Source organism: Streptomyces sp. NPDC104381 (assembly GCF_055583745.1).
This window is the reverse complement of record NZ_JBVJNK010000001.1, coordinates 607,684-720,954: the sequence shown is the minus strand read 5'-3', so window position 1 is coordinate 720,954 and position 113,271 is coordinate 607,684. Positions and strand designations below refer to the sequence as shown.

Genomic DNA, 113,271 nt, shown 5'->3' with positions numbered 1-113,271 from the left:
CGCACCGGACGGACCGGGCGGGGCAGGGTGGGAGTGCGGAGCGCGCAGCTCCGGTCAGCCGGGGATCAGCCCGTCGTCGCGGAGCATGGAGCGCACCTCTTCGAGAGTGGCGTCGGGTGCCGGAAGGATCAGTTCGGACGGCTCCAGGGAGTCGTCGGGGAGCGGCGAGCCGAGCTCGCGCACCTTGTCCAGAAGAGCGTGGAGCGTGGTGCGGAAGCCGGGTCCGTCACCGCTCTCCATCTCCGCGAGGAGTATGTCGTCGAGCTTGTTCAGCTCGGCGACATGACTGTCGGCCAGTACGACCTGGCCCTCCCCCATGATCCGTACGATCATGACGCCGCCCTCACTGCTTGTCGAACTTGTGCGGGGACTGCTGCGACTGCGGTGCCGCGTCCTCGGCGCCGCCCTCGATGGCCTGCTGCTGCCCGGCGGAACCGCCGGCCAGCTCGGCCTTCATGCGCTGCAGTTCCAGTTCTACATCCGTACCACCGGAGATCCGGTCCAGCTCGGCGGCGATGTCGTCCTTCGCCGTGCCGGACGGGTCGTCGAGGGCGCCGGAGGCCAGCAGCTCGTCGATGGCGCCCGCACGAGCCTGGAGCTGCTGCGTCTTGTCCTCGGCCCGCTGGATCGCCAGGCCGACGTCGCCCATCTCCTCGGAGATGCCGGAGAAGGCCTCACCGATCCGGGTCTGGGCCTGGGCGGCGGTGTAGGTGGCCTTGATGGTCTCCTTCTTCGTCCGGAAGGCGTCGACCTTGGCCTGGAGGCGCTGGGCCGCGAGAGTGAGCTTCTCCTCCTCGCCCTGCAGCGTCTGGTGCTGCGTCTCCAGATCCGTGACCTGCTGCTGGAGGGCGGCGCGCCTGGACAGCGCCTCGCGGGCCAGGTCCTCCCGGCCGAGCGCGAGCGCCTTGCGGCCCTGGTCCTCCAGCTTGGACGACTGGCCCTGCAGCTGGTTCAGCTGCAACTCCAGCCGCTTGCGCGAGGTCGCCACATCGGCGACGCCGCGGCGCACCTTCTGAAGCAGTTCGAGCTGCTTCTGGTACGAGTAATCGAGGGTCTCGCGCGGATCCTCGGCCCGGTCAAGGGCCTTGTTTGCCTTCGCGCGGAAGATCATTCCCATACGCTTCATGACACCGCTCATGGGCTTCGCGCGCCCCCTTCTGACGGACTGAGCTCCAGCACTCCAACAGAACCCACAGTACGGGCCCTGTCTCCATTACCGCACTGTTCGAGCACGGATGTGCTCCTCCGCAAGGACGACTGCCGCCGATGACCACTCCCGCCCAGGGAGTAGACGACCATCAGGGATGACGTCGGCAACGTCCGTTCTGCCCCTGTCGGGACACTTTTCAGGACGCAGGCCGTTGCCGGATCGTTCCCGCCCGGTCCCCGGGAGTCGCGGCCGACCCCGTACCCTTGGGTTTTGTGTTCCGTAGCCGTTCCAAGGAAGAGAAGGCCCCCACCGGCAAGGTGACGGCGGACCTCTCCAAGCAGCCCCGCGACCCCCAGGCTCCGAAGGGTCGCCCCACCCCCAAGCGCAGCGATGCCCAGACGCAGCGCCGACGCGCCTCCAGCGGTGCGCCGACCGACCGCAAGGAGGCCGCACGCCGCCAGCGCGAAGCGCGCCGGGCCGACATGGCCCGGCAGCGTGAGGCGCTCGCGTCCGGTGACGAGCGCTATCTGCCGGTGCGCGACAAGGGGCCCGTGCGCCGCTTCGTCCGCGACTTCGTGGACTCGCGCTTCTGCATCGCGGAGTACTTCCTCCCGCTCGCGGTGATCATCCTGATCCTCAGCGTGATCCAGGTGCAGAACATCCAGAACATCTCGCTGCTGCTCTGGCTCGGCGTGATCGTGCTGATCGTCGTCGACTCCATCGGCCTCGGGTTCCGACTGAAGAAGCAGCTGGCCCAGCGCTTCCCGGACACCCCGAAGCGCGGCGCGGTGGCCTACGGCCTGATGCGTACGCTCCAGATGCGCCGGCTGCGTCTCCCCAAGCCCCAGGTCAAGCGGGGAGAGCGGCCCTGAGCACGGAGACCTCCGGTTTCACGGGGGTGTCCGCCCAGTGGCTGGGCGGGCTCGGCGGACTGCGCAACACGGTCCGTCAGGAGCTCGTCGCCCGGCAGCTCGACGAGCAGATAGCCGCGCGCTACCCCGTGGGGCAGCGGCTGCGGGTGCTCGATGTCGGCATGGGCCAGGGCACCCAGGCGCTGCGCCTGGCACGGGCCGGGCACTCCGTGACGGGCCTGGAGTCCGACAGCGAGATGCTGCGGTCGGCCCGGGAGTCCCTGGCGGGCGAGCCCGAGGGCATCCGGGAGCGGGTGCGGCTCATCGAGGGCGACGGCCGTGACACCGGGGTGCACTTCCTGCCGGGCAGCTTCGACGTGGTGCTCTGCCACGGCGTGCTGATGTACGTCCCCGAGCCCGATCCGCTGCTGGCCGGTCTGGCCCGGATGCTGGCGCCGGGCGGCCTGCTCTCCCTGCTCGTGCGGAACGCGGACGCGCTGGCGATGCGCCCGGGGACGGCCGGTGACTTCGGCGCGGCTCTCGCGGCGTTCGACACGGACACGTACACCAACAGGCTCGGCCTCGACGTCCGGGCCGACCGGCTCGACGTACTGCGGGCCACCCTCGCGGGCATCGCGGCCCCGCTGCACACCTGGTACGGCGTGCGGGTCTTCACGGACAACGTGAGCAACGAGGTGGAGCTGCCCGGTCCCGAGGAGCTGGCCCGGATATTCGCCGCCGAGGACCGCGCGGGGCGGACCGACCCGTACCGCGGGGTGGCGGCGCTGCTGCACCTGTGCGGCGTCCGCGGCTGACCGCGCCGCCGGCGCCGGACGCCGTCGTACGCCCGGCCGGCCCGCCGTCGTACACCTGGGGCGGCCGTACGCCTGATCGGCCCAGCAGCGCAGGCCGTGGGCGCGGTGGCCTGGCGATACTCCGGGCATGGACGCAACCCCTTCCCGCAGCCGGGTACGCCGCCCGTTCACGCTCCCGGCCGCCGGCGCCGCCGCGATCGCCCTGGTGTGCGGCTGCGCGGGGCCGGGCCCCGCGCCGTCCGCCGCCCCGGCCCAGCAGGCGGCGGTGACCCGGTCCGCGGGCGACCTGGAGGACCAGTACCAGACCGTCATCAGGGACGTGCTGCCCTCCGTCGTGCAGATCGGTGCCGGGGACGCGCTCGGCTCGGGCATCGTCTACGACGACAAGGGCCACATCGTCACGAACGCCCACGTCGTGGGCAGCGAGAAGACCTTCGACGTCAGCGTCGCCACCGGCGAGAAGGTGCTCAAGGCGTCCCTGGTCTCCTCCTATCCGGAGCAGGACCTGGCCGTCGTGAAGCTCGACGACGTCCCCGACGGGCTGCGGGCCGCGAAGTTCGGGGACACCGAGAAGGTCGAGGTCGGGCAGATCGTCCTGGCGATGGGCTCGCCGCTCGGCCTGTCCAGCAGCGTCACCCAGGGCATCGTCTCGGCCGTGGGGCGGACCGTCAGCGAGAGCAGTTCGGGCGGCGGCACCGGGGCGACGCTCGCCGACATGGTGCAGACGTCGGCGGCCATCAACCCGGGCAACAGCGGCGGCGCCCTGGTGAACCTCGACAGCGAGGTCATCGGCATCCCGACCCTCGCGGCGACCGACTCGGAGCAGGGCGGCGGCGCCGCTCCCGGGATCGGGTTCGCGATCCCCGTGTCGATGGTGCGGACGGTGGCCGACCAGATCATCGAGTCGGGCAAGGTCACCGACTCGGGCCGGGCGGCCCTGGACATCACGGGCCGCACCGTCGTCGACGACGAGTACCGGCCCGCCGGGGTCGCGATCGTCAGCGTCCAGGACGACGGGGCGGCGAAGAAGGCCGGTCTGCGCGTCGGGGACGTCATCACCCGGCTCGGTGACGCCCGCGTCACGACGATCACCTCGCTCTCCGAGGCCCTGGCCGGTGAGAAGCCCGGCCGGAAGGTCGAGGTGAGGTACACGCGGGGGAACTCGACGAGAACGGCCGAGGTCACCCTGGGCGAGATCTGAGGCCCGGTCAGGTGAGGGGGCGTACCGCGCGGGCCCGCCCGGACACCGGGGTCCGGACGGGTCCGCGGGCCTCAGTCGGCCTGGAGACTCATCGGGCCGTAGATCTTCGTCGTGTCCTCGAAGAGCGTCACCTGGTCCGCGCCGCCCTCGAGGAGCTCCTTCCAGAACTCACCGATCCAGGACTCCGCGTCGCCCTGTGTCGTGAACTCCTCCGGCTGCAGCGCCGGCTCCGTCTCCGTACCGTCGGACTTCTCGAACCGCCACGTCCACGCCATGTCCGCCTCCTGGGTCACGTTGCTCCCCGAAGACTAGTGGGTGTCCCGGGCGCGCAGGTGGTTCACGGACACGGGAGGATCGGCACGTGGAACTGACACTGCTCGGCACCGGAGCCCCCGACGGGCTGCCGCGGCCCGACTGCCCCTGCGCCGTCTGCGCGTCCTCCCGCGGTACCGGGGCCCGTGCCGCGACCGCGCTGCTCGTGGACGACGCGCTGCTGCTCGACCTCACCCCGGGCGCCGTGTTCGCCGCCGCCCGCGCGGGTCACTCGCTCTCCGGCGTACGGCAGGTGCTGCTGACCCACCCTCATGACGGGCCCGCCGTGGAGCTGCCCGCCTCGCTCCCGCCCGCGGGGCGTGTCCCGGACGGCCAGGAGCTGACGCTGATCAGCGGGCACCGGATCCGGGCCCTGGCGATGGACGCGCCCGGCACCGGGTACGAGGTGACGGCGCCGGAGGGCGAGCGGCTGCTCTATCTCCCGCCCGGGGCCTCCCCCGCCGGTCTGGCCGACCCGGTGGCGGAGCCGTACGACATGGTCGTGTGCGACGTGACCGGGCGGCCGGACGCCGTGGCGAGGCTGCGGGCGGTCGGGGCCGCCGGGCCCACCACCGAGGTGATCGCCGTCCATCTGGACCACGACGCGCCGCCCGGTGCGGAGTTGGACCGCCGGCTCGCGGCCGGCGGGGCGCGGGCCGTGCCGGACGGGACGACGCTCCCGGTGGGCGCCTACCACGCCACCCCCGAGGTGCCCCGGCGCACGCTGGTCACGGGCGGGGCCAGGTCGGGGAAGTCGGTGGAGGCCGAACAGCGCCTGGAGACCTTTCCCGAGGTGGTGTACGTCGCCACGGGCGGCCGGCGTCAGGGCGACGCGGAGTGGGAGGCCCGGATCGGGCTGCACCGGGAGCGCCGGCCCGCCGCGTGGCGCACCGAGGAGACCTGTGAGCTGGTGGGGCTGCTGGAGCAGGACGGGCCGCCGCTGCTGATCGACTGTCTGTCGCTGTGGCTGACGGACGCGATGGACCGGGTCGGCGCCTGGGACGACGACCGGTGGTCCGACGGCGGTGAGGAGAAGCTGCGCGAACGGGTCGCCGAGCTGGTCCGCGCGGTGCGCGGGACCCGTCGTACGGTCGTCGCCGTGACCAACGAGGCCGGTTCGGGCGTGGTCCCGGCGACGGCCTCCGGGCGGCGTTTCCGGGACGAACTGGGCCGGCTGAACGCCGCGTTCGCGGCCGAGTGCGAGCAGGTGCTGCTGGTGGTGGCGGGTCGTGCGCTGGTGCTGCGGGGCTGAGGGCCGGGGGTGCCGGAGAGGTGCCGGGTACTGTTCCGGTCAGGAGCCCCCGGCGGGGTTCCGGCCCACCTAGCGACGACCCGCGAGGCAGACCCCCGTGAATCTGGACGACTTCTCCGACCTGATCGAGCGCCCCGACGGGGGCGTACGGCGTGACGCCGAGGAACGCCGGGAGCGGCTCGCCGTTCCCGTGGGCGCCCTCGGCCGGCTCGACGAGCTGGGTGAATGGCTGTCGGCCGCCCAGCAGTCGGTGCCCGTCAAGGCGGTCGAGCGGCCGCGCGTCGTGCTGTTCGCCGGCGATCACGGGGTGGCGGAGCTGGACGTCTCCGGCCGCGAGGCGGGGACCGCGCACGAGCTGGTCCGGGCGGTGCTGGACGGTGCGAGCCCCGTCGCCGTGCTGGCCCGGCGCTTCTCCGTGCCCGTACGGATCGTGGACGCCGGCCTGGACTGCGATCCGGAGCTGCTGCCGGAGGCCGTCGTGCGCGACCGGGTGCGGCGCGGCAGCGGCCGGATCGACGTCGAGGACGCGCTGACGGCCGAGGAGGCCGAGCAGGCCGTACGGCTCGGGATGCGTGTCGCCGACGAGGAGGCCGACTCCGGCACGGACCTGGTGGTGCTGGGTGATCTGAGTGTCGGCGGTACGACGGCGGCCTCGACGCTGATCGCCGCCCTCTGCGGTACGGACGCCTCGGTGGTGACCGGGCGCGGCGGTGCGGGCATCGACGACCTGGCCTGGATGCGCAAGTGCGCCGCGATCCGGGACGCGCTGCGGCGGGCCCGCCCGGTCCTCGGTGACCAGCTGGAGCTGCTGGCCACCGTCGGCGGCGCGGACCTGGCGGCCATGACGGGGTTCCTGCTGCAGAGCGCGGTGCGCCGGATGCCCGTGGTGCTGGACGGGGTGGTCTCGGCCGCCTGTGCGCTGGTGGCCCAGCGGGCGGCGTTCCGGGCCCCGGACTGGTGGCTGGCGGGACAGCTCAGCGGGGAGCCGGCCCAGCTGAAGGCGCTGGACCGGATGGCGCTGACCCCGCTGCTGGACCACGGGGTGACGGTGGGCGAGGGAAGCGGGGCGCTGCTGGCGCTGCCGCTCGTCCAAGCCGCGGCGGCGCTGGCGGCGGAGCTGCCCGAGCGCACCCCGGAGGAGGCGGAACCGGAAGCCGGAGCGGAAGCCGGGGAAGCCGGGGAAGAGGCGAAGCCGTCCGAGGACGCGGAGGCGGCGGGCACCGGAGTCTGAGCGCCGCCCCTCGTGGGCGGCCGGTGGTGGGGCCCTGGGCCTCAGGTCCCGCCGCCGGGGCGGGTGCCCGGCAGCGGGGTCCTGTCCGGGGCCCCGCCGATCAGGTCCTGGAACCGGCGGCGCGGGCCCGCCCAGCGCACGTCGTGGTGATACGCCCTCAGCACCGCGCGGGCGCGGGCGCGGTGGCGCCGGCGGTAGAAGCGCTTGGCCCACGCGGAGGCGGGCCGGGCCAGCCGGATCGCGCCGATCAGCGCGATGAACGGGATGAGGGTGCCGATCACCGCCATCCGGGCCTTGCCCTTGAACAGGGCGATCAGCACGAAGCCGAAGTTGACGACGTAGGTCAGCACCACGCCCAGCCTGTTCTGCTGCTGATCACCGCTCAGTTCGTCCACACCGAGCGGCGAGAACCCGGCGAGCACGAGCAGGACGAGCGAGGCGGTGAGGACGACCACCTCCACGCTCTGGCGGCCCTCCTCGGTCCAGTACACGTCGTCGAGGTGCAGGATGAGGGCGAACTCGTCCAGGACCAGCCCGGCGCCGACCGCGAAGACGACCGCGAAGATCCCGGCGGCGGCGCCGCGTTGACCGCTCGCGACCGCGCCGAAGCCTCCGACCACCGAGAGCACGACACCGGGCACCACGTGGTGGACGTGCACACCGCCGGGCGTGAAGTTACGGAACGGCCCCTTCCCGGCCCGGATCATCCGCGTGATCACCCGGGTGATCGCGAAGGTCAGCACGAACGCGCTCAGGGCGAGCAGCAGCGGGAGTTTGCCCGGCTCGACGATGTTCTGCTGGAACCAGTGACCCATGCCACCTCCATCCTGAGACCCACCTCTGCGGCATTTTGGGCCACTCTGCCCGATCTGCCGTGCCGCCGCACCGGCTAGCCTGCGCGCGGTGACCTCCCTGAACAGCCATGGGCCGCGATTCGCCTTCGGCACCCTGACCGCGCTCCCCGTCCGCGTCTCACGCTGGGACCGCGACACCGCCCGTGCCGGCATGCTGTGCGCCCCGCTCGCCGGGCTCGCCGTGGGGCTGCTCGCGGCCGCCCCCGGGGTGGTGCTCCTGTGGGGCGGGTCGGGCCCCCTGGTGGCGGCGGTCGCCTCGGCCGCGCTTCCCGCCGCGCTGACCCGGGGGCTGCACCTGGACGGGCTCGCGGACACCGCCGACGGGCTCGGCAGCGCCAAGCCGGCCGAGGACGCGCTGCGGATCATGAAGCGGTCGGACATCGGGCCGTTCGGTGTGGTCACCCTGCTGTTCGTGCTGCTGGCCCAGGTCGCGGCGCTCTTCGAGCTGTACGGCCGCGGCTGGGCGGACGGGGCGCTGGGCACGGTCGCCGCCGCCGTCGTCGCCCGCCTCGCGCTCACGCTGGCCTCGCGCCGCGGCGTGCCGCCGGCCCGGCCGGAGGGGCTCGGCGCGGCGGTGGCGGGCACGGTCCCGCCGCTGGGTGCCGCGGTCGTGGCCGGTGCGGTGGTCCTGTGCTGCGCGGCGGCCGGCGCGCTGGCGGGCGGGTACGGCGGCGCCTCGCACTACGCCCTCGCCGCCCTGGCCGCTCTCGGTGCGGCGCAGATGATGCTGCGTCACTGTGTGCGGCGCTTCGGCGGGGTGACCGGCGACGTGTTCGGCGCGCTGGAGGAGACGGCCGCCACGGTGGCGCTGCTGGTGCTGTCCCTCGGCCGGGGCGTGTTCTGAAAGCAGCGCCGTCCGCCCCCTTCGCCGAGGGCTCCCCCGCACCGGACGGCCCCGCCCCCGTGAGCGGGGAGCGGGGGCGCGCGTAGGCTCGTTCCCGGCACATTGTGGGGGCGTCATACGATGCGCCGGGCACGGTCGGCCTACCCCTCGACCAGCACAGACCGGCACATAACTCAACGGAAGCGAGATTTCACCACCGTGACTGCTCTCACTCTCAGCACCTCAGGTGCGGCGACGCTGCGCGCCGACGCACTCGTCGTCGGTGTCGCCAAGGCCACCGGGTCCAAGTCCGGCCTGGTCGTCGCGCCGGGCGCCGAGGCCGTGGACAAGGCGTTCGACGGGAAGCTCGCCACCGTCCTGGAGACCCTGGGCGCCTCCGGTGCCGAGGGCGAAGTGACCAAGCTCCCCGCCCCGGCCGGTCTCAAGGCCCCGGTCGTCATCGCGGTCGGGCTCGGTCCGGTCCCGGCGAAGGACGAGGCGTACGACGCCGAGGCGCTGCGCCGGGCCGCGGGCAACGCCGCGCGTGCCCTGAAGGGATCGAAGAAGGCCGGCTTCGCGCTGCCGGCGGAGTCCGCCGAGGACGCCGGGGCCGTCGCGGAGGGCGCCCTGCTGGGTGCGTACGCCTTCACCGCCTACCAGGGCGGCGAGAACAAGCTGGCCCCCAAGGGCGCCAAGAGCCCGGCGAAGCTGCCGCTCGGCGAGGTCGCCCTGCTCGGCACCAAGCCGCGGGACAAGGCCTTCAAGGCCGCCGCCGAGCGCGCCCTCGCGGTCACCGAGGAGATCAACCGGGCCCGCGACCTGATCAACACCCCGCCGAACGACCTGTACCCCGAGTCCTTCGCCGCCGTGGCCACCGCCGCCGGCAAGGAGCACGGCATCAAGGTGCAGGTCCTGGACGAGAAGGCGCTCGTCAAGGGCGGCTACGGCGGTCTGCTCGGCGTCGGCCAGGGCTCCACGCACGGCCCGCGCCTGGTGAAGCTCGCCTACACGCACCCCAAGGCGGAGAAGACGCTCGCCCTGGTCGGCAAGGGCATCACGTACGACTCGGGCGGCATCTCGCTCAAGCCGGCCGGCCACAACGAGACGATGAAGTGCGACATGAGCGGCGCCGCCGCCGTGTTCGCCGCCGTCGTCGCGGCCTCCCGCCTCGGCCTCCAGGTCAACGTCACCGGCTGGCTGGCGCTCGCCGAGAACATGCCGTCCGGCAACGCCACCCGCCCGGGTGACGTCCTGCACATGTACAGCGGCAAGACCGTCGAGGTCCTCAACACCGACGCCGAGGGCCGGCTCGTCCTCGCCGACGCGCTGACCCGCGCGTCGGAGGAGAAGCCGGACGCGATCGTCGACGTGGCGACCCTGACCGGCGCGATGGTGCTGGCGCTCGGCAACCGCACCTTCGGTGTGATGGCCAACGACGACGCGTTCCGTACGTCGATCCACGAGATCGCCGAGGAGGTCGGCGAGGCCTCCTGGCCGATGCCGCTCCCCGCCGACCTGCGCAAGGGCATGGACTCCCCGACCGCCGACATCGCCAACATGGGCGAGCGGATGGGCGGCGGCCTGGTGGCCGGCCTGTTCCTGAAGGAGTTCGTCGGCGAGGGCATCGCCTGGGCGCACCTGGACATCGCGGGCCCCGCCTTCCACGAGGGCGCGCCGTACGGCTACACGCCCAAGGGCGGCACCGGATCCGCGGTCCGCACCCTGGTGCGGCTGGCGGAGCGCACCGCGGCCGGCGACCTCGGCTGAGTCCGGAGCCGGCGTCCGCGCGTGGACCCCGCGCGAGGTTCGCTCGCGGCGCAGACGGCCCCGGGCATACGTCCGGGGCCGTCGGTGTTCCCCACGGTGGATCCGACCGGCATATTTCCGGAAATCTGTACGTATCGGTAACCATCCGGCCGGGATCTTCGTCCGGCTCGGAGCAGGGGCCCGCGTCCCGTCCGGACTCAACAAGTGCGAAGATGGGTTCTCGGCAGGACAGGGCCCCCACCACAGGGCCGAATAACGCAAGCGGCCGAACACCAGCCGACCGGCCGGTCACACCCCAGCGACGGGGCCCGGCGTACGGCGCACATGCATGGAGGACGTGACGTGGCGAACGACGCCAGCACCGTTTTCGACCTAGTGATCCTCGGCGGTGGCAGTGGCGGTTACGCCGCGGCCCTGCGCGGAGCTCAGCTGGGCCTGGACGTCGCACTGATCGAGAAGGGCAAGGTCGGCGGCACCTGCCTGCACAACGGCTGCATCCCCACGAAGGCGCTGCTGCACGCCGGCGAGATCGCCGACCAGGCCCGCGAGGCCGAGCAGTTCGGCGTGAAGGCCACCTTCGAGGGCATCGACATGGAGGCCGTCCACAAGTACAAGGACGACGTGATCTCGGGCCTGTACAAGGGTCTGCAGGGTCTCATCGCCTCGCGCAAGGTGCACTACATCGAGGGTGAGGGCCGGCTCTCGTCGCCCACCTCGGTGGATGTCAACGGCCAGCGCGTCCAGGGCCGCCATGTGCTGCTCGCGACCGGTTCCGTACCGAAGTCGCTGCCGGGCCTGGAGATCGACGGCAACCGCATCATCTCCTCGGACCACGCGCTGAAGCTGGACCGGGTGCCGAAGTCGGCGATCGTCCTGGGCGGCGGCGTCATCGGCGTCGAGTTCGCCTCGGCGTGGAAGTCCTTCGGCAGTGACATCACCATCGTCGAGGGCCTGAAGCACCTGGTCCCGGTCGAGGACGAGAACAGCTCCAAGCTTCTTGAGCGCGCGTTCCGCAAGCGCGGCATCAAGTTCAACCTCGGCACCTTCTTCGACAAGGCCGAGTACACGCAGGACGGCGTGAAGGTCACCCTCGCCGACGGCAAGACCTTCGAGGCGGAGGTGCTGCTGGTCGCGATCGGCCGCGGCCCCGTCTCGCAGGGTCTGGGCTACGAGGAGGCGGGTGTCGCGCTCGACCGCGGCTACGTCCTCGTCGACGAGTACATGCAGACCAACGTGGAGACCATCTCGGCCGTCGGTGACCTGGTCCCGACCCTCCAGCTCGCCCACGTCGGCTTCGCCGAGGGCATCCTGGTGGCGGAGCGGCTCGCCGGACTCAAGACCGTGCCGGTCGACTACGACGGCGTGCCGAAGGTGACGTACTGCCACCCCGAGGTCGCCTCCGTCGGCATCACCGAGGCCAAGGCCAAGGAGATCTACGGTGCGGACAAGGTCGTCGCCCTCAAGTACAACCTGGCGGGCAACGGCAAGAGCAAGATCCTGAAGACCGCGGGCGAGATCAAGCTCGTCCAGGTCAAGGACGGTGCCGTGGTCGGCGTCCACATGGTCGGTGACCGTATGGGCGAGCAGGTCGGCGAAGCCCAGCTGATCTACAACTGGGAGGCGCTGCCGGCCGAGGTCGCGCAGCTCATCCACGCCCACCCGACGCAGAACGAGGCGATGGGCGAGGCCCACCTGGCCCTGGCCGGCAAGCCTCTCCACTCCCACGACTGATCCAGTCCCGGGGACGACCGACCACTTCACACTTTCGTAAGGAGCAACCGAAACCATGTCGGTTTCCGTAACCCTTCCGGCGCTCGGTGAGAGCGTCACCGAGGGCACCGTCACCCGCTGGCTGAAGGCCGAGGGCGAGCACGTCGAGGCCGACGAGCCGCTGCTCGAGGTCTCGACCGACAAGGTCGACACCGAGATCCCCGCGCCCGCCTCGGGCACCCTCTCGTCCATCAAGGTCGCCGAGGACGAGACCGTCGAGGTCGGCGCCGAGCTGGCCGTCATCGACGACGGTTCGGGCGCGCCGGCCGCCGAGTCGGCTCCGGCCGCCGAGCCGGAGGCCGCTCCGGCCCCGGCCCAGGAGGCTCCGGCGCCCGCCGCCGAGGCCCCCGCCGCCGAAGCCCCTGCCGCCGAGGCCCCCGCCGCCCCGGCCGGTGGTGCCTCCGGCACCGACGTCACCCTTCCGGCGCTCGGCGAGAGCGTCACCGAGGGCACCGTCACCCGCTGGCTGAAGGAGGTCGGCGAGGAGGTCGCGGAGGACGAGCCCCTGCTCGAGGTCTCCACGGACAAGGTCGACACCGAGATCCCCGCCCCGGTCGCCGGTGTGCTGCTGGAGATCGTCGTCGGTGAGGACGAGACCGCCGAGGTCGGCGCCAAGCTCGCCGTCATCGGCGCTCCGGGTGCCGCTCCGGCCCAGGCCGCCCCGGCCCCCGCCGCGGCTCCGGCCGAGGCCGCCCCGGCTCCGGCCGAGGCCGCCCCGGCCGCTCAGGCGCCGGCCCCCGCCGCGCCCGCTCCGGCCGCCCCGGCCCCGGCCCCGGCTGCTCCGGCACCGGCCCAGGCCGCTCCCGCCGCCCCGGCCCAGGCTCCCGCCGCTCCGGCGGCACAGCCCGCCGCCCCGGCTCCGGCCGCCCAGGCCGCGCCTTCCGGTGACAACGGCGCGTACGTCACGCCGCTGGTCCGCAAGCTCGCCGCCGAGAACGGCGTCGACCTGGGCTCGGTCAAGGGCACCGGTGTCGGTGGCCGGATCCGCAAGCAGGACGTCGTCGCCGCCGCGGAGGCCGCCAAGGCCGCCGCAGCCGCTCCGGCTCCGGCCGCCGCCGCTCCCGCGGCCAAGGCCGCGCCGAAGCTGGAGGCTTCGCCGCTGCGCGGTCAGACGGTCAAGATGACCCGCATGCGCAAGGTCATCGGCGACAACATGATGAAGGCGCTGCACTCGCAGGCCCAGCTGACCTCGGTCCTCGAGGTCGACATCACGAAGCTGATGAAGCTGCGCAACCAGGCGAAGGAGTCCTTCGCCGCCCGTGAGGGCGTCAAGCTGTCCCCGATGCCGTTCTTCGTGAAGGCGGCGGCCCAGGCGCTGAAGGCCCACCCGGTCGTCAACGCCCGGATCAACGAGGACGAGGGCACCATCACGTACTTCGACTCGGAGAACATCGGCATCGCCGTGGACGCCGAGAAGGGTCTGATGACCCCGGTCATCAAGGGTGCGGGCGACCTGAACATCGCCGGTATCGCGAAGAAGACCGCCGAGCTGGCCGGCAAGGCCCGCGGTGGCGGCCTCACCCCGGACGACATGTCCGGCGCGACCTTCACGGTCAGCAACACCGGTTCGCGCGGTGCGCTGTTCGACACGGTCATCGTCCCGCCGAACCAGGCGGCCATCCTGGGCATCGGCGCCACCGTCAAGCGTCCGGCGGTCATCGAGACCGCCGAGGGCACCGTCATCGGCGTCCGCGACATGACCTACCTCTCGCTCTCCTACGACCACCGTCTGGTGGACGGCGCGGACGCCGCCCGTTACCTGACCACGGTCAAGGCGATCCTCGAGGCGGGCGAGTTCGAGGTCGAGCTCGGCCTCTGAGCCGGCCGGCTGTAACCAGCCTCACCAGCGGCGCCCCCGTCCGGAACCCTTCCGGACGGGGGCGCCGCCGTATTGTCTAGACACCGGCCGGTCACCCCCGGCCACCGTGTCGGCGCAGGCAGCACCGGTTCGCCCCCGAAGGAGCCCCCCATGACCCCGCCCGTCGTCCACTCGCTGCGCGAACAGATCCGCGAGCACATCGTGGAAGGGATAGTCAGCGGGCGCTGGAAGCCGGGTGAGCGCATCGTGGAGCGCCGCATCGCCACCGAGCTGGAGGTCAGCCAGACGCCCGTGCGCGAGGCGCTGCGGGAGCTGGAGACGCTGCGGCTGATCGAGTCGGCGCCCAACAAGGGGGTCAGGGTCCGCAATCTGACCGCGGCCGATCTGGAGGAGAGCTATCCCGTGCGGGCCGGGCTGGAGCAGATCGCGGCGGAGCTGGCGGCCCCCGCGCTCGGCGAGGACTGCTCGGCGCTCACCCCGCACGTGACGGCGCTGTACGAGGCGGACCGGCTGGCCGACGGCGAGGCGCAGGTGCGGCACACGGTGGCCTTCCACCGGGAGCTGGTGCGCGCCGCGGGCAACGCGGTGCTGCTGCACACCTGGGAGGGGCTGGGCATCGAGGTGTTCACGGCCCTGTCGATCCGCTGGCTGGGGACGGTGCAGAAGTCGTACGCCGAGGAGCACGAGGCCCTCATCGAGGCGTTCCTGCGGCGTGACCCGGCGATCGCCGTCCTGGTGAAGGAGCATGTCCTCGGGTGCGCGCCGCGCGCCTGAGCGGTGCCGCGGCCTGCCGCCCATCTGCGGGGGGAGGCGCTCGGCCGTGCGTGCCGGTGCCCGTTTCACCCCCTTGGTCCCGTCACTCCGTGCCCCGTTTCGCGGCACCGCATGCCACTTTTCTTCATATCGAGAAGTTTTGCCCTTCACCCTTTGATCGATCATCGATCGGCGACTTACAGTTCAGTCGCGGGCCCACCGGCCCGATCGCCCTGTCCTGCCAGTCAGGGCCTTCTCCACCCCCCTCCACTCCGGAAGGCGGCGATCATGACCGACCCCGTAGCACAGCTTCCGAGCGAGCTCGACCAGCTCCCGGACCGCGACCCCGAGGAGACCGCCGAGTGGGCGGCCTCCCTGGACGCCGTCACCAAGGCCGCGGGCCCGCACCGCGCCGCATACCTGATGCGGCGTTCGCTCCAGCACGCCGAGGGCGCCGGCATCGCGCTGCCCAAGCTGCTGGAGAGCGATTACGTCAACACCATCCCCACCTCCGCCGAGCCCGCGTTCGACGGCGACCTGGAGATGGAATCGAAGATCACCGCGTGGAACCGCTGGAACGCGGCCGCGATGGTCACCCGTGGCGCCCGGTACGGCGTCGGAGGCCACATCGCCACGTTCGCCTCGGCGGCCTGGCTGTACGAGACCGGCTTCAACCACTTCTTCCGCGGCAAGGAAGGTGACGGCTCCGGCGACCAGCTCTACATCCAGGGCCACGCCTCGCCCGGCATCTACGCCCGCGCCTTCCTCGACGGCCGCCTCGACGAGCAGCAGCTCGACAACTTCCGCCAGGAGTCCGGGGGCAACGGCCTGCCGTCCTACCCGCACCCGCGGCGGCTGCCCTGGCTGTGGGAGTTCCCCACCGTCTCGATGGGCCTCGGCCCGCTCTCGGCGATCTACCAGGCGCGCTTCAACCGCTATCTGACCAACCGCAAGATCAAGGACACGTCGAACTCGCACGTCTGGGCCTTCCTGGGCGACGGCGAGATGGACGAGCCCGAGTCGACCGCCGCCCTCGCCCTCGCGGCGCGTGAGCAGCTCGACAACCTGACCTTCGTCATCAACTGCAACCTGCAGCGCCTCGACGGCCCGGTCCGCGCCAACTTCCGGGTGGTCCAGGAGCTGGAGGGCGCCTTCCGCGGAGCCGGCTGGAACGTCATCAAGACGCTCTGGGGCAACGCCTGGGACGAGCTGTTCCAGCTGGACACCACGGGTGCGCTGATCCGCCGCCTCCGCGAGGTCCCGGACGCGCAGTTCCAGACGTACGCCACCCGCGACGTGGCCTACATCCGCGAGCACTTCTTCGGCGCCGAGCCCGCCCTCGCCGAGCTGGCGAAACTCCTGAGCGACGCGAAGATCGCCGAGTGTTTCTACAGCTCCCGCGGCGGCCACGAGGCCCGCAAGGTGTACGCGGCCTACCGCGCGGCCCTGGAGCACAAGGGCGCGCCGACCGTGATCCTGGCCCAGACGGTCAAGGGCTACACCCTCGGCAAGGGCTTCGAGTCCAAGAACGCCAACCACCAGATGAAGAAGCTGTCGATCGACGAGTTCAAGGGCATGCGCGAGCTGCTCGGCCTCCCGATCCCGGACAGCGCCTTCGAGGACGGGCTGGTCCCCTACGGCCACCCGGGCGCCGACTCCCCCGAGGTCCGCTACCTCCAGGAGCGCCGTGCCGCCCTCGGCGGTCCTGCCCCCGCCCGCCGGGTGCACGCCGTGGCGCTGCCCCAGCCGGAGGAGCGCGCGTTCAAGGCCCTGTACAAGGGGTCCGGCAAGCAGGAGATGGCCACCACCATGGCGTTCGTCCGCCTGGTGAAGGACCTGATGCGGGACAAGGAGACCGGCAAACGCTGGGTGCCGATCGTCCCGGACGAGGCCCGTACCTTCGGTATGGAGTCGCTGTTCCCCTCGGCCGGCATCTACTCGCCGCTCGGCCAGACGTACGAGCCGGTCGACCGCGACCAGCTGATGTACTACAAGGAGGCCAAGGACGGCCAGATCCTCAACGAGGGGATCACCGAGGCCGGGGCCATGGCCGACTTCATCGCCGCCGCGTCGTCGTACGCGACGCACGGCGAGACGATGATCCCGTTCTACATCTTCTACTCGATGTTCGGCTGGCAGCGGACCGGCGACCAGATGTGGCAGCTCGCCGACCAGCTCGGCAAGGGCTTCATCGTCGGCGCCACGGCGGGACGTACGACGCTGACGGGCGAGGGCCTCCAGCACGCGGACGGCCACTCCCACCTGATCGCGTCCACGAACCCGGCGTCGCTCAACTACGACCCGGCGTTCGCGTACGAGATCGCGGTGATCGTCAAGGACGGTCTGCGCCGGATGTACGGCCCCGAGGCCGAGAACGTCTTCTACTACCTGACGGTCTACAACGAGCCGAAGCAGCAGCCCGCGATGCCGGAAGGCGTCGAGGACGGCATCGTCAAGGGCCTGTACCGCTTCAAGGAGGGCGTGCCCGCCGAGGCGGACGCCCCGCGTCTCCAGGTGCTCGCGTCCGGTACGGCGATCCACTGGGCCCTGGAGGCCCAGGAGCTGCTGGCCGCCGACTGGGGTGTCACGGCCGACGTCTGGTCCGCCACCTCGTGGGGCGAGCTGCGCCGTGACGCGCTGGAGGCGGACGAGGCCCTGCTCCGCGGCGAGGAGCGGGTGCCGTACGTGACCCAGGCGCTCTCCGGCGCTCCGGGCCCGGTCCTCGCGGTCAGCGACTGGATGCGCGCGGTCCCGGACTCCATCAGCCAGTGGGTGGAGCAGGACTGGTCCTCGCTCGGCACGGACGGCTTCGGCCTCTCCGACACCCGCCAGGGCGCCCGCCGCCACTTCGGTGTCGACGCCGAGTCCGTCGCGGTCGCCGCGCTGGCCCAGCTGGCCCGCCGTGGCGAGATCCCGGCCTCCAAGGTCAAGGAGGCCCGGGAGAAGTACGGCATGTGAGTCCGCGCGGGGGCGGGTACCGGGTCGCCCGGTACCCGCCCCCGCCGTGTTCTCCGGGCGCCCCACAATGGGTTCCATGCGCGCTGCCCGGCTCATCAAGATGGTGCTGCTCCTGCAGTCCCGGCCCTCCATGACCGCCGCACAGCTGGCCCGGGAGCTGGAGGTGTCGGAGCGCACCGTGACCCGGGACGCCCAGGCGCTCTCCGAGGCGGGTGTGCCCGTGTACGCCGACCGCGGCCGGGCCGGCGGCTACCGGCTCGTCGGTGGCTACCGGACCCGGCTCACCGGGCTGGCCCGCCACGAGGCCGAGGCGCTCTTCCTGTCCGGGCTGCCGTCCGCCCTGCGCGAGATGGGGCTCGACGACGCGGCGTCGGCGGCCCGGCTGAAGGTGACGGCCGCGCTGCTCCCCTCGCTCCGGGACGCCCCGGCCACCGCCGCGCAGCGCTTCCATCTGGACGCCCCGGGGTGGTACCAGGATCCGGCCACCCCCGAGCTGCTGCCCGCCGTCGCGGAGGCCGTCTGGGACGACCGGCTGGTCCGGGCGCGCTACCGCCGCCGGTCCTCGGACGAGGTGGAGCGGGAGCTCGCTCCGTACGGCCTCGTCCTGAAGGCCGGGGTCTGGTACCTCTGTGCCCGGGCCGGGGACGACTTCCGGGTGTACCGCATCGACCGGTTCGCCTCCGTCGATGTGTCGGAGACCCGTTTCGCCCGGGACGAGGACTTCGACCTGCCGCGTTTCTGGGCGGAGCGGGCCGCGCAGTTCGCCCGGTCGATCCTGCGGACCGAGGTGACCGTGCGGCTGTCGGAGGACGGCGTACGGCGGCTGCCGCACGCCGTGGACCGGGCCGCGGCCGAGGGGGCGCTGGCGGAGGCCGGGGCGCCGGACGCGGACGGCCGGCGCACGGTCGTCCTGCCGGTCGAGTCCGCCGAGGTGGCGTACGAGCAACTGCTGGCCCTCGGTCCCGAGGTGGAGGTCCTGGCCCCCGCCGCCCTGCGCGAACGTTTTGCCGGTACGGCCGAACGACTGCGCGACCTCTACCGCTGAAGGGGCCCGGAAGTGCGGCCGAAGGCGTCAATTCGGTGTCTGGGCGTGCGTCGCCCGCCACCGGGGCAGATGCTGGACCCGTGATGGACGAGACGGAGTTCTGGGAGATCATCGACAGCACCCGCGAGGCCGCCGAGGGCGACCCCGAGGACCACGCCGACCTGCTCGTCGAACGGCTGGTGCGGCTCGATCCCGACTCCGTGCTGGACTTCGCCAGACACTTCGAGGCCCGCTACAACCGCGCGTACCGCTGGGATCTGTGGGGCGCGGCGGCCGTGCTGCTCGGCGGTGCGAGCGACGACGCCTTCGACTACTTCCGCTGCTGGCTGATCGCGCAGGGCCGGGAGGTCTTCGAGGGCGCGATGCACGACCCGGACAGCCTGGCCGAGCTGCTGGACGACTTCGACGAGGATCTCGACGGGGACGGCGAGGAGCTCGGCTTCGCCGCCGACGAGGCCTACGAGCAGCTCACCGGGGCCGTCGCCCCCGACCTGGGGCTGCCGCCGCAGCCCGCGGAGCCGGAGGGCACGCCCTTCTCCTTCGACGACGACGCGGCGTTGGCGGAGCGCTACCCCGCGCTCCGGGAGCGCTTCGGCCCGGCCTGAGCCCCGTCCGGCGGCCGGCCGGCCCGGATTCAGGCCGTCAGCGTACGGCCCATCAGGACATCGTCGACGTACCGCCCGCCCAGGAAGAACTCCCCCGGCAGGACGCCCTCGACCGCGAAGCCCTCGGCCTCGTAGAGCGCCCGCGCGGCGCTGTTGTGGCCGAGCACCCGCAGGGTGAGCCGTCCGGCGCCCTGCCGCCGCGCCTCGGCGTACGCGGCGTGCAGCAGCGCCCGGGCGACGCCGTGGCGCCGCGCCAGCCGGCGACCGCGAGCCCCTGTATCTGGCGCACGTGCGCGTTGCAGGCGAGAGGCGTCGGGCGGACGAGCCGCAGGTATCCGGCGACGCACGCCTCGCCCCTGTCGGCAACGGCCTCGGCCACCAGGATGTCCTCGGGCCGGTGCCGGTCGTCGAAGAAGGGCTCGTACGGCGGCTGCGGCCTCGGCTGTACGGCGTGGAGAGTCGACCAGGTGGCCCGGTCGAGCTCGCCGAGCGCGGGACCGTCCGCGGGCACGGCGGGACGGACGGGGCGGAGGGACCTGAAGCGCGGCAAGGACATGCGCGCCACTGTGCCACGCGGGTTCCGTGTCACCGGAGGCCCATGGGGCAGGATGGTCGTCATGCCGCGCTCACGCATCGCCGTCACCGGATCGACCGGACTCATCGGGGCGGCGCTCGTGCGCTCGCTCCGCGCCGACGGGCACGAGGTGGTGCGCCTGGTGCGCCGCCCGGCCGCCACCGGTGACGAGGTGGAGTGGGACCCGAAGCGCCAGTACGTCGATGTGGCGGGCCTGGTCGGCTGCGACGCGGTCGTCCACCTCGCCGGGGCCGGGGTCGGGGACCACCGGTGGACCGACGCGTACAAGCGGGAGATCCGTGACAGCCGGGTGCTGGGCACGGCGGCCGTCGCCGAGGCGGTGGCCTCCCTGGACACCCCGCCGAAGGTGCTGCTCTCCGGGTCGGCCATCGGTTTCTACGGCGACACCGGTGACCGTGCCGTCGACGAGGGCGCGCCGCCCGGCGAGGGCTTCCTGCCGTCGGTCTGCGTGGAGTGGGAGGAGGCCACGGCCCCCGCCGAGGAGGCGGGCGTCCGCACGGTCCACGCGCGGACCGGTCTGGTCGTCTCCCGGCGGGGCGGCGCCTGGGGGCGGCTCTTCCCGCTGTTCAAGGCGGGGCTCGGCGGCCGGATGGGGGACGGCCGGCAGTACTGGAGCTTCATCGCGCTGCACGACCACATCGCGGCCCTGCGGCACATCCTGGACACCGGGACGCTGTCCGGGCCGGTGAATCTGACGGGCCCCTCCCCCGTCACCAACGGCGAGGTGACGGCCGCCATGGGGCGGGTGCTGCGGCGTCCGACCCTGTTCACCGCGCCGGCGCCCGCGCTGAAGGCGGCACTGGGCGAGTTCGCCGGGGACGTCCTGGCCAGCCAGCGGGTGCTGCCCGGCCAACTTCTCGACTCCGGCTTCGCGTTCGCCTTCCCCGGCATCGACGACGCCATCCGCGCAGCACTGCGCTGACCACGGTCCGGCGCTCCCCGGGTCCCGCGCCGGGCCGCCGTGCGACCCCGTGCTCCGGTGCCCGGGGTGCGCGCGACTGCGCCTCTCTCGGCCATACACCTAGCCTCATCCCGAACTCGGGCATTCCGGGGGCCTGTTGGGGGCAATAGCCCCCCAGCAGTCGCACCGACTCGGGGAGGGGCACGTGATCGGGGCACACACAGCGGACCACGCGGATGTGGTCATCATCGGGGCCGGGATCGCCGGCCTGTCGGCGGCCCACCGGCTGATCGACGCAGGGGTGGGCGTCAGCGTCCTGGAGGCCGCCCCGCACGTGGGCGGCCGGATGGCCACCCAGGACCTGGACGGGTTCCGGCTCGACCATCTGGGTCCGCTGCTCAGCTCCGCGCATCCGGAGCTGAGCGGCACACCGGGGCTCGAAGGGCTGGTGCTGCGGGACTTCGCTCCCGGGGTGCTCGTCCACAGCGGGGGGCGGCGGTACGGCGCCGGGGAGGTGCGGAGCGCGAGGGGCGCACTCCGCGCCGTACGCTCCCGGCCGAGCGCCCCTCGCGCTCCCTTCGGCGGGGCGATCGAACAGGCCAGGCTCGGCGCCTGGCTGGCCCGTCTCGCCACCACCGCGGACTCCCGGATCCTGACCCGGCCCGAACGGACGGCCCTGGACGCCCTGTCGGCGCGCGGCCTGCCGCCCCGCACGGTCGGCGGCTTCCTGCGGCCCCTGCTCTCGGCGCTGCTCGCCGACCCCGGGCTGACCACGTCCAGCCGCATGGCCGACCTCGCCCTCCGGGACTACGCGCGGGGCGGGCTCTGTGTGCCGTCGGGCGGCTCGGCGACGCTGCCCGAGCTGCTGGCGGCCTCCCTGCCGCCGGGGACCGTGCGCACCGGGATGCATGTCACGGGGGCCGACATCACCTCCGTACGCACCAAGGAACACGGTGAGCTGAGCTGCCGGTCGCTCCTGCTGGCCACCGGCGCGGGGGCCGCCACCGAACTGCTGCCCGGGCTGCGGACGCCCGCCTTCCACCCGGTGACCGTGCTGCACCACACCGCCCGGGAGGCACCGCCGACCGGTGGCCGTCTGCTGCTGGACGCGGACCGCTCGGGTCCGGTCGCGCACACCGTCGTGATGAGCGAGGTCGACCCCTCGCGCGCCCCGCGCGGCCGGGCGCTCATCACCTCCACGGTGCTCGGCACCCCGCCCGGGGACCTCGACGGCGAGGTACGCGCCCATCTGGCCAGGCTCTACGGCACACCCACCGGCGACTGGGAGCTGCTGGCCGCCCGTCACGACCCGGAGGCGGTCCCGGCCATGCCGCCGCCGCACGATCCGCACCGGCCGGTCCGGCTGCTCGCCGGGCTGTACGTGTGCGGCGACCACCGCGACACCAGCACCGTCCAGGGCGCGCTGCGCTCCGGCAGGCGCGCCGCCTCGGCGATCCTCACGGACCTGGGGGTGCGCCTGCGGCAGGGCGACGGGACGGAGCTGCCGGCCGCCGCCTGAGTTCCTCGGTCAGCCGAGCGCGGCGACCCGGTCGCGGTAGCCGCGCACGGCGACGGCGTCGCGGTAGGGCTCCAGGCGGCGCTCGAAGTCGCGTACGTACTCCGTGGCGCGCACCGACCGCATCTCCGCCGCCTGCTGGGCCGCCTCGGCGCCCAGCAGGCAGGCCTGGTCCAGCTCGCCGAGGCCGAGCCGCGCGGAGGCGAGCACCACCCGGCAGAACAGCCTGCTCCGGGCGTACGCCGGCGCGCGCAGCTGGAGCGACCGCTCGGCGTGCTGCGCGGCGACGCGGTACTGCTGGAGGTCGCGGTGGCAGTGGCCGAACTCGTCGGCGAGCTGGGCCTCGTCGAAGTACCGGGCCCAGTACGGCACGTCGTCCCCGGGCCGGGAGATCCCCAGCGCGCGTTCCGCCCGCGCCAGGGCGGCGACGCACTGCCTGGTCTCCCCGAGGACGCCGTGCCCCCGGGCCTCGACCGAGTGCAGCAGGGCCAGCACGACGGGCGGCGCCGACGAGCCGATGCCCTGCTGGGCGACGCGGGCGAGCTGGACGGCCTCCCTGCCGTGCCCGAGGTAGACCGCCTGCCGGCTCATCGTGATCAGGACGAAGGCGCCGTACGCCCGGTCCCCGGCGGCCTGGGCGAGCCGCAGGGCCTGGACGAAGTAGCGCTGGGCGAGGCCGTGCGCCGCGATGTCGTACGAGGTCCAGCCGGCGAGCCGGGTCAGATCGGCGGCGGCCGAGAACAGCCGGCGGCCGATCGCCTCGCCGTAGCTCCCGCGGAGCATGGGTTCGGCCTCGTGCTCCAGGTAGCGGACGAGGGCCTGCCTGGCGTGGCCGCCGCCGTAGGCGTTGTCCAGAGTGCGGAAGAGCTCGCCCACCGAGCGCAGGGCGGCGACGTCACCGCTGCCGACCCGCTGGCCCGCGCCGCGGTCGGTCTGCCGCTGGCGCGGGACCCCGAGGAGCGGCGGCACCGGCCCGGCCGGGCGGGAGGGCGCGGGGCCACGGGTGGAGCCGGGCCGCGCGCCGTTGGCGACCGCCCCGGGCACCGCGCCGGGGACGGCGGCCCCGGGGTGCTGCTGAAGCCCGAGCGGGGAGCGGTTCCCGTGGCCCTCGGCGGGCGTACGGGGGGCGGGCAGGCCGGCGGAGCCGTGCGCGCGGTCCTGCGGCTCGCCGCTGCCGACCCAGTCGTCGGCCCGCCCGATCAGCCAGTCCCTGCTGGGGACGACCAGCCCGGCGGGGGTGAACGCGATCTTGCGCAGCTCCGCGTGGCTGCCGGAGTCCTTGCGCCACAGCCCGCTGACGATGTCGACGGCCTCGGCGGGCGTGGCCGCGAACTCCAGGCCGGCGTAGACGGGCGCGCAGGCGTCCAGGCCCAGGTCCTGCGCGGAGAGCCGGCGTCCGAGCCGTCGGGTGAAGACCTCGGCGATCAGCGCGGGGGTGGTGCCCCGGGGCTGCTGGCCGCGCAGCCAGCGGGTCACCGAGGTCTTGTCGTATCGCAGGTCGAGCCCGTGTTCGAGGCCGAGCTGGTCCACCCGGCGGGCCAGGCCCGCATGGGAGAACCCGGCCTCCGCGATGAGGGCAGCGAGCCGCCGGTTCGGGGTGCGCTGCGGAGGTCGTTCCGACATCAGCTGTAAGGTCTCCTGCCTTCGGCGCCGGGCGGGCAGCCCTTACGGGCTCCCCCACGTGTGGGAGCGGGCGAGCCCGTTATGGAACGGCGCGAACTTAACCGGCCCGGCGGTAGCGGCGATGGCCTTCGCTCCACGTTCATCCGATCGTGTGAGGAACCTCGGATCGCTGACGGGGGGCGCCCGGTCCGCGACCTGCCGGACTCCGTCCTCCGGAGCGGTCGTACAGTGGCTCAGGGCGCACATCAGTGCATGGTGCCGTGGTTCCGGGGACACCCCCGGCCCTCCGGCACCGCGAGTAGGGAGGCACCCGAGTGAGTGAGCTGCGGTTCGTCCGTCTGGGATTCGGTGAGGAACGCGTCGACTACCAGGAGGCCTGGCAGAAGCAGCGCGAGGTGCACGCCGCCCGGTTCGAGGACACCGTCCCCGACACCTGCCTGCTCCTGGAGCACCCGTCGGTCTACACGGCGGGGAGGCGCACGACGGAGAGCGAGCGCCCGCTGGACGGCACCCCCGTCATCGACGTCGACCGCGGCGGGAAGATCACCTGGCACGGTCCGGGACAGCTCATCGGCTATCCGATCCTGAAGCTGCCCCGCCCGGTGGACGTGGTCGCCCACGTCCGCCGCCTGGAGGACGCCTTGATCCGCACGGCCGCGGAGTTCGGCGTGGAGACCAGCAGGGTCGAGGGCCGCAGCGGTGTCTGGGTCCTCGGTGACCCGGTCGAGGACCGTCCCGCGCTCGGCGGGCTCTCGCTCGACTTCGACCCCCGGCTCCACGACGAGGAGTTCGATCCCCGGCTGAACGGCCCCGAGTACGCGCCGTCCAACGCCGGGCAGCGCCGCGAGGACCGCAAGCTGGCCGCGATCGGCATCCGGGTCGCGAAGGGCGTGACCATGCACGGTTTCTCCCTGAACGTGAATCCGGACAACACCTCGTTCGACCGGATCGTGCCGTGCGGCATCCGGGACGCGGGCGTCACCTCGCTCTCGTACGAACTGGGCCGCGAGGTCACGATCGACGACGTGCTCCCGGTCGCCGAGAGACATCTGCGGGAGGTCCTGGAGAACGCGGACCTCGCGCCCCGCGTCGTCGCGCCGAAGGAGCCGGTCGCCTCGGCGTAGGCAAGGCTCCTGGTGAGGGGCGCGGGGAGGGCCGGCGGGAATAGGCCCCCTCGGCCACAGGTTGGCCAGACGCAAGGCCGTTCTAACCACGGGCGTACCCTGGTGTTCGCCGAAGAATCCAATGCAGCGAAAGCAAAGGGGTGCCGGAGTGTCCGGTGTCGCACCCGACGGGCGCAAGATGCTGCGCCTGGAGGTCCGAAACAGCCAGACCCCCATCGAGCGCAAGCCCGAGTGGATCAAAACCCGGGCGAAGATGGGCCCCGAGTACACGAAGATGCAGGCGCTCGTGAAGGGCGAGGGGCTGCACACCGTGTGCCAGGAGGCCGGCTGTCCGAACATCTACGAGTGCTGGGAGGACCGCGAGGCGACGTTCCTCATCGGCGGCGACCAGTGCACCCGGCGCTGCGACTTCTGCCAGATCGACACGGGGAAGCCGCAGGCGCTGGACCGTGACGAGCCGCGCCGCGTGGGCGAGTCCGTCGTGACGATGGACCTGAACTACGCCACGATCACCGGCGTCGCACGCGACGACCTGGACGACGGCGGCGCGTGGCTGTACGCGGAGACCGTGCGCCAGATCCACGCCCAGACCGCGGAGCGGGAGGGCGGCGCCACCAAGGTGGAGCTGCTGATCCCCGACTTCAACGCGGAGCCCGCGCAGCTCGCCGAGGTCTTCTCCTCGCGTCCGCAGGTGCTCGCGCACAACGTCGAGACGGTGCCGCGGATCTTCAAGCGGATCCGCCCCGGCTTCCGTTACGAGCGCTCCCTGGAGGTCATCACGCGGGCCCGCGAGGCCGGCCTGGTGACGAAGTCCAACCTGATCCTCGGCATGGGCGAGACCCGCGAGGAGGTCAGCGAGGCGCTCCAGGACCTGTACGACGCGGGTTGCGAGCTGATCACGATCACGCAGTACCTGCGGCCCTCCGCGCGGCACCATCCGGTCGAGCGCTGGGTGAAGCCGCAGGAGTTCGTCGAGCTGAAGGACGAGGCCGACGCGATCGGTTACTCGGGCGTCATGTCCGGCCCGCTGGTGCGTTCCTCGTACCGCGCGGGACGCCTCTTCCAGCAGGCGATGGAGCGGCGCGGCGCCACCGCCGCGACCGCTTCCGCCGTGTGAATCGGCGCACAAGCGGCTACTGAGCGTCAACGCCCGCAACGACGCGGCCCGTACGTCCCCCGCAGGTAGGGGGCCCGTATGGGCCGCGTCGGCGTGCGCGCCGCCGAAATCAGAGGTTCATTGGTGTTTGACCGACCGGTCATGCACTGGTAACACCGAGCAGTGACCCTAGGTACATACGCGGTGGCTCCGCAGCCGCCGTCGTCATTGCTTCCCGCTACTCAGTGCGCGCCGTGCGCGCATCCGCTCCGAGGGGAACACCCACGATGCACGCCGCACCGGTACGAGCCAATGCCATCCCGACCGTCACCACCGCGCTCCGCGCGGTCGAGTCGCTGCTCATGAGCAGCGGCCAGCGCACCGCCCGCCGCAACGCCTGGACGGCCGTCCTGGAGGACCGCCGCAGGGCGCAGGACCGGGTCGAGGCGGAGCATGTGCTGAAGGCTGTGGCCGACCACCGTTCCTAGGTCGCTCCCCCGCCACGTAAACTTCGGTACATGGCGAGGAAGGCAAACACTGACGGCGCGGACAGCGCCGAGAACGCGGGGCGGCTCAAGCAGATCGCCCTGACCTACAAGATGACCAGGCGGTCGGACCCCAAGGTGGGTCTTGTCGTCGCGGGTGTGGGAATCGTCACCTTCGGTGTCTTCCTCGCGATCGGTTTTCTGATCGGTCACCCCGTTTACGCGGGCATCCTGGGCTTCGTCCTGGCCTTCCTCGCGATGGCGATCATCTTCGGCCGGCGTGCCGAGCGTGCGGCCTTCGGACAGATGGAGGGCCAGCCGGGCGCGGCGGCGGCGGTGCTGGACCGGGTGGGCCGTGGCTGGACCACCACCCCGGCCGTCGCGATGAACCGCAGCCAGGACGTCGTCCACCGGGCGGTCGGCAAGGCCGGCATCGTCCTGGTGGCCGAGGGCAACCCGAACCGGGTGAAGAGCCTGCTGGCGGCCGAGAAGAAGCGGATGGCCCGGATCGTCGTCGACGTACCGGTGCACGACATCATCGTCGGTGACGGCGAGGGCCAGGTGCCGCTGAAGAAGGTGCGCACCACGATGCTGAAGCTTCCGCGGGTCCTGACCGGCCCGCAGGTGACCGCGGCCAACGACCGGCTCCGGGCCATGGGCGACCTGATGAGCAACATGCCGCTGCCGAAGGGCCCGATGCCGAAGGGCATGCGGATGCCGCGCGGCGGAAAGATGCGCTGACCGAGCACGTACGCGAAGGAGCGGCCCCGGACGGCGTACACGTCCGGGGCCGCTCCTCTTCTACTTTTCCACTCCGCTTGGCGCGTCTCAGATGCGGACCTGGACGGCGCGGGCCAGCCGGTCGTGGAGGCCGCGGCTGTCGCGGTCCCAGACGATGGCCGGGATCACCAGGAGCAGCAGCACCGTCCGCAGGACGACCCGCACGGTGCCGAGCCGCCCGCCGTCCTCGGCGACGACCCGCAGGCCCATGATCCGCTTGCCCGGGGTGGAGCCGACGGTCCCGACCGTGAGCAGGCTCAGCACGAGGAAGACGCCGAGCGCCCAGTTCCCCGCCGACTGCTGGTCACCACGAGCGATCAGCCCGTATGCGATCAGCATGCAGGCGGCCCAGTCGATGAAGAGGGCCCCGAAGCGCCGGCCGAGCGGGGCCACGGACCCCGGGCCTTCCTGGGGCAGACCGAGGCGCTCGCCCCGGTAACCGAAGTCGGCGCCCATCTCCTCGGCGGCCGCGCGGGGCCCCGAGAGCCACGATCCGATTGCTTGCCTGTTGTCCACCCGACCACGGTACTGCGCCCAGGTTTGTACCGGGCCGGGCGGGGCACCGAACACGTCGCTGAGGTGCTGACCACCACCGCCCTGGTTAACTTGTGCGAAACAAATGGGTCATGCTGGAGAAATCCTGTCTGCCTATGGTCGGGACCAGCGTGTGCCACCGCACTGGCCGCACAGACGAGCTGCAACCCCGCCCTTTCCCGGGTCGGGAGTAGGAGGAGTTGGATGTTCCAGAACGCCGACGAAGTCCAGAAGTACATCGCCGACAACGACGTCAAGTTCATCGACGTCCGGTTCTGCGACCTGCCGGGTGTGATGCAGCACTTCACGATCCCTGCGGCGACCTTCGACCCGGCCGAGGAACTGGCTTTCGACGGCTCGTCGATCCGCGGCTTCCAGGCCATCCACGAGTCGGACATGGCGCTCCGCGCGGACCTGTCCACGGCCCGTGTGGACCCGTTCCGCCGCGACAAGACGGTGAACGTCAACTTCTTCATCCACGACCCGATCACGGGCGAGCAGTACAGCCGTGACCCGCGGAACGTGGCCAAGAAGGCCGAGGCGTACCTCGCCTCGACCGGTATCGCCGACACCGCGTACTTCGGCCCGGAGGCGGAGTTCTACGTCTTCGACAACGTCCGTTTCCAGACGTCGGCGAACGAGAGCTTCTACCACATCGACTCCGAGGCAGGCGCCTGGAACACCGGTGCGGTCGAGAACAACCGCGGTTACAAGGTCCGCTACAAGGGCGGCTACTTCCCGACGCCGCCGGTCGACCACTTCGCCGACCTGCGCGCCGAGATCTCCATGGAGCTGGACAAGAACGGCCTCCAGGTCGAGCGCCAGCACCACGAGGTCGGCACCGCCGGCCAGGCCGAGATCAACTACAAGTTCAACACGCTGCTCGCCGCGGCCGACGACCTGATGCTCTTCAAGTACATCGTGAAGAACGTCGCCTGGCGCAACGGCAAGACCGCGACCTTCATGCCGAAGCCGATCTTCGGTGACAACGGCTCGGGCATGCACGTCCACCAGTCCCTGTGGTCCGGCGGCTCCCCGCTGTTCTACGACGAGCAGGGTTACGCGGGCCTCTCGGACATGGCGCGCTACTACATCGGCGGCATCCTGAAGCACGCCCCGTCGCTGCTGGCCTTCACCAACCCGACGGTGAACTCGTACCACCGCCTGGTCCCGGGCTTCGAGGCGCCGGTCAACATGGTGTACTCGCAGCGCAACCGCTCCGCCGCGATGCGCATCCCGATCACGGGCTCCAACCCGAAGGCGAAGCGCGTCGAGTTCCGCGCCCCGGACCCGTCGTCCAACCCGTACCTGGCGTTCTCGGCCCTGCTGATGGCCGGCCTGGACGGCGTGAAGAACAAGATCGAGCCGCCGGAGCCGATCGACAAGGACCTCTACGAGCTGGCGCCCGAGGAGCACGCGAGCGTCCAGCAGGTCCCGACCTCGCTCCCGGCGGTCCTCGACGCGCTCGAGGCCGACCACGAGTACCTCCAGGCCGGCGGCGTCTTCACGCCCGACCTGATCGAGACGTGGATCGACTACAAGCGCACCAACGAGATCGCCCCGATCCAGCTGCGCCCGCACCCGCACGAGTTCGAGCTGTACTTCGACCTCTAGGAGCAGGGTGGGCCGCACGGCAGGTCCACTCGGTTGAGCTCGGGAACATGAGCGAGGGCCGCCATCCCCTGGTCGGGGTGGCGGCCCTCGTTCGCGTTCGCGTACGACGGAAGGTGTGGTTCAGGATCCGTGAGAACACGCGTTTGGAAACGCCGGGACGGTAAACACGGTTCCTTGACAGCAGCTTCATACGACGTAACGGGGTAGGAGACGCACCATGGGCATCATCGCCTGGATCTTCATCGGTCTGCTCGCCGGCCTCATCGCCAAGGCACTGATGCCGGGCAAGGACCCCGGCGGCATCATCATCACGATGCTCATCGGTATCGCGGGTGGCCTTCTCGGCGGCTGGCTCGGCAAGGTCATCTTCGGGGTCGACTCCATCGACGGGTTCTTCGACCTCTCCACCTGGATCGCGGCCATCGTCGGCTCGCTCATCCTCCTCGCCCTGTACCGCGTCCTGACGGGCAACCGGCGCTCCCACCGCTGACCCGCGCCCCGCAGCCCTGCCCGACGGCTCCGCCTCCCCCTGGGGGTGCGGGGCCGTCCGCTGTCCGGAGCGCGGGGATCCGGTCGGACGGCGACACCTAGACTGAAGCCTCTTCGGGCCCGGCAGCGCGGCCCAGGCCGGACAGGAGCACGAAGGTGACAGCAGCGAACTCCGACGATCCGCCCGCCGAGGTGCTGGCGGACGCGGCTGCGGCGTTCGGGCTGCTGGCGTCGCCGCCGCGCCTGCACATCGTGTGGGCCCTGGCCGAGGGTGAGAGCGATGTGAGCGGGCTCGCCCAGCGCGTGGGCGGTGCCCTGCCCGCGGTCAGCCAGCATCTGACGAAGCTGAAGCTCGCCGGTCTCGTACGCTCCCGGCGGGAGGGGCGGCGGCAGGTCTACTTCGTCGACGACGCCGATGTGGTGACGGTGGTCCGGCTGATGATCGGCCAGCTGACCACCCGTGCCGAGGGGGCCTCCCGCCCCCGTCTCCGTGACCTCGGTGCCTGAGACCGCGACGGCGGGAATTACCGGTCCTGCGGTCCCCCTGGAGCAGTGGGCGCGGCAGCCGGTGGCCGGACCGCCCTCCTGGTCGGGGCTCACCTCCCTCCAGGTGCTGCGTCAGCTGGACAGCGGGCCCCGGGGGCTCGTCGAGGCGGAGGCCGGGGAGCGGCTCGCCCGGTTCGGTGAGAACACGGTGCCGCCGTGGCGGACGGTCTCCTGGCCCCGCCGCCTCGGCGGAAGCCTGCGGGACCCGTTCACCACGGTGCTGCTCTGTCTGGGAGTGGTGTCGGCCGCCGTGGGCGCCTGGGGGACCGCGGGCGTGATCCTCTCGCTGGTGGTGGTCAGCTGCGTGCTGCGTGCGGGCGGGGAGCGCCGGGCCGACCGGTCCGTGGCCGAGCTGCGGAAGCTGGTGGCGACCACGGCGACCGTGCTGCGGCGTACGGAGGAGGACGGGGCGCCCCGGTCGCGGGAGCTCCCGGTCGCCGAGCTGGTGCCCGGCGATGTGATCCGCCTCGCGCCCGGTGATCTGGTCCCCGCCGATGTGCGGCTCCTGCGCGCGAGCGGCCTCACCGTGCATCAGGCCCCGCTGACGGGCGAGTCGGCGCCGGTGGCGAAGCGCCCCGTCGACGTACCGGAGCCGGAGGGCGGTCCTTTCGACCAGCCGCAGCTGTGCTTCCAGGGCAGCAGCGTGGCGTCGGGCAGCGGTACGGCGGTCGTCGTCCGGACCGGGGCGCACACCCGCTTCGCCGCCACCCGGAGCGGGCCGGGACGGCGTGCGGCCAGTGCCTTCGACCGGTCGGTGCACGGGATCTCCTGGGTCCTGATCCGGTTCATGCTGCTGACGCCGCCGCTGGTGCTCATGGCCAACGCGGCGCTGCGCGGCCGGGGCTTCGAGACGCTGCCGTTCGCGGTGGCCGTCGCCGTCGGGCTCACCCCGGAGATGCTGCCGGTCATCGTCACGACCACCCTGGCCCGTGGGGCGTCCCTTCTCGCCCGGGACCACAGGGTGATCGTCAAGCGGCTTCCCGCGCTGCACGATCTGGGCGCGGTCGATGTGCTGTGCCTGGACAAGACGGGCACCCTCACCCAGGACCGGCCGGTCCTGCACCGGGCGCTGGACGTCCGGGGAAGGCCGGATCCCGAGGTACTGCACTGGGCCGGCGTCAACGCCTGGTGGACGCTCCAGCTCGCCGATCTGCCGGCCCCCGACGCCCTGGACGAGGCGATCCTGGACGCGGTCGGGGAGGACGCGCCGTCGGCGTACGAGGGTGTGGCGGTCCTGCCCTTCGATCCGGTGCGGCGCCTGTCCACCGCGGTCGTACGCCGCCCGGGCCGCCTCGGGCTGCACACGCTCGTGGTCAAGGGCGCGGTGGAGGCCGTGGTCGAACGCTGTGCGCTCGCCGACGACGAGCGGGCCCGGCTGCTGGCTCTCGCCGCGCGGGAGGCGCACGACGGCATGCGGCTGCTCGCGGTCGCCACCGCCGAACGGCCCGCCCGGAACCGTGACCACACCACGGCCGACGAGCGCGGCCTCACCCTTCTGGGCTTCGTCGCCCTGCGCGACGCCCTCGCGCCGACCGCCGCGGACGCCTTGGAGGTCCTCGCGGACCGGGGCGTCGCCGTGAAGATCCTGACGGGGGACCATCCGGGCACGGCGGCCCGCGCCTGCCGGGACCTCGGGCTCGATCCCGGTGCCGTCCTCTGCGCCGACACGGTCGAGGACGTCACGGACGACGAGCTCGTGGACCTGGCCCGCCGCACCACCGTCTTCGCGCGCTGCGCTCCCGAGCACAAGGCGCGGATCATCGCGGCGCTGCGCGCCGGCGGTCACACCACCGGATTCCTCGGCGACGGTGTCAACGACCTGCCCGCGCTCCGGGCGGCCGACGTCGGCATCTGTCCGCGCGACGCGGTGGACGTGGCCCGGGAGAGCGCCGACGTGGTCCTGGCCGAGAAGGACCTGACGGCCATCGCGCACGCGATCACCTCCGGCCGGCACAGCAGCGTGAACATCGCCACGTATCTGCGGATCACGCTCTCCTCCAACCTCGGCAACGTGATCGCGATGCTCGCCACGGGGCTGATGCTGCCCTTCCTGCCGATGCTCCCGTCACAGATCCTCGTCCAGAACCTGTGCTTCGACGCGGCGCAGCTGGCGTTCGCCTTCGACCGGCTCCACCCCTCCGCCCTCCGCCGGCCCACGGTGCTGCAACCCCGCCGCGTCCTGCGGTTCATCACCGGCTTCGGGCTGCTGGGGGCCGCCGCCGACCTGGCCACCTTCGGGGTGCTGGCCCTCGCCCTGCACGACGCCACCGGCTCCGTGGGGGCCGGTGAGGCGGGTGAGGCCGCCTTCCACGCCGGGTGGTTCACGGAGAACCTGCTCACCCAGGCGCTGGTGATGCTGCTGCTGCGTACGGGCCGCCGCCGCGTCCCCGGCGCCCCCGTCAGCCCGGTACGCCGGGCCGCCGCGGGCCTGGCCGTCATCGGCGTCCTGCTGCCGCTCTCCCCGCTCGGCCCGCTGCTGGGGATGACCGCGCTGCCGCTCCTGTACTACCCGCTGCTCGCCGCGGTCCTCGCCGTGTACACGGTGGCGCTGCGGATCAAGCGGTCCCGTTACGAGAGGGCGGGCACCGGGCGGTGACTCCACCCCCCGAGCTTGTACAGTTGCGCAATCCGGCAATCTTCATACGCGCGACGAGAGAGGACGGGGTGGCGATGCTCCGCAACGGACTGGAACCCTGGCACCTGCTGATCCTGGGGATCGTGGTCATCATGCTGTTCGGGTCGAAGAAGCTCCCGGACTCCGCACGGGCACTGGGGCAGTCCCTGCGGATCCTCAGGAGCGAGACGAGGGCCATGAAGGACGACGACGCGGCACCGGGCGCCACTCCCGGCCGCACGACCCCGGCCCAGCAGTCCGCCCCGGAGGGCGGCGCCGGGGCCTGACCCGCCCCCACTCACCTCCGGAACGGCCCGCACGAGGTCCTCCGGCCACCGTCTCGACTCGGGAGTAGCAGCGCACATGGGCGTCAGCCTCACCAAGGGCCAGAACGTCGTCCTCAACCAGGACGGCACCCCACTCGCCGACGTCACCGTCGGTCTCGGCTGGGACGCCCGGCCGGCCGGCGGGGCGGACTTCGACCTGGACGCGTCCGCGATCGTCTGCGGCACGGACCTGAAGGCCGTCTCCGACGAGCACTTCGTCTTCTACAACAACCTCACCAGCCCCGACGGCGCGGTCCGGCACACCGGGGACAACCTGACCGGCGAGGGGGACGGCGACGACGAGCAGATCCTCGTCGACCTGGACCGCCTCGGCGAGGGGACCGGCCAGGTCGTCTTCACCGTCTCCATCCACGCGGCCGAGGAGCGCGGCCAGAGCTTCGGCCAGGTCGACGACGCCTTCATCCGGGTCGTGGACAACCTCACGGGCCGGGAGATGTGCCGGTACGAGCTCTCCTACGACGCCGCCGGGGAGACCGCGATGGTCTTCGGCGCCCTCTACCGCAGAGGCGGCGAGTGGAAGTTCCGCGCCATCGGCCAGGGGTACGCCACCGGGCTGAGCGGCATCGCCCAGGACTACGGGGTGGACGTCGGCTGACCGTCCCCGGCCGACAGTTTCCGAGTTGCGCAATCGATGGAACCATGACGGTCGCCCCCGCGTTGGACGGGGTGACGACGCAGACCAGAAGCAATGGAGGAAATCCCGTGGGAGTCAGCCTGGCCAAGGGCGGCAACGTCTCGCTCAGCAAGGAGGCCCCCGGCCTCACCGCCGTGACGGTCGGACTCGGCTGGGACGTGCGGACCACCACCGGCGCCGATCACGACCTCGACGCCAGCGCCCTGATGTGCACGGAGGCCGGCAAGGTCGTGTCCGACGGACACTTCGTCTTCTACAACAACCTCACCAGCCCGGACGGTTCGGTCCAGCACACCGGTGACAACCTCACCGGCGAGGGCGAGGGGGACGACGAGTCCATCAACGTGGACCTGGCGACCGTGCCGGCCGGGGTCGCGAAGATCGTCTTCCCGGTATCCATCCATGACGCCACCGCGCGAGGACAGAGCTTCGGCCAGGTCCGTAACGCGTTCATCCGGGTGGTCAACCGGTCGGACAACGCCGAGCTGGCCCGCTACGACCTGAGCGAGGACGCCTCGACGGAGACCGCCATGGTCTTCGGCGAGCTCTACCGGCACGGCGGCGAGTGGAAGTTCCGCGCGGTGGGCCAGGGCTATGCCTCCGGGCTGGCGGGCATCGCGGCCGACTTCGGCGTCAACATCTGAGCCGCGCGCCGTAGGGCCGGGCCGGTTCCCGGGCGAGACAGAGGGAGGGGCCCGCCGGCCGGGCCCCTCCCCCGGCGTTCCGCCCCGGTCAGTCCGTCAGCAGCCGGCGGAGTTCGCCGACCGCCTCGCGGAGGTGGGTGCCGAAGGAGTGCATCTGGTCGGCCACCGCCAGCGGGGTGCTCAGGTAGAGGTTGAAGCGGTCCGGCAGCAGGACGTAGGCGATGCCGATGCAGCGGCTGCTCGTGGAGCCGAAGCCGAAGTACTGGATGTTCTCCGACGGCGCCGAGCTCGTGCTCAGGTAGTCGTCCCGCATCGTGAGCCAGCCCGGGGAGCGGTACAGGGCGGGCTGTTCGGTCACGCCCAGTTCGTCACCCCGGCGGCGCTGGATCAACTCCAGCTCCCAGAGGTGCTGTTCGGGTGCCTCGCCCGCCTGGCACTCCTTCGCCCGCGCCACATGGGCCCCGGCGGCGGCCCGGAACGCCGCGCGGCGGGCCTCACGGTCCGCCGCCGGGTCGTCCATCGCCGCGACGAAGAGCGGCATCTCGGGGGTGACGACGCGCATCGCCTCGGTGCGGCCGTGCCGGTACTGACGGGTGGCGATCGACTCGTACGTGGCTCCCAGGTGACCCTTGGCGCGCTGGTGGGCCAGTTGGTACGCGGCCTGGACGAAGGCGTCCGGGGACACCCCGAGCGCCTTGGCGGCCGTGCTGCCGAAGTCGTCGAACGACACGGTGCGGGTGGCGGTGTCATGCCCGTACGCGGCGAACGCCTCGGCCGCGGCGCGCACCCGGTCCCGCAGGGGCGCGTCCAGCTCGAAGGACAGGGGGTGCGGGACCGGCTCACCCTGGGGGCGTGCCCCGGAGCCGCGGGAGTGCGCGTCCGGCGGGGTGCCGAGCAGGGCGTCGGTGAAGCTGAGGATGGTCGTCCCGTCCAGCTCGCAGTGCTCGACGTTGATGCCGGCCCGGCCGTCCGCGAAGACGACGAACGAGACCGCCTTGTCGAACCAGCGGTTGCCCCGGTCCCCGTACAGCAGTTCGTCGCAGGCGGTCTGGGTGTCCTGGGGCGCGAAGTCCTCCAGGCAGACGCAGAAGAGCGCGGTCTCGATGTCGTCCAGCGTCCGGGCGTTGCCGGGGTGGCCGTCGACGAGGGACGCCCGGGCCGCCGCCCACTCCGCCCGGGCCATGGTGGTGAGGTGGCCGGCCCGGTCCTCGTCGGCGGTGTGGACGTCGGCCTTGGTGACGGCGCGCAGCCCGGCCTCGATCTCGTCGAGGGTGTGCGGGACGCCGTCGGGGCCGAGCACGTCCAGCCGGAACACGGTGCCCCGGAAGAACACCACGATGTGCCGGGCCGTGGACGGTCCGGGCGCCCGGTCGCTGTACGGGGCGCGCACGCCGTCCAGCGGCACCCCGGGGATGCGGGTCGTGGAGAAGAGGTACGCGTTCTGCACCATCGACTGCGGCACCCCGCGCTGCTCCACCGGCGCGATCAGCCCCTCGTCGAGCCGGCGCTTGTAGTGCAGCGCACCCGCGACGAGCCCGGCAGCGCGGTCGAGCTGCCCCTGGTCGCTGTCCTTGAACAGGAAGAAGAAGTTGGCGTTGAGCGCGATACGGTCCCGCCGGCCGAGGTAGCGGTAGGGCCAGAAGGTGTCGAGCCAGCTGTGCACGCCCTCCGTCGCGTCGTACTCCTCCAGCGCCGCGTGGAGGGTCCGGCCGGGGCCGCCGGGCCGCAGGAACGCGGCTACCTCGTCCTCCGTGGCGGCCCGCTCCTCGGCGGTCAGCAGTGGGGCGCACCAGGCGAGGAACCTCTCGCAGCTCGCCTCCAGCGTGGGCAGCGGCACGCGCGGCAGGCTGCCCTCACGGGCGAAGGTCGCTCCGGCTGCTGCTTCCTGACTGACGTTCAATGCGGCTCTCTTCTCGATGAGTGGGGATGGTGGGGCCGTCTACCGGTGGTGCGGCCTGGAGAGATGGAGCTGAGCGTAGAGCCAGCCGTCCTCCTCCAGCCCGCTCGCGTCGACACCGGCGGCCGCCAGGCTGTCCAGGACGCCCCGTTGTTCCCGGGGGCCGGCGAACCGCCGCTGCTTGAAGACCTCGTCGACCCGGACCGTCCGGTAGCCCAGCTCGTCCAGGGCGGCCTCGACGGGGTCGAAGGGGAACATCCGCAGCACGAAGTGCGCCATCCAGGGGAGGCGGCCCTCCTGGGCGCGGACCACACGGGTCAGGGTGCGCTCGGTGACGTAGCCGATGCAGCCCGTGGAGATCACCAGATCGGTCCCGGCGAGGCGGTCGCGCTGTTCGGGCGTGGGGTCGTACGTCTCCAGGTCGGCGTTGACGGTGTCGTCGAGGAATCCGGCCTCGCGCGCGTAGGCGAGCGCGGGGGCGGAGGCGTCGAGGCCGGTGAAACGCAGGGGGTGGGCGGGGCTGCGGTAGCGGGAGAGGTCGCGGTCGCGCTCCAGGAGTGCGGCGCGGGAGGCGGGTCCGCTGCCGTCGTAGCGCGCGTACAGCTCGTCCATCGTGGCGTCGTACTTGAGCAGGGCCGCGTTGATCCCGTACGAGCAGCCGATGTCCAGGACGCGGGGGGACGCGACCCGTTCGGTCTCCCGGTACTCCTTGATCAGCTTGTCGAACCAGGGCTTGGCCAGTTGGGGGACGCCGTAGCCGAGCGGGCGGAGCACCTGGAAGTACGTGCGGGGGTCGGGCGCGGTGTAGATGTGGTCCAGCGAGACTTTTCCGGACGCGTCGAGACGCAAGGGGCTTCTCCTCGGTGAGCAGTGCCTGGAGCCGTGCATCCGTGGTCAGTCCAGCAGTTGGTCGCCCCGTACGGCGCGTCCTTCGGCGGCCCGGTGTTCGGGCAGGACGCGGCCGAAGAGCTGCCGGGTGCGGGCCACGCTCCCGATGACGCCGGGGCGCTCGCTGTAGGCGAAGATCGCGCTGTGGCGTGCGCGGTCGCCGCGGACCGGGCTGACCCGGTGCAGCGAGTAGCGGCCCTTGAACAGCTGGAGGTCGCCCGGGCGCAGGGGCAGCCGCTCGGGCCGCCGTGCGCCGGTGCCGTCCAGGACGCCCCGGACGTCGTCGAAGCGCTCGTCGTCGGCGGACCTGATGTTGGGGCAGTACTCGAAGGAGCCGCCCTCCCGGGCCTCCTGGGTCAGCATGCTGACCGTGTACTCGTTGGTGTCGAAGTGCCAGGGGTGTTCCATGCCCGGCCGTACGACGTTGAGCACGAGCCCGGAGAGCGGGTCGGCGAGCTCGTACAGGCGGGGCAGCCCGAAGCAGTCGGCGACGAAGCGCTGGAACGACGCGTGGGCGTAGAGCCTGCCGATGAGGGTGTCCGAGGGGATGCGGTCGCGGGCGACGAACGCGTTGCCGCGCTCGAAGGTGCGCCGGCCGGGGTGGTCCTCGGGCAGCTCCGCGTCCACGTCGATGTTGTAGACGTTGACCGTCTCGACGTCGAAGTACGCGTCGGGGGCGAGGGCGGCGCACTCCCGTCGCAGGACCTCCTGGAGCGAGGGCCGGATGAAGTCCGGAAGTACGGTGCAGCCGACCTCGGCCAGTTCGCGCCTCGCCCGCGCGACGACGGCGCGGGTGTCGGTATGTCCGGGGTCCGACAGGGGGTAGTGGTCCGTGTCGACCACCTGGTCGAGCGTGATGGCTTGCAGAGTGCTCATCTGACCCTCTCCGCGCACATGTCGGTAACTCAACTGGCGAGTAACAGAGTTGAAGTTCCCACAGGCCCGCCGCGTTGTCTGTGACACGTCACACTTCCCGAGCGTGCGCACGGTGGCCAGAGGACCTTTCCGGCCGCGCCCCCGACTCCCGCGGGCCGCCGGTTCAGCCGAGCTCGATCACGGGGCGCACGAGGAAGTCCTCGAACATGTCCTCCCCCTCGGGCCCGCCGAGGAATTCCGCCGTGGCCGGATTGTGGTTGGCGGTGGCCAGCGGCAGCCATTCGAGCAGCGAGCCGTAGCCCCCGCAGACCGCCTCTCCCCCGTCGCCGCCGTACACGGATCCCGGGTCCGAGGTCATCTCGGCGCTGTCGTAGACGTCGTACGCGAGGTGCAGCCCGAAGGCGTTCGGCAGCTGGTGCGGGCCCGCTCCTCCGCCGTAGGGAAGGATGCCCGCCGGGTAGCCGTCACCCCAGCGGAACAGCGTGCGGGCGCCGGCTCCGCAGGCGTGCTCCCATTCGTCGGGATGGGGCATCCGCAGACCCTGGTCGGCGAGCAACGCGGGTATCAGGGCGGGGACTTCGGGGAGCTTCCTGGGCTCCACCGCCATCAGCACGGTGGGCAGGGTCACCGTGCGCGGCGGGGTCATCACCTGTGCGAGATGGGCGCGGAGGTCGGTGTCGAAGCCGAAGCCGCCCGCGAGGCTCTCCTCGCGGTAGGAGGCGAGCTGTTCGGGAAGCGGCTGCCAGGCGTCCACGTCGAAGCCGACGGTCACCTCTCCGCCGGGGACCAGGGCGTACCGCTCGCCGGCCCGCTCGATCACGGCGCGGTGCCGGTCGCCGTCCGGGTGCGGGCAGGTGTCCAGCCCGAGGAGCCGGCCGCCGGCCCGGCGGGCGGCCTCGTCCGCGTGACGCGTGGCGGTGGCGGCGTCCAGGGCGGACCAGCGGGCGAAGGTCAGGTCGGCGAGAGACATGGCGCGCAGTCTCGCACCCGTCCCGCGCGACGGGGCCCGCGCCCCCGGCTGCTCCGGGGGCGCGGGCCGGCGGGTCAGCGGCCGTAGCGGATCAGGGCGCGGACCATGCGGCAGGTGGTGTCGGACGGCGGGTGGATGGCGAGGCGGTCGGCCGCCGCGCGGATGCGGGCGTTGTCGGCGCTCGACGGCTGGTACACCCCGGTGTCGAGCAGGGCTATCGCCAGGCGCATGGCCTTCAGGCGGCGGTTGTGCGAGACGTACCACTCGCGGGGCCGGCCCGCGGGGAGCGGCTTCTTCCGCAGGGGCTTGTGGAGCGGCTGGGTCGTGACTGTGGCGACGGCCATCGGCAACCTCCTGGCACGGTGGTGGAACCCTCACGAACTCCCTCCATTCTACTGCCCACCACTGACAATCGCCCCTGGCCAGAGGCCTTTTGGGGGTTCACTCCCGTACCCTTGGCCCCATGGAGATCTGGATCAATCCCGCCTGTTCCAAGTGCCGTTCCGCGCTGACCCTGCTCGACGCGGAGGGCGCCGACTACACGGTCCGCCGCTACCTGGAGGACGTGCCGTCGCCCGAGGAGATCCGGGGCGTGCTCGACCGGCTCGGGCTGGAGCCGTGGGACATCACCCGGACCCAGGAGCCGGAGGCGAAGGAGCTCGGGGTGAAGGAGTGGGCGCGGGACGCCGGTTCGCGTGAGCGGTGGATCGAGGCGCTGGCCGGCCACCCGAAGCTGATCCAGCGCCCGATCATCACCGCGGAGGACGGTTCGGCCGTGGTGGCGCGGACGGACGAGGCGGTCAGGGACGCGCTGGGGCGCTGAGGAACTCCTCCATCCGGCGGCCGAGTTCGCCGGCCCCGGCGCCCTGCGGCACGGAGTGATGAGTAGCGCCCGCGACGGTCGCGACCCTGCCGTGCGGGAGCAGCCGGCGGGCCGCCGCGGCGACCTTCTCGGCGTCGTGGGCCCGGCTGTCCCCGGCGAACAGGACGAGCGTCTCGGCGTCGAGGCCGCGCAACTCCCCGGGCGAGGGCTTCGGGCCGGTGACCGGACGGGTGGCGGGGAAGCCCACCGCCTCGTCCCGCAGCCGTGTCCAGGCCGGGTCGCACGACGTGCCGCCCGTCTCCCAGGCCAGGAAGGCGCGGGTGCGGCGGACCGTGGGGCGGAGCAGCATCGGCAGGGCGTGCAGCAGATAGGCGGGGCGGAAGCCGGCGAAGCACCGGGTCGGGTCCACCAGGACGAGACGGCTGACGCGCCGGGGCGCGTCGAGGGCGTACCGCAGGGCGATCCACGCGCCGTACGAATGGCCGCACAGCGCCGTGGACTCCACGCCCAGCCCGTCCAGTACGGCGTCGAGCCAGGCGGTCAGGTCGTCCGTCGAACGGACCGGGCGCTCCCCCGGGGTGCTGCGGCCCGGTTCGCCGACGAGGTCGACCGCGTGGACGCGGTGGGTGCGTCCGAGGCGGGCGGCCTGGGCGGCCCAGACGGTCGAGGTGGCGCCGCCGCCGGGCAGGAGGAGCAGGGGCGGCGCGCCCCCGGGTCCGCAGCTGTTGACGCGCGTCGCGCCGTACGGGGTCGGGACCAGGGACGGGGCCGTGTCCTCGGGCCAGTGGGCGGCCAGGACCTCGTCGTACGCGGCGAGGAATCCCGGCGGGACGGGGCGAGGTGCACGGGGTGCTTGCGTCATGGTCTCCCATTTTATCTCGCTGAACGAGATAAAATGGGGGAATGACTGAGGACGACCCCATGGCCACCGTCCATCTGCTGCGCCGGGTGTCCGTCGAATTCGGCCTGCGCCAGGCGGAGTTCGCGGCCCGTCACGGGATGCACCCGACCGACGTACGCGCGTTGGTCTGCCTGCTGGACGCGGCCCGGTCGGGGACGCCCGCGACCGCCGGGTGGCTGGGGGCGCGGCTGGGGCTCAACTCCGCGGGGACCACCGCGCTCATCGACCGCCTGGAGCGCCTCGGCCACCTCACCCGCACCCGGGACGAGCGCGACCGCCGCCGGGTGCTGCTCGCGGTCACCGCCTCGGCCGTGGAGCGGGGACAGGAGTTCTTCGGGCGCCCCCTGGCGCGGATGACCGAGCTGCTGCGGACGTTCGACGACCGGGAGGCCGCTGCCGTCCGGCGCTTCCTCCTGGAGGCTCACACGGCGCTCACCGAGAAGTAGCCGCTCACCTCACACCGGGCGGCCGAGCGCGGCCTCCGCCTGCGCCAGCACCTCGGTGAGCCGCAGCCCGAACCGTACGTCGCAGGGGTGCGCCACCCCCGTACGCGCCGCCTCCACCAGGGCGTCCACGGCCGCTCCGAAGGCGTCCAGGGCGCTGCCGCCGCCCTCGGGCAGGGCGAAGACCCCGTGTTCGCCCCGGAATTCGACCTCCGTGCCGGCCGCCGCCGACGGGGCGTCCAGGGCGAGGGTCACGGTGCTGGACGCCCCGGAGGTGTGGCGGAGCAGCAGATGGGTGGTGTCGGCGGGGCCGGGGGCCGCGACCACCTCCGTCACGTCCCCCAGGACCGGGATCAGCACCGAGAGGGCGTGCGGGCCGCAGTCCCAGAGGCCGCCCTTCTCGCGGCGCCAGGGCGAGGCGGCGAACTCGTTGCCGGTGCCCGGGGCGTAGAGGGCGGCGAGCCACTGGGCGCGGGCCGTGAACCAGCCGCCCGCCTCGGCCCGCTCGGCGATCCAGCCGGCCGTGCCCCGCGCGAACCGCAGCGTGCAGAAGACCACGGAGGCGACCCCGGCCCGCCCGGCGGCGTCGGCGACCTCGCGCGCGCCGGCCACGGTGGTGGCGGCCGGCTTGTCGAGCAGGAGGTGCCGTCCGGCCTCCGCGGCGCGGGCGGCCAGGGGCGCCTGGACGTCCGGCGGCACGGCGAACGCCACCGCGTCGCTCGCGGCCACGAGCGCGTCGAAGCCCGCCTCACCGGTGTACGCCCCGGTGCCGTGGGCGGTGGCGAGGGCCTCGGCCGCTTCGGGCCGGCGGCCCCAGACACCGCTCAGTACGGCACCGGGGTGGGCGGCGAGGGCGGGGGCGTGGGTCAGGCGCGCCCAGGGGCCCGCCCCGACGAGGCCGACCCGCAGCGGCGCGGCGGAAGCTGGAGGTGTGGTCATGACGCCAGTCTGCCCGGCCCGGTGCGGCGGTGCGGAACGTATCCAGTGCGACGCGGGGTGAGACGCCCTCCGGCGGCGGGGACCTGCTGTCCGGTACGCCGGCGAAACGTCGGTAACACCGGGTTCACATTCGGGCAACGGACGGGAAATCGCGCCTTGCGAAGCTGCGCACATAGACCGCAGCACCCGCAAAGGATGGCGTCCGTGACCTTCAAGGCTGAGTACATCTGGATCGACGGCACCGAGCCGACCGCCAAGCTTCGCTCCAAGACGAAGATCATGGCGGGCAGCCCCGCGCAGGGTGTGGCGGATCTGCCCATCTGGGGCTTCGACGGTTCGAGCACCAACCAGGCCGAGGGCCACTCCTCCGACCGCGTCCTCAAGCCGGTCTTCGCGTGTCCGGACCCGATCCGCGGCGGCGACGACATCCTCGTCCTGTGCGAGGTCTTCAACATCGACATGACTCCGCACGAGTCCAACACCCGCGCCTCGCTGCGCCCGCTCGCCGAGCAGTTCGCGGGCCAGGAGCCGATCTTCGGCATCGAGCAGGAGTACACCTTCTTCGACGGGCACCGTCCGCTCGGCTTCCCCGAGGGCGGCTTCCCGGCCGCGCAGGGCGGCTACTACTGCGGTGTCGGCTCCGACGAGATCTTCGGCCGCGAGATCGTCGAGAAGCACCTCGACAACTGCCTGAAGGCGGGCCTCGCCATCTCCGGCATCAACGCCGAGGTCATGCCCGGCCAGTGGGAGTTCCAGGTGGGCCCGGTCTCGCCGCTGGAGGTCTCCGACCACCTGTGGATCGCCCGCTGGCTGCTCTACCGCACCGCCGAGGACTTCGACGTGTCCGCGACCCTGGACCCGAAGCCGGTCAAGGGCGACTGGAACGGCGCGGGCGCGCACACCAACTTCTCCACGAAGGCGATGCGCGAGGGCTACGACGCGATCATCACCGCGTGCGAGTCGCTCGGCGAGGGCTCCAAGCCGATGGACCACGTCAAGAACTACGGCGCCGGCATCGACGACCGCCTGACCGGTCTGCACGAGACCGCCCCGTGGAACGAGTACAGCTACGGCGTCTCGGACCGCGGCGCCTCGGTCCGTATCCCGTGGCAGGTCGAGCAGGACCGCAAGGGCTACATCGAAGACCGCCGGCCGAACGCCAACGTCGACCCTTACGTGGTCACGCGGCTGATCGTCGACACCTGCTGCACCGCGCTGGAGAAGGCCGGCCAGGTCTGACCCGTCACCGGCGGCACGAAGGGGCGTCCGCTCGCGGGCGCCCCTTCGGCCTGTCGGGCGGTACGGAAGGGGAGCGTGAGGAAGCTGACACAGGGGTCCGTATCGACGGGTGAGAGAACCCTGCTGCGCGACGCGGATGTCTGCTTCAATGGGGGCATGGCCAGCTTCCAGTACATCGCGTCGGGTCGCAGCGACCTCGAGCCGTTCTGGCCCTCCCGTCAGCACCATGACTTCGACCGGGTGTGTTGCCGCGCGTGGAACGCGCAGGCCCTCTAAAGCCGCATCACCCCGGCCTTCGGCCCGCGCGCACGACGTACGTCCTCGACGACTCCTCGCGCGAAAGAGCTGACCCTCATGGCGAACACCCGTACCTTCTCCACCGCGTCCGCCGCCACCGCGGCGTCCGCGGTGCCCGCTGCGGCCACCACCACCGCCCGCACCCCCCTGTCCCCCAACCGCCGGCTCCGCGCCGTCGACCGTGACGAGGTCGTCGAGTTCCCGGACGTCGCCGGCTTCCTGCCGCCGGGCGCCACCTGGCTGCCCGCGCCCCAGCACACGCTGCCGGCCCTGCCGGGCCGGCCTCCGATGGTCGGCTACCTGGTGCTCGTGCCCGCCGACCAGCAGCCGGCCCTGGCCGGGGCCGTGGCCTCCGCCCAGCACCGGGAGCTCGTGCCGGAGCGGGCGCCGGCCGGCTCCGCCCCGGCGGGCGGTCCCGTGCGGATCGACTCCACGCGGCGCACCGCCGCCGTGGACGGGGTCACCCTCGACCTCACGTACCTCGAATTCGAGCTGCTGGCCCACCTGGTGGCGCACCCGCACCGGGTGCACACCCGCGACCAGCTGGTGACGACGGTCTGGGGTTACGGACATGTGGGCGACGGCCGCACCGTCGACGTCCATGTCGCCCGGCTGCGCCGCAAGCTGGGCGCCGAGCACCGCCGTTCGATCCAGACCGTGCGGCGCGTGGGCTACAAGTACGCGCCCTGACCGCACCGTGCTCGTCAGGAGGCCCCGGGTCCAGTGCCCGGGGCCTCCTCGCGTTCCGATGGTGGTGCCAGGTACACCCCCGTCGGGTGGCGGAACGGCTGACGCCGGACCCCGCGTCCGGGCCAGACTGACGGCGTACGGGGTCCGCCGGGGGCCCGGCGAGGGGAGAGACCATCATGATTGCGGCACAGAGCCGGGCGCGGGGCGCGCTGCTCACCGGCGGGCGGGCGTTCGTCCTGTCCTTCGCGAGCATCGCGGGCTCGACCACCCTCTTCGTCCTGTCGGTCCTCTCGATCACCTTCGTCGTGCTGGGTGTCGGCCTGGTCACCACCCCCTGGGTGATGGAGGCGGTGCGCAAGCACGCCAACCGGCGCCGGCTGCTGGCGGCGGAGTGGTCGGACGTCCGCATCCCGGTCCCCTACCGCCCGTTCCCGAAGGATGTGCGCGCCGGTTTCACCGGACAGGTGGAGCGCACCACGCTGCTGCTGAAGGACCCGGCGACCTGGCGGGACCTGCGGTGGCTGCTGCTCGACATGACGGCGGGCTATGTGCTGCTGGTCCTCACCTTCGCGCTGCTGGTCTACCCGCTGGAGGGGCTCGTCCTGGCGGCAGGGCTGTGGCGGGTGTTCGAGGACAGCACGTACTGGTACGCCTTCGTCCCGGTCAGCAGCCAGCTGACCGCCCTGGCCGCCGCGGCGCTGGGCGTCGTGCTCTTCCACCTCGGGATGTACGCGGCCAAGCCCCTGCTGCGGCTGCACTTCGTGCTCGCCCGCTCGGCCCTCTCCCCCACCCCGGAGGAGCTCGCGCAGCGCATCGACCGGCTCACCGAGACACGGCACGAGGCCGTGGACACGGCGGCGTCCGAACTGCGGCGCATCGAGCGGGACCTGCACGACGGGGCGCAGGCCCGGCTGGTCGCCATGGGCATGAACCTCGGCACGATCGAGGCGCTGATCGAGAAGGACCCGGCGGAGGCCAAGAAGCTGCTGGCGATGGCCCGTACGTCCTCCGCCGAGGCGCTGACCGAGCTGCGTGATCTCGTACGGGGCATCCACCCGCCGGTCCTCGCCGAGCGCGGGCTCGGGGACGCGGTGAAGGCGCTGGCCCTGCGGCTGCCGGTGCCGTCGGAGGTGACCGTGGAGCTTCCCGGCCGGGCGGACGCCCCGGTGGAGTCGGCGGCGTACTTCGCGGTCAGCGAGACCCTGACGAACGCGGTGAAGCACGCGGAGGCCGACCGCCTCTGGGTGGACCTGCACCACGCCGACGGCATGCTGCGGATATCCGTCACGGACAACGGCAGGGGCGGTGCGTCCGTCGGGGGCGGTTCGGGGCTGAGCGGGGTCGAACGCCGACTGGGTACATTCGACGGCGTCCTGGCCGTCAGCAGCCCTGCGGGCGGTCCCACCATGGTGACCATGGAGATCCCTTGCGCGTTGTCCTAGCCGAAGATCTCTTCCTGCTCCGCGACGGCCTCGTACGGATGCTGGAGGCCTACGAATTCGAGATCGCGGCGGCCGTCGAGAGCGGGCCCGAGCTGACCAAGGCCCTGGCCGAGCTGGAGCCGGACGTCGCCGTCGTCGACGTCCGGCTCCCGCCGTCCCACACCGACGAGGGCCTTCAGTGCGCGCTGGCCGCCCGCCGCGCGAGGCCGGGGCTCCCGGTGCTCGTCCTGTCGCAGCACGTGGAGCAGCTGTACGCCCGTGAGCTGCTGGCCGACGGCAACGGCGGCATCGGCTATCTGCTGAAGGACCGGGTGTTCGACGCCGACCAGTTCATCGACGCGGTGCGCCGAGTCGCCGCCGGGGGTACGGCGATGGATCCGCAGGTCATCTCCCAGCTGCTGTCCCGGCGTTCGGCGGACGCGCCGATGGGCGGGCTGACGCCCCGGGAGCGGGAGGTGATGGAGCTGATGGCACAGGGCCGTTCGAACGTGGCGATCGCCGCGCAACTGGTGGTCACGGAACGGGCGGTGGCCAAGCACACCTCGAACATCTTCGGCAAGCTCGGCCTGCCCGTGTCGGACGACGACAACCGCCGTGTGCTGGCGGTCCTCGCCTACCTCGACCGGGGCTGACCGCCCACGGCCGGCGGGCCGTCAGCCCGCGAACCACCTCTCCGCGTCCAGCCGGAACGCCCCGGCGGGCGCCATCCCGCGCAGGTCCGCCTCCAGGGCTTCGACCCGCTCCGCGCCGAGGGTCCCGACCCACTCGGCACGGATCCGGTCGAAGCCCTCGGCGGATCTGGCCAGCATGTCGGCGCCGCGTGCGGTGACCCTGACCCGCTTGCGCCGGCCGTCGTCGGGGTCGTCGACCCGCTCCACGTATCCGAGGCCCTCCAGCTTGTCGACCGTCTTCCCGGCCGCCTGCTTGGAGACGCCCAGCCGCCGGCCGATCTCGCTGGCGCTCGCCCCGTCCGGCCCGACGGCCTGGAGCGCGAAGCCGTAGGCCGGGCGCACGTCCTGGTGACCATGGGCGGCCAGGTCACGGTGGAGCGAGTCGATGATCGACCGGAACCCCGCGAACAGCAGGAGCGGAAGCTCGAACCCCGCCCCACCACCTCCGCTCCTCTCCTCAGCCATTGCACACCTCGACAACCTGGTTTACCTTTTCGACAATCACGTTGTCGAGTTTACCGCGAGGGGACCACCATGTCCGGAACCCGTTTGCCGCACTTCCCCGATCACACCGTCGACTCCGCACCGCCGGCGGCCCGCCGCACCATGGAGGCGATGGCCAGGAAGCAGGGCGGCCGTGTCCCGTCCGCGGTGGCCCGGCTCGCCACGTCGCCGGAGACGCTGGGCGGCTTCCTCCAGGCGAGCGCGGCGTTCGAGTCCAGCACCCTGGACCCGCTGTCCCGGGAGGTCGTCGTCATGACGATGGCCTCCCGCAACGCGTGCCACATCTGCGTGGAGATGCATACGGCGAGACTGGTCGCGCTCGACGCGGCACCGGAGCTCGTCACCGCCCTGCGGGCGCCCGACGGGCAGCCCTTGGCCGACGAACGGCTGGAGGGCGTACGCCGGTTCACGCTCACGGTGCTGGAGACCGCCGGGGCGGTCGGGGACGGGGCGCTCCAGGACTTCCTGTCGCTGGGGTACACCTCGCGCAACGCCCTGGAGGTGGTTCTCGGCATCGGCGCGTACACGATGTCGACGCTGGCCAACCGGATGACGGGGGCACCCGTGGACGCCGTACCGGTGTAGCCGGCCGCACGGATTCCGCGCGGTGCTGAACGGATGGGGCTCCCGGTCCGTATGGGACGTCACGCTTCCGACTCGAAGCACTCGAAGCGGACTCGAAGCGGAGGAGTTCCATGGCACGCACATCGCGCAAGAAACGCTCGACGCTCACCAACCGGGCCGTCGTCGCCGCGGCGGCACTGTTCCTGGGCGGAGGCGGGCTGGTCGCCGTCAATGTCTACGCGAACGCGGGGGAAGGCGGGTCGGGTCCGTCGCCGGGGCAGTTCCGCGACGCGGCCCGCCAGATGTCCACCATCGACTGTCCCGACGCGGGGATCGCCCTTCCCGACGTGCCGGACGGGGCCCGGCCGGAGGTCGACCGTGAACTGGCGGCCATGGACACGCAGATCACCGACGCCTACCGGGAGTTCGCGGACCGCAAGGAGCGGATCGCCCGGGACCCCGAACTCGCCGGGAACGCGGTGCTCGGTCCGCTGAGGAGCAGACGGGCCGCCAGCCTCGACCGGATCGGGACCGCCGTCGAGCGGGCCGGGGGCAGCAGGCCGCAGGGCCTGGACGGGCTCGCGGGGTGCGGCATGCGCGCCGACGACGACGGCGGGGCCGGACAGGACGGCGGCCGGGGCGACCAAGGCGGCGGTGACGGCCGGGGCGGCGACCAGGCGGGCGGCCAGGACCAAGGCGGAGGCCAGGACCAGGGGGACGGCCAGGAGCAGGGCGGCGACCAGGGCCAGGAGGGCAACGGGCCCGAGGCGTCCGACTTCGTCGACATCCGGTCCGTACAGCCCGGTGCCGACCGCCCCCGCAACCGCCGGGGCGCCTCCCGGGGCACGTTCACCACCGACTGCGGGCGCAACGAGAACGGCAAGTTCAACCCGGACAACGTCATCGCCGCCCCCGGCGTGAGCAACGGCGCCCACCACATGCACGACTACGTCGGCAACCAGGCCACCGACGCCTTCGCCGGCGACGACCAGCTGGCCGCAGGGGAGACGACCTGCCGCAACCAGGGCGACCGGTCCACGTACTACTGGCCCGTGCTCCGCCTCCAGAACGGCCAGGACGAGAACGACGTGGACGCGGACGGCGGCGGCAGGGACCGGAACACCGGGGAGATCCAGACCCCTTCGCAGGTCACCCTGACATTCGTCGGCTCCCCCGCCGGGAAGGTCACGGCCATGCCGCGCTTCCTGCGGATCATCACCGGGGACGCCAAGGCCTTCACCAACGGCGACGCCAATGCCAACGCCTCCTGGAGCTGCACCGGCTTCGAGGACAGGCAGCTCAAGGACAAGTACCCGATCTGCCCCGAGGGCAGCCAGGTCGTGCGGTCCTTCGCCTTCCAGAGCTGCTGGGACGGGCGGAACACCGACAGCGCCAACCACCGCACCCATGTGGCGTTCGCCCAGGACGACGGGCGCTGCCCGGACGGCTTCCGGGCCGTCCCGCAGCTGGTCCAGCGCATCGTGTACGACGTCCCGCCGGGGCCCGGCTTCGCCGTGGACTCCTTCCCGGAGCAGCTGCACAAGCCCGTCACCGATCACGGCGACTTCATCAACGTCTTCGACGACAAGCTGATGAAGAAGGTGGTGAGCTGCATCAACGGCGGGCGCCGGTGCCGCTGAGGCGACACCGCCGTACCCCTCATACCTGCGCGGTCAGCTCCCGTGGTGACCGGAGTGCCCTTCCTCGCTCCCCCCACTGCCATCACTCCCCGAGTGGTGCGGCGAGGCGGTCTCCACCGTCCCCCCGAGCCGGCCGCGCAGCGCCGCGACCACGTCCGCGTCACCGACCGCGACCCATTTCCGGCCGACCAGATACGAGCCGCCGTAGTCGTCGGCCTCGTTGATCCACTCGCGCTGGCCGCGGTCGGTGGCGAAGGTCGCCAGGACATAACGGCCGTCTTCCGTGGTGCAGTTGGCCTGCCGGATCTCCTCGGCGTCGGTCTGCAGGTCCGGCTCGCAGCGCGCCTTCGACGCGATCTGCTCCAGGGTCCCGCTCGCGGTGGGCGGCGCGGTGGGCCCCGTGTCGCCGTCCGCTCCCCCGGTGCACGCGGTGAGCGCCCCTGCGGCCGTGAGCAGGGCCAGCCCCGCGGCCACGGTCACGGGCATCCGGCCGGTCCGTCCTCGTCGCCACTCCAGCTGTCCCGCCATGCGGCCATCGTGCCCCGGCGCTCCCGGCTCTCGCGGGGAAACCGCACAACCCGCTCCTGAGCGCGCACGCCGGAGTGACCATCGCACCATTCGCTCGTTCAGCTGAACATGCCCCCACTGCGAGCAGTACCGCCGTCCGCCGGCCGCCCGTACGCGGAGCAGGCCGCCGGGGAGCGTGCGGAGGCCGCACCCGCCCAGCACTACGCCCGGCTGGTGCGGCTCGCGTATCTCGTGCTGGCGCCCTCGCTCGGCCGTAACCGCCGGGTGCTGTCGGCGCACTGGATGGCCCAGCGGGCCCTGGCCGGAGGGCCCGCCTCGGACCCGGGGGGCGCGTACGCGTACGTACGGCTCCGGGTGCTGCGCTCCGCGCTGGACGCGGGGCTGCCGCTGCTGCGGTTCGGGCGGCCCCGGCGGGCGCAGTTCCCGCCGCTGGTGCCGCAGGTGTGGGGGCTGCGGCTGTTCCCGCACTCCTGCGGCGCGGACGAGCTGGCCCTGGAGCAGGCCCTGGCCGAGACGTCGGCGCCCTGCCGGGCCGCGCACGTGCTGCGGGGGCTCGAAGGGCTGGACGACGCCGAGGTGTGCCGGGTCCTCGACGCGGCGGGCGTCGACGACCCGAGGGCGGCGCTGCTGGAGGCCGACGCGCTCACGGCGCCCCATGCGCTGCTGTCCTCGCCGGAGTTCGACCCGTGCTCGCTCCAGGTACGGCCGACCGACCCGGCCCGCAGGCTGCGGCGCGGGCGCACCGTGCTGGCCGGGGCCGGCGCGCTGCTGGTCTGCGGGACGCTGCTGCTGATGCCGGGCGACGGTCTGGGCGGGCCGCAGGCCACCTCCGCGCCGCTCTACTCGCGGAACCCGGCCGCCCAGCGGGCGCTGGATCCCGCCGCGCTGCGCCGGGTGCCGGAGGGGCTCTGGCGGGGCTCGACCCGCCGGGACTTCACCGTCTGGCCGACGCGCGGCGACCGGGTCGCGGACACCGGGCTGCTGGGCCGGGCCCTCGCCGCGTGGGCGCGGCCAGGTCCTGCTGTGGTCCCGACGGCGACTCCCGGGACGCCGGACGGCCCGCCGATGGGGCCACCGCAGCTGCTGTACGCGGGCGAGGTCGGCCCGGCGGCCGTGGTGCTCTTCCACGACGGCCTGCGGATCGTGCGCTACGCCGAACCGCGCAACGCGGATCCCTCCGGGGGCGCGGCGCTGGACTTCGCCCGGGTGGACGGCGCGGACGCGGTGGCCGCGAGTGCGCTGGTGGTGCAGCGCCGCACCGGCCGGGTCCGCTATCTGACCGCGCCCTGGGTGCGGGAGACCGGTGTACGGGATCTGCTCGCGCCGCACGGGGCGGCCCGGCCGCTGCCCCGTGACCGGCACGGGGTGACGGATCCGCTGGCGGAGCCGGAGACGGAGGACGGCGGCCGGGCCGACTGCCGTTCCTGGCAGGCCCTCGAACTGCGGGACGGCACCGCGGCGCGGCTGATGACGGACCTGGGCGAGCTCACCCCCGTACGCCTCACGTCGGGCTCGCCGTCGGCCCCGCACGATGTGTCGGGCCGGGCCGAGCGGGAGAGCTGGGCGCGCACCGCCTGTCTGCTTCCGGCGGTGCGGTCCAACGGCGTCCGGTCGGTGAACTCCTGGCCGTTCGCGCGGCAGCGGCTGCCGGAGGGGGCGGGGGACGCCCTGTGGTTCTGCACCAGGGCGGACACCTGGCGGGGTACGGGCAGCAGGGTGCTGGCGCAGTTCCAGGCGCCGCCCGAGCTGTCGGGCGGCACGAAGGCACCGGCGGCGGTCGCGGCCCGTGCCGAGGACTCGCCGGACTGCGGGATACGCAGGCCGCGGGTGCTGGCGGGCGTGCTGTGGAAGTCGGAGGCCGGGCGGTGGTACGTACTGGCGGCGGGCTCACGGCAGTTCGCGGCCCTGTCCGCGACCGGAGGGGTGAGCGGCCGGGCGGCCGGGCGGCTGCTGGCGCTGCCGGCCGGCGAGGGCGACCGGCCCCGGCTGGCCGGGCTGCTGGCGGACGGCAGCCGGGTGGGCTCCCTGCGCTGAGGCGGGGGCGGCGGGCGGGGGAAGCCCGCCCAACCTGCCCCGTTAGGCTGTTCGGTATGACGACCGGGGTGCGGCGCAGGATGGGCGTCGACGAGCGCAGGGCCCAGTTGATCCGTGTCGCCCTGGAGTTGTTCAGTCAGCGCTCCCCGGACGAGGTGTCGATCGACGAGATCGCGGCGGCGGCCGGCATCTCCCGTCCGCTCGTCTACCACTACTTCCCCGGCAAGCGCAGTCTGTACGAGGCGGCGCTGAAGCGGGCCGCCGACGAGCTGGCCGGCCGCTTCCTGGAGGCGCACGAGGGGCCGCTGGGGGCGCGCCTGATCCGGGTGATGCACCGGTTCTTCGACTTCGTCGAGGAGCACGGTCCGGGCTTCGCGGCCTTGATCCGGGGCGGCCCGGCCGGTGGTTCGTCCACGGCCAACGCCCTGGTGGACGGGGTGCGGCAGGCGGCGTACGAGCAGATCGTCGCCCATCTCGGCGTCCCGCACCCGCCCGCGCGGCTGGAGCTCGTCGTGCGGTCCTGGGTGTCGCTGGCCGAGTCGACGGCGCTGCTGTGGCTCGACGGGAAGCGCATCCCGCGCGGTGAGTTGGAGTTGCAGCTGGTGCACGACTTCGCGGCGCTGGCGGCGGTGAGCGCGGCGTACGACCAGGAGATGGCCGGCATCATGCTGCGGGTCTTCGCGCAGGAGCCGGCGGACGGCCCGTTCGGCGAACTGCTCTCCCGGCTCTCGGCCCTGGCGCCCGCCGCACCGGCCGTCCCGGCGCAGCGGCTGCCGGCGTCCTCTCAGCCCTTGCGGTAGGAGGCGTCCAGGTCGCGCACCTCGGCCGAGGTGTGGACGGTGAGGCCGTCGACGGGCTTCAGATGCCCGGCCAGCAGCTCCAGGACGGCCTCCGTCAGCCGCGCCTTGGTCTCGGGGGTCCGGCCGGGCAGCATCGCGATGGAGACGTTCACGAGGGAGTCACCGGCCGCGGCGTCGCCGACGACCGAGTCCTCGGCCTTGCGGAAGCGGGTCTTGCAGGCCGGGACCTTGGTGGACACGGTCTCGGCGACGAGCGGGTGCAGGGCCAGCGCGAAGCCGCGCCGGTCGAAGCTGTCGTCGAGCTCGGCGGAGTAGTCGACGGTGATCTGCGGCATCAAGCGCTCCTGATCGCGGGGGCGTTACGGGTCCACGTAAGAATCCACGTACGTGTACGGCGTGCACGGACGTGTACGACTGTACGGCCTCAGCTTCGCCTGATCGCGTCGCCCGCACAAGGGCGGAACGGCCGGCCCCGGCTCCTGCCACGAGGGGTGGGAGCCGGGGCCGGCCCGTGCGGGGCTGCTCAGCGCTGGGAGAACACGGCGACCGTGCGTCCCGGGACGGTGAAGCCGCCCGACGTCCGCTCGTACGAGGACTTCTTGACCGTGGCGTCCGCGCCCGCCGCCTGGACGGGGTGGAGGGCGTACGCCTTCCCGGCGAGCTCCGGGACCTTCTGGAGCTGGGTGCCGGGGGTGGCGTTCATGACGACGACCAGCTTGCCCAGCCGCATCGTGATCACCCCGGGGGTCTCCTCCGTGCCGGAGAGCGGGAAGGACAGGGTGTCCTGCACCTGCCCGGCGGTGGCGAGGCCGAAGTCCTTCTCGGTGGTGCGGATCGTGAGCAGGTCCTGGTACGCGGCGGACGCGCCCGTGATCTGCGCGCACCCGGGGGTGAGCGAGGAGTTGGTCAGCAGCGGCTTGCCGTAGGACCACTTGTCCTTGTTGTCGGCGGCGGGCGGCAGGCCCCGTCCGAAGCCGTTGCCCTTGCGGCAGTCCCAGTGCAGCGCGTTGAACCAGTCGCCGCTGTCGAAGGAGTTGCGGTCCAGCGACTTGGAGCGCAGCAGGTCGGTGCCGGCCTGGGAGAGCGCGGGCCCCTGCGAGAGCACGGCGGTCGCCATGGCCAGGACCTGCATGCGGGCCCGGTCGGCGGCCGTGGTGTCCGCGGGGAGCTTGAAGGCGAGGGCGTCGTAGAGGGTCTCGTTGTCGTGGGCGTCGGCGTAGGCGAGGGCGTCCCCGGGTGCCGCCGCGTATCCGGCGGGGGCCCCGTTGTAGTCGACGGCCGAGCCCTTGACCGTGCGGCCCCGGGTGTCGGTGAAGGTGTAGTCGGCGAGGCTGCCGGTGAGTCCGACCTTGATCAGGTCCTGGTAGTGGAGCAGCCGGGCCTTCTGTTCGGCCTCGGTGCCGTTGGCGGGCGAGGCGTTGGGGTCGGTGTAGAGGCCGGTGGCGAAGCCCTGGACGCCGGGGTCCTCGTCGAAGGGGCCGCCGCCGCGCACGGCGTCACGGGCCCGGTCGGAGAAGGTGGCGATGCCGGTCCCGGCCATGTTCTTCTGGGTGGCCTGGACGAAGCGGGCGTCGTCGGCGATCTCGCCGAAGTTCCAGCCCTCGCCGTACAGGATGATCTTCTTCCCGTCGACGCCGTCCTTGGCGACGGTCAGCTCGTCGAGTGCCTTGCGGACCGCCAGGATGTTGGCCTTCGGGTGGTGTCCCATCAGGTCGAAGCGGAAGCCGTCGACCTTGTACTCCTTGGCCCAGGTGACGACCGAGTCCACGACGAGCTTGCCCATCATGGTGTTCTCGGGCGCGGTGTTGGCGCAGCAGGTGGAGGTGGCGACGGTGCCGTCCTCCAGGAGCCGCTGGTAGTAGCCGGGGACGATCCTGTCCAGGACGGACTTGTCGTCCTGTCCGGAAGCGACGGTGTGGTTGTAGACGACGTCCATGACGGTGCGCAGCCCGGCGCCGTTGAGGCCCTGGACCATCTGCCGGAACTCGGTGGTGCGCCTGGTGCCGTTCGGGTCGGAGGCGTAGCTGCCCTCCGGCACCGTGTAGTGCAGCGGGTCGTAGCCCCAGTTGAAGGCGTCCTTGGCGGCGGCCTTCGTGACGCACGCCTGCTGCTCCTCGGAGTCGGGTGCGTAGACGGAGAGGTCGCAGGCCGGCTTCTGCTGGGCGGACTTCTTCTCGGGGATCGTTCCGATGTCGAAGGCGGGCAGCAGGTGGACGTAGCTGGTGCCGGAGTCCGCGAGCTCCTTGAGGTGCTTCATGCCGTCGGAGCGGGTGTCGGTGAAGGCGAGGTACTCGCCGGGGTGCTTCGACGTCGAGTCCGTGATCGAGAAGTCGCGGATGTGCAGCTCCTGGATCTGGGCGTCGCGGAGCGGGACGGCGGGGGGCTTCTTCAGCCCGGACCAGCCGCTCGGTGCCAGCTTCGGGTCGTCGAGGTCGACGACGAGACTGCGGGCGGAGTCGGTGGTGAGGGCGGTGGAGTAGGGGTCGGTGACCTTGTTGGTGACCATCTTCCGGACGGTGGGGGCCCAGACCTGGACGGCGTACCGGTAGGGCTTGCCCGTCCAGGACTTCTTCCCGGTGACCGACCAGACGCCGGTGCGGTCGTCGCGCCGCATGGGGACGTTCTTCCCGTCGAGTTCGAGGGAGACCGTGCGGGCGGTGGGGGCCCAGACGGAGAGCGTCGGGGTGTTCTTCCGGAAGACGGGCCCGAGGGCGGCGCCGCTCGCGGCCTTCCCGTACAGCGTGTCCAGGACGCCCGCGGTCTGTACGCCGGTGGCGGCGAGCAGGGCTCCGTTGGCGGCGCGCTGGGTGGCGATCAGCTGGCCGCGCAGGGACTCGCGGACCCTGTCCCGGTCGCGGGGGTCGACGGTGAACGCGGGGTAGTCCTTGAGGTGCGGGTACTTCGCCTTCTGCGCGTCGGTGAGCGCGGTGGCGCCGAGCCGGAGCCACTGCCCCTCGTCGGAGAGGGCGCCGTCGACGACGGAGATGCCGCCGTTCTTCGCGTACACGAGCTGCTGGCTGGTGGCGGCGGTGGCCTTCACCTTCCAGACGACGGTGTTCGCGTCGATCCACTGGGCCTCGGCCTTGCCGAGGTCGGGCGTGGGCACTCCGCCGGCCTGCGGCAGCAGATAGCCGGCCTTCCCGCCGCGCATCCAGACCTCGTGCCCGTAGGAGGCGATGTCCAGGGACTGGTCGCTGGGGAGGTCCTTCTCGTCGCCCTTGTGGAGGATGTAGCTGAGCGAGGTGGCGCCGTCGGTGAGGGGGACCTCGAAGGTCACCCCGTACGCGTCGCTCTTCACGGGCTGCAGGGGCTTGGCCCAGTCCGTGGGGGCGGCGGCGCCGGTCCAGGTGTGCAGGCCCCAGCCGTCGTAGTCGCCGTCGGCGCGGTGGTAGTGCAGGACGGCCTTGGAGGTGTCCTGCGGCGGGGAATCGGGAGCTTCGGCGGTCTGCTCGTCCTTGCCCTGCTCGACCCAGACCTGGCCGGTGGCCGCCAGGTCGACGGTGCGCCCGGGCCCGTCGGCCGTGCCGTTCTTCTCGATCGTGTACGGGACCGAGGAGGCGCCCTCGTCGAGGTCGATCCAGGCGAACGCTCCGTAGGCGTCGCGGCCGATGAAGTCGGCGGTGGCGTCACCGGACTTCAGCTGCCAGCCCTCGTAGTCGCCGTCGGCCCGCTTGTAGTGGACGATCGCCTGGTCGCGTTCGACGGCGACGGGCTTCGGGGCGGGCGGGGCCTGGCCCGCGGTGCTGGAGGCGAGGGCGCTCGCGGTGCGTCCGGCCCGGTCGACGACCACGGCCTTGTAGCGCAGCGGCGTCCCGGCCTTCACGGAGTCGGCCAGGTGCTGGGTGACCTTGTACGGGGCGTGGTCGGCGGAGCCGAGGGTGGTCCACTTCCCGTTGCCGGTCTGCGCGGCGAACACGACCCGGTCGGTCCCGCCGCCCTTGACGTCGGCGGTGAGCTCGACGGTGCCGGTGGCTCCGGCGGCCGGGGCCTTCAGGGTGACCGACGGCTTGGTGGCGGGGGTGCCGAGCGGCTTGTCGGCGCGGAGCACGATGCCGGACAGCGCGGGCACGGTGACCTCGACGGCCTTGTCGGAACCGCTGCGGAGGGTGCCGGAACCGCCGTACAGCGTGCGGAAGTTCATACCGGCGGACTCGGTGGGGAGCTGGACCTTCCGCGCCTCGGTGGAGTTGTTCACGGCGACGACGTACTCGTACGGCCGCTCGGTGTCCGTACGGGAGAAGGCGTACACCGAGTCCTTGGCGTAGCGCTCGGTCTGCACGCCGTCGCGCAGCGCCGGGTGTTCCCGGGTGAGCTTCGACAGGGCCGCTATGGAGCGGTAGAGCGGGTGGGTCGGGTCGTACGCGTCGGAGGCGTGCGTACGGTCGGTGCCCAGCTGGTCGTCGTCGAGGTAGTCGGCGGTCCTCGACGCGAACAGGGTCTGGCGGGCGTCCTTGTCGCCGCCGGCGCCGGTGTACCCCTGTTCGTCGCCGTAGTAGATCACCGGGTTGCCTCGGCCGAGGAACATCAGCTCGTTCGCGAGGCGGGCCCGGTCGAGGAGTTCGGCGTCGGGGGCCTTCGGGTTGTCCTGCTTCAGGAAGGTCCCGATGCGTCCCATGTCGTGGTTGCCGAGGAAGGTCACCTGCTCGTAGGCGTTGGCCTTGTCGGTGGTGTAGCGGTAGTCGTCGGCGTAGACCGCTGCGAGCTTCGAGGCCGGGGCGCCCTGGGAGGCGTACTGCCGGGCGGCTTCCTGGAAGGGGAAGTCGAGCGTGGCGTCGAGGCGGCCCCTCGTGACGTAGGGCGAGGTGATCGCGGTGTCGGCGGAGTAGACCTCGCCGAACATGAAGAAGTCGTCCCGGCCGTGCTTGGCCGCGTAGCCGTCGAGGGCGGTGGCCCACTGGGTCCAGAAGTCGAGGTCGACGTGTTTGACGGTGTCGATGCGGAACCCGTCGATGTCGAAGTCGCGGACCCACTTCTCGTAGATCTTCTCCATGCCGGAGACGACCTCGGGGCGTTCGGTCCACAGGTCGTCGAGACCGGAGAAGTCGCCGTACTCCGTGGACTCGCCCGCGTAGGTCGAGTCACCCCTGTTGTGGTACATCGTGGTGTCGTTGAGCCAGGCGGGGACCTTCTTGCCCGTGTTCCGCGGGGTGTACGGGAAGGAGTCGGCGTCCACCTTCCCGACGCCCTGGGTGTCGTCGAAGGGACGGCCGGTCCGGTCGAGGTAGGGGTAGGCGCCCTTGGGCTTGTAGCCGTACTCCTTCTCGGCGTAGTCGACGGTGTCGGCGGTGTGGTTGGTGATGACGTCGAAGAAGACCTTCATGCCCTTGCCGTGGGCCTTGTCGATCAGCTTCGTCAGGTCGGCGTTGGTCCCGAAGTGCGGGTCGACCTGGGTGAAGTCGGTGATCCAGTAGCCGTGGTAGCCGGCCGAGGCGTCGTCTCCGGTGCCCTGGACGGGACGGTTCTTGAAGATCGGGGCGAGCCAGATGGCGGTCGTGCCGAGGCCCTTGATGTAGTCGAGCCGCTGGGTGAGGCCCTTGAGGTCGCCGCCCTGGTAGAACCCCTTGTCCGTGGGGTCGTAGCCGGTCTCCAGCCGTGTGCCGGTCAGCCCGCCCCGGTCGTTGGAGGTGTCGCCGTTCGCGAAGCGGTCGGGCAGCACGAAGTAGAACTGCTCGCGTGTCAGGTCGTGCCGGGCCGGTTCCTCGGCGAGCTTCGCGTCCGAGGGCGGTGACGGGGGTCTGGGCGCGGCGGACGCGGAGGCCGCCGGTACGACGGGCAGCAGCGCCGCGCACAGAGCGGCCACGGCTCCCCGCCGGAGGGTGGTTCGGGACACGGGCGGGTACTCCTCGGCTTTCGGGGGTGGGGATCGAGCGGTGCGGGCCGGGGACGCCGTCGATCGCGCCCCCGGCCCGCAGGTGGTGGTTCAGCCGCGCCAGACGTCGGCGGTCAGCGTGACCTTGCCGGAGGCCGGCACGGTGGCGGTGCGGTTGGCGCCGCTCTCCCAGGTGACGTTGCCGCTCGCGTCCTTGCGGAGGTACTTGTACTCGAAGGACGTGCCGGCGGGCAGGGCGACGTCGAGCTTCCAGACGGGGTACGTCGCCGGGTCGAGCTTCAGCGCGCTGCCGGGGGCCCAGTTGCCGAGGGCGGCCTGGTTGCCGGTGACGTAGATGTTCTGGCCGAGCTGGGTGGTGGCGTTCACGCCGAAGGAGGCACCGGACTGGCCGGTCCCCGGGTCGGGGGTCGTGCCGCCGCCTCCGGTGCAGGTACGGGCGCCGATGTGCAGGGCGACGGCGGTGTTCGAGCCGAGGGTGGCGGTGAACTGGCCCGAGCCGTTGACGGTGACGCCGTTGCCGGACTGGACGTCGCAGTAGTCACCGGCGGGCAGCGACGTCTGGAACGTGCGGGTCAGCGAGGAACCCTCGTGGTTGATGGCGACGTACGCCTTGGCGCCGCGGCCGAAGGCGATCTGGTCGCCGCCGTTGTCCCACCAGTTGGAGACGGACTCGCCGCGGGCGGTGTTGCGGAAGGCCACCATGGAGGAGATCTCCCGCCAGGCGTGCTGGCACTTCCAGCCGTCGCTGTAGCAGGCGTTCACCTGGCCGCCGTTGGGCGGGCCTGCGTCCTTGTCGGACCACTCGTAGCCGGAGTGGACGTCCGGGGAGCCGTAGGGGTAGGCCAGCATGAAGACGCTCGCCAGGGTGTAGTTGGCGCCGTCCTTGTAGTTCAGGGTGTCGCCGCCGCGCTCGGTGTCGTGGTTGTCGACGAAGACGGCGGACTTGCCGGACTCCATGAAGCCCCAGCCCTCGCCGAAGTTCTTCAGGTTGGCGAGGTTCTCGTTGTTGAAGGTCTGCTTGAGGCTGCGGGCGTAGCGGAACTCCTGGACGTCACCGCTGCCGAGGTACTCGGACGGGGAGACGGCCTCGCCGGCGCCGTAGATCGCCTCGTGCTTCCAGTAGACGCCGGGGTTGCTGAGCCGGGACTTGATGTTGGCGAGGTCGGCGGCCGGCATGTGCTTGGCGGCGTCGATGCGGAAGCCGTCCACGCCGAGGGAGAGCAGGTCGTTGAGGTAGCCGGCGATCTTGCCGCGTACGTAGTCCTCGCCGGTGTCCAGGTCGGCGAGGCCCACCAGTTCGCAGTTCTGGACGTTGGCGCGGTCGCCGTAGTTGCTGATCTGCGACTGGCAGTCGTTCATGTCGTTGACCGAGTAGAGGCCCGGGTAGTCGTACTTGCTGTACGAGGACCCGCCGGTGCCGGTGCCCGATCCGGCCGACATGTGGTTGATGACCGAGTCGGCGATGACCTTGACGCCGGCCCCGTGGCAGGTGCTGACCATGTTCGCGAACGCCGTACGGTCACCGAGGCGCCCGGCGATCTTGTAGCTGACCGGCTGGTACGAGGTCCACCACTGGCCGCCCTGGATGTGCTCCTGGGGCGGCGAGACCTGGACGTAGCCGTAGCCGGCGGGGCCCAGGCTGTCGGTGCACGCCTTGGCCACCGAGTCGAACTTCCACTCGAACAGCACCGCCGTGACGTCCTTCTCACCACCCGGCGCGGCCTGGGCCGTACCGGCGGCCGCGGGGACGGCGAGGGCCGCGGCGCCCAGGGCGAGGGCGAGCGCGCCGGCGGACAAGGGTCTCTGTGCCATGAGGATCCTCCTGCGGTGGGGGAAAGAGTGGGGATGACGGAGCAGCCTCACATGGCAACGCGCCGTGCCCTCAAGGCCCATGAAGGTTCTTGCAGCAAGGATGCAAATCCCTGTGTGCCGCAGACCGTACGAGCCTGACCTGCCCCGGTCAACCCCCTGGACACGACGCGATTACGTCCCGCTCACATCCACGAAATCCTGGAGATTTCTTCCTGCAAGGACTTACGCAAAATATTGCGAGCCTGTTAAGTTCATCCCGACTCCGGCCCGGTCGGCCGGGGGTCCGGTTCCCCCGGGCCCCACGCGCCCGGCCGACCGGTCCGGTCATGACGTGGAGAGGTCCGGAAGTCGCTTCCCCGCCGGCCCACCCTGGGCCGACTCCCGGGCCTCTCCCGTGCGTTGCCCCGCTAGGATCACCGTCCCATGAGCACCGGACGCCCCCTGCGCACCCGCGACAGGGCCCTCATCCGCACAGCCGTCGCCTTCGTGCTGCTGGTCTGCCTCGGCGGCGGCCTGGGCCTGGCGGCCGAGGGGATCGAAGGCCGCGCCGCCCTGCGGGACGGCACCGTCGGCACCCTGACGCCGACCGACCGCCGGTGCGGCAAGGAGTCGTGCGGCTGGACCGGCACGTTCACGAGCACGGACGGGGCCGTCACCGTGCGGGACGTCGGGCTGAGGGACGACGTCGAGGTCGGCCGTGGTGACCCCGTGCCGGGCGCGATCGACGGCGTACGGCTCGCGGAGGACGCCGGGGCCGCGTACACCGCCGACTACGGCTGGCGCGCACCGATCGCGAAGGGCGCGGCCCTCGCGGTCGTGGGCCTGGCGGTCGCGACGGGCCTGATCCTGATGCTGCGCCGCCACCGGGCCGCCGTGTCACCCTGAGGGAGCCTCCACGGCGGCGCCCTTCAGCCCCGGGCCCCGCCGGTCCGGAACCGGCGCCGGTACTCGGTCGGTGTCGTGTCGAGCCTGCGGCGGAACGCCCGGACCAGGGTGTCGACGGTGCCGAAACCGCACGCGGACGCCACGCGTTCGAGGGTGGCGTCGGTGGATTCGAGCCGGCCGCGCGCCGCCTCCACCCGCGCCGATTCGACGTACGCGTGCGGGGTCATGCCGAGTTCGGCCTTGAAGATCCGGGTGAGCTGCCGGTCACCGATGTGGGCGTGGGCGGCCAGGTCCGCGAGCGTGAGCGGTTCGCCGATGTGGCGCATGATGTGGTGCCGGAGGTCCTCGACGCGCCGCGTCATGGACACCCGCTCCAGCGGAACGCTGAACTGGCTCTGCCCGCTGGGGCGTTTCAGGTACATCACGAGCTGCCGGGCGATGTTCAGCGCGACGGTCTCGCCGAGGTCGTCGGCGATGAGTGCGAGTGACAGGTCGAGGCAGGCGCTGATGCCCGCCCCGGTCCACACGTCCCCTTCGCGGATGAAGATCGGGTCGGCGTCCACCTCGACCGCCGGGTAGTCGTCGGCGAGCTGCCGCGCCGTGGACCAGTGGGTGGTGGCGCGTTTGCCGTCGAGGAGCCCGGCAGCCGCCAGGATGTGCGCTCCGACGCAGACGGAGGCGACCCTCCGGGTGCGGCCGGCGAGCTGCTTCACCCGCGCCACCACACGAGGGTCGGTGAGCGGGTGCACGCGGCGGCGACGGTCGACCTCGACCGCGCCGGGCACGATCAGGGTGTCGATGCTCCTGGTGGAGAGGTCGTCGAAGGTGACATCGGGGAGGACGCGCACCCCCGCACCGGTGGTGACCGGATCCATGGTCTCGGCGACCAGGACCACGTCGTAGCCCGCCGCCTCGTCCGACTCGCGGCGCGCGAGCGAGAACACCTCGGGCGGCCCGGTGACGTCGAGCAGGTCGACGCCGTCGAAGAGAACGATGACGACCAGCCGGCTGACGGTGCTCATGGGACTCCCGGGGGCGGTGACGTCGATGTCGGTTTCTGCAGGTTAGACGACATTGCCGACACGCGGTGGCGGCCATAGCGTCATGAGTGCAGGTCATCGCGCCGATGGGCTGCTCTCCGACATCCGATCCCCAGGTGGTTCCCCATGCCCAGAACGACGCTGCGCCGGCTCAACGGACTCGACGACACCCCCGCGAGGCTCGCCGGGTCGACGCTGGTCCTCATCGACTACCAGAACACCTACACGACCGGTGTGATGGAACTGGACGGCTGGCGGGCCGCGCTCGACGCCGCCGCCGGACTGCTGGCCCGGGCCCGCCGGGAGGGCGCGAAGGTCATCCACGTCATCAACGACGGCGGCGAGGGCACTCCGTACGACATCCGGGCGGAGATCGGCCGGATCCACCCCCGCGTCGCACCGGTCGACGGCGAGCCGGTCGTCGTCAAGGAGACGCCGGACGCCTTCGCCGGCACGGACCTGGACCGGCACGTCGACGCGGCCGGCCACGGCGACCTGGTCATCGCCGGGTTCATGACCCACATGTGCGTGGCCTTCACCGCCCAGGGCGCCTTCCTGCGCGGCAACCGTCCCACGGTCGTCGCCGACGCCTGCGCCACCCGGGCACTGCCGGTCCTCGACACCGAACTGCCTGCCGAGCAGGTCCACTTCGTCGCACTCGCCACGATCACCGACCTGTGGGGAGTCGTGGTCCCCACACAGAAGTCCCTCATCTGAGCCGCCCCCACACGGGAGGTTCGCGAACGGCCCGCCGCTCGGGGAAGCCAGGGCGGCGCGCCCACCGGTCCGTGGCGGCCCCTCGCCGAAGATCCCGTCGGACGTGGTGGCCACGAGCGCCATGGGATGATCCGGGCCCAGGCGCTCACCGCCCGTGAGCCGCCGGCCCTCATCGAGCACCTTCCGGGAGAGACATGATCAGCGCGCTGCCCGCCGGGGGCGTCCACGAACCGCCCGGCCCCGCCGCCGCCGCGCGGGAAGCCCTCGTGACGTACCCCGTCGAGAACTGACCCGGCGCCATGACGTACGTACGGTTCCAGTCGCCGCACCGGAACGGTCGCGGGCACTTCACCGGCGTGTTCGGGCTCGTCAACAACCTGGCGCGGGAGGGGCGGCTCTCGGACGAGCAGGAGTCCTTCCGCCGCAGCAACAACCGCTGGTACGACGCCGCGTACACGGACCCCTCGACGGTCGACCCCACCGTCTACGACGACGAGGTCAACCCCGGCGCCGCCGCGTGGTTCAAGCCGGCGGCCGCCCATCTCCTCACACGGCTCCCCGGCTATCTGGAGATCCTGGCCGCCCACGGCGTCGAGTGCCGGGAGGTGCGCTCCCCCGATCCGGGGCGGATCGTCTACGAGGACGACGTACAGGTCGTGGTCGTGCCTCACGCCTAGGGCGCGGTGCGGCCGCTCGTCAGGTGCGCGGCGCCTCGTAGGCGCGGGCGAGGTGTTGCTGGAGGCGGATGTGCCGGAACTGGTACACGGCGCCGGCCTGCCGGAGCACCCCCCGGCGGTAGGCGTCGTCGAGGAAGGCGGCCGTGTCCCACGGCAGTCTGCGCGTCAGCGGCAACCAGAACCGGGCCACCGTCAGCCACTGCCCCCATGCCGTGAAGGCGAGCACGTACGCCGCCGAGCCGCCCAGCCCGCCGACCGCCCCCAGGAGCAGAGCCGCTCCCAGCGGCCACACCATCGTCCAGTCCATCAGCTGCTGGAGCAGGGCGACGACGACGTATCCGCAGAGAACGAGGCCTGCGGTGACGGCGACGGCGAGCACGAGGAACTGCCGGGTGGCGGTCCCCCGGTTGACGGACAGCAGGCGCATCGGCGTGGCCGCGGCGGCGATGTCCACCGGGGCCTCGAAGGCCGCGACGAGACCGAGGGTCAGTCCGGCCGTCAGACCGAAGATCAGCCCCAGGGCCAGCGCGTCATGGATCGCCGCACTGATCACGTCCGACTGCCGGAAGTTTCCGGCCAGCACACGGAACAGCGCGTTCGCCCAGGCCTGCGCCACCCCCAGTACGGAGCCGCCCAGCAGCCCGACGCCGAAGCGCGTGAGCATCTCGCGGGCCGGTCTGTGTTCGACCCGGGGGGCCACGGCCGTCAGCCTGAGGCGTACCTGGGTCGGTACGGCCACGGCTCGGCCCACCGCGGCCAGGACGCACTGGGCGAGGCCGAAGACGACCGCGGAGCACAGCCCGAAGACCGTGACCTCCAGCATCGCCGACGTCTGCACGGAGGGGATGTACCCGATGGAGACGCCGAAAAGTATCACCAGCCAGTTGGCCACGAACATGCACAGCCCGCCGAGCAGCGCGGTGTGCAGGACGCGCATCGGCAGCCGTACGGACGAGCCGAGCCGCCACCAGGCGAGGTCCCGCTCCTCGTGGGCACCGGTGGTCAGGCTGTGGGCGAGGTAGCCGAGCCAGCGTTCGGCCCGGTCGGGGTCGCGGTTGTGCCGGCCGGGAGCGGGGTCGGCCCGTTCGGGGGTGCGGTGCCGGTAGACCGTGGGCACGAAGTTCGCCAGCAGATGTTCCTCGAGGCGGCGCCCGGTGGGAAAGCGTGCGGTGTCGAGCAGTTCGGCGGGGTCGTTGCCGGGCACCTCGCTGTACATCGTCCGCGCCAGGGTGACCATCAGGGGCGTTCCGAGGACCTGTGCGAGCTGGATGCTCGCCGGGGTGCCGGGTGACCGCAGTTCGTCCAGGACGGCGCCCCACACCCCGGTGGCGTCGCCGCTTCCCAGGGAGTCGCCGAGTCGGTCGGTCCGGGGCAGGTACGCGGCCAGATCGTCGACGGTCAGGTCGGCGAGTTCGACGCAGGCCGCCAGCACCAGCGGTGCGTGCACCTCACGGACCGCCCGGGCGTACTCGCCCCGCCGGCTGGTCAGGACCAGCGGGTGGGAGGTGGCGTTGAGCGCGTCCAGCGCGGGGCCGCGCAGGGCTTCGGCGAGCTCGTCGAAGCCGTCCAGGACGGGCAGGATCAGATCGGAGTCGACGAGTTCGGCGGCGAGCGTCGCACCCTCGGGAGTCGTACGGGCCAGATGCGGGTGGTCCCGTAGGAGATGGTCGACGAGCAGGTCGCGCGGTGTGACGGTCAGCGGGTCCCAGGAACCGATGCTGAGGATGACCGGCACCCGGAGGGAGGAGCCCGGGGCCGCGAGGAGTTCGAGGACGAACTTGATGGCCAGGATGGACTTCCCCGAGCCGGCCCGGCCGAGAATGACCAGCCGCCGGGACTCGACGCTCCGGTAGGTGTCGGCGATGGTCCGCAGATCGCCGTCGAGGTCCAGTTCCCGGGCGGGGGCCCCCGGCTGGAGGCGCTGGATGTTCTCCGGACGGTCCATCAGGACCGCGGGGGCCGGCTGATATCGCACGGGCAGCGGGAACGGGTCGTGGACGCGGCGGTGTTTCTCCTCCCGCTGCCAGCGTCGGCCGACCTCGCGGGCCAGTGAGGCGGCGGCGTCCACGAGTGGACCGGCCGGTACCTGCGGCTGCGGCTGCGGCTGGACCACGGGTGCCGGGTCGTCCCCCGGCCGACCGGTGGGTGCCGGATGTCCGGGCTGCGCGGCGGGCCCCGGTTCCCCCCGCGCACCGGTGGACATCAGCGGCACCTCGGCCTGGTCGGCGGGCGCCGGCGGTGTCCCGTCCAGGGTCGCGGTGAGCCACCGCCACTCCTCCGGCTCCACGTTCAGGACTTCCGCCACCTTCTGCAACGTCCTCAGCCGGTGCTCGGGAAGTCTGCCGTTCTCCAGCCGGCCGATCGTGCTGACGCTGACCTCGGCCCGCTCCGCCAGCTGCTCCTGGGTGAGACCGGCGCGTTTGCGCAGCTGACGCATGCGCGTCCCTAACTCATGGGTCACTCCGGGCTCTCACCTTCCATGGACGCCGGTACCCCCCGAGCGTATCGAGACGACCGGTCACGGATGACCGGTCACAGATGACCTCCCCCTGACCTGCACATGCCCTGTTCTCCGGACCCGGTGGGCCGCATCGTGATCGTGCCGGCCGACCCCACCGCCGGCCGTCTCGTACGAGGGAGCACCGGATTGAGATCCCCATCGACCCACCGCCGCCTCGCCGGCGTCCTGTTCGCCGCGGCACTGCTGCCGGTCGTGTCCGTGGGACCGGCCGCCCGGGCGGACACACCGGCCGTCCCCGGCATCGACTTCACGGACGGCTTCGGCCTGAGCCGGGTCGCCGACGCCACCGAGGTGCACTCCGGCACCGACTTCACGATCACCGTCACCACACCGGAGGTGGCCGGCCCGCACCGCATCCGGATCTTCCTCCCCAGCGGGTACGCCGACGATCCCGGCCGGCGATGGCCGGTGACGTACTTCCTCCACGGAGGCGGCGGCAACGTGGACGACGCGGCCGCCGCCCCGGCCCTGCACTCCGACGCCATGATCACCGTGGTCCCCGACGGAGGCCTCAAGGGCTGGTACGCCGACTGGTACATGCAGAACACCGCCGTGGGGGCGGCCAACTGGGAGACCTTCCACCTCGAACAGGTCGTCCCGTACATCGACGCCAACCTGCGCACCCTCCCCGACCGCGACCACCGGGCCGTGACCGGGCTGTCCATGGGCGGATCCGGCGCGCTCCACTACGCCCAGGCCAGGCCCGACCTCTTCGGCCACACCGCCTCCCTCTCCGGCGGGATCGACTTCTCCATGGCCACGTTCCGCGCGGCCGTGCTCGCCACCGAGCTCGACCTGCCGGGCGCCTGGTGCGCGCTCAGCACATCGGCCGGCCAGAAGTGCCCGACCTACGGACCGTACGTCGACAGCGATGCGGTCTTCGGCTCGCCGTACGCGGTCCTGGGCGCGGACCACCGCTGGAACGCCTACGACCCCGCCGCCCCGGCCAACCTGTCCGAGTTCGAGCACACCGGGGTCACCCTCTACACCGGAAACCAGGGCCTGATCGACGCCAACACGGCGTCGGCCGCCCACACGGTCAAGAACCGCCTGGACCAGCTCGGCATCCCCGGCCGGCTCGTCGACTACGGCAACGGCGCCTCCCTGTCGCCCCGGTGCGACGGCAGCCACACGTACAGCTGCTGGGGCCCCGCCTACGCGGACTACATCCCGCGCCTGGAAGCCGCCTTCGAGGCCGCCACGAACAACTGATCCCGCAGGACCGGCACGGACCCGACCGAGCACGCCCCTTCTCCGAGGAACGGACACCGCATGACCATCAGGAACTCCAGGAACTCCAGGAACACGATGAAACTGGCCTCACTCGTCGGCGCCGTGTGCGCGACGGTGCTGACGCTGTCCGGCCCGGCGGCTCACGCCGCCACCGCCGGGTCCGACCACCCCGACACGCTCGCCGCGCTGAAGGCCTTCCAGGCGGCGGCGGGGCCCGGCGCCGCCGTCCACGCCGGAAACGGCACCGAGTCCTGGACCCTGTCGACGGGTACGGGGACCATCAACGCCGACCGGCCGATCAAGGCCGACGAATACCTCCGCATCGGTAGTCAGACCAAGACCTTCACAGCGGTGGTGGTGCTCCAACTCGTCGAGGAGGGCCGCGTCTCCCTGGACACGCCGATCGACGACTACCTGCCGGGTGTCGTCACCGGCAACGGCTACGACGGCACCCGCATCACCGTGCGCCACCTGCTCCAGCACACCGGCGGCCTCGGCGCCTACACCCCCTCCCCCGGGCTGAAGACGCCTCCGTCGAACCCGGACGGCACCTTCAGCCTGTCGACGCTGGTGCGGTACGCGCTGGACGCCTCGCCCCCGGTCTCCGCCCCCGGTGAGGGCTTCACCTACTCCAACACCGACTACTACGTCCTCGGGATGCTCGTCGAGAAACTGACGGGGCAGCCGGTGCACAAGGCCGTGACCGAGCGCGTCATCGAACCGCTCGGCCTGCCCCACACCCGCTTCCCCGCCCCCGGCGACCGCACCCTTCCCACGCCCGCCGTCAACGGCTACCACGGCGTCCGGGTGGGCCCCCTCTACGTCTGGACGCCGGCCGTCACGTACGACCCCTCGCTGTTCAGCAGCGCGGGCTCCATGATCTCCACGCTGGAGGACCTGAGCGCCTTCTACCAGGCGCTCGACGACGGAAAGGTCCTCTCCGCGAAGAGCGTGGCCGAGATGCGCACCGCACGGCAGGTGGGCACCGACACGGGGTACGGCCTGGGCCTCCAGACGTTCGACCCCTCCTGCGGCGGTACGGCACGGGGGCACTCCGGTGGTGTCCCGGGCTACCAGACCTTCACCCTGACCATGGACGACGGCCGCTACGTCTCCCTCGTCACCAACCTGCTGGTGCAGGTCGGCCAGCACCCGGACGCGCAGCTACGGAAGCTGCTGGACACCGCGCTCTACGAGGACGTGCCGCAGCGCGACTGACGCCGGTACCACGGCGTCCCCGCGTGGTGTCGCCGTCGCCGCACGGTGGCACCACCGCCCGACGTGGCCGGTGTGCACGTTCGTCGCCCGCGTCCCCCGGGACGCGGCCGGCGCAACGGGGGAGCGCACACCGGCCACCCGTCCAGCCTCCCTTACCTCGTACAGCACCAAGGAGTTGCCATGGCACACCGGTACCGGTGCGGCGAATGCAGGTTCGCCACCCGGTGGACCACCGAATCCGAGGTCGGCGATCTCGCGGCGGCCCACTACGCCGAACGTCATCCCCGGCTCGCCCTCGGCGGCATCGTGGAGATCAACCAGAAGAACCCCAACGCGTTCCCGTACCTGACGGTGCTCGGGATCGCCCTCGTCCTGCTCGTGATCGTCGTGGCCTGCCGGCGCCAGGGCGTCTGAGAGCAGTGCCGCCCGCCGCCGCTCAGACGGTTCTGTTCGCGCCCGTGGGACCGGCGCCGTGTGCGGTCAGCCGCCGGACCAGCAGGACCAGGGCGTCGCGGTCCGACGCCGGACGGGGGTCCGGGGTCGAGGCCAGGAGCAGGCGGGCGACCTGGGGCAGCATGAACCAGGCGTTGACGAGGGCGATCACCGCGTACATCAGTCGGGCGGGGTCGGCGTCCCGGGTCAGGGCGCCCGCGTCCTGGGCGGCGGCGACGGCCCGGACCTTCTCGGCGTAGTGGGTGGCCCGTTCGGCCTCCGCGGCGAGGGCCCCGTCCGCCTCTCCCGTGCCCTGTTGCAGGCCCTCCCAGGTCAGCAGCCGGGCGAAGTGCGGGTGGGCCCGGTGGTAGTCGTGGACACGGCCGGCGTAGTCCCCGAGGTCCTCGGCCTGCTCGGCGGAGAGCGGGACGGCCGCGGCCAGCCTGGCCAGTTCGGAGGCGAGGACCGCGCCGAAGAGCTGGTCCTTGTTGCCGAAGTACTGGTAGATCCGCTCCTTGTTCACCCCCGCCCGCGTCGCGACCCGGGCGACGCGGGCGCCCTGCGGGCCGTGTTCGGCGAACTCCTCGACGGCGGCGTCGAGAAGGAGCTGTCTGGTGCGTGCGGTGTCCCAGGCCATGACCCCACGATACCCCGACTCCAACCAGACGGTTGGACATCGGAACGCGACCGTGCCAAACTCCAACCATCCGGTTGGGGATGAGGTCCCCGGCCGTACGCCCACGAGCCGGAAGGACCCACCCCATGACCACGCTCACCGCCGCCACCGCCGTGCCCGCCGCCGCGACAGCGACCGAGGCGGCCCCGCAGGCCGTGCCGTCCGTGCACCGCCGCGCCCTGCTCACCTGGCTGGCCGTTTACCCGACCATCACGGCCGCCTTCCTGCTCCTGGGCCCCTGGACCGCGCATCTGCCGCTGGCGCTGCGCACGCTGGTCATGACGGCGATCGTCGTCCCCGCAGCCGTCTACGTCCTCGTCCCGGCCCTGCTGAAGGCCAACCACAGGGCCACCGCCGCGCTCGGCTCGGGCCGCAAGGGCGCCGCGTGAGCCCTCGACGCGCGGCGGGGCCGGGTCCCCCCTCCGGACCCGGCCCCGCACTCACCCGCCACGCGCCCGGTCAGGCGCCCCGCGCCGCCGCCGTCGAGCCGCGTACCACCAGCTCCGGCTGGAACACGTACTCCGTGCGCTGCACGGGGCTTCCGGCGATCTCCTCCAGCAGTGCCCCCACCGCAGCGGCCGCCATCGCCTGCACCGGCTGGCGCACCGTGGTCAGGGGCGGGTCGGTGAAGGCGATCAGCTGGGAGTCGTCGAAGCCGACGACGGAAACGTCACGCGGGACGTCCAGGCCCCTCCCCCGGGCCGCCCTGACCACGCCGAGGGCCATCAGGTCGCTGCCGCAGACGATGCCGGTGCAGCCGCGGTCGAGCAGGGCGCCGGCCGCGACCTGGCCGCCCTCGACACCGAACAGCGTGGAGCACACCAGGAGTTCGGCCTCCTCGCGGTCCATGCCCAGGACCGAGACGGCCGCGTCGACGAAGCCGTCGGCCTTGCGCCGGGAGGGCACGTAGCGCTGCGGTCCGATCGCCAGGCCGATCCGCCGGTGCCCGAGCTCGGCGAGATGGCTGACGGCCATGCGTACGGCGGCCTGGTCGTCGGGCGAGACGAACGGGGCGCTGATGCGCTCGTTGTAGCCGTTGATCAGGACGAACGGCACGCCGCGCTCGGTGAGCGCCGCGTACCGCGCCGGGTCGGCCGAGGTGTCGGCGTGCAGCCCGGACAGGAACACGATGCCGCCCACACCCCGCTCGACGAGCTGTTCGACGAGCTCGTCCTCCGTCGCGCCGCCGGGCAGTTGGGTGCAGAGCACGGGCGTGTAGCCGTGCCCCGCCAGCACCTGCTCCACGGACTGGGCGAACGCGGGGAAGATCGGGTTGGTGAGTTCGGGCGTCACCAGTCCGATGAGTCCGGCGCTGCGCTGCCGCAGCCGTACGGGCCGTTCGTAACCGAGGATGTCGAGCGCCGCGAGCACCCGCTGACGCGTGGTGTCCGCGACGCCCGGCTTCCCGTTCAGCACCCGGCTGACGGTGGCCTCGCTGACCGAGGCCTGGCCGGCGATGTCGGAGAGCCGCAGCGCCGGTCCGGTCCTGGGTGCGGGGACGGTCACACCGTCCACCACACCGTGGTGTCGGCGGGCAGCTCGACGACGGTGCCGTCCACGGTCACCGGGCCGCTGGCGAGCAGCGCGGTGCCGGGGGCGGGGATCCGCACGGGGGCGCCCGTCGTGTTGACGGTGCAGACGAAGCCGGGGCGGCCGAGAGCGAGCACGCCCTCGGGGGCGTCCAGCCACTCGACGTCGGTGCCCGCGCCGAGGCCCGGGTGTGCGCGCCGGGCGGCGATCGCGGCGCGGTACAGCTCCAGGGTGGAGCCCTCCGTGCCGGCCTGCGCCTCGATGGAGTACGAGCCCCAGCTGTCGGGCTGCGGAAGCCAGCTGCCCCCGCTGCCGAAGCCGTACGAGCTGCCCTCACGGGTCCACGGGATCGGGACACGGCACCCGTCGCGGAAGCCGTCCTGGCCCTCGGCGCGGAAGAACGACGGGTCCTGGCGGGCCTCGTCGGGCAGGTCGGTGACGTCGGGCAGGCCGAGCTCCTCGCCCTGGTAGACGTAGGCGGAGCCGGGCAGGGCCAGCATCAGCAGGGTCGCCGCGCGGGCCCGGCGCAGGCCGAGTGCGCCGTCGCCGGGGGTACGGATCTGGGTGCCCAGGCCCGGCGGGTTGGCGAAGCGGGTGGTGTGGCGGGTGACGTCGTGGTTGGAGAGCACCCAGGTGGTGGGGGCGCCCACCGGACGCATCGCGTCGAGCGAGGAGTCGATGACCTCACGCAGCTCGGCGGCGTCCCAGGCGGTCGACAGGTACTGGAAGTTGAAGGCCTGGTGCATCTCGTCGGGGCGTACGTAGTTGGCGGTGCGCTCGACGGTGGGCGTCCACGCCTCGGCGACGAGGATCCGCCCGCCCGTCGCCCACCGCCGCCCTTCCGACGAAGGCCCCTCGGGCCCCTTGTTCTCGGGGTACTCGTCGAGGATCGTGCGCCAGCTGCGGTAGATCGCGTGCACACCGTCCTGGTCGAAGAACGGCATGACATCGTTGCCCAGCAGCTTCAGCTGGTCGTGCGATCCGAGGTCCGGGAGGCCCTCCGCCTTGACGAGGCCGTGCGCGACGTCGACGCGGAAGCCGTCGACGCCCATGTCCAGCCAGAAGCGCAGGATGGAGCGGAACTCGTCGGCGACGGCCGGGTGCTCCCAGTTGAAGTCGGGCTGCTCGGGGGCGAAGAGGTGCAGGTACCAGTCGCCGGGGGTGCCGTCGGGGTTCGTGGTACGGGTCCAGGCGGGGCCGCCGAAGATGGACTCCCAGTCGTTGGGCGGGAGTTCGCCGTCGGTGCCCTTGCCGGGGCGGAAGTGGTAGCGCTCGCGCAGGGCCGAGCCGGGGCCCTCGGCGAGGGCGCGCTTGAACCACTCGTGCTGGTCGGAGGAGTGGTTGGGCACCAGGTCGACGATGATGCGCAGGCCCAGGTCGTGGGCCTCACGGATCAGCCCGTCGGCGTCGTGGAGCGTGCCGAACATCGGGTCGATCGCCCGGTAGTCGGCGACGTCGTAGCCGGCGTCGGCCTGCGGCGACGCGTAGAAGGGGCTGAGCCAGACGGCGTCCACACCGAGGTCCCGGAGGTACGGGAGCCGCGCGGTGACACCCGCGAGGTCCCCCATGCCGTCGCCGTTGCCGTCGGCGAAGCTGCGCGGGTACACCTGGTAGATCACCGCGTCCTGCCACCAGCCGGTGGGGTGGCCCGGGGCGTCGGCGGACGTGCCGGTGGAGGGGGCAGCGAGGTGCTGGGTCATGTCGTCCCTGGGGTGTCTGGGTGGGGAGCGGCGCCGGGACCGGGTCGGGGATCCGGCGCCGCCCTGACGGGTGCGGTCGTACGGTCGTGCGGGGCTGTGCGTCGGCCCATGACGCGTCAGCTCATGACGCTCAGCCCTTGACGGCTCCGGCGGACATGCCGGTGACCAGGTGCTTCTGCGCGAAGAGGAAGACCAGGGCGGCCGGGATCGCGATGAGCACGGACGCGGCGGTCATCGGGCCCCACTGGGCGCCGTACTGGTTGACGAACTTCTGGAGTCCGCCGGCGAGCGTGAGGTTCTCGTCACCGACCATGAAGGCGGAGGCGTACGCCACTTCGCCCCAGGCGGTGATGAAGGAGTAGAAGGCGGTGACGGCGAGGCCGGGCTTGGCGAGCGGCAGGATGAGCCGCCAGAACGTGCCGAACGGGGTGAGCCCGTCGACCTGGCCCGACTCGTCGATCTCGCGCGGGATCGTGTCGAAGAAGCCCTTCATCATCCAGGCGCAGAAGGGCACCGAGATGGTGAGGTAGGTGATGACGAGGCCGGCCGGCTGGTTGAGCAGGCCCATCGTCGACATGATGTTGTAGATCGGCACGATGAGGACGGCGACCGGGAACATCTGGGTGACGAGCAGGGTCCACATCAGGCCGCGCTTGCCGGGGAAGCGGAAGCGGCTGACGGCGTAGCCGGTGGTGGCGGAGACGAACACACCGATGACGGTGGAGAGCCCCGCGACGATCACGGAGTTCGCGAACCAGCTCAGGAACTCGGTGTCCTTGATCAGGTTCGTGTAGTTCTCGAACGTCGTCTCTTTGAAGAAGCTCGTGGTCGACGCGTACTTCGCGGGCTTCAGCGAGGTCAGCAGGACCCACAGCACCGGGAAGACCGCGATCACCGAGGTGACGATCAGGGTGAGGTGCAGGGCCAGGGAAGCGGCGGGTGAACGCTCGCCGCGCCTGCGGACCTTGCGGGCGCCGTGGCGGGCGGGGGTTGCCGTAGCGGTGGTCACCAGTTGTCTCCCTGCGTGCGGAGCACTCGCCGGTACACCATGGCGAAGAGCATCAGGAGTACGAGGATCAGCACGCCCCAGGTGGAGGACTGCGCGAAGTCGCGCGGGCTGATCTCGAAGGAGAATTTGTAGGCCTGGGTCACCAGGATCTGGGTGGCCTCACCGGGTCCGCCGCGGGTCAGCAGGAAGATCACCGGGAACATGTTGAAGGTCCAGATGGTGGAGAGCAGGACCACCGTGGTGGAGACCGGGCGCAGTCCGGGGAGCGTGACGTGGCGGAAGCGCTGCCAGGCGGTGGCTCCGTCCATCTCCGCGGCCTCGTACTGCTCGGAGGGGATCGACTGGAGTCCGCCGAGCAGGGCGACCATCATGAACGGCACACCGAGCCAGACGTTGACGGCGATCACGGAGAACTTGGCCCAGGCGGGGTCGTTCAGCCAGGGTATGCCGTCGATCCCGGCACCGCCGAGGATCTTGTTCAGCAGGCCGTTGTTCTCGTTGTAGAGGAAGCGCCAGGCGAAGACCGAGACGAAGCCGGGGATCGCCCAGGGCAGGATCAGCGCCATGCGGTAGGCGGAGCGGCCGACGATCCTGCGGTTGAGGATGTTGGCGAGGGCCATGCCCAGGCAGAAGGTGATGGTCACACAGGAGACCGTCCACACCAGGGTCCAGCCGAGCGTGCCGAGGAACTGGTTGCCGGTCAGGGCGTCGGCGTAGTTGTCCAGGCCCACGAACTCGTACGTGGCGGGCATCTTGTTCACGCCGATGGACCGGGCGACGTTGCGCTCGTCGGCGTCGGTCATCGACAGCCAGATGCCGCGGACCAGCGGGTAGCCGATGATCACGCCGATCACGAGCACGACGGGGGCGACCATGGTCCAGGCGTACCAGTGGACCGAGAGGGCGCGCCGGAGCCGGCTCGGTGGAGCGGATTTACCAGTACCGCGGCTCCGGCCGCGGGCGACGTCGTCGCCCGCGGCCTTCGCCACCGACTGGCTGGTGTGGACAGCCATCAGTCGGCCTGCCTTCCTGAGTTACTTCCAGCCCTTGAGGAGCTTGCGGTAGGAGTCGCCGGTCGCCTTGGCGGCCTTCTCCGGTGTGGTCTGGCCGGTGAGGACCTTGGTGTACTCGACGTTCAGCGGGGCGAAGAGGCTGCCGGTCTCAGGGATCCAGGGGCGCTCGACCGAGCTCTCGACGACGGGCTTGAAGAACTGGACGATCTCGCTGTCCACGGCCTCCTTCTTGGAGTACGCGGAGGTGCGGGTCGGCAGCAGGTTGAGCTCACCGGCGGTCTGCGCCTGCGCCTCGACCGAGGTCATGTACTCGACGAAGGCGTAGGAGGCGTCGAGGTTCTTGGAGCCCGCGTAGACACCGAGGTTGTGGCCGCCCTGCGGGGCGCCCTGCGCGGCGGAACCGGCCGGCACCGTGGAGATGCCGAGGTTCGCCTTGTCGGTGAACTGCTTGCCGGTCAGCGTGTCGGCCACGGCCCAGGGGCCGTTGATCATCATCGCGACGTCGCCGTTCTTGAACGCCGACATCATGTTCTCCCAGCCGTCCGTGGCGTCGGTCTTCGCCGCCCCGGATTCGACGAGGTCCTTCACGACGCCGAAGGCCTTGACGCCCTCGGCGTTGTCCACGGTGACGGTCTTCGAGTCGGCGTCGACCAGGTCGCCGCCCTCGCCGTAGAGGAAGGAGAGGAAGTAGTACGAGTCGTCGCCGCGCAGGTAGAGGCCGGTCTTGCCGGTCTTGTCCTTGATCTTCTTCGCGACGGTCTTCAGGTCGGCGATCTTCGCGGGCGGCTCGACGCCGGCGTCCGCGAACATCTTCTTGTTGTAGAAGATGCCCATGGAGTCGATGACCTGCGGGACGGCGTACGTCTTGCCCTTGTACTTCGTCGACGCGGCGGCCTGCTTGAGGAAGTCGTCCTGGTCCTTCAGCGCCGCGGTGCCGTCCAGCGGGGCGAGGTAGCCGAGGTCGGCGAACTCGGGGGTCCAGGCGACCTCGGAGCGGATGACGTCGGGGGCGCCGGAGCCGGCCTGGGCCGCGTTCTTGAACTTGTTCTGCGCCTCACCGAAGGGGACGCTGACGTACTTGACGTCGACCTTCGGGTGCTTCTTCTCGAAACCCTCGGCGATCTTCTTGAAGACCTTGTCCTCGCTGCCGACGTTCGAGGTGTCCCACCACGTCACCGTGCCGGAGAGCTCGCCCGAGCTCTTGCTCCCGCCGGTCTCGTCGTCGCTTCCGCACGCGGTCGCCGCGAGCGCCAGGGTCGCGACCAGGGCGGTGGCCGTTATGCCACGTCGCATCTGAACTCCTTCAACTGCCGTACCGCTCCGTCGCGGCGCCGGGTCGACGTGAACGTAACAAGGATGAAAGACGACCGAAAGACCTTGCGGAAGATTTCTGCAAGCGCTGCTGATCGTTACATTGGCGTGTCCGCAAGGTTGCCGTCAAGCCTCTTGACGGCGGCCCGTTCTCCCTGCCCGTGCCTGGCCAGGCACGCCCTGGCGGCGGTACGACCATCCGACCGGGACGGCCGTACGAGGCCCGCAAGGGCTTGCAAGATGTTGCTGCCCGGAGGCCGCCGGCCGGTGAACGCCGGGACGGACTGCCCGGATCCCGCGCATGGTGGGCAATCCGACACGCGCCCGGTACAGTCCATTGCCATGACCGCACGGCTTGCCGATATCGCAACTCAGGCGGGGGTCAGCGAAGCGACGGTCAGCCGCGTACTGAACGGCAAGCCCGGTGTCGCTGCGGCCACCCGTGAATCCGTCCTCGCGGCGCTCGACGTCCTCGGGTACGAACGGCCCGTCCGGCTGCGCCGGCGCAGCGCCGGTTTGGTCGGCCTGATCACGCCGGAGCTGGAGAACCCGATCTTCCCCGCGCTGGCCCAGGTCATCGGCCAGGCGCTCACCAGGCAGGGCTACACGCCGGTGCTGGCGACGCAGACGCCGGGCGGCTCCACCGAGGACGAGCTCACCGAGATGCTCGTCGACCGGGGCGTCTCCGGGATCATCTTCGTCTCCGGACTGCACGCCGACACCTCCGCCGACATGCAGCGCTACGAGCAACTGCGCGCCCAGGGCGTCCCCTTCGTGCTGGTCAACGGCTTCTCGCCCAAGGTGCAGGCCCCGTTCATCTCCCCCGACGACCGGGCGGCGATGCGGCTGGCGGTGACGCACCTGGTGGCGCTGGGGCATCAGCGCATCGGTCTGGCGGTCGGACCCAAGCGTTTCGTGCCGGTGCTCCGCAAGATCGAGGGGTTCCACGCCACGATGCGGGAGCAGCTGGATCTCACCGCCGACGCCGTGGAGGAGTTGATCCAGCACTCCCTGTACACGCTGGAGGGCGGCCAGGCCGCCGCGTCGGCGCTGATGGAACGCGGCTGCACCGCGGTGGTGTGCGCGAGCGACATGATGGCGCTCGGTGCGATCCGGGCGGCCCGCCGGCTGGGGAAGGAGGTGCCGCGCGATCTCTCGGTCGTCGGGTACGACGACTCGCCCCTCATAGCCTTCACCGACCCGCCGCTGACGACGATCCGGCAGCCGGTCACGGCGATGGGCCAGGCTGCGGTGCGCACCCTGCTGGAGGAGATCGGCGGCACGCCCGCTCCGCACAGCGAGTTCGTGTTCATGCCCGAACTGGTCGTACGCGGTTCAACCGCCTCGGGTCCGGGCCCTTCCCCGGCGCCCGGCACCGCCCGGTGACGCACTGAATGTGCGACCGGAACCCGACCGGAGGATCATCGGGCGGAGGGGGACGTATCTGGCAGACTCTGCGCCTATGGGTGAATCGCACGTGACCACACAGGAAGACCGCACGGCGGCCACCCCGTCACCCGTAGCGGACGGGAGGACGGTGTCCGGTTCGACACGAGCGACGGCCCTGTCACGCGTGCGCCGCGTGCGCCCCACCCTCCGTTCGCTGCGCTCCCCGCGCCGCCCGCGCCTGTGGTTCGAGATCCTTCTGATCGCGGTCAGTTACTGGCTCTACTCGCTGGTGCGCAACGCCGTTCCCGAGCAGAAGGCCGAGGCCCTGCGGAACGCCGACTGGATCTGGTCCCTGGAGCACACCTTCGGCCTCGCCTTCGAGGAGACCGTCAACCGGGCCGTCAACTCGGTGACATGGCTCATCGTGTCGATGAACTACTACTACGCGACGCTGCACTTCATCGTGACCATCGGTGTGCTCATCTGGCTCTTCCGCCGCCATCCCGGCCGTTACGCGGCCGCCCGCCTGATCCTCTTCGCCACCACGGCGGTGGCCCTCCTCGGCTACTACGTCTTCCCGCTGGCGCCGCCCCGGCTGATGCGCGGCGGCGGCTTCATCGACACGGTGATGCTGCACCAGACGTGGGGCTCGATGGCCTCGGGCAACTTCAAGCACATGTCCAACCAGTACGCGGCGATGCCGTCGATGCACATCGGCTGGTCCCTGTGGTGCGGTCTGACCATCTGCGTCCTGGCGACCGCCCCCTGGGCCCGCATCCTGGGCGCGCTGTACCCGGTGGCCACGCTGGTCGTGATCGTGGCGACGGCGAACCACTTCTGGCTGGACGCGGTGGGCGGGATGGCCTGCCTGGCGTTCGGCGTCGCCCTCTCCTACGCCTGGTACGGGTCGCTGCCGCACCGGCTGCCGAAGCGGGTCCAGCGCCCCGGCCCGGCCCGTCTGCGCGCCTTGCGCAGGGCTCCCGCCCGGGCGCCCGGACCGGTGCGCGAGGAGGAGCCGTCCCGGGCCGGGGCCGGCGTGCGGGGCTCGGACCCGTCCGGCGACTGAGCGGCCGAGGGCCCGGGCGACGGGCCCTGCGGCTCAGCCCGCGGCGCCGTAGAAGCGCTCCTCGACGACCGCCCTGGCCCGCCGGGTGATCCGCCGGTAGTCCTCCAGCATGTCCCCCACGTGCCCCGGCTCGTAGCCCAGGTACCGGCCCACCGCGGTCAGCTCGCGCGGGTTCGAGGGGAAGGTGTCGCCCGGCCGGCCCCGCACCAGCATCACCGCGTTGCGTACGCGGGAGGCCAGCACCCACGCCTCGTCCAGGGTCTGCGCCTCCTCGGCCGGGATCAGTCCCGCCGCGCACGCCGCCGCCAGCGCCTCTCGCGTACGCGGGGTGCGCAGGCCGGGCTCCGACGAGCCGTGCTGCATCTGCATCAGCTGGACCGTCCACTCGACGTCGCTGAGCCCGCCGCGCCCCAGCTTGGTGTGGAGCGTCGGGTCGGCGCCGCGCGGCATGCGCTCGGACTCCATGCGCGCCTTGAGCCGCCGGATCTCGCGGACCGCGTCGTCGCCCAACCCCTCCGCCGGATAGCGCAGCGGGTCGATGAGCTCGACGAAGGCACGGCCCAGCTCCTCGTCACCGGCCACCGGGTCGGCGCGCAGCAGCGCCTGGCTCTCCCAGATGAGCGACCAGCGCCGGTAGTACGCCTCGTACGACTTCAGGGTGCGCGCCAGCGGCCCGGTCTTGCCCTCGGGGCGCAGGTCGGCGTCGATGAGCAGCGGCGGGTCGGCGGTCGGCAGCTCCAGCAGCCGGCGCATCTCCGTGACGACGGCGTTCGCCGCCCTGGCCGCCTCCTCGTCGCTGACCCCCTCGCGGGGTTCGTGCACGAACAGCACGTCCGCGTCGGAGCCGTAGCCCAGCTCGTGCCCGCCGAAGCGGCCCATGCCGATGACGGTGAACCGGGTCGGCAGGGTGTCGCCCCACCGCTCCCGTACGGCGGCGCGCAGGGCCCCGGAGAGGGTTGCGGCGTTGAGGTCGGTGACCGCGGAGCCGACCCGGTCCACGAGGGCGCCGGGGTCGGGTTCGGCCGGGTTGTCCTCGGTGCCGTACGAGCCGATGATGTCGGCCGCCGTCGTACGGAACAGCTCCCGCCGTCGTACCCCTCGGGCCACCGCGACGGCCGCCTCGGCCCCGGGGGCGCGGCCGACCGCGGCCAGCACCTCCTGTTCCAGGTGGCTCCGGCTGCGCGGCTTCAGGCCCTCGGGGTCGCCGAGGATGGCGACGGCCTCGGGGGCCCGCATCAGCAGGTCGGGGGCGAGGCGGCCGGCGGACAGGACCCGGGCGAGATTCTCGGCGGCGGCGCCTTCGTCGCGCAGCAGCCGCAGGTACCACGGGGTCTTGCCGAGGGCGTCGGACACCTGGCGGAAGCCGAGGAGCCCGGCGTCCGGGTCGGCGGAGTCCGCGAACCAGCCGAGCAGCACCGGCAGCAGCGTGCGCTGGATCGCCGCCTTGCGCGAGACCCCCGAGGACAGCGCCTCCAGGTGGCGCAGCGCGGCGGCGGGATCGGCGTAACCGAGGGCCTCCAGCCGGACGACCGCGGCCTTGGCGCTGAGCCGGCTCTCGCCCGGCGCGAGCTGGGCGACGGCGTCCAGCAGCGGCCGGTAGAAGAGCTTCTCGTGCAGCCGCCGCACGACGGAGGCGTGCCTGCGCCAGGCCCGGTTGAGCTCGGCGACCGGGTCCGTGCGCAGGCCGAGGGAGCGGCCGAGCCTGCGCAGGTCGGCCTCGTCCTCGGGGACGAGGTGGGTGCGGCGCAGCCGGTAGAGCTGGATGCGGTGCTCCATGGCGCGCAGGAAGCGGTAGGCCTCGTCCAGCTGCGCGGCGTCCGCCCGCCCGACGTAACCGCCGTCGGCGAGGGCCCGCAGGGCGTCCAGGGTGGAGCCGGCGTGCAGGGAGCTGTCGCTGCGGCCGTGGACGAGCTGGAGGAGCTGTACGGCGAATTCGACGTCCCGGAGCCCGCCGGGGCCGAGCTTGAGCTCGCGGTCGACACGGTCGACGGGGATGTTGTCGACGACGCGGCGGCGCATCTTCTGTACGTCCCCGACGAAGTTGTCCCGGTCCGCGGCCTGCCACACCAGCGGGGACACGGCCTCGACGTACGCCGCTCCGAGCTCGGGGTCCCCGGCGACCGGCCGGGCCTTGAGCAGCGCCTGGAACTCCCAGGTCTTCGCCCAGCGCTGGTAGTACGCGAGGTGTGAGGACAGGGTCCGCACCAGCGGTCCGTTGCGGCCCTCGGGGCGCAGGTTGGCGTCGACGGGCCAGATGGTGCCCTCGACGGTGGTGTCGGAGCAGATCCGCATCAGATGGGCGACGAGCCGGGTGGCGGCCTGCATGGCGCCGCTCTCCTCCGCGCCGTCGATGGGCTCGCCCACGAAGATCACGTCGACGTCGGAGACGTAGTTCAGCTCGTGTCCGCCGCACTTGCCCATCGCGATGACGGCGATCCGGCACTGCGCGGCGTCGGAGGGCGCGTCGGCGCGGGCGATGGCGAGCGCCGCCCGGAGGGTGGCCGTCGCCAGGTCGGCGAGCTCGGCGGCGACCTGCGCGACATCGGTCGTCCCGCACACGTCGCGGGCGGCGATGGACAGCAGGGACCTGCGGTAGGCGACCCGCAGCGAGTCCGGGTCGACGGCGTCGCCGAGCATGTCCTCGAACTCGGGGACGCCGGGGTGCAGGTCGGTGGCCTCGTAGGTGACCAGCACCTGCCAGTCGCGGGGGTGCCGTGCCAGGTGGTCCCCGAGCGCCTCGGAGGCGCCGAGCGCGCCCAGGAGCCGGTCCCGCAGGGGCTTGGCGGTGACGAGCGTGTCCAGCAGGATCTGCCGCTCGCTCGCCTCCTCGGCCTCGACGAGCCGTACGAGGCCCTGGAGGGCCAGATCGGGGTCGGCGGTCGCCCCGAGTGCCTCGAAGAGGACGGGGTCCGCGCGTACCGTGGAGAGCTCGGGCAGGTCCAGCAGCCTCTCGGCGGCGGACGGGTCGGTGAAACCGTGCCGCAGCAGTCGGGTGAACGTACTGCTTCTGCGCCCCGGCACCGTCGTCATCCTGTGTCTCCTGCCCGCCGATCCCACATGTCCGCCCTTCGAGCCTAAGGGCTGTCCCGCAATTCCTGGCGGGCGCACGACGACAGCTACGGCACCTCGCCGCGTTGTCGGACCACCCGAATACATCCAGTATGCGGGCGCCCCTCCGCCTTGCGATGTTCCCCCACAGCCTGAACGGCGTGGGAGGTGCCCCCACCATCTGACGCCGCGCGCTGATCCACCAGGAATCGCGGGACAGCCCTTGGCCCCCGCCGATGATTTCGGAGCGGGGGCGGAGTCCGCACTTCGCGGGGACGATCGGGAAAGAGACCCCGCAGCCCTCGACACCGCTCATGGAGGCCCGGAATGCCGGAGAAGGACACCACCGACGCCGCTGAGACCGCCCTGGACCCGCACTACAGCAGCGAGGGCGCCAGGGCCCGGCCCTGGGCCGAGGCGGTCGTGCTGCTGGAGCGCGCGGAACTGTACTGGCTGTCCACGGTCCGGCCCGACGGCCGCCCGCACGTCACCCCGCTGATCGGCCTCTGGTCGCAGGGCGCGCTGCACTTCTGCACGGGGCCCTCGGAGCGCAAGGCGCGCAACCTGGCGGCCAACCCGGAGGTCGTCCTGACGACCGGCGCCAACACGCTGACCGAGGGGTTCGACGTGGTGGTCGAGGGCCGGGCCGCCCGGGTGACGGACGAGCCGCGGCTGATCGCACTGGCCGAGGGGTGGGAGGCGAAGTACGGCGCCGACTGGCACTTCGGCGTCACCGACGGCATGTTCTCCAACGGTGCGGGCGGCCGTGCGGAGGTCTTCGCGGTGGCCCCCCGCACGGCCTTCGGCTTCGCCAAGGGCGACCCGTACGGCCAGACGCGCTGGCTCTTCGCCTGAGCCCCGGCACCCCCGGCCCCGGGCTGAAGCCCCGGCTAGCGGGGCCGGGTGCCGATGACGACGGTCGCGTACAGCTCCTCGGAGACGACGACGCGGGCGGTCAGCCCGCCGCTTCCCACCGTCTCCTCGGCACGCGCCGCCTGCCGCTCGCTCGTCTCCATCAGCAGACTGCCCCCGGGCGCCAGCCAGTCGGTCGCCTCCGCGACGACGCGCCGCATCACGTCGAGCCCGTCACCGCCGCCGTCGAGCGCGACGAGCGGCTCATGGATCCGCGCCTCGGCGGGCAGCAGCTCCACGTCCTCGGTGGGCACGTACGGCACGTTGGCGAGCAGGACGTCGACCCTGCCCCGCAGCGACGGCGGCAGGGGCGCGAAGAGGTCGCCCTCGTGGACGGTCCCGCGTGCGCCCACATTGCGCCGGGCGCAGCGCACCGCGGCGGGTTCGACGTCGGCGGCGTGCAGTTCGACCTCGGACAGCGAGGAGGCGAGCGCCCGGCCGAGGGCTCCCGTGCCGCAGCAGAGGTCGACGACGACCGCCCGGTCGGGTGCGAGGGCCTCCGCCTGCCGTACGAGGAATTCCGTACGCCGGCGGGGCACGAAGACCCCGGGGTCCACCTCGATCCGCAGCCCGCAGAACTCGGCCCAGCCCAGGACGTGTTCGAGTGGCAGGCCGGCGACGCGGCGTTCCAGCATGGCGGCGAGTCCGGCGGGCCCGGACGCCGTGGAGAGGAGAAGCTCCGCCTCGTCCTCGGCGAAGACACAGCCGGCGGCGCGGAGTTCGGTGACGAGGGTGGCGAAGGTGAGCGGTGGGGCGGATTCCTGCATGGGGCGGAGCCTTTCGGGATGACCGAGGGGCGCTCCGCGATCGCTCAGGCCCGGTGAGCCGAACGAAAGATCCTGGGAGTGAGCGCCCAGCCTGCTGAAGCGGTAATGGGTCTCACCTCCTGGGTCGGTCCCGTCGTCGGGAGGGGTCACACTACCCGAACGGGCCGCGCCCCTCATCGCCCTTCCGCTCCTCCTCGCGGCAGGTGGGCGCCGGGTGTGTGGCCGTAGGCCCGGCGGAACACGTCGATGAAGGCGCTGGCGGACGACCAGCCGCAGGCGTGGGCCACGGTGGTGACGGGGGTTCCCTCCGCGAGCAGCACCAGCGCGCGGTAGAGGCGGAGCTGGGTGCGCCACTGGGGGAACGTCATCCCGAGGTCGCTCCTGAACAGCCGGGACAGGGTGCGGTCGCTCGCCCCGATCTCCCGGCCCAGCTCGGCGAGCGGGCGCGGGTCGCCCGGGTCGGCGTGCAGGAGCGCGCAGAGGGCCCGCAGCGCGGGGGCGGTGGGCGCGGGCAGGTGCACGGGCGTCTGGGGCGAGGCGCGCAACTGGTCGAGCAGGACGGCGCGCAGTCGGGCGCGGGCCGGGCTCCCGTCACCGGGGGCACGCGTGTAGGCGAGGATCAGTTCGCGCAGCAGGGGGCCGACCGTCAGTACGGCGGGTTCGTCCAGGCCGAGCGGGTTCTCCGCCGGGGGCAGCCCGACCAGGTGGAGTTCGAGTCCGCCGTGGGCGTGATGGGCGTGGACGGTCCCGGCGGGCACCCAGACCGCGCGGTTGGCGGGCGCCACCCAGGTGCCGGCCCCGGTGGTGACGGCCAGCACCCCGCGGGCCGCGTAGACGATCTGGTGGTCGTCGTGGCGGTGGGCGTCGATGGCGGCCCCGGGAGCGACCCACTGGCTGCGGGTGGGGGCGGTCGGCAGGTGGCGGAATTCCGGCATCGGTCGGCAGATTATCGGAAGCGCGACGGGGTGCGGGGCCGTGACGATGACGAGGTGCCAGCGAACAGAACGATCCTGATGCTGTCGGTCGGGCACGGCTGCGTGGACGTCTACCAGGGCTCCGTGGCCGCGCTCATCCCCTTCTTCGTCGCCGAGCGGTCGTACACCTACGCGGTGGCGTCCGGCATCGTGCTCGCCGCGTCGCTGCTGTCCTCGGTCGCCCAGCCGCTGTTCGGCGTGCTCACCGACCGGTGGGCGCTCCCCTGGCTGCTGCCGGTGAGCACCCTGCTGGGCGGGGCGGGGGTCGCGCTGAGCGGCCTCAGCGGTTCGTACGCCCTGACCCTGGTGTTCGTCGCGGTGTCGGGCGTCGGGGTCGCGGCCTACCATCCCGAGTCCGCGCGTGTCGCGCGGATCGCCTCCCTGGGCAGCCACACCGCGATGGGCTGGTTCTCGCTCGGCGGCAACATCGGCTTCGCCGCCGCCCCGTTCATGGTCACGGCCGCCGTCGCCACCGGGGGCCTGCGCTTCACGCCCCTGCTGATCCTGCCGGCCCTGGTGGGCAGCGTCCTGTGCCTGCCCGTGCTGCGCGCCCTGGCGAGGGCGGAGGTGGCGGCGGGCAAGGGGAACCAGGCGCCGCCGGTGGAGCGGGAGCACGACGACACCAGGTCGTTCGTCAAGCTGTCGTGCGCGGTGGCCTTCCGCTCGGTGGCGTTCATGGGCCTGGGCACGTTCATCGCGCTCTACGCCCGGCAGCGCACGGGCGGCGGTACGACGTCGGGCACGGTGGCGCTGTCCGTGCTCTATCTCGGCGGCGCGGTGGGCACGGTGCTCGGCGGCCGGCTCGCCACCCGGTTCGACCGGGTCGCCGTGGTACGCGGCGCGTACCTGGCGGGCATCGTCGCCGTCGCGGGCACGGTGCTCGTCCCGGGGCCCGCCCTGTACCTCTTCGTGGCGCTGACCTCCGCGAGCCTGTACGTCCCGTTCTCGCTCCAGGTGACGCTCGGCCAGGACTACCTGCCGTCGCGGATGGGCACGGCGAGCGGGATCACCCTCGGGCTGGCCGTCAGCGTGGGTGGCGTCGCCGGCCCCCTGATCGGGGCGCTGGCCGACGCGACGTCCCTGCGTACGGCCCTGCTTCCGCTGATCCTCATGCCGGGCCTGGCCTGCCTGATGGTGAGCACCCTCCGGGAGCCGCCCGTGCACCGGCTCGTGGCGCCGGCACCGGTGCCCGAGCGGCAGCCGTGAGCAGGGACGGGCGGGGTCCCGGACGGGTCAGAGGTCCACGCTGTCGCGCAGCTTCGTCGGCGTCAGGAAGAGCGTGGCGATGACGCCGACCGCCGCGATACCGGCCGAGACCAGGAAGATGTGGCCGGTGGCGTCCCCGTAGGCGGCACGTACGACTTCCTGGATCTCGGGCGGCATGGCGGCGATGTTCAGCGTCGAGCCGCCCGACGAGGAGGCGGCCGGGTCGATGCCCAGCTTCGTCAGGCCGTCGGCGATCTTCGTGGCGACCTGGTTGGCGAGCACCGCGCCCAGCACGGAGACGCCGATGGTCCCTCCGAGCGAGCGGAAGAAGGTGATCGCCCCGCTGGCGGCGCCGAGTTCGCCGAGCGGGACGGTGTTCTGGACCACGAGCACCAGGTTCTGCATCGACATGCCGACACCGATGCCGACGGCCAGCATGCCCAGCGACACGACGACCAGCGAGGTCTCGTGGTCGATCGTGGACAGCCCGAGGAAGCCGAGGGTGAGCACGACGACCCCGGTGATGATGTACGGCTTCACCTTGCCGGTCCGTGAGACGAGGCGGCCCGCGACGGTGGACGAGACGAGCACACCGAACATCAGCGGGATGGTGAGCAGGCCCGCCTCGGTCGGCGAGTTGCCCCGGCCGATCTGGAAGTACTGGCCGAGGAAGACCGCGCCTCCGAACATCGCCATGCCCACCGCGAGGCTCGCGACGATGGCGAGGGCGGGGTCCCGTCGGCGTACGACGTGGAGCGGCACGACGGGCTCCTTGACCCGCGCCTCGACGAGGACGGCCACGGCGAGGATCACGACGCTCGCGCCGACCATGACGGCGGTCTGCCAGGAGATCCAGGCGAAGTCGCTGTCGACGAAGGTGACCCAGAGCAGCAGCAGGCTGACGCCGGCGGCGATGAGCGTGGCTCCCAGGTAGTCGACCTTGACGTCCGGGCGGCGGATCTCGGTGAGGTGCAGGGTGCGGGTCAGCAGCACGAAGGCGACGAGGGTGAACGGCACGGCGATGAAGAAGCACCAGCGCCAGCCGAGCCACGAGGTGTCGGTGATGAACCCGCCGAGCAGCGGCCCGCCCACGGTGGCCACGGCCATGACGCCGCCGAGGTAACCGTTGTACCGGCCGCGCTCCTTGGGGCTGATCATCGCGGCGATGATCACCTGGACGAGCACCTGGAGCGCGCCCATGCCGAGGCCCTGGATCACACGGAAGCCGATGAGCTGCCCGGTGGACTGGGCGAAGCCGCAGGCGATCGACGAGACGACGAACAGGCCGATGGCTATCTGGAGCAGCAGCTTCTTGCTGAACAGGTCGGCGAGCTTGCCCCAGATCGGGGTGGAGGCCGTGGAGGCCAGCAGGGTCGCGGTGACGACCCAGGTGTACTGGGACTGGGTGCCGTTCAGCGATCCGATGATCTGCGGGAGGGCGACCGAGACCACCGTGCTGCTGATCATCGCCACGAACAGCACGATCAGCAGCCCGCTCAGGGCGCGCATCACGTGGCGGTGGTCCATGGGCACGGCCTCTGCGGGCGCGGCCGTCTGTGCGCTCACGCGCAACCTCCGGGCATTCGAGAAGGAAGGGTGCAGGAAGAAGGGGAAGCGGAGAGGAAGGCTTCATTATACATGCACAGTGGGCAATTTTGCTCACTGTGCAACTTCCCTGGTCGCACAGATACGTCGCGTAGATAATGGGCGTATGGAAAGCCCTGTGGGACTGCGGGAACGCAAGAAGGCGGCCACGCGGCAGGCCGTGCACGAGGCGACGATGCGGCTGACCGTCGAGCACGGCTTCGACCACGTGACGGTGGAGGCGGTGGCCGACGCGGCCGGCATCTCCCGCAGGACGTTCTCGAACTACTTCACCAACAAGGAGGACGCCCTCCTCTACGGCGAGGAGCAGCTGATCGGGTCCCTGGTGCGCGCCGTCAGGGAACGCCCTGCCGACGAGCCGGCCTGGACGGCGCTGAGGGCGGCGGTGTCGGAGTTCTCACGGCGGATCGACCCCCCGGAGCGCGAGTGGGCCGTCCGCACGAGGCTCGCCATGCGCCACCCGTCACTCCTGGCCCGCCAGCTCGCCAACCACGCGGAGCTGGAACGGGACCTGGCGGACGCCATAGCCGTACGGAGGGGCCCGGCGGACGGCCCGGTCCGTCCGGCGGTCCTGGCGGCCGCGTTCCTCTCGACGCTGCGGATCGCGATGCGCATGTGGATCGAGGAGGACCTGGCCCGGGCGCCCGGCGAGGTGATCGACGAGGTCCTCCAGGAGATGGCGCGCGACTTCGACTGAGAGCGTCCGCCAGGAGGGGCGTGCGAGGGCTCAGATCACGACCCGGTAGTGGGTGGTCAGCCGGCCGTCCTCGCCCAGGACGTGGAAGGCGAGGCCGGGGGGCTGTTCGCGATCGGCCGGGCTGTCGCCCTCCCACGGCATCCGCAGCGTCCAGGTGACCGCCGGCCCCACGATCAGCGGGCGCCCCGCGAAGAGGGACGCCGCCGCGGTGTGGGCGTGCCCGGTGAGGACGGCGGCGACCCGCGGGTGCGCGTCGAGCAGGGCCGCAAGCTCCCCGGGGCGTTCGAGCATGCCGGAGTCGGGCAGCGGGTGGTGGAGCTCGACAGGCGGCTGGTGAAAGGCGATCAGGGCCCGCTGCCCCTCGGGCAGTCCGGCCAGCGTGGAGTCGATCCAGGCGAGCGTCCGCTCGTCGAGGCGCCCCTCGTCGCGTCCGGGGATGGTGGAGTCGCACATCAGGATCGCCACACCCGCGATGTGGTGCACCCGGTTGACGGGCCCGTCCTCAAGGGCCTCCCCGAGCAGCGCCTTCCGGTACGCCTCGCGCACGTCGTGGTTCCCGGGGCACGGCAGGACCGGGAAGGGCGCGGCCAGGATCCTCGCGGCCTCCTCGTACTCCGCCTCCGCCCCGTGGTCCGCGATGTCCCCGGTGACCAGCACGGCGTCGACGGGGCGGGGCAGGCCCCTCAGATGGTCCATGACGCGCACGGCGCGCCGGGAGGCCCTCTCGGTCCCGTCCAGGTGCAGGTCACTGATCTGTGCGAGCAGCAAGGCCACAACTCCCCCCTAATGCTTGTTTCCAGTTATCCGTTACAGACCATAGAGTGGCGCGCCACGGCAATCAACCGGTACGGGCAGGAGCGGGACCTCATGGAGCGCTGGGCGGCACTGGAGCTGGCGAGCACGATCCGCCACGACGGCGAGGGCGGTGTGACGGACGATCTGGCCACGATCCAGGGCCTGGAGGACTGGATCGCCCACCACCGGACACTGCTGGACGCCCACGTCCCCGCGTACGGGGGGACGGTGGACGAGGACCTGCGGCTCCGTGTCGTGGAGGTACGGCGTGCGGTGCGGGCACTGTTCGCCCGCGCGGTCAGCCCCGCGCGCCCCAGCCCCCCGGACGCGCACCGGCTGATGCCGGCGGACCGGGCGGTGGCCCACCTGAACGCGACCGCCGCCCTCGTCCCCGTCGTCCCGCAGCTGGACTGGCCGCCCGAAGGCCCCCCGGCGACGCACCTGTCGGCGACACGGGACGACCCGCACCCCGTACTCCTCGCGGCGCTCGCGCGGGCGGCCGTCGACTTCCTCGGCGGCCCGCAGCGCGAGCGGCTGCGGGCCTGCACGGCACCCCGCTGCGTGCGCTACTTCGTGAAGGCCCACGGCCGCCAGGAGTGGTGCAAGCCCTCCTGCGGCAACCGCGCCCGCGCGGCCCGCCACTACGACCGCCACCACCGGTCCCGGACCACCCCACCCGAAACCCCTGCCGCCGACGCCCGCCCTTGACCTGGTGGACGGCAGCCCCAGTCGGTCCGTGACCGGAACGGCTTCGGGCCGACAGGACGGACCCGCCGGTCCGAAGCCGTGTACGTATGTCAGGTGCGCCTACAGCACCGGCAGCAGGTTCTTCAGCTCGAAGGCCGTGACCTCGCTGCGGTACTCCTCCCACTCCTGCTTCTTGTTGCGCAGGAAGAAGTCGAAGACGTGCTCGCCCAGCGTCTCGGCGACCAGTTCGCTCTTCTCCATCAGCGAGATCGCCTCGCCCAGGTTCTGCGGGAGCGGCTCGATGCCCATCGCGCGGCGCTCCGAGTCGGAGAGCGCCCAGACGTCGTCGTCGGCGCCGGCCGGGAGTTCGTAGCCCTCCTCGATGCCCTTGAGGCCCGCGGCGAGCAGCACCGCGTACGTCAGGTAGGGGTTGGCGCCGGAGTCGATGGAGCGGACCTCGACGCGGGCCGAGCCGGTCTTGCCGGGCTTGTACATCGGGACGCGGATCAGGGCCGAGCGGTTGTTGTGGCCCCAGCAGATGTACGAGGGGGCCTCGCCGCCCGCGCCCGCGGAGCGGCTGGAACCGCCCCAGATGCGCTTGTACGAGTTGACCCACTGGTTGGTCACGGCGGAGATCTCCGCGGCGTGCTTGAGCAGGCCCGCGATGAAGGACCGGCCGACCTTGGAGAGCTGGTACTCGGCGCCCGACTCGTAGAAGGCGTTGCGGTCGCCCTCGAAGAGGGAGAGGTGGGTGTGCATGCCCGAGCCCGGGTACTCCGAGAACGGCTTCGGCATGAAGGTGGCCTGAACGCCCTGCTCCAGCGCGACCTGCTTCATGACCAGGCGGAAGGTCATGATGTTGTCGGCGGTGGAGAGCGCGTCGGCGTACCGCAGGTCGATCTCCTGCTGGCCGGGGGCGCCCTCGTGGTGGCTGAACTCGACCGAGATGCCCATCGATTCCAGCATGGTGATCGCCTGGCGGCGGAAGTCCATGCCGACGTTCTGCGGGGTGTGGTCGAAGTAGCCGGAGCTGTCGGCCGGGGTGGGACGGCTGCCGTCGACCGGCTTGTTCTTCAGCAGGAAGAACTCGATCTCCGGGTGGGTGTAGAAGGTGAAGCCCAGGTCGGACGTCTTCGCGAGGATGCGCTTGAGGACGAAGCGGGGGTCGGCGAAGGAGGGCGAGCCGTCCGGCATCAGGATGTCGCAGAACATCCGCGCCGTGCCGGGGGCCTCCGCGCGCCACGGGAGGATCTGGAACGTGCCGGGATCCGGCTTCGCGATCATGTCCGATTCGTATACACGGGCGAAGCCCTCGATCGCGGAGCCATCGAAGCCGATGCCCTCGTCAAAGGCCTGCTCGAGCTCGGCGGGGGCCACGGCGACGGACTTGAGGTAACCGAGAACATCGGTGAACCACAGCCGTACGAAGCGGATGTCGCGCTCCTCAAGCGTCCTGAGGACGAATTCCTGCTGCTTGTCCATAGCCACATCCTTGCAGTTCAGACGGTCCGTGCACCACCGCCCGGGGTAGGGGGACACCTCAGTATCACGACCCGGGATTTCACCCAGATTACGCACACGGTGTGAGAGAGAGCACGCGGCCACCCACTACGATCGGCGGCCGTGGTGTGCAAGGGCCGTGACCGTCCGGCCATGGCCCGCCACGACCAGGTTTTCCCGCTCCGCTCCCGTCCCTCCCGACCCCTTGGCAGAAGGACCCGACGTCATGAGCTTCGACCGCAGGACCCGCATAGAGCAGATGCGCGACGCCGACCGTGCGCGCGACCGCCGTAACCGCGTCGTCGCCATAGGCCTGAGTGCCGTCGTGGTCGCCGGGCTGCTGGGTTTCGGGTCCTACATGCTCCTGGAGAAGTCCGAGGCGAAGGAGAAGGCCGGGGAGAGCCTGGCCCAGGACTCCAAGCAGACCGAGGAGGAGAGGGCCGACCTCGCCGCGCAGCCGATCGCGGACGAGAAGACGTGGGACGCGAAGACGCTGACCCGCGACCACGTCACCACCGAGGTGACGTACCCCATGGAGCCGCCCGTCGGCGGGAACCACAATCCGGCCTGGCTGAACTGCGACGGCGTCGTATACGAAAAGGCCGTCCCGAACGTCAACGCCGTGCACGCCCTGGAGCACGGCTCGGTCTGGGTGACGTACAACCGGAAGGCCTCCGGGGACGACGTCGGCAAGCTCGCGGCCCGCGTGAAGAGCACCCCGTACTCCCTGATGTCCCCGTACGAGGGACAGGCCGGGGCGATCATGCTGAGCGCCTGGGGCAAGCAGGTCACGGTGGACGGGGCGGACGACCCGCGGGTGGCCCGGTTCTTCGCGAAGTACGTCCAGGGCGCGCAGACGCCCGAGCCGGGCGCGCCCTGCACCGGCGGGGTCGACGGGTGAGCCCGGCGCACGATCCGAGTCCGGCGCTCACCCGGCGTACGCGGTGGGTCATGGGCTCCGCCGTGGCCCTCGCCCTGCTGTTCGCCGGTGCGGCCACGGTCGCCTCCGCGCGGGACGACGGGGCCCCGGCCTCCGTGCCCCGTACGCCCTCGGCCCGGTCCGCGGACGCGGGCTTCGCCCGGGACATGGCCGTCCACCATCAGCAGGCGGTGGAGATGTCGTTCCTCGTACGGGACGGCACTCGGGACGAGGACGTACGGCGTCTCGCGTACGACATCGCCCAGACCCAGGCCAACCAGCGGGGCATGCTCCTCGGCTGGCTGGACCTGTGGGAGCTGCCGAAGACGGCGCCGGACGGGCAGGGGCCGATGGCCTGGATGGAGGAGGCCGGAGACGGCCACAGCGGTCACGACATGGCGGGTATGGCCGGCATGGATGACGACGGGGCCCTCATGCCCGGCATGGCGACCAGGACCGAGCTCGGACAGCTCCGTGCGGCCCGTGGAAAGCAGGCCGAGATCCTCTTCCTCCAGCTGATGACCGACCACCACAAGGGCGGCGTCGCGATGGCCCGCGGCTGTGCCGAGCGGTGCACCGTGCCCGTGGAGAAGCGCCTGGCCCAGGGCATGGTCGAGGCGCAGCAGTCCGAGCTGGACCTGATGGCGGACATGCTCGCGGCGCGCGGGGCGGCGCCCCGTTCCTGAGCGCGGGACCGGCCCGGCGTACGGCCGAACGGGTGACAGCGTTCGCGTGCGCCGGGCGGGCCCGTGACGATGGAAGGACTCGGGGCCGCACACCAGTGCCCACGGGCACGCAGGAGGCAAGCCCATGACCACGGCCAAGGACATCATGCACACCGGGGCCCACTGGATCCCCGCCCACGAGACGCTCGACCGCGCCGCGCAGATGATGCGTGACCACAAGGTGGGGGCCCTTCCCGTCTCCGCCAACGGTCAGCAGGACCGGATGGTCGGGATCATCACCGACCGCGACATCGTGGTCGGATGCGTGGCGGAGGGACACGATCCGTCGAAGGTGACGGCGGGCGAACTCTGCGAGGGCACCCCGCGCTGGATCGAGTCGTCGGCGGACGTCGAGGCGGTGCTGGAGGAGATGCAGAGCCACCGGATCCGCCGGCTCCCCGTGATCGAGGACAAGAAGCTGATCGGCATGATCAGCGAGGCCGACCTGGCGCTCCATCTCACGGACGAGCAGGTCGCCGGCTGGGCGGAGATGGTCTACGCCCGGGGCTGACACCCCCGCCCGGGGCACCGTCCGCACCCGCCCACGCCGCACGGACCCCGACCGGCCCGGCGCCCCTCGCACGAGGAGCGCCGGGCCGCCGGGTGTCGGGACCGCGCGCTCATACCAGCCAGGGGTACGGTGCGCAATATGTCTGAAATGCCCACTCGTCGCGCCATGCTCGGCGCCGGTATCGCCCTCGCGGGAACAGCAGGCCTCGCCTCCCGGGCCGCCGCGTCCCCGGCCGTCGCCTCCCCGGCCCCCACCTCTCCCTCCCGCGCCCCCTCCCCCGGGCGCGCCGCGGACCAGTACGTCACGCCCGACGGGCCGGAGGTGGTGGAAGCGGAGAACCGGCGGGGCGCCGGCCCGCTGCGGAAGGTCTCGCTCACCGCCGCCGCCTCCCGCTTCGAGCTGGGCGGCGGGGTCACCGTCCCCACCTGGGCGTACGGGGACCGCCTGCCCGGTGAGGCGATCCGGATCACGGCGGGCGACACCCTGGAACTGGCCCTGGCCAACCATCTGACGCAGAGCACCACGATGCACTGGCACGGACTCTCGCTCCGCAACGACATGGACGGGGTGCCGGGGCTGACCCAGCAGCCGGTCAAGGCGGGCGCCGACTTCACCTACCGCTTCGCGGTCACCCGCCCGGGGACCCACTGGATCCACCCGCACTCCGGGGTCCAGCTCGACCGGGGGCTGTACGCGCCGCTGATCGTCGAGGACCCGAAGGAGCCGCTCGCGTACGACAAGGAGTGGGTCGTCGTCCTCGACGACTGGCTGGACGGGGTGGACGGCTCCACCCCCGACGCGGTCCTCGACGAGCTCACCAAGGGCCGGGGCACCGCCCATGACGCGGCCGGTCACGACTCCGCGCGCGCGGGCCGCGCCGAGGGCCCCTCGCGGCTGCTGGAGGGTGCGGAGAGCGATCTGCTCGGCGGTCACGCGGGCGATGTCGCCTACCCCCACTACCTGGTCAACGGCCGCAGGGCGCAGGACCCTTCGGTCTTCGAGGCCAAGCCCGGCGACCGCATCAGGCTGCGCGTCATCAACGCCGGCGGGGACACCGCGTTCCGGCTGGCGCTCGGCGGTCACCGGATGACCGTGACGCACACGGACGGCTTCCCGGTGCGGCACGCGGAGACGGACGCCCTGCTGCTCGGCATGGGTGAGCGGTACGACGTGCTGGTGACGGCCGGCGACGGGGTGTTCCCGCTGACCGCCCTCGCCGAGGGCAAGGGCGCCTCGGCCCTGGGCGTGCTGCGTACGGGGACGGGGACGCTGCCGCCCGCCTCCGTACGGCCCGACGAGCTGGACGGGGAGCTGGTCACGGCCGACCGGCTCGCCCCGGACGAGTCGGTGGCGCTGGCGGAACGCGAGCCCGACCGGACCGTCCGGATCACGCTCACCGGCTCGATGGCGGCGTACGACTGGGGCTTCGACGGGAAGAGTTACGACCCGGCGGCGCGGCGTCCCGTGCGGGCCGGGGAGCGGGTGCGCCTGGTCTTCACCAACCGCACCTCCATGTGGCACCCGCTGCACCTCCACGGTCACACCTTCGCGCTGGCCGGCACGGGCCAGGGGGCCGGTCTCGGGGCGCGCAAGGACACCGCGGCGATCCTGCCGGGGCGCACCCTGACCGTCGACTTCGACGCGGACAACCCGGGGCTGTGGATGCTGCACTGCCACAACGTCTACCACGCCGAGGCGGGGATGATGACGGTCCTCGGCTACCTGCGCTGAGCCGCCCGGCACGGGCCCGCCGGGACGTGTTCCACCGCTTCCCGGCGGGTAAGCCAGGACATCGCGTCAGTCAGACGATTACACTGGCGGGGTGCCTCAACTACGTCTCGCCCTCAATCAGATCGACGCGACCGTCGGAGACCTCGCCGGCAACTCCGAGTCGATCGTCCACTGGACCCGGCACGCCGCGGAGCAGGGCGCCCACCTGGTGGCGTTCCCCGAGATGGTGCTGACCGGCTACCCCGTCGAGGACCTGGCCCTGCGGTCGTCGTTCGTCGAGGCCTCGCGCGGTGCGCTGCGCGCGCTGGCCGCCCGCCTCGACGACGAGGGCTTCGGGGAACTGCCGGTCGTCGTCGGCTATCTGGACCGTTCGGAGCACGGTGCGGCCCGCTACGGCCAGCCCGCCGGGTCCCCGCGCAACGCCGCCGCGGTGCTGCACCGGGGGCGGATCGCGCTGAACTTCGCCAAGCACCACCTGCCCAACTACGGCGTCTTCGACGAGTTCCGGTACTTCGTGCCGGGAGACTCGATGCCCGTCGTGCGGGTGCACGGCATCGATGTGGCGCTCGCGATCTGCGAGGACCTCTGGCAGGACGGCGGACGGGTCCCGGCCGCGCGCGCCGCCGGTGCCGGGCTGCTGCTGTCGATCAACGCCTCGCCGTACGAGCGCGACAAGGACGACACCCGGCTGGAGCTGGTCCGCAAGCGCGCCCAGGAGGCCGGCTGCACGACGGCGTACCTCGCGATGATCGGCGGTCAGGACGAGCTGGTCTTCGACGGGGACTCGATCGTCGTCGACCGGCACGGCGAAGTCATCGCGCGCGCACCGCAGTTCGCCGAGGGCAGCGTGATCCTCGACCTGGAACTGCCGGCCGCCGCGGCCCGGCCGCCGTCCGGGGTCGTCAACGACGGGCTGCGCGTCGACCACGTGGTGCTGGGCGAGGAGCCGCTGCCCGCCTACCGGCCGGAGCTGGCCGGCGGCTACGCGGAGCGGCTCGACGACGACGAGGAGCTGTACTCGGCGCTGGTCGTGGGGCTGCGCGCGTATGCCGCGAAGAACGGTTTCAGCAGCGTCCTGATCGGGCTCTCCGGCGGCATCGACTCGGCCCTCGTCGCGGCCATCGCCTGCGACGCGCTGGGGGCCCGGCACGTGTACGGCATCTCGATGCCCTCGAAGTACTCCTCCGACCACTCCAAGGACGACGCGGCCGAGCTGGCACGGCGTACGGGGCTGAACTTCCGCACCGTACCGATCGAGCCGATGTTCGACGCCTACATGGGGTCGCTGGGGCTCACCGGTCTCGCCGAGGAGAACCTCCAGTCGCGGCTGCGCGGCACGATGCTGATGGCCGTCTCCAACCAGGAGGGCCAGATCGTGCTCGCGCCGGGCAACAAGTCCGAGCTGGCGGTGGGCTATTCCACGCTGTACGGGGACTCCGTGGGGGCGTACGGGCCGATCAAGGACGTGTACAAGACGTCGGTCTTCCGTCTCGCGAAGTGGCGCAACCGCGCGGCCGAGGAGCGGGGGCAGACCCCGCCGATCCCGGAGGCGTCCATCACCAAGCCGCCGAGCGCCGAACTGCGCCCGGACCAGGTGGACACGGACTCGCTGCCGGACTACGACGTGCTGGACCGGATCCTGGAGCTTTACGTCGACCGGGACCAGGGCCGGGACGCGATCGTCGCGGCCGGGTTCGACGAGGCGCTGGTGACGAGGACGCTGCGGATGGTGGACACGGCGGAGTACAAGCGGCGGCAGTACCCGCCGGGCACGAAGATCTCGCCGAAGGGCTTCGGTAAGGACCGCCGGCTGCCGATCACGAACCGCTGGCGCGAGTCGGGCTGACCCGGGGCGCGGGCGCCGGCGCGGCTCCGTACGGGCGGGCGGGCCGCCGCGATGAGCACGGCGACCCGGCCGCCTGAGGAATCCTCCCGATGCCGGGCCCCCGCCTCAGTCGTCAGCATGGCCGGGTGAGCGCCCCGGCCGGGGCGCGCTGGTCACGGCGTGCGGGGGCGGACGGTGGCATGTGGCGCGGTGGTACGGGATCGCACGGCCCGGCTCTGCCTGACGGGGCTGCTCGTCTCCGGGTTCGGTACGTCCGCGATGTGGCTGACCGCCGGTGTCTGGGTCAAGTCGGCGACCGGGTCGGACAGTCTGGCCGCCCTCACGGTGTGCGCGATGTGGGCACCGGTCCTCGCGGGCCCCGCCCTGGGGGCGGTGGCGGACCTGGTGCCCCGCAGGCCGCTGCTGGTCGCGGTGAACCTGGTGATGGGCGCCCTGATGGCCTCGCTCCTCCTCGTCGCCCCGGACCACCGGATCGGCGTGCTGTTCGCGGTGCTGTTCCTGTACGGGGTGAGCGGCGTGCTCCTGGGCGCGGCGGAGGCCGCGCTGGTGGCGGGGGCGGTCGACGCCCGGCTGAGGGGCGACTTCAACGGGCTGCGCACGACGGCGAACGAGGGCATGAAGCTGCTGGCGCCCCTCGCGGGCGCCGGGCTGTTCGCCCGGTACGGCGCGGGCCCGGTGGTCGCGCTGGACGCGGTGACGTTCGCCGTGGCCGCCCTGGTCTACGCCCGGGTGCGGGAACCGGCGCGGATGGCCCGCAGCAGGGTGCTGCGGGGCGGTACGGCGGCGGGCGTCCGGCTGGTGCGCGGTTCGGCGGCCCTGCGGCCGCTGGTGTACGCCGGGGCGCTGACGATGCTGCTGGCGGGGTTCAACGGGGCGGCGGTGTACGCCGTCGTCGAGGCGCTCGGCCGTCCACCGGCGTTCACCGGGGTGCTGTACGCCTTCCAGGGCGCGGGCTCCGTGGCACTCGGGCTGCTGGCCGGTCCTCTGCTGCGGCGGATGCCGGAGCGGGCGTTCGCCGGGGCGGGGATCGCGGTGTTCGCGGTGGCCGTGGGGGCGCGGGCGCTGGGCGGTGACGCGGTGGCCCTCGCGGCGAGCGCGGCGATCGGGGCCGGTCTGCCGTGTGTGCTGATCGCCGCGATGACGGCGGTGCAGCGGGAGACGCCGGACGCGGTGCTGGGCCGCACGGCCGCGGCGGCCCACTCGCTGATGACGGTGCCGAACGCGGTGGCGACGGCGGCCGGCGCGGGGCTGGTCGCCGTGGTGGACGTCCGGCTGCTGCTGCCCCTGACGGGGCTCGCGGGACTGGCGACGGCGGCCTGGCTGGGCGGGGGCGCGGCGGCGGTACGCGTCCGCCGCGCCCGCCGCCGAACGTCGTGACGCCTGGGAAGGAGCGCCTGCCCGCCGCCGCCTGCCGTCGTAACGGCCTGGCAGGGCCGTAGCGCCTAGTAGGAGTGCGTGTCCGCCGGTTCGCGCGTCTCCGTGCGGGCCCCCGACGCCACGACACGCGAGGTGCCCGGGGTCCGGTCCAGCACGCCGGCGGTGACCGCCACGGCGAGTCCGGCCACGGCCAGGACCGCGCCGACCAGGGCGGGGGACGTCCAGCCCCAGCCCGCCGCGATGGCGACCCCGCCGAGCCAGGCCCCGCCCGCGTTGGCGAGGTTGAAGGCGGAGTGGTTGGAGGCGGACGCCAGGGTGGGGGCGTCCTTCGCCTTGTTCATCACGAGCATCTGCAGCGGTGTGGTCGTCATGAAGCCGACGCCGCCGAGCAGCACGACCATGACCAGCGCGGCCCACTGCACATGGACGGTGAAGGGGAAGACCACGAGGACGACCGCGAGGGCGCCCAGCGAGCCGTAGAGGGTGGGGCGCAGCGCCCGGTCGGTCAGCGGTCCGGCCGCCAGTGCGCCGAGGGTCATCCCGATGCCGAAGAGGGCGAGGACGAGCGTCACCGAGGACTCGCCGAAGCCCATCGCCTCGGTCGTCATGGACGAGAGGTACGAGTAGACGGCGAAGACACCGGCGAAGCCGAGGACGGCGGTGAGCAGGCCGAGGACGACCTGCCGGTTGCCGAGCGCGCTCAGTTCGCGGCGTACGTTCTGGTGCGCCTCGACGGGGATCTGCGGCACGAGGCGGGCCAGGGCGGCCATCGCGACCAGGCCGATCACCGCGACCACCAGGAACGTGGCGCGCCAGCCGAGGTGCTGTCCCAGCAGGGTGGCGGCCGGTACGCCGACGATGTTGGCCACGGTCAGGCCGAGGAACATGGTGGCGACGGCGCGGGCCTGGCGCCCGTCCGGCACGAGGCGGGCGGCGACGACCGCGCCGACGCCGAAGAACGCGCCGTGCGGCAGCCCGGCCAGGAAGCGGCCAGCCAGCAGCCAGCCGAAGCCGGGGGCGAAGGCGGAGGCGAGGTTGCCGACGGTGAAGACGGCCATCAGCAGCAGGAGCATGCGCTTGCGCGGGATCCTGGAGCCGAGGGCGGTGAGCAGCGGGGCACCGAGGACGACGCCGATCGCGTACGCCGAGACGAGGTAACCGGCGGTGGGTACGGACGTTCCCAGATCGTCCGCGACGTTGGGCAGCAGGCCCATCATCACGAACTCGGTGGTGCCGATGCCGAAGGCGCTCACAGCGAGGGCGAGCAGGGCCAGGGGCATGGAGAAGACCTTTCGGGCAGGGGGGCCGCCCGGGCCGTGGAGGGCCGGGTGGCGGCGGTGCGTGCGGGAGCGTCGGCGTCTTTGCCGGGACGGGTTATGTATCCCGTCGGAACAAAGTCTCTCAGACGTTTTATGCCCGGACGTGAACATGCCGTTGCGTCGGGGTGTGATGTGGACGTCACTCGGCCGGTCCGCCGCCGCCCTGCCCTGCTCCTGCCCCGCCTAGAGCGCGTACCGGACCTCCGTCAGGCGCTCGGACAGCTCCCACAGACGTACGCCCGTCGCCGGATCGGCCGAGGCCGGTGACGGGCTGACGCGCACCGGGGTTCCCCGCAGCTCGGCGGGGCCGTCCGGGCCGATGAACTCGCCGCCCCGCACCCCCGGGGCCGTCGCCGCGAACAGCTGCGGCAGCGCGCCACGCTCCGGCGGCTGGGCGAACAGGGGGTTGCCGATGCGGCCGAGCAGCAGACGCCACAGACCCACCGGGGTGCCCTTCTGCAGTCCGGTGGCGGTGTACCCGGGGTGGGCGAGCACGCTGCGGACCGGGCTTCCGGCACTCTCCAGACGCCGGTGGAGCTCCTGGCCGAAGACGGCGTTGGCGAACTTGGACTGGTTGTAGAAGGCCATCGGCGCATAGCCGCGCGCGCCGTCCACGTCGTCGAAGCGCATGCGGCCCTGGCGGTGGTTCACCGAGCTCACCGTGACCACACGCGGGTCACGGCCGGCCGTCAGCGGATCGAGCAGCAGTCCGGTCAGAGCGAAGTGGCCGAGGTGGTTGCAGGCGAACTGCAGCTCATGGCCCTGCGCGCTCAGCGTCCGGGGCGGTGCCATCACCCCGGCGTTGTTGACGAGTACGTCGATCCGCGCGTGCTCCGCCCGCAGCCGCCGGGCGAAGTCGCGCACCGACTCCAGGTCCGCCAGGTCGAGGCGGCGCACCTCCAGGGAGGCCTTCGGCCGTTCCGACCTGAGCCGGTCGGCCACACCCCGCCCCTTCTCCTCGTCGCGTACGGCGAGGACCACATGGCCGCCCCGGCGGACGAGCACCTCCGCGGTCGCCAGGCCGAGGCCGCTGGTCGCGCCGGTGACGACGGCCACCCGGCCGGTCTGGTCCGGGATGTCCCCGGCGGTCCACTTCTGCTGATGCCGTGTCATGCGGCACATGCTGCCCACAATGGCACTTGGTGTCAACGACGAAACTCCGTGCCATCCACGGCATGCTGTGTACGATGTCGGGGTGAACACCCGTCCCGCGGCCGGCCTGGCCGAGCGCAAGCGCCAGCTCGTCTCCGACGAACTCACCGAGTCCGCCCTGCAACTGATGGCCCGTAAGGGATTCGACGCCGTCACCGTCGACGAGATCGTGGCCACGGCGGGTGTCTCCAAGCGGACGTTCTTCCGGTACTTCGCGTCCAAGGAGGACGTGGTCGTACAGTTCCTGACCGCCATGGGCGCCGGCATCCACGGGGCGCTGGCGGCCCGCCCCGCCGGTGAACTCCCGTCCGTGGCCCTGCGGCACGCGGTCCAGGTCCCCCTGGCCGAGTGCGCCGGCCACTCCGAGCGCACCCTGCGCGTGGTGCGGCTGATCCTGGGTACGCCCGCCCTGCTCGCGCGCTTCCTGGAGCGCCAGGAGCAGTGGCGCGAGGATCTGGCGGCGGAGCTGGCACGGCGCGAGGGCTCCGGCGCGGAGGCCGGGCTGCACGCCCGGCTGGCCGCGGGCACGGCGCTGGTCGCCTTCAACACGGTGCTGCGGAGCTGGTGCGACGGGGACGGCGCGGAGGACCCGGCCGGTCTCACCGACCGGGCCTTCGCCGTCATCGCTCCGGCGTTGGACGCCTCCGGGCGCTGAGGGACCTCCGTACGGCGTCCGAGGACACGTACAGCACGGCCGTGCCCGCGAGCGCCAGACACATCAGCAGGGCGCTGACCTGGGCCGGGGAGCGGAAGCCGAGACCGGCGCCGAGGGCCAGCCCGCCCAGCCAAGGGCCCGCCGCCGCGCCCACGTTGAAGGCGGCCGTGGCGAAGGATCCCGCCAGGGTGGGGGCGTCCGGGGCCATCCGGAAGACCCGGGTGATCAGCGCCGTGCCCGTACCGAAGGCCAGCGCCCCCTGGAGCAGGACGAGGGCGAGGGTCGGCACCGGGTGGCCGGCGGTCAGCGCCAGGGCGGCCCAGCCGGCGGCCAGGGCGGTCATGCCGAGCCCGATGACCGCGTCCGGGCGGGCGTCGGCCAGCCGGCCGGCCAGGGTGACCCCCGCGAACGAGCCCACGCCGAACAGGGCCAGCACCACGGGCACCCAGCCCGCGCCGAAGCCGGTGACCCGGGTGACCAGCGGTTCCAGGTAGGAGAACGTACAGAAGGTGGCGCCCTGCACGAGCGCCATCACCAGCAGGGTGAGCAGCAGCCGGGGCCGGGCCAGGGCGCGCAGTTCGCTCCTGGCGCTCGCCTGCGGCGCACCGTCGGACCGGCCGCCCGGCACGGCCACCAGCAACGCGATCGCGGCAGGTACGGAGACGAGGGCCACGGCCCAGAACGCGGCGCGCCAGCCCCAGAGTTCGCCGAGCAGAGCCCCGGCGGGCACGCCCACCACACACGCGACGGTGACCCCGCCGACGACCACGGCGGTGGCCCGCGCCCGCCGGTGCGGGCCGGCCAGGGCCAGGGCGGTGACCAGCGCCACCGCCCAGAAGCCGGCGTTGGCCAGGGCCCCCACGACCCGGGTGGCGAGCAGCACCCCGTAGCTGGAGGTCAGGGCGCCGACGACATGGACGGCGACGAAGACGCCGAGGAAGAACAGCAGCGCCCGGCGCCGGGGCCAGGTGCGGGCGGCGAGGGCGGTGAGCGGCGCGCCGACGACCATCCCGACCGCGAAGGCCGAGGTCAGGAGCCCGGCGGCGCCGAGGGAGACGTGCAGGTCACCGGCGATGCCCGAGAGCAGGCCGGACAGCATGAATTCGGATGTGCCCTGGGCGAAGACCGCCAGCCCGAGCACGTGTACGGCGAATGGCATGAGAAGGGGACCCCTTGTGCGGAACCGTCGGAGGAACGAGCGGTGTGCAGGGGATGCGGGCCGTGCCCGTCGTCGCGCCCGGGAGCGCGAGGACGGCGACACGGTGGAATGTCCGGTGTCCGTACGGGACATGAGCACGGGACATGAGAGGGACGGGAAGTCGGCCCGCACCGCCGCGGAGGATCCGCGGTGGGCGACGGCGCGACGGAGCAAGCCGGGCGACCCGCCGGGGTCGCAGGCCTACGGCGTCACGGACGGGGCCACCGGCGGACCGGCGGCCGGAGTCTGTCGGACTCGGGGCTGGACATGGATGGGAGCGTACCGCCTCGCGGGGCGGGGGCGCTCACAGCTGGACGCGGGCCGCGATCGGCAGGTGGTCGCTGTCGGTGGCGGGCAGGGTCCAGGAGGCGAGGGGTTCGACGCCCCGCACCATGATCTGGTCGATCCGGGCCATCGGGAACGCCGCCGGCCAGCTGAAGCCGAAGCCGTCGCCCGCCGCACCCTGGGTGGAGCGCATCTGGGCCGTCACCGCGTGCAGCGAGCGGTCGTTCATCGTGCCGTTCAGGTCGCCGAGGAGGACCACCCGCTTCAGCGGTTCGTCGGCGATCGCCTCGCCCAGCGCGTCGGCGCTGTCGTCCCGCTGGTTGGCGGTGAAGCCCGCGTTGAGCTTGACCCGCACGGAGGGGAGGTGGGCGACGTACACCTTGATCCTGCCCTCGGGCGTGGTGACCGTGGCCCGCATGGCGCGGGTCCAGCCCAGCTTGATGTCGACGGGGCTGGAGTCGGTCACCGGGTACTTGCTCCACAGGCCGACGGTGCCCTGGACGGAGTGGTGCGGGTAGCGGTCGGCGAGCGCGTCCTCGTACGCCGCGACCTTGCCGGTCGGCAGCTCCTGCAGGGCCACGATGTCGGCGCCGGAGCCGGCGACCTGTTCGGCGGTGCCGGCGGGGTCGGGGTTGCCGGCGTTGACGTTGTGCGTGGCGACGGTGAGGTCGCCGCCGCTGCCCGACTTGTCGGCGAAGAGCAGGCCGCCGAAGAGGTTGAGCCAGACCGCGACCGGCAGGACGAGGGCGATCACCGCGGTCGCGGAGCGCCGGACCAGCCCGAGGATCAGCAGCACCGGCAGGAGCACGCCGAGCCAGGGCAGGAACGTCTCGACCAGGCTGCCCAGGTTGCCGATGGTGTTCGGGATGTCCGAGTGGAAGACCATCACGACGGTCAGCAGCACCGAGCAGAGCGCCAGGAGGATGCCGCGCCGCCAGATGCCCCGGTCGGTGGCCAGTCTGTGACGCAGGGCCCGGAAGCGGGAGCCCGTCCGCGGACCCGCGTCGGCGTCCTCGGTGTCCGCCCTGTACGCCTGCACCATTGCGCTCGTCCTCACTGCCTTGCCGTACACATCACCGCGCCTCACGACCCTAGGCGATGGGTGACGCCGTTCCTGCCGTCGACGACGGCCGTACTGCCATCAGGACGACGGAAGCCGCGCGGAGGGTTCCGGCCGCGGGGCCCGTTGTGAGGCTCGTGACAGAACGCTCACACCGGGGCGGCCGACGGTTCCACGGCTGTGACCTGCGTGTTCGTCGGGGCCGGTGCGAGGCCCTGGAGGAGGGTCCGGATGATGCGGTCCGCCAGGTCCTCCGGCAGCGGCGCTTCGGGACGGTGGACGGTACGGACCAGCATCGGCCCCAGGAACAGATCGTCCATGAGCTCCACGTCCAGGTCGTCCCGGAGCTCGCCGGCGTCCACCGCCCGCCGCACGGCGGCCAGCATGGCGGCGCGCCGGGGGCCGAGGACCGTGCTCTGGTACTCGGTCCAGAGCCTGGGGTGCTTCTTCATCTGCACGAACACGTTGTGCAGGAGGGCGGAGGAGCGCTGGGCCAGACTCCGGGTCCGCATGGACTCCAGCATGATGCGCAGATCGTCCAGGCCGGCGGTGCCGGAGACGGTGGGGTCCTCGGGCTCGATGTCGCGCAGTACGTCGAGGAAGAGGTCCTCCTTGCCACTCCAACGGCGGTAGATGGTGGCCTTGCCGACTCCGGCGGTGCGGGCGACGCGCTCGATGGACAGGCCGTCCAGGGTCTCCCCCGACTCCAGCAGCTCCAGGACCGCGTCCAGGATCGCCCGCTCCACGGCCGCGCTGCGAGGACGGCCGCGGCGGGGCTCCTCACCCTGGCAGGGCGGCCCGCCGACCGGGTCCCGCCCGGGGTCCTGCGCCGGGTTCTGTGCCGCCTGCCGCACCTGGGCCGCCTCTCGCTGCGCCGTCCGCCGTCACTGTCCGTACGTCCCGGTTCCCGGTTCGCCGTACGTCCGATTCTCGCCGACCGGCCGGGCGAGGGCGACACTCCCCCGGCCGGAGCAGCGGATCAGGACCGGTGTGCCGGCTCCGGGGCGGGCTCACGGGCCCCGTCGGGCTCCGGCCGGCCGGGGCCGCCCGGTGCGGGAGTCCTGCCCGGCAGGAACGCCGCCACCACCGCCGCGCCGACCAGGGCGACCGCCGCCGAGCCGAGCGCGGTGACGTGCATCGCCCCGATGAAGGCGTCGTTCGCCGCGGCGATCAGCGGCTTGCCGGCCGGGCCCAGCTTCGAGGCGACGCCGAGGGTCGCCTCGATGGACTCGCCCGCCACCTCACGCGCCGGGGCCGGTACGCCGTCGAGGTGGCCCTCGATGTCGCCCCGGTAGACCGTGGAGAGCACCGAGCCGAGCACGGCGATGCCGAGCGCCCCGCCGACCTGGCGGAACGTGTTGTTGATGGCGGAACCCGAGCCCGCCCGCTCCCGGGGCAGGGCCTGCATCACGGCGACGGTGACCGGCGGCATGATGTGCGCCATGCCGGTGCCCTGGACGAAGAAGACCAGGCACAGCACCCAGAGCGGGGTCTCCGCGTCGAACAGCGCGAACGCCGCGAGGCCGGCGGCGACGAGCAGCATGCCGACGGTGCAGACCGCCTTGGCCCCGAACCGGTCGACGACCAGCCGGGCGCGCGGCGCGAAGATCATCTGCGCGGCGGCGAGCGGCAGGATCAGCAGCCCGGACTCCAGCGCGGTGTAGCCGCGCACGCTCTGCAGGTAGAACGCGGAGAAGAAGGTGACGCCCATCAGCGCGAAGAAGACCAGCGCGATGGCGGCGACCGCGGCGGAGAAGGCGGGCTTGCGGAAGTAGGAGATGTCGATCGACGGGTGGGTGCTGCGCTTCTCGTGCCAGACGAAGCCGGCGAGGACCAGCAGGCCGCCGATCAGCGGTGCGAGGACGGTGAGGTCGGTGAAGGAGGCGAGCTCACCGCCGCGGATGATGCCGTAGACCAGCAGGACCAGGCCGACGATCGACAGGACGACGCCGAGCGGGTCGACCCGGCCGGGGGCGGGGTCCTTGGAGTCCGGCACGAGTACGGCCATGGCGATCAGCGCGACGACCACCACGGGCACGTTGACCAGGAAGATCGAGCCCCACCAGAAGTGCTCCAGGAGCAGGCCGCCGGTGATCGGCCCGATCGCGATGCCGAGGCCGACGCTGCCGGCCCAGATGCCGATGGCCTTGGGCTGCTCGTCGCGCTCGAAGACGTTCATCAGGACGGCGAGGGTGGCGGGCATCACGAACGCCGCGCCGAGGCCCATCAGCGCGCGCCAGGTGATGAGTTCGCCGGGCGAGGAGGAGAGCGCGGCCAGGGCCGAGCCGATGCCGAAGACGAGGATGCCGGCCAGCAGGACCTTCTTGCGGCCGATGCGGTCGCCCAGGAGCCCGGCGGTGAAGAGGAGGCCCGCGAAGACGAGCGTGTAGGAGTTGATCGCCCATTCCAGCTCGCTCTGGGTGGCGCCGATGCCGGTGGGCTCGGGGCTGGCGATCGTCTTCACCGCGACGTTCAGGATCGAGTTGTCCAGAACGACGATGAGCAGGCTGAACATGAGGACGCCGAGGATGGCCCAGCGGCGGCGGTGGACCGCCTCCGGGACACGGGGCGCGACGGCGGGGACGCCGGACGGTATGGACATGCGTCCGACCCTAGCCGACTTCCAATACGAGACCGTCTCGTATTGGAAAGACTTTACCCGCTCGGTGCGCACCGTTCACCGGGCGCGGTGGGCCCACTTCCCGGGAACGGCCGCGGGATGCCACCATGGAAGGGATCCGGGGACGCCGTCAGGGCGCCTCGAGATGACGAAGGAGCCGTTGGCCATGTCGCTTCAGGCTGCGCAGAACCAGTCCGCCACACCCGCGGGCCCCACCCCCGGCGCCGGTAAGGCCCTGTACGGGGGGAAGAGCACCCGCCGCATCACCGTCCACGACATCACCGCCGCCAGTGAGCGCGGCGAGAAGTGGCCGATGCTCACCGCCTACGACGCGATGACCGCGTCCGTCTTCGACGAGGCCGGCATCCCGGTCATGCTCGTCGGCGACTCCATGGGCAACTGTCACCTCGGTTACGAGACGACCGTGCCCGTCACCATGGACGAGATGGCCGTCCTGTCGGCCGCCGTCGTACGGGGCACGCAGCGCGCCCTCATCGTGGCGGACCTGCCCTTCGGGGCGTACCAGGAGGGCCCGGTCCAGGCCCTGCGCAACGCCACCCGGCTGATCAAGGAGGCCGGGGTCGGAGCGATCAAGCTGGAGGGCGGCGAGCGCTCCCACGAGCAGATCAGGCTCCTGGTCGAGGCCGGGATCCCGGTCATGGGCCACATCGGCCTGACCCCGCAGTCCGTCAACGCGATGGGCTACCGCGTGCAGGGCCGGGGCGAGGAGGCCGCGCAGCAGCTGCTGCGCGACGCGAAGGCGGTGCAGGACGCGGGCGCGTTCGCCGTCGTCCTGGAGCTCGTACCGGCCGAGCTGGCCGCCGAGGTCACCCGCATCCTGCACATCCCGACTGTCGGCATCGGCGCCGGGCCCGACACGGACGCGCAGGTGCTGGTCTACACCGACATGGTCGGTCTGACCGGCGGCAAGGTACCGCGCTTCACCAAGCAGTACGCGAATCTGCGTCAGGTGATGACCGACGCCGCCAAGGAGTTCGCCGAAGAGGTCGTCGGCGGCTCGTTCCCGGCGGCGGAGCACACCTTCCACTGACGCCTCACGACCACTGCCGCACCACCGACAGCCCGCCGACTTCCCCCATCGGCGGGCTGTCGCCTGCCGTGGGCCGGCTGTCAGCGACATGTCGGTGACTTGTCGGTGGCGGCTGGTCTGATGGTGTCCATGACGCAAATCGACAAGAACCTCAGGGACGGCAGGAACGCCGTCGAGGTGCGGGGGCTGGTCAAGCACTACGGCGAGACCAAGGCGCTGGACGGTGTGGACCTCGACGTACGCGAAGGCACCGTCCTCGGCGTGCTCGGCCCCAACGGCGCCGGGAAGACCACCCTCGTACGCTGTCTGTCCACCCTGATCCTGCCCGACGCCGGGCACGCGGTCGTGGCGGGCTACGACGTGGTGAAGCAGCCCCGGCAGCTGCGCCGCACCATCGGTCTCACCGGGCAGTACGCCTCGGTCGACGAGAAGCTCTCCGGCTGGGAGAACCTCTACATGATCGGGCGGCTGCTCGACCTGTCCCGCAAGAAGGCGCGGTCCCGCGCCGACGAGCTGCTGGAGCGCTTCTCGCTCACCGACGCGGCGAAGAAGGCCGCGATGGACTACTCCGGCGGCATGCGGCGCCGGCTGGACCTGGCGGCGTCCATGATCGGCAGCCCGGCCGTGCTCTACCTGGACGAGCCGACGACGGGGCTCGACCCCCGTACCCGCAACGAGGTCTGGGACGAGGTGCAGCGCATGGTCGCGGAGGGGGCGACCGTGCTGCTCACCACCCAGTACATGGAAGAGGCCGAGCAGCTCGCCAGCGAGCTCACCGTGATCGACAAGGGCAGGATCATCGCCCGGGGCGGTGTCGACGAGCTCAAGGCGAAGGTCGGCGGCCGCACCCTCCAGATCCGGCCCTCGGACCCGGCCGAGCTGGCCGCGATGGCGCAGGCGCTGCGGGAGGCCGGTCTCGACGGGGTCGCGGGCGCCCAGGCGGTCCCGGACGAGGGACTGCTGTACGTACCGATCCTCAGCGACGAGCAGCTGACCGCTGTCATCGGACTGCTGGGCACCCGGGGCTTCTCGCTGGCGCACGTCGCCACCGCGCTGCCCAGCCTGGACGAGGTGTTCCTCGCCATCACGGGCGACAAGGCCACCGTCACCGACACGATTCCCCAGGAGGTCGCGGCATGAGCACGACGACTCTGACGCCCACCCCCGCCGACCCGGCCACGTCCGCCCGGACCAGGGACCTCCACGACGAGGGCGGGATCGGGCTCCGGAACAACCTGCGGCACATCGGGGCGCTGGTGCGGCGCAATCTGCTCCAGATCAAGAAGGATCCGGAGTCGATGTTCGACGCCCTCCTGATGCCGGTCATCTTCGTGCTGCTGTTCGTCTACGTCTTCGGCGGCTCGGTCGGCAGCAGTCTGGGCGGCGACCGGCAGGACTACCTGAACTATCTGATCCCCGGTCTGATGGCGATGATGGGCATGAACATCGCGATGGCCGTCGGCAGCGGTGTCAACGACGACTTCCGCAAGGGGGTCATGGACCGGTTCCGGACGATGCCGATCGCGCGTTCCTCGGTGCTCATCGCCAAGATCGTGGTCGAGCTCGGCCGGATGATGGTCGCCACGCTGATCCTGCTGGGCATGGGCTTCGCGCTCGGCCTGCAGCTGCACGGGTCGGTGCTGGGGCTGGTGGGGGCGATCGCCCTGGCCGCCGCGTTCGGCGCCGCCATCATGTGGATCTTCATCCTGCTCGGACTGACCATGAAGACGGCCCAGGCGGTCCAGGGGATGGGCATGATCGTGATGATGCCGCTCCAGTTCGGCTCCTCCATCTTCGCCCCGACGCAGACGATGCCCGGCTGGCTCCAGACGTTCACCGACTACAACCCGCTGTCCAACCTGGCCGATTCGGCCCGCGGCCTGATGATGGGCGGCCCGCTCGGCCACTCGGTCTGGCTGACGCTCGGCTGGACCGTGGTCATCACCGCGGTGATGGCGCCGCTCGCGGTGTCCAAGTTCCGCAAGAAGTCCTGACGCGGCACCGGTCGGCCGGCGCACGCCTCCGCCGGCCGGTGCACGTCTCCGCCGGCCGGCGTACGCCGGCTAGTCGGTGTACGCCTCCACCAGGGCGGTGGCCTCCTCCTGGGAGAGGCCGCCGCCCTCGGTGTGCGCGGCCTCGAAGGCGGCGTCCCCGAGAACACCGCGGGCCAGCCCCTCGGCCGCGGCGAGGTTGTTCCGCTCCAGCGACGTCAGTACGTGCCCGTCCGGCAGCAGCACCGCTCCGGCGCCCAGCAGCCGCGCCGCGAGCGTGGCCCGCCGCTCCCCGCCGAGTCCCGCCAATGCCCGTGCCACGGTGACCAGGTGGAGCACGTGCATCTGCGGGGCCACCATCTGCGACAACCGGTCGTCGGACAGCGCCAGCGCCTCCCGGATCCGGTCCAGGGCCTCGGCGTACAGCCCTTCCTCGTTGTCCAGCCAGGCCACGCCGCCCAGCACGAACGCCTCGAAGAACCCCATGGACGCGGACCTGAAGTGCTGGTGCAGCACGGACAGTTGCTCACGGGCCTCCACGGTGCGGCCGGACAGGCCCAGCCACATGGCCAGGAAGAACCGGGCGAACGCCGTCGCCTCGTGTCCCGCGTGCCGTCCCTCGACCAGCACCTCCCGGAGGATCATCTCGCCCTCCGCGCCCCGGCCGAGCTCGGTCAGCGCGGCCGCGTAACGCGTACGGAGCACCAGCACCTGGGCCCGGGCGCCGAGCTTCTCCGCGTAGCCGATCGCCGCCAGGTAGTCCTCGGCGGCCCGGGCGCAGTCGCCCGTCTTCTCGTGGGCCTCGCCCCGTGAGGAGAGCGCCTCCGCCGCACCCCAGTCGTCGCCGAGGCGGCCGAAGATCTCCAGGCTCTCGTCGGCGTCCGCGAGGGCGGCGGCAGCCCAGTCGGGCCGGTTGGCCAGCACGTTGGCGCGCATCTGGAGCGTGGTGGCCAGCTCCCAGTCCTCCCCGAGCTCCCGTGCGGCGCGGACCGTCTCGTCCAGCAGCTCTCGCGGGTCGGACACCTCGCCGGTCAGCATCACGGCGAAGAACCAGAGCATCCCCATGCTGCGGCAGGTCTGCGGCTGCCCGGCCCGGTAGGTGGCGGCGACGACCCGCAGCCGCTCCAGGCCCGCCTTGTCGGCCCAGACGTCCATCGCGTGGTCCAGGCTCGCCATCGCGAGCAGGGCGACCTGGCGCCGTGCCTCCTGGAGCAGTTCGGGGCCCATCGGCGGCGGCGCGTCGGTGCAGCGCTCGACGAGCGGGGGCGCGGGGCGGGCGGGCGCGGCGAAGGGGTCGGGGCCGAGCGTGGAGGCGGCCTCGGCCCACTGGAGGGCGTCGCTGCGCAGGTCCCGCATCTGCCAGTACCAGCCGAGCGAGAGCACCATGCAGAGCGTCTCCTGCTCGTCGCGGGCGGCGACGGCGTGCCGGAGGGCGGTGCGCACGTTCTCGTACTCGCGCTGGAAGAGTTCGAGGGCGGCGAGCTGTCCGGGGCCCCGGAGCGCGGGGTCGGTGGTGCGGGCCAGCTCCCGGTAGAAGACGAGGTGCTGCCGCTGGACGGCGTCCCGCTCCCCCGCCTCGCCGAGCCGTTCGGCGGCGTACTCGCCGACGGTCTCCAGAAGGCGGTAGCGCATCCGGCCGTCCGCGGCGGGGGCGGCGACGACGAGGGACTTGTCGACGAGCGAGCCGAGCACCCCTGCCACGTCCTGCGCGTCCTGCGGCCGGGCCGCGCAGACCGCCTCGGCGGCGTCGAGGGTGCAGCCGCCGGAGAAGACCGACAGCCGGCGCAGGACGGTGCGTTCGTCCTCGTCCAGGAGGTCCCAGGACCAGTCGACGACCGCGCGCAGGGTCTGCTGGCGCGGCAGTACGGTGCGGCTGCCGCTGGTCAGCAGCCGGAACCGGTCGTCGAGGCGGTCGGCGATCTGACGCGGGGTGAGCATGCGCAGCCGGGCGGCGGCCAGTTCGATGGCGAGCGGGAGCCCGTCGAGGCGGTGGCAGATCTCGGCGCAGGCCGCCGCCGTCTCCTCGTCCGCGTCGGCCCGGAAGCCGGACAGCGCGGCGGCCCCCCGGTCGGCGAACAGGCGCAGCGCGACCGGGTCGGGCAGCGGGTCGACGGGCCGTACGAACTCGCCCGGTACGCCGAGGGGTTCACGGCTGGTCGCGAGGACGGTGAGTCCGGGGCAGCGGGCCAGCAGATGGTCGGCGAGGGCCGCGGCGGCCTCGATGAGGTGCTCGCAGTTGTCCAGGAGGAGCAGGATGCGGCGTCCGGAACAGCGTTCGGTGAGCCGGGCGAGGGGTTCTCCCGCGCTCCGCTCCGCCGCGCGCAGTTCCTCGGCGCCCGCGCCGCGCAGCACGGTCTCGCGGCCGCCGAGCGCGGTGAGGACGGCCTCCGGCACCGCCTCCGGGTCGTCGACCGGTGCGAGCTCGGCCAGCCATACGCCGTCCGGCCAGGCGTCCCGGTCGACGGACTCGGCCACCTCCTGGGAGAGCCGGGTCTTGCCCGCGCCGCCGGGGCCCAGGAGGGTGACCAGCCGGGCCCGGGTCAGGTCCTCGCGCAGGTCCGCGATGTCCGCCTCGCGTCCCACGAAGCTCGTGAGCCTGGCCCGCAGATTGCCCGTCGGCGCGGCGTGGGGGACGGGTGCGGGGGCGGGCGCGTCCTGGTGCAGCAGTTCCCCGTGCAGGGCGCGCAGTGCGGGGCCGGGGTCGGTGCCGAGCCGGTCGGCGAGCAGGGTGCGGACCTCGTCGTACGCCGCGAGGGCCTGCGCGGTCCGCCCGGTGTCCCGCAGCGCCCTGATGCGGAGGGCCTGGAGGGGCTCGTCCAGGGGGTGGTCGGCGCAGAGCCCGGCGAGCTCGGGCAGGGTCTCGCCGGCCCGGCCCCCGGCGAGGGCCGCCGCGATCCTGGTCCGCCGGGCGTCCAGCCGTCTGGCCTCCCAGCGGGCGGCCGCCACGGCGCGGTCCGGCAGGTCGGCCAGAGCGGGTCCGCGCCACAGGGCGAGCGCGTCGTCCAGGACCGTGGCGGCCTTCACGGCGTCGCCCTCCTCCAGCGCACGGGCCCCCTCCCCCGCGAGCCGGTCGAAGCGGTGCAGGTCCACGGCGTCCGGGCCGGCGGCGAGGCGGTACCCGTCCGCGGCCGACTCGACGGCGTCCCGGCCCAGCGCGCGCCTGAGCCGGCCCACGAGGGCCTGCAGGGCGCCGGGGGCGTCGGCGGGCGGGTCGCCGTCCCAGACCTCGTCGACGAGCACCCCGGCCGGGACCGCGCGGCCGGGCTGCAGGGCGAGCACGGTGAGCAGGGCGCGCAGCCGCGGCCCGCCGAGGGCGACGGCCGTGCCGTCGGCGCGGAGGGCGCGGGTGGTACCGAGGATGCCGTAGTGCACGCGCCCATTGTCCGTGACGGCTCCGCCCCGTGGGGAACTGCCACCCGCCCATGAGACGTTCTGGCCGTGTCACCCGTACTCTCGGGGGCTCCAGCCGCTGTCCAGCCCCCTCAGGAGTGCCCGCGATGACCACCGCGTTCCGCCGACCCAGCGACCGGCGGGTCAGCCCGATCTTCCTCGGGATCGTCGCCGTCATGGCCGTCTCGGGCTGGGCGGTGTGGACGGATTTCGCGGAGCAGACCGGCTTCGCGGTCTTCCTCTTCGTCACCGCGGCCTGGATCGTCTCGCTCTGCCTCCACGAGTACGCGCACGCGC

The 113,271-nt window shown here is 72.3% G+C and carries 99 protein-coding genes and 1 pseudogene (1 of these 100 only partly in view); 60 read left to right on the top strand and 40 right to left on the bottom strand.

Features of this window, described 5'->3' with window-relative positions; genetic code table 11:
- Window positions 1-54: 54 nt before the first annotated feature.
- Together pspAA and ACZ607_RS03230 are read right to left on the bottom strand one after the other, a co-directional pair.
- Window positions 55-333, bottom strand: coding sequence for a PspA-associated protein PspAA (pspAA, locus tag ACZ607_RS03235; protein WP_033299956.1), 279 nt, complete (start codon window positions 331-333; stop codon window positions 55-57).
- A 10-nt stretch (window positions 334-343) separates the two neighbouring features.
- Window positions 344-1,126, bottom strand: coding sequence for a PspA/IM30 family protein (locus ACZ607_RS03230; RefSeq protein WP_014156668.1), 783 nt, complete (start codon window positions 1,124-1,126; stop codon window positions 344-346).
- Between the two features lie 296 nt (window positions 1,127-1,422).
- On the opposite strand from ACZ607_RS03230, the gene ACZ607_RS03225 reads away from it, so the two are divergent.
- The 3 genes from ACZ607_RS03225 to ACZ607_RS03215 all read left to right on the top strand — a co-directional run bounded on the left by ACZ607_RS03225 (window position 1,423) and on the right by ACZ607_RS03215 (window position 4,017).
- Window positions 1,423-2,022 carry a DUF3043 domain-containing protein gene (locus tag ACZ607_RS03225; protein WP_099176310.1) on the top strand — a complete coding sequence of 200 codons (600 nt, stop codon included), beginning with the start codon at window positions 1,423-1,425 and terminating at the stop codon, window positions 2,020-2,022.
- Between the two features lie 26 nt (window positions 2,023-2,048).
- Entirely contained in the window at window positions 2,049-2,816 is a 768-nt protein-coding gene (locus tag ACZ607_RS03220; RefSeq protein WP_469731181.1) for a class I SAM-dependent methyltransferase, read from the top strand.
- A 127-nt stretch (window positions 2,817-2,943) separates the two neighbouring features.
- Window positions 2,944-4,017: a S1C family serine protease gene (locus ACZ607_RS03215; protein WP_469731179.1), complete on the top strand. Its 1,074-nt coding sequence runs from the start codon at window positions 2,944-2,946 to the stop codon at window positions 4,015-4,017.
- A 71-nt stretch (window positions 4,018-4,088) separates the two neighbouring features.
- Here ACZ607_RS03215 and ACZ607_RS03210 read toward each other — a convergent pair whose 3' ends face one another.
- Window positions 4,089-4,292, bottom strand: a complete 204-nt coding sequence (locus tag ACZ607_RS03210; protein ID WP_033300039.1) for a hypothetical protein — start codon at window positions 4,290-4,292, stop codon at window positions 4,089-4,091.
- An 86-nt stretch (window positions 4,293-4,378) separates the two neighbouring features.
- Between ACZ607_RS03210 and ACZ607_RS03205 the strand changes: the two genes are divergently transcribed.
- Both ACZ607_RS03205 and cobT read left to right on the top strand, forming a co-directional pair.
- Entirely contained in the window at window positions 4,379-5,581 is a 1,203-nt protein-coding gene (locus ACZ607_RS03205; RefSeq protein ID WP_469731176.1) for a bifunctional adenosylcobinamide kinase/adenosylcobinamide-phosphate guanylyltransferase, read from the top strand.
- 97 nt (window positions 5,582-5,678) lie between these two features.
- Window positions 5,679-6,812, top strand: a complete 1,134-nt coding sequence (cobT, locus tag ACZ607_RS03200; protein WP_469731174.1) for a nicotinate-nucleotide--dimethylbenzimidazole phosphoribosyltransferase — start codon at window positions 5,679-5,681, stop codon at window positions 6,810-6,812.
- A gap of 41 nt (window positions 6,813-6,853) precedes the next feature.
- Here the strand turns inward: cobT and ACZ607_RS03195 are convergent, their stop codons facing one another.
- A complete protein-coding gene (locus ACZ607_RS03195) occupies window positions 6,854-7,627 on the bottom strand; it encodes a hypothetical protein (RefSeq protein WP_469731171.1) in 774 nt (257 codons plus the stop codon).
- Between the two features lie 88 nt (window positions 7,628-7,715).
- Here ACZ607_RS03195 and ACZ607_RS03190 point away from each other — a divergent pair, with 88 nt between their 5' ends.
- The 8 genes from ACZ607_RS03190 to ACZ607_RS03155 all read left to right on the top strand — a co-directional run bounded on the left by ACZ607_RS03190 (window position 7,716) and on the right by ACZ607_RS03155 (window position 19,206).
- On the top strand, window positions 7,716-8,510 hold the full coding sequence (locus ACZ607_RS03190) for an adenosylcobinamide-GDP ribazoletransferase (protein WP_469731170.1): 795 nt from the start codon (window positions 7,716-7,718) through the stop codon (window positions 8,508-8,510).
- 198 nt (window positions 8,511-8,708) lie between these two features.
- Window positions 8,709-10,256 (top strand): leucyl aminopeptidase, encoded by a 1,548-nt coding sequence (locus tag ACZ607_RS03185; RefSeq protein WP_469731168.1) that lies wholly within the window; start codon window positions 8,709-8,711, stop codon window positions 10,254-10,256.
- Window positions 10,257-10,598: 342 nt separating this feature from the next.
- Window positions 10,599-11,987 (top strand): dihydrolipoyl dehydrogenase, encoded by a 1,389-nt coding sequence (lpdA, locus tag ACZ607_RS03180; protein ID WP_469731166.1) that lies wholly within the window; start codon window positions 10,599-10,601, stop codon window positions 11,985-11,987.
- A 55-nt stretch (window positions 11,988-12,042) separates the two neighbouring features.
- Window positions 12,043-13,845, top strand: coding sequence for a 2-oxoglutarate dehydrogenase, E2 component, dihydrolipoamide succinyltransferase (gene sucB, locus ACZ607_RS03175; RefSeq protein WP_469731164.1), 1,803 nt, complete (start codon window positions 12,043-12,045; stop codon window positions 13,843-13,845).
- Between the two features lie 150 nt (window positions 13,846-13,995).
- Window positions 13,996-14,619, top strand: coding sequence for a GntR family transcriptional regulator (locus ACZ607_RS03170; protein ID WP_469731162.1), 624 nt, complete (start codon window positions 13,996-13,998; stop codon window positions 14,617-14,619).
- A gap of 267 nt (window positions 14,620-14,886) precedes the next feature.
- A complete protein-coding gene (gene aceE / locus ACZ607_RS03165; RefSeq protein ID WP_469731160.1) occupies window positions 14,887-17,556 on the top strand; it encodes a pyruvate dehydrogenase (acetyl-transferring), homodimeric type in 2,670 nt (889 codons plus the stop codon).
- A 76-nt stretch (window positions 17,557-17,632) separates the two neighbouring features.
- Window positions 17,633-18,601, top strand: a complete 969-nt coding sequence (locus ACZ607_RS03160) for a helix-turn-helix transcriptional regulator (RefSeq protein WP_469731159.1) — start codon at window positions 17,633-17,635, stop codon at window positions 18,599-18,601.
- Between the two features lie 83 nt (window positions 18,602-18,684).
- Window positions 18,685-19,206 carry a DUF4240 domain-containing protein gene (locus ACZ607_RS03155; protein WP_469731843.1) on the top strand — a complete coding sequence of 174 codons (522 nt, stop codon included), beginning with the start codon at window positions 18,685-18,687 and terminating at the stop codon, window positions 19,204-19,206.
- A 29-nt stretch (window positions 19,207-19,235) separates the two neighbouring features.
- Here ACZ607_RS03155 and ACZ607_RS03150 read toward each other — a convergent pair.
- A pseudogene (locus ACZ607_RS03150) lies at window positions 19,236-19,762 on the bottom strand (GNAT family N-acetyltransferase).
- Between the two features lie 61 nt (window positions 19,763-19,823).
- Here ACZ607_RS03150 and ACZ607_RS03145 point away from each other — a divergent pair.
- On the top strand, window positions 19,824-20,723 hold the full coding sequence (locus ACZ607_RS03145; RefSeq protein ID WP_469731157.1) for a TIGR01777 family oxidoreductase: 900 nt from the start codon (window positions 19,824-19,826) through the stop codon (window positions 20,721-20,723).
- Between the two features lie 184 nt (window positions 20,724-20,907).
- On the top strand, window positions 20,908-22,221 hold the full coding sequence (locus ACZ607_RS03140) for an NAD(P)/FAD-dependent oxidoreductase (RefSeq protein ID WP_469731155.1): 1,314 nt from the start codon (window positions 20,908-20,910) through the stop codon (window positions 22,219-22,221).
- A gap of 9 nt (window positions 22,222-22,230) precedes the next feature.
- On the opposite strand, the gene ACZ607_RS03135 is transcribed toward ACZ607_RS03140, so the two are convergent.
- The gene (locus ACZ607_RS03135; RefSeq protein ID WP_469731153.1) at window positions 22,231-23,841 is read right to left on the bottom strand and encodes a regulator; all 1,611 of its coding nucleotides are present in this window, start codon (window positions 23,839-23,841) and stop codon (window positions 22,231-22,233) included.
- Between the two features lie 314 nt (window positions 23,842-24,155).
- Here ACZ607_RS03135 and lipB point away from each other — a divergent pair, with 314 nt between their 5' ends.
- From lipB to ACZ607_RS03115, 4 genes are all read left to right on the top strand, one after another.
- Window positions 24,156-24,965 carry a lipoyl(octanoyl) transferase LipB gene (gene lipB / locus ACZ607_RS03130; RefSeq protein ID WP_382991084.1) on the top strand — a complete coding sequence of 270 codons (810 nt, stop codon included), beginning with the start codon at window positions 24,156-24,158 and terminating at the stop codon, window positions 24,963-24,965.
- 148 nt (window positions 24,966-25,113) lie between these two features.
- A complete protein-coding gene (lipA, locus tag ACZ607_RS03125) occupies window positions 25,114-26,082 on the top strand; it encodes a lipoyl synthase (RefSeq protein ID WP_382991086.1) in 969 nt (322 codons plus the stop codon).
- Window positions 26,083-26,348: 266 nt separating this feature from the next.
- Complete coding sequence (locus tag ACZ607_RS03120; RefSeq protein ID WP_099176328.1) at window positions 26,349-26,549, top strand: SCO2195 family GlnR-regulated protein; 201 nt, start codon at window positions 26,349-26,351, stop codon at window positions 26,547-26,549.
- A 30-nt stretch (window positions 26,550-26,579) separates the two neighbouring features.
- Window positions 26,580-27,287, top strand: a complete 708-nt coding sequence (locus ACZ607_RS03115; protein WP_469731150.1) for a DUF4191 domain-containing protein — start codon at window positions 26,580-26,582, stop codon at window positions 27,285-27,287.
- 87 nt (window positions 27,288-27,374) lie between these two features.
- On the opposite strand, the gene ACZ607_RS03110 is transcribed toward ACZ607_RS03115, so the two are convergent.
- On the bottom strand, window positions 27,375-27,842 hold the full coding sequence (locus ACZ607_RS03110; RefSeq protein WP_469731148.1) for an RDD family protein: 468 nt from the start codon (window positions 27,840-27,842) through the stop codon (window positions 27,375-27,377).
- Window positions 27,843-28,064: 222 nt separating this feature from the next.
- On the opposite strand from ACZ607_RS03110, the gene glnA (ACZ607_RS03105) reads away from it, so the two are divergent.
- From glnA (ACZ607_RS03105) to ACZ607_RS03075, 7 genes are all read left to right on the top strand, one after another.
- Window positions 28,065-29,474, top strand: a complete 1,410-nt coding sequence (glnA, locus tag ACZ607_RS03105; protein ID WP_469731146.1) for a type I glutamate--ammonia ligase — start codon at window positions 28,065-28,067, stop codon at window positions 29,472-29,474.
- 217 nt (window positions 29,475-29,691) lie between these two features.
- On the top strand, window positions 29,692-29,964 hold the full coding sequence (locus tag ACZ607_RS03100; protein ID WP_469731143.1) for a GlsB/YeaQ/YmgE family stress response membrane protein: 273 nt from the start codon (window positions 29,692-29,694) through the stop codon (window positions 29,962-29,964).
- Window positions 29,965-30,119: 155 nt separating this feature from the next.
- On the top strand, window positions 30,120-30,470 hold the full coding sequence (locus ACZ607_RS03095) for an ArsR/SmtB family transcription factor (RefSeq protein ID WP_469731141.1): 351 nt from the start codon (window positions 30,120-30,122) through the stop codon (window positions 30,468-30,470).
- Window positions 30,454-33,105: a magnesium-translocating P-type ATPase gene (gene mgtA, locus ACZ607_RS03090; protein WP_469731139.1), complete on the top strand. Its 2,652-nt coding sequence runs from the start codon at window positions 30,454-30,456 to the stop codon at window positions 33,103-33,105. Before ACZ607_RS03095 ends, mgtA begins: the two co-directional genes overlap by 17 nt.
- Before the next feature lie 74 nt (window positions 33,106-33,179).
- Window positions 33,180-33,410, top strand: a complete 231-nt coding sequence (tatA, locus tag ACZ607_RS03085) for a Sec-independent protein translocase subunit TatA (protein ID WP_469731137.1) — start codon at window positions 33,180-33,182, stop codon at window positions 33,408-33,410.
- Window positions 33,411-33,486: 76 nt separating this feature from the next.
- The gene (locus tag ACZ607_RS03080) at window positions 33,487-34,065 is read left to right on the top strand and encodes a TerD family protein (protein ID WP_469731135.1); all 579 of its coding nucleotides are present in this window, start codon (window positions 33,487-33,489) and stop codon (window positions 34,063-34,065) included.
- Window positions 34,066-34,172: 107 nt separating this feature from the next.
- Window positions 34,173-34,748: a TerD family protein gene (locus ACZ607_RS03075; protein ID WP_124276846.1), complete on the top strand. Its 576-nt coding sequence runs from the start codon at window positions 34,173-34,175 to the stop codon at window positions 34,746-34,748.
- A gap of 88 nt (window positions 34,749-34,836) precedes the next feature.
- Here ACZ607_RS03075 and ACZ607_RS03070 read toward each other — a convergent pair whose 3' ends face one another.
- The 5 genes from ACZ607_RS03070 to ACZ607_RS03050 form a co-directional block, all read right to left on the bottom strand.
- A complete protein-coding gene (locus ACZ607_RS03070) occupies window positions 34,837-36,648 on the bottom strand; it encodes a choline/carnitine O-acyltransferase (RefSeq protein ID WP_469731133.1) in 1,812 nt (603 codons plus the stop codon).
- A gap of 39 nt (window positions 36,649-36,687) precedes the next feature.
- Window positions 36,688-37,494, bottom strand: a complete 807-nt coding sequence (locus ACZ607_RS03065) for a methyltransferase domain-containing protein (RefSeq protein ID WP_469731131.1) — start codon at window positions 37,492-37,494, stop codon at window positions 36,688-36,690.
- Window positions 37,495-37,539: 45 nt separating this feature from the next.
- A complete protein-coding gene (locus ACZ607_RS03060; RefSeq protein WP_469731129.1) occupies window positions 37,540-38,409 on the bottom strand; it encodes a HalD/BesD family halogenase in 870 nt (289 codons plus the stop codon).
- Window positions 38,410-38,572: 163 nt separating this feature from the next.
- Entirely contained in the window at window positions 38,573-39,379 is an 807-nt protein-coding gene (locus tag ACZ607_RS03055; protein WP_469731127.1) for a hypothetical protein, read from the bottom strand.
- Between the two features lie 74 nt (window positions 39,380-39,453).
- Window positions 39,454-39,723, bottom strand: a complete 270-nt coding sequence (locus ACZ607_RS03050) for a hypothetical protein (RefSeq protein ID WP_099176343.1) — start codon at window positions 39,721-39,723, stop codon at window positions 39,454-39,456.
- 119 nt (window positions 39,724-39,842) lie between these two features.
- Here ACZ607_RS03050 and ACZ607_RS03045 point away from each other — a divergent pair, with 119 nt between their 5' ends.
- Window positions 39,843-40,202, top strand: a complete 360-nt coding sequence (locus ACZ607_RS03045; protein WP_469731124.1) for an arsenate reductase family protein — start codon at window positions 39,843-39,845, stop codon at window positions 40,200-40,202.
- Here ACZ607_RS03045 and ACZ607_RS03040 read toward each other — a convergent pair.
- Window positions 40,180-41,064: an alpha/beta fold hydrolase gene (locus tag ACZ607_RS03040; protein ID WP_469731122.1), complete on the bottom strand. Its 885-nt coding sequence runs from the start codon at window positions 41,062-41,064 to the stop codon at window positions 40,180-40,182. The genes ACZ607_RS03045 and ACZ607_RS03040 overlap by 23 nt on opposite strands.
- A 41-nt stretch (window positions 41,065-41,105) precedes the next feature.
- Between ACZ607_RS03040 and ACZ607_RS03035 the strand changes: the two genes are divergently transcribed.
- Window positions 41,106-41,549, top strand: a complete 444-nt coding sequence (locus ACZ607_RS03035; RefSeq protein WP_469731120.1) for a MarR family transcriptional regulator — start codon at window positions 41,106-41,108, stop codon at window positions 41,547-41,549.
- A 9-nt stretch (window positions 41,550-41,558) separates the two neighbouring features.
- Here ACZ607_RS03035 and ACZ607_RS03030 read toward each other — a convergent pair whose 3' ends face one another.
- Window positions 41,559-42,485, bottom strand: a complete 927-nt coding sequence (locus ACZ607_RS03030) for a Gfo/Idh/MocA family protein (protein WP_469731118.1) — start codon at window positions 42,483-42,485, stop codon at window positions 41,559-41,561.
- A gap of 204 nt (window positions 42,486-42,689) precedes the next feature.
- Here ACZ607_RS03030 and glnII point away from each other — a divergent pair, with 204 nt between their 5' ends.
- The 4 genes from glnII to ACZ607_RS03010 all read left to right on the top strand — a co-directional run bounded on the left by glnII (window position 42,690) and on the right by ACZ607_RS03010 (window position 46,785).
- Window positions 42,690-43,724, top strand: a complete 1,035-nt coding sequence (gene glnII / locus ACZ607_RS03025; protein WP_469731116.1) for a glutamine synthetase — start codon at window positions 42,690-42,692, stop codon at window positions 43,722-43,724.
- A 354-nt stretch (window positions 43,725-44,078) separates the two neighbouring features.
- Complete coding sequence (locus ACZ607_RS03020; protein WP_469731114.1) at window positions 44,079-44,711, top strand: winged helix-turn-helix domain-containing protein; 633 nt, start codon at window positions 44,079-44,081, stop codon at window positions 44,709-44,711.
- 176 nt (window positions 44,712-44,887) lie between these two features.
- Entirely contained in the window at window positions 44,888-46,153 is a 1,266-nt protein-coding gene (locus ACZ607_RS03015) for a sensor histidine kinase (RefSeq protein ID WP_469731111.1), read from the top strand.
- Complete coding sequence (locus tag ACZ607_RS03010; RefSeq protein ID WP_469731109.1) at window positions 46,138-46,785, top strand: LuxR C-terminal-related transcriptional regulator; 648 nt, start codon at window positions 46,138-46,140, stop codon at window positions 46,783-46,785. The genes ACZ607_RS03015 and ACZ607_RS03010 overlap by 16 nt, the downstream gene beginning before the upstream one ends.
- A 21-nt stretch (window positions 46,786-46,806) precedes the next feature.
- Here ACZ607_RS03010 and ACZ607_RS03005 read toward each other — a convergent pair whose 3' ends face one another.
- Complete coding sequence (locus tag ACZ607_RS03005; protein WP_469731107.1) at window positions 46,807-47,289, bottom strand: MarR family winged helix-turn-helix transcriptional regulator; 483 nt, start codon at window positions 47,287-47,289, stop codon at window positions 46,807-46,809.
- A 69-nt stretch (window positions 47,290-47,358) separates the two neighbouring features.
- Between ACZ607_RS03005 and ACZ607_RS03000 the strand changes: the two genes are divergently transcribed.
- Window positions 47,359-47,913 (top strand): carboxymuconolactone decarboxylase family protein, encoded by a 555-nt coding sequence (locus ACZ607_RS03000; protein ID WP_469731106.1) that lies wholly within the window; start codon window positions 47,359-47,361, stop codon window positions 47,911-47,913.
- A gap of 110 nt (window positions 47,914-48,023) precedes the next feature.
- Window positions 48,024-49,532 (top strand): DUF1996 domain-containing protein, encoded by a 1,509-nt coding sequence (locus tag ACZ607_RS02995; RefSeq protein WP_469731104.1) that lies wholly within the window; start codon window positions 48,024-48,026, stop codon window positions 49,530-49,532.
- A gap of 33 nt (window positions 49,533-49,565) precedes the next feature.
- Here ACZ607_RS02995 and ACZ607_RS02990 read toward each other — a convergent pair whose 3' ends face one another.
- A complete protein-coding gene (locus tag ACZ607_RS02990) occupies window positions 49,566-50,060 on the bottom strand; it encodes a hypothetical protein (RefSeq protein ID WP_469731102.1) in 495 nt (164 codons plus the stop codon).
- 108 nt (window positions 50,061-50,168) lie between these two features.
- On the opposite strand from ACZ607_RS02990, the gene ACZ607_RS02985 reads away from it, so the two are divergent.
- Entirely contained in the window at window positions 50,169-52,094 is a 1,926-nt protein-coding gene (locus ACZ607_RS02985) for a hypothetical protein (RefSeq protein WP_469731100.1), read from the top strand.
- Window positions 52,095-52,150: 56 nt separating this feature from the next.
- Window positions 52,151-52,894 (top strand): TetR/AcrR family transcriptional regulator, encoded by a 744-nt coding sequence (locus ACZ607_RS02980; protein WP_469731098.1) that lies wholly within the window; start codon window positions 52,151-52,153, stop codon window positions 52,892-52,894.
- On the opposite strand, the gene ACZ607_RS02975 is transcribed toward ACZ607_RS02980, so the two are convergent.
- From ACZ607_RS02975 to ACZ607_RS02965, 3 genes are all read right to left on the bottom strand, one after another.
- A complete protein-coding gene (locus tag ACZ607_RS02975) occupies window positions 52,879-53,229 on the bottom strand; it encodes a 5-carboxymethyl-2-hydroxymuconate Delta-isomerase (RefSeq protein ID WP_469731096.1) in 351 nt (116 codons plus the stop codon). The two genes, ACZ607_RS02980 and ACZ607_RS02975, sit on opposite strands and share 16 nt — an antisense overlap.
- 188 nt (window positions 53,230-53,417) lie before the next feature.
- Window positions 53,418-58,724 carry a pullulanase-type alpha-1,6-glucosidase gene (gene pulA, locus ACZ607_RS02970; protein ID WP_469731094.1) on the bottom strand — a complete coding sequence of 1,769 codons (5,307 nt, stop codon included), beginning with the start codon at window positions 58,722-58,724 and terminating at the stop codon, window positions 53,418-53,420.
- 90 nt (window positions 58,725-58,814) lie between these two features.
- Window positions 58,815-60,536: a carbohydrate-binding module family 20 domain-containing protein gene (locus ACZ607_RS02965; RefSeq protein WP_469731092.1), complete on the bottom strand. Its 1,722-nt coding sequence runs from the start codon at window positions 60,534-60,536 to the stop codon at window positions 58,815-58,817.
- Between the two features lie 423 nt (window positions 60,537-60,959).
- On the opposite strand from ACZ607_RS02965, the gene ACZ607_RS02960 reads away from it, so the two are divergent.
- Window positions 60,960-61,421, top strand: coding sequence for a hypothetical protein (locus ACZ607_RS02960; protein ID WP_469731090.1), 462 nt, complete (start codon window positions 60,960-60,962; stop codon window positions 61,419-61,421).
- Window positions 61,422-61,444: 23 nt separating this feature from the next.
- On the opposite strand, the gene ACZ607_RS02955 is transcribed toward ACZ607_RS02960, so the two are convergent.
- The gene (locus ACZ607_RS02955; protein ID WP_469731088.1) at window positions 61,445-62,443 is read right to left on the bottom strand and encodes a GlxA family transcriptional regulator; all 999 of its coding nucleotides are present in this window, start codon (window positions 62,441-62,443) and stop codon (window positions 61,445-61,447) included.
- Between the two features lie 144 nt (window positions 62,444-62,587).
- Between ACZ607_RS02955 and ACZ607_RS02950 the strand changes: the two genes are divergently transcribed.
- Window positions 62,588-63,178, top strand: a complete 591-nt coding sequence (locus tag ACZ607_RS02950) for an isochorismatase family protein (RefSeq protein WP_469731086.1) — start codon at window positions 62,588-62,590, stop codon at window positions 63,176-63,178.
- 299 nt (window positions 63,179-63,477) lie between these two features.
- Entirely contained in the window at window positions 63,478-63,855 is a 378-nt protein-coding gene (locus ACZ607_RS02945) for a hypothetical protein (protein WP_469731084.1), read from the top strand.
- Window positions 63,856-63,874: 19 nt separating this feature from the next.
- Here the strand turns inward: ACZ607_RS02945 and ACZ607_RS02940 are convergent, their stop codons facing one another.
- Window positions 63,875-66,292, bottom strand: a complete 2,418-nt coding sequence (locus tag ACZ607_RS02940) for a helix-turn-helix transcriptional regulator (protein ID WP_469731082.1) — start codon at window positions 66,290-66,292, stop codon at window positions 63,875-63,877.
- A 210-nt stretch (window positions 66,293-66,502) separates the two neighbouring features.
- On the opposite strand from ACZ607_RS02940, the gene ACZ607_RS02935 reads away from it, so the two are divergent.
- The 3 genes from ACZ607_RS02935 to ACZ607_RS02925 all read left to right on the top strand — a co-directional run bounded on the left by ACZ607_RS02935 (window position 66,503) and on the right by ACZ607_RS02925 (window position 69,241).
- The gene (locus tag ACZ607_RS02935; RefSeq protein ID WP_469731080.1) at window positions 66,503-67,588 is read left to right on the top strand and encodes an alpha/beta hydrolase; all 1,086 of its coding nucleotides are present in this window, start codon (window positions 66,503-66,505) and stop codon (window positions 67,586-67,588) included.
- Between the two features lie 60 nt (window positions 67,589-67,648).
- Window positions 67,649-68,827, top strand: coding sequence for a serine hydrolase domain-containing protein (locus ACZ607_RS02930; RefSeq protein WP_469731078.1), 1,179 nt, complete (start codon window positions 67,649-67,651; stop codon window positions 68,825-68,827).
- Between the two features lie 180 nt (window positions 68,828-69,007).
- On the top strand, window positions 69,008-69,241 hold the full coding sequence (locus ACZ607_RS02925; RefSeq protein WP_469731076.1) for a hypothetical protein: 234 nt from the start codon (window positions 69,008-69,010) through the stop codon (window positions 69,239-69,241).
- 22 nt (window positions 69,242-69,263) lie between these two features.
- Here the strand turns inward: ACZ607_RS02925 and ACZ607_RS02920 are convergent, their stop codons facing one another.
- Entirely contained in the window at window positions 69,264-69,896 is a 633-nt protein-coding gene (locus ACZ607_RS02920; RefSeq protein ID WP_469731074.1) for a TetR/AcrR family transcriptional regulator, read from the bottom strand.
- 125 nt (window positions 69,897-70,021) lie between these two features.
- Between ACZ607_RS02920 and ACZ607_RS02915 the strand changes: the two genes are divergently transcribed.
- On the top strand, window positions 70,022-70,324 hold the full coding sequence (locus ACZ607_RS02915; protein WP_469731071.1) for a hypothetical protein: 303 nt from the start codon (window positions 70,022-70,024) through the stop codon (window positions 70,322-70,324).
- A 70-nt stretch (window positions 70,325-70,394) separates the two neighbouring features.
- Here the strand turns inward: ACZ607_RS02915 and ACZ607_RS02910 are convergent, their stop codons facing one another.
- The 5 genes from ACZ607_RS02910 to ACZ607_RS02890 form a co-directional block, all read right to left on the bottom strand.
- Complete coding sequence (locus tag ACZ607_RS02910; RefSeq protein WP_469731069.1) at window positions 70,395-71,453, bottom strand: LacI family DNA-binding transcriptional regulator; 1,059 nt, start codon at window positions 71,451-71,453, stop codon at window positions 70,395-70,397.
- Window positions 71,438-73,165 (bottom strand): glycoside hydrolase family 13 protein, encoded by a 1,728-nt coding sequence (locus tag ACZ607_RS02905; RefSeq protein ID WP_469731067.1) that lies wholly within the window; start codon window positions 73,163-73,165, stop codon window positions 71,438-71,440. Before ACZ607_RS02905 ends, ACZ607_RS02910 begins: the two co-directional genes overlap by 16 nt.
- A gap of 130 nt (window positions 73,166-73,295) precedes the next feature.
- A complete protein-coding gene (locus ACZ607_RS02900) occupies window positions 73,296-74,174 on the bottom strand; it encodes a sugar ABC transporter permease (protein WP_469731066.1) in 879 nt (292 codons plus the stop codon).
- Entirely contained in the window at window positions 74,171-75,187 is a 1,017-nt protein-coding gene (locus tag ACZ607_RS02895; protein WP_469731064.1) for a carbohydrate ABC transporter permease, read from the bottom strand. Before ACZ607_RS02895 ends, ACZ607_RS02900 begins: the two co-directional genes overlap by 4 nt.
- Window positions 75,188-75,208: 21 nt before the next feature.
- Window positions 75,209-76,480, bottom strand: coding sequence for an extracellular solute-binding protein (locus tag ACZ607_RS02890; protein ID WP_469731062.1), 1,272 nt, complete (start codon window positions 76,478-76,480; stop codon window positions 75,209-75,211).
- Window positions 76,481-76,840: 360 nt separating this feature from the next.
- Here ACZ607_RS02890 and ACZ607_RS02885 point away from each other — a divergent pair, with 360 nt between their 5' ends.
- Window positions 76,841-77,884 (top strand): LacI family DNA-binding transcriptional regulator, encoded by a 1,044-nt coding sequence (locus ACZ607_RS02885; protein WP_469731060.1) that lies wholly within the window; start codon window positions 76,841-76,843, stop codon window positions 77,882-77,884.
- Window positions 77,885-77,960: 76 nt separating this feature from the next.
- Window positions 77,961-78,953 carry a phosphatase PAP2 family protein gene (locus tag ACZ607_RS02880; RefSeq protein ID WP_469731058.1) on the top strand — a complete coding sequence of 331 codons (993 nt, stop codon included), beginning with the start codon at window positions 77,961-77,963 and terminating at the stop codon, window positions 78,951-78,953.
- Between the two features lie 33 nt (window positions 78,954-78,986).
- On the opposite strand, the gene ACZ607_RS02875 is transcribed toward ACZ607_RS02880, so the two are convergent.
- Entirely contained in the window at window positions 78,987-81,983 is a 2,997-nt protein-coding gene (locus tag ACZ607_RS02875; RefSeq protein ID WP_469731056.1) for a bifunctional [glutamine synthetase] adenylyltransferase/[glutamine synthetase]-adenylyl-L-tyrosine phosphorylase, read from the bottom strand.
- 345 nt (window positions 81,984-82,328) lie between these two features.
- Between ACZ607_RS02875 and ACZ607_RS02870 the strand changes: the two genes are divergently transcribed.
- Entirely contained in the window at window positions 82,329-82,856 is a 528-nt protein-coding gene (locus ACZ607_RS02870; RefSeq protein ID WP_469731054.1) for a pyridoxamine 5'-phosphate oxidase family protein, read from the top strand.
- 35 nt (window positions 82,857-82,891) lie between these two features.
- On the opposite strand, the gene ACZ607_RS02865 is transcribed toward ACZ607_RS02870, so the two are convergent.
- Window positions 82,892-83,680 (bottom strand): putative protein N(5)-glutamine methyltransferase, encoded by a 789-nt coding sequence (locus tag ACZ607_RS02865; RefSeq protein WP_469731052.1) that lies wholly within the window; start codon window positions 83,678-83,680, stop codon window positions 82,892-82,894.
- A gap of 173 nt (window positions 83,681-83,853) precedes the next feature.
- Complete coding sequence (locus ACZ607_RS02860) at window positions 83,854-84,615, bottom strand: AraC family transcriptional regulator (protein ID WP_469731050.1); 762 nt, start codon at window positions 84,613-84,615, stop codon at window positions 83,854-83,856.
- 54 nt (window positions 84,616-84,669) lie between these two features.
- Between ACZ607_RS02860 and ACZ607_RS02855 the strand changes: the two genes are divergently transcribed.
- Window positions 84,670-85,860, top strand: a complete 1,191-nt coding sequence (locus ACZ607_RS02855) for an MFS transporter (protein ID WP_469731048.1) — start codon at window positions 84,670-84,672, stop codon at window positions 85,858-85,860.
- 27 nt (window positions 85,861-85,887) lie between these two features.
- Here ACZ607_RS02855 and ACZ607_RS02850 read toward each other — a convergent pair whose 3' ends face one another.
- Window positions 85,888-87,387, bottom strand: coding sequence for an MDR family MFS transporter (locus ACZ607_RS02850; protein WP_469731841.1), 1,500 nt, complete (start codon window positions 87,385-87,387; stop codon window positions 85,888-85,890).
- 184 nt (window positions 87,388-87,571) lie between these two features.
- Here ACZ607_RS02850 and ACZ607_RS02845 point away from each other — a divergent pair, with 184 nt between their 5' ends.
- Window positions 87,572-88,162: an acyl-CoA-like ligand-binding transcription factor gene (locus tag ACZ607_RS02845; protein WP_469731046.1), complete on the top strand. Its 591-nt coding sequence runs from the start codon at window positions 87,572-87,574 to the stop codon at window positions 88,160-88,162.
- 30 nt (window positions 88,163-88,192) lie between these two features.
- Here the strand turns inward: ACZ607_RS02845 and ACZ607_RS02840 are convergent, their stop codons facing one another.
- Window positions 88,193-88,930: a metallophosphoesterase gene (locus ACZ607_RS02840; protein ID WP_469731044.1), complete on the bottom strand. Its 738-nt coding sequence runs from the start codon at window positions 88,928-88,930 to the stop codon at window positions 88,193-88,195.
- A gap of 99 nt (window positions 88,931-89,029) precedes the next feature.
- Between ACZ607_RS02840 and ACZ607_RS02835 the strand changes: the two genes are divergently transcribed.
- A complete protein-coding gene (locus ACZ607_RS02835; RefSeq protein ID WP_469731041.1) occupies window positions 89,030-89,665 on the top strand; it encodes a CGNR zinc finger domain-containing protein in 636 nt (211 codons plus the stop codon).
- A 99-nt stretch (window positions 89,666-89,764) separates the two neighbouring features.
- Here the strand turns inward: ACZ607_RS02835 and glnA (ACZ607_RS02830) are convergent, their stop codons facing one another.
- Window positions 89,765-91,126, bottom strand: a complete 1,362-nt coding sequence (gene glnA / locus ACZ607_RS02830; protein ID WP_014156604.1) for a type I glutamate--ammonia ligase — start codon at window positions 91,124-91,126, stop codon at window positions 89,765-89,767.
- A 244-nt stretch (window positions 91,127-91,370) separates the two neighbouring features.
- Between glnA (ACZ607_RS02830) and ACZ607_RS02825 the strand changes: the two genes are divergently transcribed.
- From ACZ607_RS02825 to ACZ607_RS02800, 6 genes are all read left to right on the top strand, one after another.
- Window positions 91,371-92,045, top strand: a complete 675-nt coding sequence (locus tag ACZ607_RS02825) for a DUF3105 domain-containing protein (RefSeq protein ID WP_469731040.1) — start codon at window positions 91,371-91,373, stop codon at window positions 92,043-92,045.
- 50 nt (window positions 92,046-92,095) lie between these two features.
- Window positions 92,096-92,749 (top strand): DUF305 domain-containing protein, encoded by a 654-nt coding sequence (locus ACZ607_RS02820; protein ID WP_469731038.1) that lies wholly within the window; start codon window positions 92,096-92,098, stop codon window positions 92,747-92,749.
- A gap of 124 nt (window positions 92,750-92,873) precedes the next feature.
- Window positions 92,874-93,299: a CBS domain-containing protein gene (locus ACZ607_RS02815; protein ID WP_469731036.1), complete on the top strand. Its 426-nt coding sequence runs from the start codon at window positions 92,874-92,876 to the stop codon at window positions 93,297-93,299.
- 138 nt (window positions 93,300-93,437) lie between these two features.
- Window positions 93,438-95,030: a multicopper oxidase family protein gene (locus ACZ607_RS02810; protein ID WP_469731034.1), complete on the top strand. Its 1,593-nt coding sequence runs from the start codon at window positions 93,438-93,440 to the stop codon at window positions 95,028-95,030.
- Window positions 95,031-95,121: 91 nt separating this feature from the next.
- Complete coding sequence (locus ACZ607_RS02805; RefSeq protein ID WP_469731033.1) at window positions 95,122-96,876, top strand: NAD+ synthase; 1,755 nt, start codon at window positions 95,122-95,124, stop codon at window positions 96,874-96,876.
- Between the two features lie 174 nt (window positions 96,877-97,050).
- On the top strand, window positions 97,051-98,253 hold the full coding sequence (locus tag ACZ607_RS02800) for an MFS transporter (protein WP_469731031.1): 1,203 nt from the start codon (window positions 97,051-97,053) through the stop codon (window positions 98,251-98,253).
- A 65-nt stretch (window positions 98,254-98,318) separates the two neighbouring features.
- On the opposite strand, the gene ACZ607_RS02795 is transcribed toward ACZ607_RS02800, so the two are convergent.
- Both ACZ607_RS02795 and ACZ607_RS02790 read right to left on the bottom strand, forming a co-directional pair.
- On the bottom strand, window positions 98,319-99,533 hold the full coding sequence (locus ACZ607_RS02795) for an MFS transporter (RefSeq protein ID WP_469731029.1): 1,215 nt from the start codon (window positions 99,531-99,533) through the stop codon (window positions 98,319-98,321).
- A gap of 222 nt (window positions 99,534-99,755) precedes the next feature.
- Window positions 99,756-100,685, bottom strand: coding sequence for an oxidoreductase (locus ACZ607_RS02790; RefSeq protein WP_469731027.1), 930 nt, complete (start codon window positions 100,683-100,685; stop codon window positions 99,756-99,758).
- Between the two features lie 82 nt (window positions 100,686-100,767).
- Here ACZ607_RS02790 and ACZ607_RS02785 point away from each other — a divergent pair, with 82 nt between their 5' ends.
- Window positions 100,768-101,379 (top strand): TetR family transcriptional regulator, encoded by a 612-nt coding sequence (locus ACZ607_RS02785; RefSeq protein WP_469731025.1) that lies wholly within the window; start codon window positions 100,768-100,770, stop codon window positions 101,377-101,379.
- Here ACZ607_RS02785 and ACZ607_RS02780 read toward each other — a convergent pair.
- From ACZ607_RS02780 to ACZ607_RS02765, 4 genes are all read right to left on the bottom strand, one after another.
- Window positions 101,345-102,538, bottom strand: coding sequence for a Cmx/CmrA family chloramphenicol efflux MFS transporter (locus ACZ607_RS02780; protein ID WP_469731023.1), 1,194 nt, complete (start codon window positions 102,536-102,538; stop codon window positions 101,345-101,347). The genes ACZ607_RS02785 and ACZ607_RS02780 overlap by 35 nt on opposite strands.
- A gap of 343 nt (window positions 102,539-102,881) precedes the next feature.
- Complete coding sequence (locus ACZ607_RS02775; protein WP_469731020.1) at window positions 102,882-103,904, bottom strand: endonuclease/exonuclease/phosphatase family protein; 1,023 nt, start codon at window positions 103,902-103,904, stop codon at window positions 102,882-102,884.
- A gap of 167 nt (window positions 103,905-104,071) precedes the next feature.
- Window positions 104,072-104,776 (bottom strand): TetR/AcrR family transcriptional regulator, encoded by a 705-nt coding sequence (locus ACZ607_RS02770; protein WP_469731018.1) that lies wholly within the window; start codon window positions 104,774-104,776, stop codon window positions 104,072-104,074.
- A 125-nt stretch (window positions 104,777-104,901) separates the two neighbouring features.
- A complete protein-coding gene (locus tag ACZ607_RS02765) occupies window positions 104,902-106,524 on the bottom strand; it encodes an MFS transporter (protein WP_469731017.1) in 1,623 nt (540 codons plus the stop codon).
- A 184-nt stretch (window positions 106,525-106,708) separates the two neighbouring features.
- On the opposite strand from ACZ607_RS02765, the gene panB reads away from it, so the two are divergent.
- From panB to ACZ607_RS02750, 3 genes are all read left to right on the top strand, one after another.
- Window positions 106,709-107,593, top strand: a complete 885-nt coding sequence (panB, locus tag ACZ607_RS02760) for a 3-methyl-2-oxobutanoate hydroxymethyltransferase (protein WP_469731015.1) — start codon at window positions 106,709-106,711, stop codon at window positions 107,591-107,593.
- Window positions 107,594-107,713: 120 nt separating this feature from the next.
- Window positions 107,714-108,733 (top strand): ATP-binding cassette domain-containing protein, encoded by a 1,020-nt coding sequence (locus ACZ607_RS02755; protein ID WP_469731013.1) that lies wholly within the window; start codon window positions 107,714-107,716, stop codon window positions 108,731-108,733.
- Window positions 108,730-109,587: an ABC transporter permease gene (locus ACZ607_RS02750; RefSeq protein WP_469731011.1), complete on the top strand. Its 858-nt coding sequence runs from the start codon at window positions 108,730-108,732 to the stop codon at window positions 109,585-109,587. The genes ACZ607_RS02755 and ACZ607_RS02750 overlap by 4 nt, the downstream gene beginning before the upstream one ends.
- A 69-nt stretch (window positions 109,588-109,656) precedes the next feature.
- On the opposite strand, the gene ACZ607_RS02745 is transcribed toward ACZ607_RS02750, so the two are convergent.
- Window positions 109,657-112,956: a BTAD domain-containing putative transcriptional regulator gene (locus tag ACZ607_RS02745; protein WP_469731009.1), complete on the bottom strand. Its 3,300-nt coding sequence runs from the start codon at window positions 112,954-112,956 to the stop codon at window positions 109,657-109,659.
- A gap of 125 nt (window positions 112,957-113,081) precedes the next feature.
- Between ACZ607_RS02745 and ACZ607_RS02740 the strand changes: the two genes are divergently transcribed.
- Window positions 113,082-113,271 carry the 5' portion of a site-2 protease family protein gene (locus ACZ607_RS02740; protein ID WP_469731008.1) on the top strand. The gene runs 623 nt beyond the window's last position, so the window shows 190 of its 813 coding nt (coding positions 1-190); it begins with the start codon at window positions 113,082-113,084; its stop codon lies beyond the right edge, outside the window.

Excerpts from the sequence above, each read along its gene's own strand:
- pspAA (WP_033299956.1), bottom strand. The coding sequence starts at position 333 with ATGATCGTACGGATCATGGGGGAGGGCCAGGTCGTACTGGCCGACAGT.
- ACZ607_RS03230 (WP_014156668.1), bottom strand. The coding sequence starts at position 1,126 with ATGAAGCGTATGGGAATGATCTTCCGCGCGAAGGCAAACAAGGCCCTT.
- ACZ607_RS03215 (WP_469731179.1), top strand. The coding sequence starts at position 2,944 with ATGGACGCAACCCCTTCCCGCAGCCGGGTACGCCGCCCGTTCACGCTC.
- ACZ607_RS03210 (WP_033300039.1), bottom strand. The coding sequence starts at position 4,292 with ATGGCGTGGACGTGGCGGTTCGAGAAGTCCGACGGTACGGAGACGGAG.
- ACZ607_RS03195 (WP_469731171.1), bottom strand. The coding sequence starts at position 7,627 with ATGGGTCACTGGTTCCAGCAGAACATCGTCGAGCCGGGCAAACTCCCG.
- sucB (WP_469731164.1), top strand. The coding sequence starts at position 12,043 with ATGTCGGTTTCCGTAACCCTTCCGGCGCTCGGTGAGAGCGTCACCGAG.
- ACZ607_RS03170 (WP_469731162.1), top strand. The coding sequence starts at position 13,996 with ATGACCCCGCCCGTCGTCCACTCGCTGCGCGAACAGATCCGCGAGCAC.
- aceE (WP_469731160.1), top strand. The coding sequence starts at position 14,887 with ATGACCGACCCCGTAGCACAGCTTCCGAGCGAGCTCGACCAGCTCCCG.
- ACZ607_RS03160 (WP_469731159.1), top strand. The coding sequence starts at position 17,633 with ATGCGCGCTGCCCGGCTCATCAAGATGGTGCTGCTCCTGCAGTCCCGG.
- ACZ607_RS03155 (WP_469731843.1), top strand. The coding sequence starts at position 18,685 with ATGGACGAGACGGAGTTCTGGGAGATCATCGACAGCACCCGCGAGGCC.
- ACZ607_RS03145 (WP_469731157.1), top strand. The coding sequence starts at position 19,824 with ATGCCGCGCTCACGCATCGCCGTCACCGGATCGACCGGACTCATCGGG.
- ACZ607_RS03135 (WP_469731153.1), bottom strand. The coding sequence starts at position 23,841 with ATGTCGGAACGACCTCCGCAGCGCACCCCGAACCGGCGGCTCGCTGCC.
- ACZ607_RS03120 (WP_099176328.1), top strand. The coding sequence starts at position 26,349 with ATGCACGCCGCACCGGTACGAGCCAATGCCATCCCGACCGTCACCACC.
- ACZ607_RS03115 (WP_469731150.1), top strand. The coding sequence starts at position 26,580 with ATGGCGAGGAAGGCAAACACTGACGGCGCGGACAGCGCCGAGAACGCG.
- glnA (WP_469731146.1), top strand. The coding sequence starts at position 28,065 with ATGTTCCAGAACGCCGACGAAGTCCAGAAGTACATCGCCGACAACGAC.
- ACZ607_RS03100 (WP_469731143.1), top strand. The coding sequence starts at position 29,692 with ATGGGCATCATCGCCTGGATCTTCATCGGTCTGCTCGCCGGCCTCATC.
- tatA (WP_469731137.1), top strand. The coding sequence starts at position 33,180 with ATGCTCCGCAACGGACTGGAACCCTGGCACCTGCTGATCCTGGGGATC.
- ACZ607_RS03080 (WP_469731135.1), top strand. The coding sequence starts at position 33,487 with ATGGGCGTCAGCCTCACCAAGGGCCAGAACGTCGTCCTCAACCAGGAC.
- ACZ607_RS03060 (WP_469731129.1), bottom strand. The coding sequence starts at position 38,409 with ATGAGCACTCTGCAAGCCATCACGCTCGACCAGGTGGTCGACACGGAC.
- ACZ607_RS03055 (WP_469731127.1), bottom strand. The coding sequence starts at position 39,379 with ATGTCTCTCGCCGACCTGACCTTCGCCCGCTGGTCCGCCCTGGACGCC.
- ACZ607_RS03050 (WP_099176343.1), bottom strand. The coding sequence starts at position 39,723 with ATGGCCGTCGCCACAGTCACGACCCAGCCGCTCCACAAGCCCCTGCGG.
- ACZ607_RS03045 (WP_469731124.1), top strand. The coding sequence starts at position 39,843 with ATGGAGATCTGGATCAATCCCGCCTGTTCCAAGTGCCGTTCCGCGCTG.
- ACZ607_RS03040 (WP_469731122.1), bottom strand. The coding sequence starts at position 41,064 with ATGACGCAAGCACCCCGTGCACCTCGCCCCGTCCCGCCGGGATTCCTC.
- ACZ607_RS03035 (WP_469731120.1), top strand. The coding sequence starts at position 41,106 with ATGACTGAGGACGACCCCATGGCCACCGTCCATCTGCTGCGCCGGGTG.
- ACZ607_RS03030 (WP_469731118.1), bottom strand. The coding sequence starts at position 42,485 with ATGACCACACCTCCAGCTTCCGCCGCGCCGCTGCGGGTCGGCCTCGTC.
- ACZ607_RS03020 (WP_469731114.1), top strand. The coding sequence starts at position 44,079 with ATGGCGAACACCCGTACCTTCTCCACCGCGTCCGCCGCCACCGCGGCG.
- ACZ607_RS03015 (WP_469731111.1), top strand. The coding sequence starts at position 44,888 with ATGATTGCGGCACAGAGCCGGGCGCGGGGCGCGCTGCTCACCGGCGGG.
- ACZ607_RS03005 (WP_469731107.1), bottom strand. The coding sequence starts at position 47,289 with ATGGCTGAGGAGAGGAGCGGAGGTGGTGGGGCGGGGTTCGAGCTTCCG.
- ACZ607_RS03000 (WP_469731106.1), top strand. The coding sequence starts at position 47,359 with ATGTCCGGAACCCGTTTGCCGCACTTCCCCGATCACACCGTCGACTCC.
- ACZ607_RS02995 (WP_469731104.1), top strand. The coding sequence starts at position 48,024 with ATGGCACGCACATCGCGCAAGAAACGCTCGACGCTCACCAACCGGGCC.
- ACZ607_RS02990 (WP_469731102.1), bottom strand. The coding sequence starts at position 50,060 with ATGGCGGGACAGCTGGAGTGGCGACGAGGACGGACCGGCCGGATGCCC.
- ACZ607_RS02985 (WP_469731100.1), top strand. The coding sequence starts at position 50,169 with ATGCCCCCACTGCGAGCAGTACCGCCGTCCGCCGGCCGCCCGTACGCG.
- ACZ607_RS02980 (WP_469731098.1), top strand. The coding sequence starts at position 52,151 with ATGACGACCGGGGTGCGGCGCAGGATGGGCGTCGACGAGCGCAGGGCC.
- ACZ607_RS02975 (WP_469731096.1), bottom strand. The coding sequence starts at position 53,229 with ATGCCGCAGATCACCGTCGACTACTCCGCCGAGCTCGACGACAGCTTC.
- ACZ607_RS02965 (WP_469731092.1), bottom strand. The coding sequence starts at position 60,536 with ATGGCACAGAGACCCTTGTCCGCCGGCGCGCTCGCCCTCGCCCTGGGC.
- ACZ607_RS02960 (WP_469731090.1), top strand. The coding sequence starts at position 60,960 with ATGAGCACCGGACGCCCCCTGCGCACCCGCGACAGGGCCCTCATCCGC.
- ACZ607_RS02955 (WP_469731088.1), bottom strand. The coding sequence starts at position 62,443 with ATGAGCACCGTCAGCCGGCTGGTCGTCATCGTTCTCTTCGACGGCGTC.
- ACZ607_RS02950 (WP_469731086.1), top strand. The coding sequence starts at position 62,588 with ATGCCCAGAACGACGCTGCGCCGGCTCAACGGACTCGACGACACCCCC.
- ACZ607_RS02945 (WP_469731084.1), top strand. The coding sequence starts at position 63,478 with ATGACGTACGTACGGTTCCAGTCGCCGCACCGGAACGGTCGCGGGCAC.
- ACZ607_RS02940 (WP_469731082.1), bottom strand. The coding sequence starts at position 66,292 with ATGCGTCAGCTGCGCAAACGCGCCGGTCTCACCCAGGAGCAGCTGGCG.
- ACZ607_RS02930 (WP_469731078.1), top strand. The coding sequence starts at position 67,649 with ATGACCATCAGGAACTCCAGGAACTCCAGGAACACGATGAAACTGGCC.
- ACZ607_RS02925 (WP_469731076.1), top strand. The coding sequence starts at position 69,008 with ATGGCACACCGGTACCGGTGCGGCGAATGCAGGTTCGCCACCCGGTGG.
- ACZ607_RS02920 (WP_469731074.1), bottom strand. The coding sequence starts at position 69,896 with ATGGCCTGGGACACCGCACGCACCAGACAGCTCCTTCTCGACGCCGCC.
- ACZ607_RS02915 (WP_469731071.1), top strand. The coding sequence starts at position 70,022 with ATGACCACGCTCACCGCCGCCACCGCCGTGCCCGCCGCCGCGACAGCG.
- ACZ607_RS02905 (WP_469731067.1), bottom strand. The coding sequence starts at position 73,165 with ATGACCCAGCACCTCGCTGCCCCCTCCACCGGCACGTCCGCCGACGCC.
- ACZ607_RS02895 (WP_469731064.1), bottom strand. The coding sequence starts at position 75,187 with ATGGCTGTCCACACCAGCCAGTCGGTGGCGAAGGCCGCGGGCGACGAC.
- ACZ607_RS02890 (WP_469731062.1), bottom strand. The coding sequence starts at position 76,480 with ATGCGACGTGGCATAACGGCCACCGCCCTGGTCGCGACCCTGGCGCTC.
- ACZ607_RS02885 (WP_469731060.1), top strand. The coding sequence starts at position 76,841 with ATGACCGCACGGCTTGCCGATATCGCAACTCAGGCGGGGGTCAGCGAA.
- ACZ607_RS02880 (WP_469731058.1), top strand. The coding sequence starts at position 77,961 with ATGGGTGAATCGCACGTGACCACACAGGAAGACCGCACGGCGGCCACC.
- ACZ607_RS02875 (WP_469731056.1), bottom strand. The coding sequence starts at position 81,983 with ATGACGACGGTGCCGGGGCGCAGAAGCAGTACGTTCACCCGACTGCTG.
- ACZ607_RS02870 (WP_469731054.1), top strand. The coding sequence starts at position 82,329 with ATGCCGGAGAAGGACACCACCGACGCCGCTGAGACCGCCCTGGACCCG.
- ACZ607_RS02865 (WP_469731052.1), bottom strand. The coding sequence starts at position 83,680 with ATGCAGGAATCCGCCCCACCGCTCACCTTCGCCACCCTCGTCACCGAA.
- ACZ607_RS02860 (WP_469731050.1), bottom strand. The coding sequence starts at position 84,615 with ATGCCGGAATTCCGCCACCTGCCGACCGCCCCCACCCGCAGCCAGTGG.
- ACZ607_RS02850 (WP_469731841.1), bottom strand. The coding sequence starts at position 87,387 with ATGGACCACCGCCACGTGATGCGCGCCCTGAGCGGGCTGCTGATCGTG.
- ACZ607_RS02845 (WP_469731046.1), top strand. The coding sequence starts at position 87,572 with ATGGAAAGCCCTGTGGGACTGCGGGAACGCAAGAAGGCGGCCACGCGG.
- ACZ607_RS02835 (WP_469731041.1), top strand. The coding sequence starts at position 89,030 with ATGGAGCGCTGGGCGGCACTGGAGCTGGCGAGCACGATCCGCCACGAC.
- glnA (WP_014156604.1), bottom strand. The coding sequence starts at position 91,126 with ATGGACAAGCAGCAGGAATTCGTCCTCAGGACGCTTGAGGAGCGCGAC.
- ACZ607_RS02825 (WP_469731040.1), top strand. The coding sequence starts at position 91,371 with ATGAGCTTCGACCGCAGGACCCGCATAGAGCAGATGCGCGACGCCGAC.
- ACZ607_RS02820 (WP_469731038.1), top strand. The coding sequence starts at position 92,096 with ATGGGCTCCGCCGTGGCCCTCGCCCTGCTGTTCGCCGGTGCGGCCACG.
- ACZ607_RS02815 (WP_469731036.1), top strand. The coding sequence starts at position 92,874 with ATGACCACGGCCAAGGACATCATGCACACCGGGGCCCACTGGATCCCC.
- ACZ607_RS02810 (WP_469731034.1), top strand. The coding sequence starts at position 93,438 with ATGTCTGAAATGCCCACTCGTCGCGCCATGCTCGGCGCCGGTATCGCC.
- ACZ607_RS02795 (WP_469731029.1), bottom strand. The coding sequence starts at position 99,533 with ATGCCCCTGGCCCTGCTCGCCCTCGCTGTGAGCGCCTTCGGCATCGGC.
- ACZ607_RS02790 (WP_469731027.1), bottom strand. The coding sequence starts at position 100,685 with ATGACACGGCATCAGCAGAAGTGGACCGCCGGGGACATCCCGGACCAG.
- ACZ607_RS02780 (WP_469731023.1), bottom strand. The coding sequence starts at position 102,538 with ATGCCATTCGCCGTACACGTGCTCGGGCTGGCGGTCTTCGCCCAGGGC.
- ACZ607_RS02775 (WP_469731020.1), bottom strand. The coding sequence starts at position 103,904 with ATGGTGCAGGCGTACAGGGCGGACACCGAGGACGCCGACGCGGGTCCG.
- ACZ607_RS02765 (WP_469731017.1), bottom strand. The coding sequence starts at position 106,524 with ATGTCCATACCGTCCGGCGTCCCCGCCGTCGCGCCCCGTGTCCCGGAG.
- panB (WP_469731015.1), top strand. The coding sequence starts at position 106,709 with ATGTCGCTTCAGGCTGCGCAGAACCAGTCCGCCACACCCGCGGGCCCC.
- ACZ607_RS02755 (WP_469731013.1), top strand. The coding sequence starts at position 107,714 with ATGGTGTCCATGACGCAAATCGACAAGAACCTCAGGGACGGCAGGAAC.
- ACZ607_RS02750 (WP_469731011.1), top strand. The coding sequence starts at position 108,730 with ATGAGCACGACGACTCTGACGCCCACCCCCGCCGACCCGGCCACGTCC.